117 protein-coding genes, 7 tRNA genes, 2 rRNA genes and 1 other annotated feature (1 of these 127 only partly in view) are annotated in these 115,343 nt (G+C 47.9%); of the genes, 35 read left to right on the top strand and 91 right to left on the bottom strand.

The features are described from left to right. The 9 genes from hemE to H6995_01760 all read right to left on the bottom strand — a co-directional run. On the bottom strand, positions 1–519 hold the start of the coding sequence (gene hemE / locus H6995_01800; protein ID MCP5213724.1) for a uroporphyrinogen decarboxylase. 546 nt of this gene lie to the left of the window's left edge; the window shows 519 of its 1,065 coding nt (coding positions 1–519); the start codon lies at positions 517–519; its stop codon lies off the left edge, out of view. 158 nt (positions 520–677) lie between these two features. Beyond that, positions 678–2,258 carry an AAA family ATPase gene (locus H6995_01795; GenBank protein ID MCP5213723.1) on the bottom strand — a complete coding sequence of 527 codons (1,581 nt, stop codon included), beginning with the start codon at positions 2,256–2,258 and terminating at the stop codon, positions 678–680. A gap of 98 nt (positions 2,259–2,356) precedes the next feature. After that, positions 2,357–3,445: a 3-dehydroquinate synthase gene (gene aroB, locus H6995_01790; protein ID MCP5213722.1), complete on the bottom strand. Its 1,089-nt coding sequence runs from the start codon at positions 3,443–3,445 to the stop codon at positions 2,357–2,359. A gap of 107 nt (positions 3,446–3,552) precedes the next feature. Further along, positions 3,553–4,068 carry a shikimate kinase AroK gene (aroK, locus tag H6995_01785; protein ID MCP5213721.1) on the bottom strand — a complete coding sequence of 172 codons (516 nt, stop codon included), beginning with the start codon at positions 4,066–4,068 and terminating at the stop codon, positions 3,553–3,555. Next, positions 4,068–6,194, bottom strand: a complete 2,127-nt coding sequence (gene pilQ / locus H6995_01780) for a type IV pilus secretin PilQ (GenBank protein MCP5213720.1) — start codon at positions 6,192–6,194, stop codon at positions 4,068–4,070. Before pilQ ends, aroK begins: the two co-directional genes overlap by 1 nt. 46 nt (positions 6,195–6,240) lie before the next feature. After that, a complete protein-coding gene (locus H6995_01775; GenBank protein MCP5213719.1) occupies positions 6,241–6,786 on the bottom strand; it encodes a pilus assembly protein PilP in 546 nt (181 codons plus the stop codon). Beyond that, positions 6,786–7,397 carry a type 4a pilus biogenesis protein PilO gene (pilO, locus tag H6995_01770; GenBank protein ID MCP5213718.1) on the bottom strand — a complete coding sequence of 204 codons (612 nt, stop codon included), beginning with the start codon at positions 7,395–7,397 and terminating at the stop codon, positions 6,786–6,788. Before pilO ends, H6995_01775 begins: the two co-directional genes overlap by 1 nt. 3 nt (positions 7,398–7,400) lie before the next feature. Beyond that, on the bottom strand, positions 7,401–7,961 hold the full coding sequence (locus H6995_01765) for a PilN domain-containing protein (protein ID MCP5213717.1): 561 nt from the start codon (positions 7,959–7,961) through the stop codon (positions 7,401–7,403). Beyond that, positions 7,961–9,025, bottom strand: a complete 1,065-nt coding sequence (locus H6995_01760) for a pilus assembly protein PilM (GenBank protein MCP5213716.1) — start codon at positions 9,023–9,025, stop codon at positions 7,961–7,963. The genes H6995_01765 and H6995_01760 overlap by 1 nt, the downstream gene beginning before the upstream one ends. Before the next feature lie 164 nt (positions 9,026–9,189). Between H6995_01760 and H6995_01755 the strand changes: the two genes are divergently transcribed. Next, complete coding sequence (locus tag H6995_01755) at positions 9,190–11,733, top strand: penicillin-binding protein 1A (protein MCP5213715.1); 2,544 nt, start codon at positions 9,190–9,192, stop codon at positions 11,731–11,733. Between the two features lie 144 nt (positions 11,734–11,877). Here H6995_01755 and rpmE read toward each other — a convergent pair whose 3' ends face one another. Together rpmE and H6995_01745 are read right to left on the bottom strand one after the other, a co-directional pair. Next, entirely contained in the window at positions 11,878–12,090 is a 213-nt protein-coding gene (gene rpmE, locus H6995_01750) for a 50S ribosomal protein L31 (protein ID MCP5213714.1), read from the bottom strand. Positions 12,091–12,276: 186 nt separating this feature from the next. Continuing rightward, positions 12,277–12,969 (bottom strand): transglutaminase family protein, encoded by a 693-nt coding sequence (locus H6995_01745; GenBank protein ID MCP5213713.1) that lies wholly within the window; start codon positions 12,967–12,969, stop codon positions 12,277–12,279. A 165-nt stretch (positions 12,970–13,134) separates the two neighbouring features. Here H6995_01745 and H6995_01740 point away from each other — a divergent pair, with 165 nt between their 5' ends. Continuing rightward, positions 13,135–13,902: an IclR family transcriptional regulator gene (locus H6995_01740; protein ID MCP5213712.1), complete on the top strand. Its 768-nt coding sequence runs from the start codon at positions 13,135–13,137 to the stop codon at positions 13,900–13,902. Here H6995_01740 and H6995_01735 read toward each other — a convergent pair whose 3' ends face one another. Genes H6995_01735 through H6995_01705 form a run of 7 tightly spaced genes read right to left on the bottom strand, consistent with a single transcriptional unit; the run spans position 13,903 to position 22,478 of the window. Continuing rightward, positions 13,903–14,787, bottom strand: a complete 885-nt coding sequence (locus H6995_01735; GenBank protein ID MCP5213711.1) for a pyruvate synthase subunit beta — start codon at positions 14,785–14,787, stop codon at positions 13,903–13,905. Positions 14,788–14,789: 2 nt separating this feature from the next. Continuing rightward, positions 14,790–15,947, bottom strand: coding sequence for a pyruvate ferredoxin oxidoreductase (gene porA, locus H6995_01730; protein MCP5213710.1), 1,158 nt, complete (start codon positions 15,945–15,947; stop codon positions 14,790–14,792). Further along, on the bottom strand, positions 15,947–17,590 hold the full coding sequence (locus tag H6995_01725) for an FAD-dependent oxidoreductase (protein ID MCP5213709.1): 1,644 nt from the start codon (positions 17,588–17,590) through the stop codon (positions 15,947–15,949). The genes porA and H6995_01725 overlap by 1 nt, the downstream gene beginning before the upstream one ends. Positions 17,591–17,593: 3 nt before the next feature. Next, positions 17,594–18,145, bottom strand: coding sequence for a 2-oxoacid:acceptor oxidoreductase family protein (locus H6995_01720; GenBank protein MCP5213708.1), 552 nt, complete (start codon positions 18,143–18,145; stop codon positions 17,594–17,596). 42 nt (positions 18,146–18,187) lie between these two features. Next, entirely contained in the window at positions 18,188–19,084 is an 897-nt protein-coding gene (locus H6995_01715) for a phenylacetyl-CoA:acceptor oxidoreductase (protein ID MCP5213707.1), read from the bottom strand. After that, on the bottom strand, positions 19,081–19,746 hold the full coding sequence (locus tag H6995_01710; GenBank protein ID MCP5213706.1) for a 4Fe-4S dicluster domain-containing protein: 666 nt from the start codon (positions 19,744–19,746) through the stop codon (positions 19,081–19,083). Before H6995_01710 ends, H6995_01715 begins: the two co-directional genes overlap by 4 nt. Further along, positions 19,743–22,478, bottom strand: a complete 2,736-nt coding sequence (locus tag H6995_01705; GenBank protein ID MCP5213705.1) for a molybdopterin-dependent oxidoreductase — start codon at positions 22,476–22,478, stop codon at positions 19,743–19,745. The genes H6995_01710 and H6995_01705 overlap by 4 nt, the downstream gene beginning before the upstream one ends. A gap of 519 nt (positions 22,479–22,997) precedes the next feature. Between H6995_01705 and H6995_01700 the strand changes: the two genes are divergently transcribed. Further along, positions 22,998–25,103, top strand: a complete 2,106-nt coding sequence (locus H6995_01700) for an acetate--CoA ligase family protein (protein ID MCP5213704.1) — start codon at positions 22,998–23,000, stop codon at positions 25,101–25,103. Positions 25,104–25,202: 99 nt separating this feature from the next. Here H6995_01700 and hcrB read toward each other — a convergent pair whose 3' ends face one another. From hcrB to H6995_01680, 4 genes are all read right to left on the bottom strand, one after another. Further along, positions 25,203–26,174, bottom strand: coding sequence for a 4-hydroxybenzoyl-CoA reductase subunit beta (gene hcrB / locus H6995_01695; protein MCP5213703.1), 972 nt, complete (start codon positions 26,172–26,174; stop codon positions 25,203–25,205). Continuing rightward, entirely contained in the window at positions 26,174–28,528 is a 2,355-nt protein-coding gene (gene hcrA, locus H6995_01690; protein MCP5213702.1) for a 4-hydroxybenzoyl-CoA reductase subunit alpha, read from the bottom strand. Before hcrA ends, hcrB begins: the two co-directional genes overlap by 1 nt. Beyond that, the gene (hcrC, locus tag H6995_01685; protein MCP5213701.1) at positions 28,525–29,016 is read right to left on the bottom strand and encodes a 4-hydroxybenzoyl-CoA reductase subunit gamma; all 492 of its coding nucleotides are present in this window, start codon (positions 29,014–29,016) and stop codon (positions 28,525–28,527) included. The genes hcrA and hcrC overlap by 4 nt, the downstream gene beginning before the upstream one ends. Positions 29,017–29,231: 215 nt before the next feature. Continuing rightward, positions 29,232–29,714: a MarR family transcriptional regulator gene (locus H6995_01680; protein ID MCP5213700.1), complete on the bottom strand. Its 483-nt coding sequence runs from the start codon at positions 29,712–29,714 to the stop codon at positions 29,232–29,234. A 267-nt stretch (positions 29,715–29,981) separates the two neighbouring features. On the opposite strand from H6995_01680, the gene pcaF reads away from it, so the two are divergent. Then, positions 29,982–31,187, top strand: a complete 1,206-nt coding sequence (gene pcaF / locus H6995_01675) for a 3-oxoadipyl-CoA thiolase (GenBank protein ID MCP5213699.1) — start codon at positions 29,982–29,984, stop codon at positions 31,185–31,187. Between the two features lie 71 nt (positions 31,188–31,258). Then, positions 31,259–31,666, top strand: coding sequence for a LysR family transcriptional regulator (locus H6995_01670; GenBank protein ID MCP5213698.1), 408 nt, complete (start codon positions 31,259–31,261; stop codon positions 31,664–31,666). A gap of 10 nt (positions 31,667–31,676) precedes the next feature. Here the strand turns inward: H6995_01670 and H6995_01665 are convergent, their stop codons facing one another. After that, on the bottom strand, positions 31,677–31,847 hold the full coding sequence (locus H6995_01665; GenBank protein MCP5213697.1) for a hypothetical protein: 171 nt from the start codon (positions 31,845–31,847) through the stop codon (positions 31,677–31,679). Between the two features lie 36 nt (positions 31,848–31,883). Between H6995_01665 and H6995_01660 the strand changes: the two genes are divergently transcribed. The 8 genes from H6995_01660 to hslU all read left to right on the top strand — a co-directional run bounded on the left by H6995_01660 (position 31,884) and on the right by hslU (position 43,877). Continuing rightward, positions 31,884–32,429, top strand: coding sequence for a sigma-70 family RNA polymerase sigma factor (locus H6995_01660; protein MCP5213696.1), 546 nt, complete (start codon positions 31,884–31,886; stop codon positions 32,427–32,429). A 72-nt stretch (positions 32,430–32,501) separates the two neighbouring features. Next, the gene (locus H6995_01655; GenBank protein ID MCP5213695.1) at positions 32,502–33,464 is read left to right on the top strand and encodes a FecR family protein; all 963 of its coding nucleotides are present in this window, start codon (positions 32,502–32,504) and stop codon (positions 33,462–33,464) included. A gap of 232 nt (positions 33,465–33,696) precedes the next feature. Then, entirely contained in the window at positions 33,697–36,213 is a 2,517-nt protein-coding gene (locus tag H6995_01650) for a TonB-dependent receptor (GenBank protein ID MCP5213694.1), read from the top strand. Between the two features lie 204 nt (positions 36,214–36,417). Then, positions 36,418–38,691 carry a TonB-dependent receptor gene (locus H6995_01645; GenBank protein MCP5213693.1) on the top strand — a complete coding sequence of 758 codons (2,274 nt, stop codon included), beginning with the start codon at positions 36,418–36,420 and terminating at the stop codon, positions 38,689–38,691. A 171-nt stretch (positions 38,692–38,862) separates the two neighbouring features. Beyond that, positions 38,863–41,088, top strand: coding sequence for a primosomal protein N' (locus H6995_01640; protein ID MCP5213692.1), 2,226 nt, complete (start codon positions 38,863–38,865; stop codon positions 41,086–41,088). Between the two features lie 181 nt (positions 41,089–41,269). Further along, the gene (locus H6995_01635; GenBank protein MCP5213691.1) at positions 41,270–41,863 is read left to right on the top strand and encodes an SPOR domain-containing protein; all 594 of its coding nucleotides are present in this window, start codon (positions 41,270–41,272) and stop codon (positions 41,861–41,863) included. 86 nt (positions 41,864–41,949) lie between these two features. Beyond that, a complete protein-coding gene (gene hslV / locus H6995_01630) occupies positions 41,950–42,480 on the top strand; it encodes an ATP-dependent protease subunit HslV (protein MCP5213690.1) in 531 nt (176 codons plus the stop codon). Positions 42,481–42,548: 68 nt separating this feature from the next. Then, positions 42,549–43,877: an ATP-dependent protease ATPase subunit HslU gene (gene hslU / locus H6995_01625; protein ID MCP5213689.1), complete on the top strand. Its 1,329-nt coding sequence runs from the start codon at positions 42,549–42,551 to the stop codon at positions 43,875–43,877. A gap of 169 nt (positions 43,878–44,046) precedes the next feature. Here hslU and H6995_01620 read toward each other — a convergent pair whose 3' ends face one another. Next, the gene (locus H6995_01620) at positions 44,047–44,292 is read right to left on the bottom strand and encodes a polyhydroxyalkanoic acid system family protein (protein MCP5213688.1); all 246 of its coding nucleotides are present in this window, start codon (positions 44,290–44,292) and stop codon (positions 44,047–44,049) included. A 467-nt stretch (positions 44,293–44,759) separates the two neighbouring features. Here H6995_01620 and had point away from each other — a divergent pair, with 467 nt between their 5' ends. The 12 genes from had to H6995_01560 all read left to right on the top strand — a co-directional run bounded on the left by had (position 44,760) and on the right by H6995_01560 (position 56,710). After that, a complete protein-coding gene (gene had, locus H6995_01615; GenBank protein ID MCP5213687.1) occupies positions 44,760–45,827 on the top strand; it encodes a 6-hydroxycyclohex-1-ene-1-carbonyl-CoA dehydrogenase in 1,068 nt (355 codons plus the stop codon). Positions 45,828–45,838: 11 nt separating this feature from the next. Beyond that, positions 45,839–46,987, top strand: a complete 1,149-nt coding sequence (oah, locus tag H6995_01610; protein MCP5213686.1) for a 6-oxocyclohex-1-ene-1-carbonyl-CoA hydratase — start codon at positions 45,839–45,841, stop codon at positions 46,985–46,987. 5 nt (positions 46,988–46,992) lie between these two features. After that, positions 46,993–47,763 carry a cyclohexa-1,5-dienecarbonyl-CoA hydratase gene (locus H6995_01605; protein MCP5213685.1) on the top strand — a complete coding sequence of 257 codons (771 nt, stop codon included), beginning with the start codon at positions 46,993–46,995 and terminating at the stop codon, positions 47,761–47,763. Between the two features lies 1 nt (position 47,764). Next, a complete protein-coding gene (bcrC, locus tag H6995_01600; GenBank protein ID MCP5213684.1) occupies positions 47,765–48,925 on the top strand; it encodes a benzoyl-CoA reductase subunit C in 1,161 nt (386 codons plus the stop codon). A 2-nt stretch (positions 48,926–48,927) separates the two neighbouring features. Further along, on the top strand, positions 48,928–50,232 hold the full coding sequence (gene bcrB / locus H6995_01595; protein ID MCP5213683.1) for a benzoyl-CoA reductase subunit B: 1,305 nt from the start codon (positions 48,928–48,930) through the stop codon (positions 50,230–50,232). 18 nt (positions 50,233–50,250) lie between these two features. Next, a complete protein-coding gene (gene bcrA / locus H6995_01590; GenBank protein ID MCP5213682.1) occupies positions 50,251–51,564 on the top strand; it encodes a benzoyl-CoA reductase subunit A in 1,314 nt (437 codons plus the stop codon). A gap of 11 nt (positions 51,565–51,575) precedes the next feature. Beyond that, entirely contained in the window at positions 51,576–52,406 is an 831-nt protein-coding gene (bcrD, locus tag H6995_01585) for a benzoyl-CoA reductase subunit D (protein MCP5213681.1), read from the top strand. A gap of 29 nt (positions 52,407–52,435) precedes the next feature. Further along, positions 52,436–52,678: a YfhL family 4Fe-4S dicluster ferredoxin gene (locus tag H6995_01580; protein MCP5213680.1), complete on the top strand. Its 243-nt coding sequence runs from the start codon at positions 52,436–52,438 to the stop codon at positions 52,676–52,678. A 142-nt stretch (positions 52,679–52,820) separates the two neighbouring features. Then, on the top strand, positions 52,821–53,546 hold the full coding sequence (gene fabG / locus H6995_01575; GenBank protein ID MCP5213679.1) for a 3-oxoacyl-ACP reductase FabG: 726 nt from the start codon (positions 52,821–52,823) through the stop codon (positions 53,544–53,546). Between the two features lie 61 nt (positions 53,547–53,607). Continuing rightward, the gene (locus tag H6995_01570; protein ID MCP5213678.1) at positions 53,608–55,338 is read left to right on the top strand and encodes a 2-oxoacid:acceptor oxidoreductase subunit alpha; all 1,731 of its coding nucleotides are present in this window, start codon (positions 53,608–53,610) and stop codon (positions 55,336–55,338) included. A gap of 2 nt (positions 55,339–55,340) precedes the next feature. Next, positions 55,341–56,180, top strand: a complete 840-nt coding sequence (locus H6995_01565; GenBank protein MCP5213677.1) for a 2-oxoacid:ferredoxin oxidoreductase subunit beta — start codon at positions 55,341–55,343, stop codon at positions 56,178–56,180. A 2-nt stretch (positions 56,181–56,182) separates the two neighbouring features. Then, positions 56,183–56,710 (top strand): ferritin family protein, encoded by a 528-nt coding sequence (locus H6995_01560; protein MCP5213676.1) that lies wholly within the window; start codon positions 56,183–56,185, stop codon positions 56,708–56,710. Positions 56,711–57,039: 329 nt separating this feature from the next. Here the strand turns inward: H6995_01560 and H6995_01555 are convergent, their stop codons facing one another. From H6995_01555 to H6995_01500, 12 genes are all read right to left on the bottom strand, one after another. After that, the gene (locus H6995_01555) at positions 57,040–58,365 is read right to left on the bottom strand and encodes a hypothetical protein (protein MCP5213675.1); all 1,326 of its coding nucleotides are present in this window, start codon (positions 58,363–58,365) and stop codon (positions 57,040–57,042) included. Beyond that, entirely contained in the window at positions 58,366–58,656 is a 291-nt protein-coding gene (locus H6995_01550) for a DUF2249 domain-containing protein (GenBank protein MCP5213674.1), read from the bottom strand. It lies immediately after the preceding gene. A 1-nt stretch (position 58,657) separates the two neighbouring features. Further along, complete coding sequence (locus H6995_01545; protein MCP5213673.1) at positions 58,658–59,095, bottom strand: hemerythrin domain-containing protein; 438 nt, start codon at positions 59,093–59,095, stop codon at positions 58,658–58,660. Between the two features lie 101 nt (positions 59,096–59,196). Further along, positions 59,197–59,457 carry an RnfH family protein gene (locus H6995_01540; protein MCP5213672.1) on the bottom strand — a complete coding sequence of 87 codons (261 nt, stop codon included), beginning with the start codon at positions 59,455–59,457 and terminating at the stop codon, positions 59,197–59,199. 20 nt (positions 59,458–59,477) lie between these two features. Continuing rightward, the gene (locus H6995_01535; GenBank protein MCP5213671.1) at positions 59,478–60,152 is read right to left on the bottom strand and encodes an electron transport complex subunit E; all 675 of its coding nucleotides are present in this window, start codon (positions 60,150–60,152) and stop codon (positions 59,478–59,480) included. Beyond that, positions 60,139–60,852 (bottom strand): electron transport complex subunit RsxG, encoded by a 714-nt coding sequence (rsxG, locus tag H6995_01530; GenBank protein ID MCP5213670.1) that lies wholly within the window; start codon positions 60,850–60,852, stop codon positions 60,139–60,141. The genes H6995_01535 and rsxG overlap by 14 nt, the downstream gene beginning before the upstream one ends. A 4-nt stretch (positions 60,853–60,856) precedes the next feature. After that, positions 60,857–61,915: an electron transport complex subunit RsxD gene (gene rsxD, locus H6995_01525; protein ID MCP5213669.1), complete on the bottom strand. Its 1,059-nt coding sequence runs from the start codon at positions 61,913–61,915 to the stop codon at positions 60,857–60,859. Between the two features lie 14 nt (positions 61,916–61,929). Continuing rightward, the gene (gene rsxC / locus H6995_01520) at positions 61,930–63,432 is read right to left on the bottom strand and encodes an electron transport complex subunit RsxC (GenBank protein ID MCP5213668.1); all 1,503 of its coding nucleotides are present in this window, start codon (positions 63,430–63,432) and stop codon (positions 61,930–61,932) included. Beyond that, positions 63,426–64,019: an electron transport complex subunit RsxB gene (gene rsxB / locus H6995_01515; GenBank protein MCP5213667.1), complete on the bottom strand. Its 594-nt coding sequence runs from the start codon at positions 64,017–64,019 to the stop codon at positions 63,426–63,428. The genes rsxC and rsxB overlap by 7 nt, the downstream gene beginning before the upstream one ends. Positions 64,020–64,044: 25 nt before the next feature. Then, positions 64,045–64,620, bottom strand: coding sequence for an electron transport complex subunit RsxA (rsxA, locus tag H6995_01510; protein ID MCP5213666.1), 576 nt, complete (start codon positions 64,618–64,620; stop codon positions 64,045–64,047). 157 nt (positions 64,621–64,777) lie between these two features. Further along, on the bottom strand, positions 64,778–65,236 hold the full coding sequence (locus tag H6995_01505) for a hemerythrin domain-containing protein (GenBank protein ID MCP5213665.1): 459 nt from the start codon (positions 65,234–65,236) through the stop codon (positions 64,778–64,780). Positions 65,237–65,570: 334 nt separating this feature from the next. Then, positions 65,571–66,032, bottom strand: a complete 462-nt coding sequence (locus H6995_01500; GenBank protein ID MCP5213664.1) for a MarR family transcriptional regulator — start codon at positions 66,030–66,032, stop codon at positions 65,571–65,573. Between the two features lie 339 nt (positions 66,033–66,371). On the opposite strand from H6995_01500, the gene ubiE reads away from it, so the two are divergent. The 8 genes from ubiE (at position 66,372) to tatC (ending at position 71,685) form a co-directional block, all read left to right on the top strand. Further along, positions 66,372–67,121 carry a bifunctional demethylmenaquinone methyltransferase/2-methoxy-6-polyprenyl-1,4-benzoquinol methylase UbiE gene (ubiE, locus tag H6995_01495; protein ID MCP5213663.1) on the top strand — a complete coding sequence of 250 codons (750 nt, stop codon included), beginning with the start codon at positions 66,372–66,374 and terminating at the stop codon, positions 67,119–67,121. Between the two features lie 22 nt (positions 67,122–67,143). Then, complete coding sequence (locus H6995_01490) at positions 67,144–67,785, top strand: SCP2 sterol-binding domain-containing protein (GenBank protein MCP5213662.1); 642 nt, start codon at positions 67,144–67,146, stop codon at positions 67,783–67,785. Positions 67,786–67,818: 33 nt separating this feature from the next. Continuing rightward, positions 67,819–69,456, top strand: a complete 1,638-nt coding sequence (gene ubiB, locus H6995_01485; GenBank protein ID MCP5213661.1) for a ubiquinone biosynthesis regulatory protein kinase UbiB — start codon at positions 67,819–67,821, stop codon at positions 69,454–69,456. 32 nt (positions 69,457–69,488) lie between these two features. Further along, entirely contained in the window at positions 69,489–69,878 is a 390-nt protein-coding gene (gene hisI / locus H6995_01480; GenBank protein ID MCP5213660.1) for a phosphoribosyl-AMP cyclohydrolase, read from the top strand. 11 nt (positions 69,879–69,889) lie between these two features. Next, positions 69,890–70,216, top strand: coding sequence for a phosphoribosyl-ATP diphosphatase (locus H6995_01475; protein MCP5213659.1), 327 nt, complete (start codon positions 69,890–69,892; stop codon positions 70,214–70,216). A gap of 82 nt (positions 70,217–70,298) precedes the next feature. After that, positions 70,299–70,550: a twin-arginine translocase TatA/TatE family subunit gene (tatA, locus tag H6995_01470; protein MCP5213658.1), complete on the top strand. Its 252-nt coding sequence runs from the start codon at positions 70,299–70,301 to the stop codon at positions 70,548–70,550. An 18-nt stretch (positions 70,551–70,568) separates the two neighbouring features. After that, positions 70,569–70,928, top strand: coding sequence for a twin-arginine translocase subunit TatB (gene tatB, locus H6995_01465; GenBank protein ID MCP5213657.1), 360 nt, complete (start codon positions 70,569–70,571; stop codon positions 70,926–70,928). Continuing rightward, entirely contained in the window at positions 70,921–71,685 is a 765-nt protein-coding gene (gene tatC, locus H6995_01460) for a twin-arginine translocase subunit TatC (GenBank protein ID MCP5213656.1), read from the top strand. Before tatB ends, tatC begins: the two co-directional genes overlap by 8 nt. 14 nt (positions 71,686–71,699) lie before the next feature. Here the strand turns inward: tatC and H6995_01455 are convergent, their stop codons facing one another. Further along, positions 71,700–72,137: a D-tyrosyl-tRNA(Tyr) deacylase gene (locus tag H6995_01455; protein MCP5213655.1), complete on the bottom strand. Its 438-nt coding sequence runs from the start codon at positions 72,135–72,137 to the stop codon at positions 71,700–71,702. A 165-nt stretch (positions 72,138–72,302) separates the two neighbouring features. Then, complete coding sequence (gene pip / locus H6995_01450; GenBank protein MCP5213654.1) at positions 72,303–73,271, bottom strand: prolyl aminopeptidase; 969 nt, start codon at positions 73,269–73,271, stop codon at positions 72,303–72,305. Between the two features lie 164 nt (positions 73,272–73,435). Between pip and aceK the strand changes: the two genes are divergently transcribed. Further along, a complete protein-coding gene (aceK, locus tag H6995_01445) occupies positions 73,436–75,172 on the top strand; it encodes a bifunctional isocitrate dehydrogenase kinase/phosphatase (GenBank protein MCP5213653.1) in 1,737 nt (578 codons plus the stop codon). A 100-nt stretch (positions 75,173–75,272) separates the two neighbouring features. Here aceK and rplQ read toward each other — a convergent pair whose 3' ends face one another. The 49 genes from rplQ to birA form a co-directional block, all read right to left on the bottom strand. Beyond that, positions 75,273–75,683, bottom strand: a complete 411-nt coding sequence (gene rplQ / locus H6995_01440) for a 50S ribosomal protein L17 (GenBank protein ID MCP5213652.1) — start codon at positions 75,681–75,683, stop codon at positions 75,273–75,275. A gap of 105 nt (positions 75,684–75,788) precedes the next feature. Further along, entirely contained in the window at positions 75,789–76,796 is a 1,008-nt protein-coding gene (rpoA, locus tag H6995_01435) for a DNA-directed RNA polymerase subunit alpha (GenBank protein ID MCP5213651.1), read from the bottom strand. A gap of 24 nt (positions 76,797–76,820) precedes the next feature. Continuing rightward, complete coding sequence (gene rpsD / locus H6995_01430; protein MCP5213650.1) at positions 76,821–77,441, bottom strand: 30S ribosomal protein S4; 621 nt, start codon at positions 77,439–77,441, stop codon at positions 76,821–76,823. Positions 77,442–77,456: 15 nt separating this feature from the next. Next, positions 77,457–77,843, bottom strand: a complete 387-nt coding sequence (gene rpsK / locus H6995_01425; GenBank protein MCP5213649.1) for a 30S ribosomal protein S11 — start codon at positions 77,841–77,843, stop codon at positions 77,457–77,459. Positions 77,844–77,890: 47 nt separating this feature from the next. After that, positions 77,891–78,247 (bottom strand): 30S ribosomal protein S13, encoded by a 357-nt coding sequence (gene rpsM / locus H6995_01420; GenBank protein MCP5213648.1) that lies wholly within the window; start codon positions 78,245–78,247, stop codon positions 77,891–77,893. 169 nt (positions 78,248–78,416) lie between these two features. Continuing rightward, on the bottom strand, positions 78,417–78,533 hold the full coding sequence (gene rpmJ, locus H6995_01415; protein ID MCP5213647.1) for a 50S ribosomal protein L36: 117 nt from the start codon (positions 78,531–78,533) through the stop codon (positions 78,417–78,419). 19 nt (positions 78,534–78,552) lie between these two features. Beyond that, positions 78,553–79,887 (bottom strand): preprotein translocase subunit SecY, encoded by a 1,335-nt coding sequence (gene secY / locus H6995_01410; GenBank protein ID MCP5213646.1) that lies wholly within the window; start codon positions 79,885–79,887, stop codon positions 78,553–78,555. Continuing rightward, complete coding sequence (rplO, locus tag H6995_01405; protein ID MCP5213645.1) at positions 79,888–80,322, bottom strand: 50S ribosomal protein L15; 435 nt, start codon at positions 80,320–80,322, stop codon at positions 79,888–79,890. It lies immediately after the preceding gene. A 4-nt stretch (positions 80,323–80,326) separates the two neighbouring features. After that, positions 80,327–80,515 carry a 50S ribosomal protein L30 gene (rpmD, locus tag H6995_01400; protein MCP5213644.1) on the bottom strand — a complete coding sequence of 63 codons (189 nt, stop codon included), beginning with the start codon at positions 80,513–80,515 and terminating at the stop codon, positions 80,327–80,329. Between the two features lie 4 nt (positions 80,516–80,519). Continuing rightward, complete coding sequence (gene rpsE / locus H6995_01395) at positions 80,520–81,020, bottom strand: 30S ribosomal protein S5 (GenBank protein MCP5213643.1); 501 nt, start codon at positions 81,018–81,020, stop codon at positions 80,520–80,522. Positions 81,021–81,030: 10 nt separating this feature from the next. Next, positions 81,031–81,381, bottom strand: a complete 351-nt coding sequence (rplR, locus tag H6995_01390) for a 50S ribosomal protein L18 (protein MCP5213642.1) — start codon at positions 81,379–81,381, stop codon at positions 81,031–81,033. A gap of 8 nt (positions 81,382–81,389) precedes the next feature. Further along, positions 81,390–81,923: a 50S ribosomal protein L6 gene (gene rplF, locus H6995_01385; GenBank protein ID MCP5213641.1), complete on the bottom strand. Its 534-nt coding sequence runs from the start codon at positions 81,921–81,923 to the stop codon at positions 81,390–81,392. A gap of 9 nt (positions 81,924–81,932) precedes the next feature. Continuing rightward, positions 81,933–82,328, bottom strand: a complete 396-nt coding sequence (gene rpsH / locus H6995_01380) for a 30S ribosomal protein S8 (protein MCP5213640.1) — start codon at positions 82,326–82,328, stop codon at positions 81,933–81,935. Between the two features lie 32 nt (positions 82,329–82,360). Then, complete coding sequence (gene rpsN / locus H6995_01375) at positions 82,361–82,666, bottom strand: 30S ribosomal protein S14 (protein MCP5213639.1); 306 nt, start codon at positions 82,664–82,666, stop codon at positions 82,361–82,363. A gap of 12 nt (positions 82,667–82,678) precedes the next feature. After that, positions 82,679–83,218: a 50S ribosomal protein L5 gene (gene rplE, locus H6995_01370; protein MCP5213638.1), complete on the bottom strand. Its 540-nt coding sequence runs from the start codon at positions 83,216–83,218 to the stop codon at positions 82,679–82,681. A gap of 18 nt (positions 83,219–83,236) precedes the next feature. Continuing rightward, the gene (rplX, locus tag H6995_01365) at positions 83,237–83,554 is read right to left on the bottom strand and encodes a 50S ribosomal protein L24 (GenBank protein ID MCP5213637.1); all 318 of its coding nucleotides are present in this window, start codon (positions 83,552–83,554) and stop codon (positions 83,237–83,239) included. 26 nt (positions 83,555–83,580) lie between these two features. Beyond that, positions 83,581–83,949 carry a 50S ribosomal protein L14 gene (gene rplN, locus H6995_01360; protein ID MCP5213636.1) on the bottom strand — a complete coding sequence of 123 codons (369 nt, stop codon included), beginning with the start codon at positions 83,947–83,949 and terminating at the stop codon, positions 83,581–83,583. A 65-nt stretch (positions 83,950–84,014) separates the two neighbouring features. Continuing rightward, entirely contained in the window at positions 84,015–84,278 is a 264-nt protein-coding gene (gene rpsQ / locus H6995_01355) for a 30S ribosomal protein S17 (protein ID MCP5213635.1), read from the bottom strand. A gap of 1 nt (position 84,279) precedes the next feature. Next, on the bottom strand, positions 84,280–84,471 hold the full coding sequence (rpmC, locus tag H6995_01350; protein ID MCP5213634.1) for a 50S ribosomal protein L29: 192 nt from the start codon (positions 84,469–84,471) through the stop codon (positions 84,280–84,282). After that, entirely contained in the window at positions 84,471–84,884 is a 414-nt protein-coding gene (gene rplP, locus H6995_01345; GenBank protein MCP5213633.1) for a 50S ribosomal protein L16, read from the bottom strand. The genes rpmC and rplP overlap by 1 nt, the downstream gene beginning before the upstream one ends. A gap of 19 nt (positions 84,885–84,903) precedes the next feature. Then, positions 84,904–85,596: a 30S ribosomal protein S3 gene (gene rpsC, locus H6995_01340; GenBank protein ID MCP5213632.1), complete on the bottom strand. Its 693-nt coding sequence runs from the start codon at positions 85,594–85,596 to the stop codon at positions 84,904–84,906. A 26-nt stretch (positions 85,597–85,622) separates the two neighbouring features. Next, a complete protein-coding gene (rplV, locus tag H6995_01335) occupies positions 85,623–85,955 on the bottom strand; it encodes a 50S ribosomal protein L22 (GenBank protein MCP5213631.1) in 333 nt (110 codons plus the stop codon). 28 nt (positions 85,956–85,983) lie between these two features. Next, on the bottom strand, positions 85,984–86,259 hold the full coding sequence (gene rpsS / locus H6995_01330; protein MCP5213630.1) for a 30S ribosomal protein S19: 276 nt from the start codon (positions 86,257–86,259) through the stop codon (positions 85,984–85,986). A 21-nt stretch (positions 86,260–86,280) separates the two neighbouring features. After that, positions 86,281–87,114, bottom strand: coding sequence for a 50S ribosomal protein L2 (gene rplB, locus H6995_01325; GenBank protein ID MCP5213629.1), 834 nt, complete (start codon positions 87,112–87,114; stop codon positions 86,281–86,283). 3 nt (positions 87,115–87,117) lie between these two features. After that, positions 87,118–87,420, bottom strand: a complete 303-nt coding sequence (gene rplW, locus H6995_01320) for a 50S ribosomal protein L23 (GenBank protein MCP5213628.1) — start codon at positions 87,418–87,420, stop codon at positions 87,118–87,120. After that, positions 87,417–88,028: a 50S ribosomal protein L4 gene (rplD, locus tag H6995_01315; GenBank protein MCP5213627.1), complete on the bottom strand. Its 612-nt coding sequence runs from the start codon at positions 88,026–88,028 to the stop codon at positions 87,417–87,419. The genes rplW and rplD overlap by 4 nt, the downstream gene beginning before the upstream one ends. A 13-nt stretch (positions 88,029–88,041) precedes the next feature. Next, the gene (gene rplC / locus H6995_01310; GenBank protein ID MCP5213626.1) at positions 88,042–88,686 is read right to left on the bottom strand and encodes a 50S ribosomal protein L3; all 645 of its coding nucleotides are present in this window, start codon (positions 88,684–88,686) and stop codon (positions 88,042–88,044) included. Between the two features lie 18 nt (positions 88,687–88,704). Further along, positions 88,705–88,768, bottom strand: a sequence feature (possible 23S ribosomal RNA but 16S or 23S rRNA prediction is too short). Positions 88,769–88,786: 18 nt separating this feature from the next. Then, entirely contained in the window at positions 88,787–89,098 is a 312-nt protein-coding gene (rpsJ, locus tag H6995_01305) for a 30S ribosomal protein S10 (protein MCP5213625.1), read from the bottom strand. 154 nt (positions 89,099–89,252) lie between these two features. Continuing rightward, a complete protein-coding gene (gene tuf / locus H6995_01300) occupies positions 89,253–90,443 on the bottom strand; it encodes an elongation factor Tu (GenBank protein ID MCP5213624.1) in 1,191 nt (396 codons plus the stop codon). Between the two features lie 30 nt (positions 90,444–90,473). Beyond that, positions 90,474–92,573 (bottom strand): elongation factor G, encoded by a 2,100-nt coding sequence (gene fusA, locus H6995_01295; GenBank protein MCP5213623.1) that lies wholly within the window; start codon positions 92,571–92,573, stop codon positions 90,474–90,476. Positions 92,574–92,610: 37 nt separating this feature from the next. Continuing rightward, positions 92,611–93,084 carry a 30S ribosomal protein S7 gene (gene rpsG, locus H6995_01290; protein MCP5213622.1) on the bottom strand — a complete coding sequence of 158 codons (474 nt, stop codon included), beginning with the start codon at positions 93,082–93,084 and terminating at the stop codon, positions 92,611–92,613. Between the two features lie 107 nt (positions 93,085–93,191). Next, positions 93,192–93,563, bottom strand: coding sequence for a 30S ribosomal protein S12 (rpsL, locus tag H6995_01285; GenBank protein ID MCP5213621.1), 372 nt, complete (start codon positions 93,561–93,563; stop codon positions 93,192–93,194). A 117-nt stretch (positions 93,564–93,680) separates the two neighbouring features. Then, entirely contained in the window at positions 93,681–97,904 is a 4,224-nt protein-coding gene (gene rpoC, locus H6995_01280) for a DNA-directed RNA polymerase subunit beta' (GenBank protein ID MCP5213620.1), read from the bottom strand. A 116-nt stretch (positions 97,905–98,020) separates the two neighbouring features. Further along, positions 98,021–102,160: a DNA-directed RNA polymerase subunit beta gene (gene rpoB / locus H6995_01275; protein MCP5213619.1), complete on the bottom strand. Its 4,140-nt coding sequence runs from the start codon at positions 102,158–102,160 to the stop codon at positions 98,021–98,023. 204 nt (positions 102,161–102,364) lie between these two features. Continuing rightward, positions 102,365–102,745: a 50S ribosomal protein L7/L12 gene (gene rplL, locus H6995_01270; GenBank protein MCP5213618.1), complete on the bottom strand. Its 381-nt coding sequence runs from the start codon at positions 102,743–102,745 to the stop codon at positions 102,365–102,367. A gap of 50 nt (positions 102,746–102,795) precedes the next feature. Continuing rightward, positions 102,796–103,326: a 50S ribosomal protein L10 gene (gene rplJ, locus H6995_01265; GenBank protein MCP5213617.1), complete on the bottom strand. Its 531-nt coding sequence runs from the start codon at positions 103,324–103,326 to the stop codon at positions 102,796–102,798. Between the two features lie 252 nt (positions 103,327–103,578). Further along, positions 103,579–104,274, bottom strand: a complete 696-nt coding sequence (gene rplA / locus H6995_01260; protein MCP5213616.1) for a 50S ribosomal protein L1 — start codon at positions 104,272–104,274, stop codon at positions 103,579–103,581. Beyond that, positions 104,274–104,708, bottom strand: a complete 435-nt coding sequence (rplK, locus tag H6995_01255) for a 50S ribosomal protein L11 (GenBank protein MCP5213615.1) — start codon at positions 104,706–104,708, stop codon at positions 104,274–104,276. The genes rplA and rplK overlap by 1 nt, the downstream gene beginning before the upstream one ends. Positions 104,709–104,829: 121 nt before the next feature. After that, a complete protein-coding gene (gene nusG, locus H6995_01250; protein ID MCP5213614.1) occupies positions 104,830–105,363 on the bottom strand; it encodes a transcription termination/antitermination protein NusG in 534 nt (177 codons plus the stop codon). A 12-nt stretch (positions 105,364–105,375) separates the two neighbouring features. Continuing rightward, positions 105,376–105,750, bottom strand: coding sequence for a preprotein translocase subunit SecE (gene secE / locus H6995_01245; GenBank protein ID MCP5213613.1), 375 nt, complete (start codon positions 105,748–105,750; stop codon positions 105,376–105,378). A gap of 80 nt (positions 105,751–105,830) precedes the next feature. Beyond that, positions 105,831–105,906: transfer RNA gene (locus H6995_01240), tRNA-Trp, on the bottom strand. Positions 105,907–105,980: 74 nt separating this feature from the next. Continuing rightward, positions 105,981–107,171: an elongation factor Tu gene (gene tuf, locus H6995_01235; GenBank protein ID MCP5213612.1), complete on the bottom strand. Its 1,191-nt coding sequence runs from the start codon at positions 107,169–107,171 to the stop codon at positions 105,981–105,983. A gap of 71 nt (positions 107,172–107,242) precedes the next feature. After that, positions 107,243–107,318: transfer RNA gene (locus H6995_01230), tRNA-Thr, on the bottom strand. Positions 107,319–107,376: 58 nt separating this feature from the next. Then, positions 107,377–107,450, bottom strand: a tRNA-Gly gene (locus H6995_01225). A 112-nt stretch (positions 107,451–107,562) separates the two neighbouring features. Next, a tRNA-Tyr gene (locus tag H6995_01220) sits at positions 107,563–107,647 on the bottom strand. Positions 107,648–107,733: 86 nt separating this feature from the next. After that, positions 107,734–107,809 (bottom strand) — tRNA-Thr (locus H6995_01215). Positions 107,810–107,855: 46 nt separating this feature from the next. Then, positions 107,856–108,590, bottom strand: coding sequence for a hypothetical protein (locus H6995_01210; GenBank protein MCP5213611.1), 735 nt, complete (start codon positions 108,588–108,590; stop codon positions 107,856–107,858). Positions 108,591–108,629: 39 nt separating this feature from the next. Continuing rightward, the gene (locus H6995_01205; GenBank protein MCP5213610.1) at positions 108,630–109,373 is read right to left on the bottom strand and encodes a type III pantothenate kinase; all 744 of its coding nucleotides are present in this window, start codon (positions 109,371–109,373) and stop codon (positions 108,630–108,632) included. Next, complete coding sequence (gene birA / locus H6995_01200) at positions 109,370–110,344, bottom strand: bifunctional biotin--[acetyl-CoA-carboxylase] ligase/biotin operon repressor BirA (protein MCP5213609.1); 975 nt, start codon at positions 110,342–110,344, stop codon at positions 109,370–109,372. Before birA ends, H6995_01205 begins: the two co-directional genes overlap by 4 nt. A gap of 279 nt (positions 110,345–110,623) precedes the next feature. Here birA and idi point away from each other — a divergent pair, with 279 nt between their 5' ends. Beyond that, a complete protein-coding gene (gene idi / locus H6995_01195; GenBank protein MCP5213608.1) occupies positions 110,624–111,175 on the top strand; it encodes an isopentenyl-diphosphate Delta-isomerase in 552 nt (183 codons plus the stop codon). Between the two features lie 94 nt (positions 111,176–111,269). On the opposite strand, the gene rrf is transcribed toward idi, so the two are convergent. The 4 genes from rrf to H6995_01175 all read right to left on the bottom strand — a co-directional run bounded on the left by rrf (position 111,270) and on the right by H6995_01175 (position 115,339). Further along, positions 111,270–111,385: ribosomal RNA gene (gene rrf / locus H6995_01190) — 5S ribosomal RNA — on the bottom strand. Positions 111,386–111,517: 132 nt separating this feature from the next. Next, a 23S ribosomal RNA gene (locus H6995_01185) occupies positions 111,518–114,428 on the bottom strand. Positions 114,429–114,873: 445 nt separating this feature from the next. Continuing rightward, positions 114,874–114,949, bottom strand: a tRNA-Ala gene (locus H6995_01180). Positions 114,950–115,262: 313 nt separating this feature from the next. Further along, positions 115,263–115,339: transfer RNA gene (locus H6995_01175), tRNA-Ile, on the bottom strand. Positions 115,340–115,343 lie beyond the last annotated feature (4 nt).

The following is a 115,343-nucleotide window of genomic DNA, read 5'->3' as shown; positions in this document are numbered from 1 at the left end:
CCTGACCATAAACTCTTTTACATAGCGAAACTCACGTGTTGAGCCACCCTCAACCATATAGGTCGCCAGGGTCCAGGGGCTACCGGAAAAACCGATCAAGGGAACCCGGCCATTGAGTTCACGTCGGATTGTCCGCACCGCGTTCATCACATAATCCAGATCGGTATCGCCGTCCGTAACTCGCAAGTTATCAACATCGGAGGCCTGACGAATCACTTTTTTAAACTTCGGACCCTCGCCAGTTTCAAAATATAAACCTAAACCCATCGCGTCCGGTATGGTGAGAATATCGGAAAATAAAATGGCTGCATCCAGCTCAAAACGTTCTAGTGGCTGCAATGTCACTTCGCAAGCTAAATCGGCGTTGCGGCACAGATCCATAAAATTACCCGCACGTTCGCGAGTGGCTTTATATTCAGGCAAATATCGCCCCGCCTGCCGCATCATCCAAACAGGTGTGCGGTCAACCGGTTGCAAGGAAAGGGCGCGCAGGAATCGATCATTCTTTATTTCGGACATAATGTACTGCTTTTTAGGTTCAGGTTTATTCGGGCTATTTCGCTATTGATGGAAGTGCGCCAATATACTGCAAATTCTTCTTGGAGTATATTGAGGATGTACCACTTACGAAGGCGAAAATTACTTTACATCTGTTTAGCGTCTATTTTGCATCACATTTAGTCCTGGTTACGCTTCACCAAGCCTTTTTGAATGCCGCTGACTCGCCTGATCCAGGCGGACTTCGGTCGCAGCTTTTTGGGTAATGCTGCGGCCGCATTTACTGCTTGCTGTCGATCAGAAAAATCCCCATAAACCAATACATACCAAGGGCCATCCTGATACTCAGTTCTAAAATATCTATATTTTTCATCGGAAGGCAACCCTTTTAACATCGCAAGAATACCCTGTTCTTCACGCAAGCCAAGAAGCTGAACTGTATAGTTATTGGGATCAATCGCCAAAATCGCCTCTTCATCAGGGGAAAAGGAGGGGTCGCCCTCTCCCGATACCAGAGTGGATGGCGTGCTATCTAGTATTGAGTTTTCCTCTACCTGCGTTAGTGTTTTAGTGTGCTCCGAGTCATCCAATAGGTTACTTGGCGTCATTTCCTTTTTATTTTTAATGAGTGAGCCTTGGTCTATTTTCGCTCGCTGTTCTGTTAATGAAAAAGGAGTATGTGAATCAATCAATTCCTGACTGGATTCAAACTCCAGGCGGTTAGTTATAGGAGCGCTCACCACGCCTCCAGCCATCTCAGCCAGGTCTGAATTTAACCCACCAACACTTGCCTTTGCCGCAGACTGCCGCTCAACACGTCGTACTGTTATAGGTTGGCTTATATCTACACTTGGCGTGACAACCTCCTCCGATGCTCTATTTTTTGGCCAAAACAACGCAGTGCTTACCACCATGACCGATAGAGCTAATATCACTCCAGACGCTCGCTTCCAATGAGAACGGGTTTCTCCGCGCAACAGCCGTTCCACACCATCCTCTAATATCTGTTGTGTGCACCGGTTAATCTGTCCTGGCAACCCCTGGGACTGCTGGTAAATTTCTAAAAATTCTGCGTCGCTAAAGGGTAGGCTTGATTGCTGACCTGATTGATTAAAGAGGTCATGCAGATACTGCTTGCAGTCCTTAAAAGTAAAAGCCTCTAGGCTGTGACGATAGATTAACTGTGTATTATTTTGTATCAAGGGCAGCGCAGTTAGACCTTCATACAAAGAAGGCTCACCAGACAAAATAACCTGTAAACTGGCTGAATGTTTTAAGGCTAATTCGACTAAAGGCTCGAGCACGCTGCGCTTTAGTAGATGGGCATCATCGATAACAATCATGCAGCGCTCGGCATCAGTCGCCAAATCAGTGAAAAAACCACTGAGTTTCACCAATATTAGTGCTTTATCGGGCGTTTCATCAGCCGCCAACTCGAAGGCTTTGCTTATTTCCCGAAGCACCTGGTTGGGGGTATCCAACTTTAGCGCAGATATTCGACAAAGCCTTTCATTACCACTCTGCCGCCTCAGAAACTCCTCTAAAATGGTTGTTTTCCCAGCGCCTTTTTCTCCGGTCAACACGATGAGTTTCTCGCCATAGTTGACTAGGTGAGACAACAGGCGCAGCAATTTTTCCAGTTCTGGCGTGACCAATAGAATGTCGGCGGCAAATGGATCTGCCTTTATGCCGTAATAATTGAGGTACTGATGCTCCGTTTGAGATGTCTTTATCTGATCCATTTGTAGCTGAGATGACATGGTTACGTAAAATCCCTCAAATTACTCAAGGTGCTTAGCCTTCAGGCAAGGTTAACGATACAGATAATAGCTACACTTCACCAATAGAATTTTGCTAACTACTGACAGAGATGAAACCCTGAACTCAAAGTAAGTTTTAGCTTATCTGAGGAAAAATCGCTGGTAACAAATGCCCGCCCAATAGCGTGGAGCAATACCAACCTCAGATTTCCATCCAATACTTTTTTGTCTACCGACATGAGCTCTGCAAATTGCTGAGCATCCATGTTTGTGGGGGGTATAATTGGTAGACCCGCAGCCGCTATTAACGCCTTTATTTGTTGTGCTTGATCAAGGCTCAACAGTCCTAACCGATAGGAGAGGTCGGCGGCCATTACCATGCCAACCGCGACGGCCTCTCCGTGTAACCATTCCCGATACTCCTGGAAGGTTTCTATAGCATGGCCAAACGTATGTCCGAAGTTAAGAATTGCTCGCAAGCCTGATTCGCGTTCATCTTGCGCAACCACCTCCGCCTTATTTCGGCAGGATTGCTCAATCACATAAATTAAGGCATCACTGTCCAGATTCAGGACAGACTGATAATTCAGCTGCAACCATGAAAAGAACTTTTCATCACAAATAAGTCCATACTTTATCACTTCAGCAAAACCTGCTTTCAGCTCTCGCTCTGGCAAGCTAGCCAAAGTCGAGGTATCGATAATAACGGCTTCTGGCTGATAAAAAGCCCCTATCATATTTTTGCCTTGGCTATGATTCACTCCAGTCTTACCACCCACTGAAGAATCAACCTGCGCCAACAAAGTCGTGGGTAACTGAATAAAGTTTACACCTCTCTGATAGCTGGCGGCGGCAAATCCCGTCATATCACCCACCACACCACCCCCCAAAGCGAGGAGCGTGGTGCTTCTATTGTGTTTATTGGTGAGTAACTGATCAAATATCCGGTTGAGCACCTCTAAGTTTTTATATTTTTCCCCGTCAGGCAGAATTACAGTCGTAACTTGGAAGCCTGAGAGCGTAGAAACCACCTGATCCAGATAAAGTGGCGCAACCGTCTCATTGGTTACAATGAGTACTTGTTTGCCCTTAATATGTGATTTTAGTAAATCGCTTTGCGCTAATAAGCCATCACCAATATAAATAGGATAGCTGCGCTCACCTAGGTCAACATTTTGTACTCGCATTAAAATGCCTTAGTGTTTGTTCAAGAAAATAACATTATAAAGAATGGTGGCGGTATGAAGTGAAAACTTATTTAATTATTCTGGTAGCGATGAAAATAGTCGCCTTTTTAATCGTAAAGGTACTCTTTTATGTCCCGTATCACGCTTTTGGGATTACCACGATTGGTAGATACGATTAAATCAGCTATTTCGCGATAAAGGGGGTCGCGCATCTGGTAAAGTTGTGTGAGCTTTTGTTTAGGGTCATCTTCCCTTAACAACGGACGTTTTCGATCACGGCGGGTTCGCTCATATTGTCGCTCCACTTCCGTTTCCAGATAAACCACCGTACCTCTGGACTGTAAATTTCTACGATTTTCTTCGCGTAGCACAACTCCGCCCCCTGTCGCCATTATTAGGCAGGGTAACTGGGTAAGCTCCTCTATCACTTTCATTTCACGTTTACGAAAACCCTCCTCTCCCTCTACATCAAATATCCAGGCAATATCCGCTCCACTGCGCTCTTCGATTTCAATATCAGAATCGTGGAACGGTAGATTGAGTTCTTCAGAAAGCAAACGCCCGAGGGTGCTTTTACCTGCACCCATCGGGCCTATGAGGAATACCTTTTGTGGGTCTTTCACTATCTAACGTTGAGTGAGTCTTTGATTAACCTTGGGGTAATGAAAATTAGCAATTCTGTTTTTTCTTCTTTCTTCTCTGTGCGCTTAAATAAGCGACCTAAATAAGGCACATCTCCTAAGAAGGGTGTTTTTGTCGTTGCGTCGACAGACTCAATTTCATAGACACCACCAAGAACTATAGTTTCACCATTCTCAACCAATACCTGAGTTTGAATCTCACGCGTATCCACACTGGGCACACCTTCAAATATCTGACCAACTGAATCTTTATTTACCTTAAGATCCATAATTATACGGTCGTCAGGCGTAATCTGCGGTGTCACTTCCAATGATAATACAGCATCTTTAAAAGATATCGTCGCTGCACCGCTGGAAGAAGCTTCACGATAAGGGATTTCTACACCCGATTCGATTCGCGCCGTTTGCCCATCTGCGGTTACTAGCTTCGGTTGCGAAACCACTTCGCTTAAGCCATCACTCTCTAAAGCGGATAATTCAAGCTCCAGCAGGCCTTCATCGGTTAATAGACCGAGCGCGAAAGAAGTAGTTGGGTTGGCTACGCCCATATCAACCACCAAGCCTCCAGGGAAGTTAATGGTTCTCGCAGTAGTTTGATTCGTCTGCGCATTCCCCGTTGGGTTCAAATCACCCAAAGTCGACTGACTACCACCTGCGGAAAATTGTGTATTCCCTCTGGCATAGGCGGTGCCACCACCCCACTTAATACCGAGATTGCGTTCAAAATCTGTCGACGCAATCACAATACGCGCTTCGATCATCACTTGGCGAACGGGCTTATCCAAATAAATCAGAGCGCTACGAACCGCATCCAATTTAGCTGCCGTGTCTTGAATTAACAGTGTATTGGTACGTGAATCGACCGTTACGCTACCACGCGAAGACAACAACCCTTGCTCAGCTGAGAGCAGTTCGGAAATATCGGCGGCCTTCGCATAGTTAACCTGAATAAATTCAGTTTGCATGGGCGCTAACTCGGAAACCTGTCGGCTATTTTCAAGTTCCAGACGTTCGCGGTTGGCGATTTCATCCGCTGGCGCCACCATCAGGACATTACCCACTTGGCGCTTATCCAGACCCTTGGTCTTAAGAATCAAGTCCAACGCCTGATCCCAGGGCACATTTTGTAGGCGCAGAGTAATACGACCATCAACCGTATCGCTGGCAACCAGATTTAGGTTGGTGAAATCTGCAATTAACTGTAGCACTGAGCGAACTTCAATATCCTGGAAATTCAACGACAGTTTTTCGCCGTTATAGGGGAATTTGGCTTTACGACGCTTTTCGGCCTCGTCCACGGTCACAGGTTTAAAGTCCAACACCAGCTTATCGTCGGCTTGATAGGCCAAATAGTCATAAGTCCCCGCCGCTTCGATAAAGACCGTACTGCCATCGCCCTCGGGCAAGGCATCCACAATGTGTACCGGTGTTGCGAAATCAACCACATCTAAACGACGCTGTAAATTTTCGGGAATAGCTGCATTCGCCATACTGACGCGGACATTAGTTCCCTGTTGTGAAATATCAATTTCAACATCGGGTTGCGAAAGGGAAATTTCTACGCGCCCTTCACCCGACTCACCACGTCTAAAATCAATATTGGTAATGGTACGACGATTTAAATCAACGGCATCAAGAGATTCAGATGATGCAACTTTACTGACAGAGGCTTCATCGGCCTGGTCAAAACCTGTACCACCGGCACCGAGCATAATAAATAAAGTATTACCCTGGACTTCAGTGGAATAGTTCACCATTTCGGTCAGATTTACCACGACACGAGTTCGATCCCCCGCCTCAAGTACAGTAACACTGCGTGCATTACCCACACCCAGATTATGATATTTAGATTTCAAACCACTCACGACATCGAATAAATCCAGGGTAATTCGAGCAGGCTGATCAATCGTATAGCTTCTAGGGTCCGGCGGGATACCGTCAAACTCAAGCCGCATTTCTACTCGATTTCCAGAGAGCGATGCAAAATCAATCTTTTCTAACGTTACGCTTGCGGCCATGCTAAAACTAGCCACGCACATAAGCGCTAACGTTAGCAACGCGCTAACCACTGTACTAACCTTGGTCGTCTGCAAGCGTTTCAATTTCATTATTTTGCCCGCTTCTTTTTTCATTTGTAGCATCTCCACTGATACCTTATATCTCGTCCTGTAATTTAAGTGATCTTGGTCTTTCTAACCATCCACCGTGGCCATCAGGAACAATTTCAATAACATCTATCTGCCCACTATCTACGGCTGTCACCCTACCATGATTTCTACCCAGGTAATTCCCCGGCTGCACTTTATGCACACCGCCTTCGGCATCATCTACTAACGCCCACAGATCATTTTCCTTGAGCGAAATCGTGCCAACCATTTTCAACGCATCGATGCTAAAGCCTTCCAGATATTCCTTGGGCCGATTAAAATCTGGTTTAACATCATGTTTTGCCTTTTCATCCTTATATTTTATTAACTTAACATCCACTGGTTTAGAAAAGGGTGCGCGTAGACCCGCCGCACTGTATTGGAAGCTCTCATAGGGCTTGAATTCAGGCAACGGCTCTATAGTACCCTTAGGCTTAGCATTCACATCTTCCACAAAAGTTTGCAAATCCTTCAGCTCCCCCTCACCTGAACAGCCTCCTAAAAGGCCTGCTACAGCGATAATAAACAGAGCGTTTTTATGCTTGATTAGCATCACTCACTCTCCTTATCGTTATAACGGTAGGTTTTGGCGGTAATGGTCATATTTAGCAATCCAGAATCACCTGGCGCTATTGCAAAATCATGAAGAGTCACAATTCTGGGGAGACTGGCAACACCACTGACAAAGGAACCAAAATCGTGAAAACCTCCCTTCACTTCTATCTCAATGGGTAGTTCCACATAAAATTCCGCCATGCGCTCCGGTTGCAGCTTAATTGAGGTAATCTCCAAACCGCTGCCTAAACCTGTGTGTGTAATATCCTCCAACAAGCCAGGGACTTCAGTGTCTTTAGGCAACTGTTTTACCAGCGCACCAAAAGATTTATCCATATCAGCCATTTGCTGCCGGTAAGTCTCAAGATTAGCGGCTTTAAACGCCTTGCGTTCATAATCCTGTTTGAGAGTTTCCTGCTTCGCTTTCGCTTGATCCAAGGTGCTATTCATATCATTCAATCGAAGGTAGTAACCCAAAAATATTACTACGGCCAATACGAGCACCCAAACAAACACTTTAACTAATAACGGCCAATTGCCTGAATTATTAAAATCCAGATCGTTAATATCAAAATCACGTAAACCTTCAGTTAATCCCGAAAAATTCACGAATTAACCCTCCTGTCCATTAGTTGCGATGCTCCGTTTAACGGTGAGATCAAAGTCATTTGCGCTAACACCTTCTTCTTCTTTTGCTTTCACCGAGGTGAGGTTGGGCTCTTCAAACCAATCAGAAGCGTTTAGATTTCGCATTAAACTGGATATCCGGTTATTAGACTCCGCCTTACCCTGTACCGATAACAGCTCTCCCTTACGGTCAAGCTTGGTAAAGTAAACGCCATCAGGGATGGTACGCACCAACTCATCAAATAGATGCACTATTACCGGACGATTTCCCTGTAATTCTTGAATTACCCGCATACGCTCAATGAGCTGGTCACGTTTTTCCCGCAGTTTTTCAATCTCTTGAATTTTACGATCCAGCGTTGCGATTTCCCCCTGCAGGTAACTATTGCGATAATTTTGATTATCGATTGCATTGGCAATGAAACGATCCGCCACCAACACATAGACCAATCCTAGAATGGCAAATCCAGCAATCGCGACAATGAACTGACGCTGCTTTTCAGCACGCTGTACCGCTCGCCAAGGTTTTAAATTAATTCGAGCCATTAATCAAAACTCCTCATCGCCAACCCACAGGCTATCATCAAAGATGGCGCATCATTACTCAATGCTGATGTGTCCACCTTAGGTGAAACCGACATTCCCACAAAAGGATTTGCGACTACCGTGGGGGTATCTGTCTTGTCTCTAACCAGTTGATCCAACCCATCCACACTCGCAGAACCGCCAGCCATGACGATATAGTCAACGGAATTATATTGACTGGATGAATAGAAAAACTGCAATGATCGAGTCACCTGCTGCACAGCGGCATCCCTGAACGGCTCTAAAACTTCAGTTTCGTAATCGTCGGGCAATCCACCTTGTTTTTTAGCTAGACCTGCCTCTTCTGAGGTCAAACCGTAGCGGCGCTGGATTTCTTCTGTCAGCTGCTGCCCGCCAAACAATTGTTCGCGTGTGTAAATCGTTTTGCCTTCACTTAGCACACTCAGCGTCGTCATCGTAGCGCCAATATCCACTACTGCGACCGTTAGCTCACTGACGTCGCCTTTTAGCTGTCCGGTAACCAGTTCAAACGCGCGCTCCATTGCGTAGGCTTCGACATCGACAATTCTACAATCTAAGCCTGCAACCTCACATACGTCTTCCCGCAATTCCACATTTTCGCTGCGACAAGCTGCCAGCAAAACTTCCGCCATTGCCGGATTATTTGCCGATGGCCCTTGCACCTCAAAATCCAGAGCAACCTCATCCAGCGCATACGGAATATACTGATCAGCCTCAACGCTTATCTGATTTTCCATCTCATCATCGGACAGCGCGGCATTCATTTCAATCGTCTTGGTGATGACGGCTGAACCGGCCACGGCTACAGCGGCATGATTAGCTTTTGCTCCTGAACGAGCGACGACTCGCTTAAGCGCTTCACCAACCGCTTCAACATCGTTAATATGATTTTCAACCACCGCGCCAAGCGGTAACGGTTCAACACCGTAACACTCAACACGATATCGCCCACCCGAACGACTGAGCTCTAATAGCTTCACGGAGGTTGAACTAATATCTATACCCAGAATCGGGCTCTTTTTGTTTTGAAATATTGATAACACAGCTAAATCCTTAGCAGCATCTGATACTTAAGGGAGTGAAAATGTTAACTACCATTAAAGTCCATATTTCCTACAAGCGCAAATAGATAAAGTACAAATATTCTGCATATAATAGTCGACGCCTCCGAATTCTAAGCCGATTCCATAAATTTGCCAGCAAAAATATGACTGTTCCTAACACCTTAAAACAAATTTTTTATGTCACCGCACTTTTTAGCATCTGTTTGGTAACACTGATAATTACCGGTCTATCACTCTACCTCAATCCACAACTGCCCTCGGTTGAGTCACTCCGGACAATTAAACTGCAAACACCACTGCAGATATTTTCTTCAGACAAAAAACTGATTGCGGAATTTGGAGAAAAACGCCGAACCCCTATTAATATCCAAGATGTTCCGAACCTTTTTGTAAACGCAATTTTAGCCGCCGAAGATGATCGCTTTGAGCAACACCATGGCGTCGATATCAAAAGTCTGATGCGGGCCGCCTTACAATTGGTTGCCACAGGAAACATACAAACGGGTGGCAGCACTATTACCATGCAGGTCGCAAAAAACTATTTTTTGAGCAGAGAACGCACCTTTAGTCGCAAATTCAATGAGATCTTGCTCGCGCTACAGATAGAGCAAGCACTGAGCAAAGAAGAAATTCTCGAACTTTATGTGAATAAAATTTATCTTGGTAATAGAGCCTACGGGATACAGGCAGCAGCCCAGGTTTACTACGGCAAGGAAATATCCGAACTTAATTTGGCGCAATTAGCGATGATTGCGGGCCTGCCCAAGGCGCCCTCAAAATTTAATCCTATCGCTAACCCAGAAAGAGCATTACAGCGCAGAGACTGGATTCTGCAGCGAATGATAAAGCTAAAACAGATCTCTCAGACTGAATATGATGAGGCCATCGCGCAACCTATTACGGCTAAATACCACGGCCTTAAACCCGAGCTATACGCCCCCTATGTTGCGGAAATGGTTCGCGCCGAGTTATTAAAAAAATACCCCGCAGAAGAACTCTACACTTCAGGCTTACGCATCTATACCAGTCTCGATAGCAAACTACAAAAAAGTGCCAATCTATCAGTACAAAAGGGACTTCTCGACTATGACCGCCGCCACGGCTATCGAGGAGCCGAAGGAAATATTCAACTGGACACCGACAACCCCATTGCCTCAGCAAAACAGAAACTTAACACTCTCAACTCAGTTGGGCCATTGCGTCCTGCGATAGTCATGAGTGTTCATGAACAGAGTATTACCGCTTTGTTAGCTCCGGAAAATTTAGTTGAAATCCCCTGGGATGGACTCAAGTGGGCAAGACCTTTTATTAACACGAATGCAACAGGCCTGATCCCAAAATCAGCCGACATGATTGTAAAGACTGGTGACATCATCCGCCTTTACCAAAATGGTGACAACCAATGGATATTGGCTCAAATACCGACCGTTCAAAGTGCGCTTGCCTCTCTGAGACCGAAAGACGGCGCAATCCTTGCCTTAGTCGGAGGGTTTGACTTCCAGCAGAGCAAGTTTAACCGCGCCACTCAGGCAACCAGGCAGCCTGGCTCTAATTTCAAACCCTTTCTCTACACTGCCGCTTTAGAGCAAGGTTACACCGCCGCCAGCATGATCAATGATGCGCCAGTAGTTTTTGATGACGCCCTGCTGGAAAATACTTGGCGCCCAGAGAATTATAGCGGCAAATTTTTCGGCCCAACCAGGCTTCGGCAAGCTCTATACCAATCTAGAAACCTTGTATCCATCCGGCTCTTACGTGCCATTACGATTCCGGTCGCAACATCCTATGTCACTCGGTTTGGTTTTGATGCAAAACGATTACCTCGCGATTTATCCTTAGCCCTAGGCAGTGCTGAATTCACACCGCTTGAAATTGCTACCGGCTACGCTACTTTCGCTAATGGCGGATATAAAATAAACCCCTACCTCATAGACAGTATTCAAGATAATAACGGTAGCCAACTTTTTAAGGAAACCCCAAGAACAGTTTGCCCCGAATGTGAGTCGCAACAATATGATCAGACACACGAACAGAACAACAACGAAGACCAGCTTGCAGCCGCCCTACTAAAGGAAATCAAGAACGATCAACAGTCTTACACCCAACCTGCCAAACCAGAATCAGCCAGCTTGAATGACACCACCTTGAGTGAAATTCAGTTAAAACCGATCAAGATAAAAGTGCTACCTGCCGAACGCATTGTCGAAGCACGGGTGGCTTATATTATGAATTCGATGTTAAAAGATGTGATCAGGCTTGGCACTGGCCGACGCGCACGCAGTCTTGGCAGGAGTGATATCGGAGGAAAAACCGGCACGACTAATGATCAAAAAGATGCCTGGTTTTCAGGCTTTAACCAAAATGTGGCTACTACCGTATGGGTTGGATTCGATCAACCACAGACGCTTGGGAAACGGGAAGTTGGTGGTTATGCAGCTCTACCGATATGGATAGATTTTATGAAAGACGCTCTTGCCGGAACACGCGAAACGTCACTTGCGCAACCTAATAACTTAGTCACTTTAAGAATTGACCCGAGCAATGGTTTGCGAGCACAGCCGGGGCAACCCAATGCAATTTTTGAGATTTTCAGGGCAGAATATGTCCCTTCTGAGATATCTCGCGGCACGGAACTATCCCATGAACTCAGCGATGATATAGACAATGTCGAAGAGCAATTATTCTAAATGCCAACGAACCCCAAAGAACTCTTTTAATTGTCCATTAAAAAGCCCCACCCTATAAATCCATAGATGAGGCCCTTTTTTATCCGACTTTTAACCGTTATAGCGACTAATCCAAATAGCTACCGGTTAAAAAAGATAATATTTCTAGGCTTTTGCGCGGCTTCCAAAACGCTTATTGAAGCGGTCGATACGACCTCCGCGATCCACTACTTTCTGCTTGCCCGTATAGAAAGGGTGACAGCTGGAACAGACATCAACGTGTAAATCTTCACACAGGGTTGATCGCGTTTTTAGCTGGTTGCCACAACTACAGGTGACAGAAATTTCTTTATATTCAGGATGAATGCCCTGTTTCATGCTTATAACCTCGACTCACGTATGCCGCCACTTAATCTGGCACCCTTTTATACCAAGGCGTCTAAAACCAAGCACCGCACACAATTATAATCGGCTAGAACACATGCATCACGCACGATGCCCCTAGCCCTCAATTGGGACGCGCAATAATACCAGAACGGTATTGAGAATCAACCGATCAATTCATCACCCCCAATCATCCGACGAGGAGGCCATACCAGCACTATCAATACGATTATCCAACCATAACGGATGGTACTCGATGAAAGCGCGCAGTATCTCCTGATAGGGCACATCTTGGAAGTGGCCGCGCTGCTTCATATACTCCATATGTTGACGACCGCTCTGATCGAACTCTTGTAACAGCGAATCATGACGACCATCAAACTCTAAAGTATGTACCCCGAAACGCTCACACAAACTTTTATTGAAGGCAGGTGTTGCCTTTACCCATAATCCGTCGATATATAATTCAGCGTAGCTATGCCACCGATAAATATTGCTACCCACCAGCGCATCAAGTTTTTCAGTGGTTAAGTGATTTTTAACATCCGCATAGCCTACACGGGCAGGGACTCCCAGTACACGAGCACCAGCGGCCAAAAGCGCAGCTTTCGGAATACAAAACCCTCTACCCGCAGCTAGACAATCGCTGGCCCGATAATAGCTTTCATCACGACCGACGAAATATGGGTCATATACAATGTCATCTCTAATCGCCAGATAAAGGGCTATTATCCGTTCAATACCTTTACCCTGACTTGTGGTTATCGTTTCCACAAAATCGATTACCTTTGGGTTATCGCTATCAATAAAACTACTTGGCTGCAAGTATTGATCTAACGTACTGTTGTTTTCACTACTACCTAATTTTTGCATCTACACCTCCCCTTCCTTATGACTCTCAGGCCGCTACATCGCTATCATAGCGCTTTATCGCCGATGACTAATTTACATATCGAATTTCTCGTAATCCCTATCTTGATAATATATAGTGAGACTAATACTCACAATGTAAGATAAAGCTAAGTTTTAGGTCTTTATATGTCAACGCCAGCCATTCTTTCTGTGATAAAAGCATTTAAAGTTTTATCCGCCTTTGACGGTCGGAGAACGATTTTAACCACTGCCGATATCGCCAAACATGCTCAGATGAATAGCAAAACGGTACATCGCTTCCTGATGACACTGGAAAATGTTGGCGCCATTTCGCGAGTCGGTAGAGGCCAGTTTAGTCTAGGCATGACCTTAGCCGACCTTGGCAACCAGGTCTCCGTTCATAATGTTTTAGCGGAAGCCGTAATGAAGCACCTGGATCCTCTCGCCGAATTATTGAATGAATCCGTTCAAGTCGCCGTGTTAGATGGCCAGAATGTCGTTAGTATCGCGCACATTCCCTCTCGCCATTCACTGAGTATCGGTATTCGTATCGGCAAACGCTGGCCAGCCTATTGTACCGCCGTAGGGAAAATGTTGCTGGCGGACATGGATGATACAGAGCTGAACAAATATATTCAGGGGATCAACTTTGAAAACCGAACGTCAAATACTCTCACCAACACCAAGAGCCTCGCTAAACATATCATGCAGGTTCGCAAACAAGGCTACGCTATTAACGACCAAGAAAGTGAACGCGGCATGCGCGGCATTGCGGTTCCGATAAAAAACACGAAATCAGCCACAATCGCTGCACTATCTGTGTCAGGTCCAATTGCACGCTTACGCATGAGCAACTTAATGCGCGCCAAGGACGACCTGGAACAAACCTCCCGTCAGATTACGCAAACCCTGTATGGCGGCTCGATTGAATAGTCACTCTTCAGTGGACGCCTGAACACGTTTTGCAAGACGAGCCCACTCGGTATCCACGCCATTCTGTATTGCCGCGACATCCTGTTCGGAAAGGTGACGATAACGCTTTTGCGCCCCCAGGTAATCATTTACCGGCGTGGTTTTTTTGGTATGGTTTAAAGTGTATTTAACGCCATCTTCAATTTCGTAAAGCGGGAAAACACCTGAATCTACCGCCAAGCGCGTTACTTTGATCCCGGCATTATCCGCCACCCCCCAGCCCGCAAGACAGGGAATTAAGACGATAAGAACTTTGGTACCGCGAATGTTCTTAGCTTTTTCCACTTTTCTAACGAAATCCTCGGAGTGCGCGGCACTGCAAGTGGCCACATAGGGAATGTTATGCGCCGCCAAAATCTCTACAATATTTTTCTTCGGCGTTAATTTTCCAGCGGGGGTCGACCCCGTCACCGCCTGCAATGGTGTGGACGAGCTTTTTTGCCCGCCCGTATTCATATAGCCCTCATTGTCAAAGCAGACATAAAGAATGTCTTCATTCCTCTCAACCGCAGACGAGAGCGCTTGAAAACCAATATCGTATGTACCACCGTCTCCGGCAAGACAAAGCACAGTCGTATCAGGTTTTCCTCTGGCCACCAATGAGCGCTTTACTCCGCTAGCAGAAGCCGCAGCAGCCTCCAAGGTAGTGTGAAAGGTTGGAATTGACAACGAGCTATTTGGATAGCCCCCGCAAATAATGGCGCCACAGGAGGGCGGGACCACAGCAACTGTATCTGGGCCAACGGCATTGACGATAATCCTTATCGAAAGCGATTCAATACAGCCCGCGCAAGCAAAGTGCCCAGACTTAAACACACCTTCGTCTTTATACTCTATATATCTCATAGCTATTCCACCCAAATCGATGCGACAGCGGGTTCGCTATCGGCATAACGCAACGCCAACTCCTGGATTTTCTCTGGCGTCACGTTGACACCACCAACGCCAGCCAATAAGCCATGTACGCGCGGCCCATTATTCAATCCATAAAGCGCAGCCTTTAATTCCTGATGCAAGATACCGCCAAGACCCGGTGAGTAATTTCTATCCAGAACAATGACGTTGGCAACATCCTTAAGCGCTTCGATCACTTGCTTATTAGGGAAGGGTCTGAACAGCCTCACTTTCAATAAACCGACCGCGTGACCTTGTTCACGCAGGGCATCAACTGCCTCTCGTGCCGTTCCAGTCATACTACCCATGGTGACCAGCACTGATTTCGCACCTTCAGTGCGATAGGCTTCGGTAATGCCGTAGCCACGGCCAGTTAATTCGTTCCACACAGCATGTGCCGAATCGCAAGCGGCAAAGGCGTTATTAAGCGCTTCACCCATTTCCCGCCGCACGCGATTATAGGTCTGTTGGTCAACGGGCGCGCCAAATGACTGCCCGCTATCTGGATCGAGCATATTTGGAATTGAATATTCCGGCAAAAAGTCATTCACGCAAGCCTCGGAAGGCACCTCAACAGGCTCCATTGCATGCGACACGTAAAAAGCATCATGATTCACCATCACCGGCATACCAATTTCTTCTGCCACCCTAAACGCCTGAATGACCGTATCCATAGATTCCTGTGGCGATTCCGTATAGAGCTGTACCCAACCGGTGTCGCGCTGTGACAGACTATCCGTTTGATCCGGCCAAAACGCCCAAGGCGATGCCACCGTACGGTTGACATTGCACATCACAATAGGGGCTCTGGCACCAGCCGCATAGTGCAGCAACTCGTGCATGAGCAATAGGCCCTGCGATGATGTCGCCGTAAATACACGCGACCCGGTGAGCGACGCCGTAATACAGGCTGACATCGCCGAATGTTCGGATTCGGGCGCGATTACCTCAGCGGTAATTTCACCCGCCGAATGAAACTCGGTAATTTTTTCCAAGATCGGAGTCTGCGGCGTTATCGGATACACTGGTATCACATGTGGCCGTGCCAATTTCACGCCCCAGGCTACCGCATGGTTGCCACTAAGCAGCATCGGAGTACTATCACCAGCCATTAGAGTTCCTCCCGCATCATAATTGTTCCTGTAGGGCACTCTGCGGCACAGAGACCACAACCTTTACAATAATCTGTTTTCACCTCATAGCCTTTTTCCAGCTTAGTAATCGCCATATCCGGGCAATAGTAATAACAGTTGTCACAGAAAATACAGTTGCCACAACTAAAACAGCGATCCGACTCCACTGCCGCCTGCTCAACACTTAAGCCACGCTGCACTTCCACAAAACTCTTAAGCCGTACCTCAAGCTGTTCAGCATTCTGAATTTCGCGCCGCGCCTCACTTTGATAATGCGTGTTAATTGCTTTATAAGGCAATTCCAATTTTTCAGCGCTGTTCACAATAGGTGCTTTATTGAGATAATTTTCAATATCTTTAGCGGCGCGCTTGCCCATACCTACTGCCTGGGTCACAAACCTGTCCAGACTGGCAAAGTCGCCTCCTGCAAAAACACCTTCCATACTGGTTTTATGCTGCCGATCAATATGGACAACAGGAGTACCTTCGGATGACAACGACGCCCATCGATCCAGGGCGACTTCCTGTCCAAGGGCCGGTACGATTAGATTCGCTTTGATTTTAAATTCCGTACCTTCAAGCGGTGTAATCTTGAACTGTCCTCGCACTGAACCGGGTTCAAACTCAACGCGGATACAATTCAACTCAAGCTCGCCTGACGCATCTGCATTCACAGACTGCAGCATCGCCCCGTCAAGAAAGGTCACGTCCTCTTCCTTCGCTTCCACCACTTCTTCGCGCTGAGCGGGCATTAGCGCTTCGGGTTCGAGCGACAAGACACTGACTTTTTTGTCGAAGCGGCGAGCCGTTCTAGCCACATCCATGGCCGCACTGCCGCCGCCGATAACCACTACATGATCACCAATTTTAATAGATTCACCCATATTGGTGGCAGCTAAAAATTTCGCGCTATCCATCACCCAGGGCTGGCTGTAGTCCAAACTGGGCAATTTTTTCGAGCGACTTGCGCCAATCGCTAAATAGACTGCGTCAAACTCTTCGCGTAGTTTTTTAACAGCTTTTTCATCTATTTCGCCAACGCCGGTTTTTATCTCAACACCCAAATCGACGATGCGTTTAATTTCACCATCTAATACTTCTTTCGCCAACCGATAGGAAGGAATGCCGTAACGCATTAAGCCACCTAGTTGTTGGTTTGCTTCGAATAAAGTCACCGCATAGCCACGACGACGCAACTGATATGCCGCGGACAACCCTGATGGTCCGCCACCTACTACTGCAATTTTTTCGTTCTTAGTAATGTCCGCTGCAGGGATCGCCCATTTTTCGTCTAATGCGACATCACCGACAAAGCGCTCTAGACTACAAATCGCCACAGCCTCATCCATTTCTTTGCGGTTACAGGGCGTTTCACAGGGATGATGACAAATGCGCCCGGCAATCGCGGGGAAGGGATTATTCTCCATCAGCGTCAACCAAGCGGCATGATAATCCTTGCCTTTTATTTCCTGTATCCAGGTGGCAATTTCGCCGTTGACTGGACAGGCATTGTGGCAAGGGGAAGGGGTATTCAGGTAATTGGGAAGTTCACTGCGCCAAGTGCCCGTCATGTTGACTTCTGTGGTTCGGGTGGTCCACAAAGGTGAAGGTGCTGTCGTCATCTGCTAGATCCTCGTTTCAAGCGCTGCCTGCGTCAGCTCATAGGCTTCTTGGCAGGAGGCTATATTTTCCGGCTTTTTCACCGGCGCGGTTTCTTCCACCACTTGCAACAACTTGGCCATGGACGGCTGCCCTAAAGCACCGGCAAAGGCACCTAATAGTGCAGAGTTAATAATGCGACCCATCCCGTTTTTCTGGGCAATGCCGATGCCATCAATCGTGATAATTTTATAATCACCCAACGACGCATAAGCCTCGGCAGAACGCCGCGAATTGACCACAACCAGCGTTTCCTGGTCAGCAAATTGCGATACTAATCCCGGCAATAGACTATCGTCAAAACAGAGTATTGCGCCAGCCCGCTCAATGCTGCAGCGTCGGCGAATCGGCTTGTCATCCGCCAGTAAAAACGAATTGACCGGCGTGCCTCGCCTTGCCCCACCATAGGTAGCAAAAGTCTGCACATATTTACCCTCTGCAAAGAAGGTTCGAGCCAGTAGGTTGCCAGCGGTTTGAGCGCCCTGACCTCCGCGGCCTTGGATAAGTATTTGAAGCATGCGGTTTAATCCCCACTTTTCGCTTTCAATAAACGGTTTATATTACCAACCCTGTTTGCTTGCCTGACTGCTCATACCCTTAGCCCCCTGACCCCGAATAGGGGTTCGGGGAATGGCGAAACCACGGGTCTGCGCGGCACGCGTAATGATCACTGCTTTCGACAACCAGCCAGCTGCTGCTGCCAGCAATCCGGCGATAGGCACCAAGAAAACAGCTAATTGCGTAGCAAAGGTGGCAGCAACCAGGAGGAGAATCGGCAACAGGTGCCCTCCCGCCAGATACATAGCTCGAATATTATTGATCGCAGCGCAGCTCGCTTGCGGAGCACCATCCTGCTGCAATGCTTGCGAGTATCGCGACCATGCAATCAGCCTTATTACTAACACCAGCGCAAAAACGGCAAACAGCGCCTCACTCGCTAAGGCTTGAAAACAGATAGCCAAGCCCATTCCCTCAGTCAAACCTGTCACCAAGATATAGGGAGTCAAGGCGGGATGCGCCCACGAAGGAATGCCCTTAGCACAACGCAACATCTGTGCTTGGCAATACAAATAACCAACGGCAATAATGCCGATTACCGCGGCGATCGCTCCACCGCCCGATTGCGGATAATAAAATAGCGTTAACGCCCCGAGCAGAAACAAAGGAATTGCCAAAATACCTTCACGGGTCATCCAAGAGGTTTCGGGGTGAAAGAACAGATTCATTGAACGCCACGGCCGGCCAATCTCAAGCCAAACCATAAACAAACCAAAACCCACGCAGGCCAAGCCCAGCAGGATTGGCCAAAAATAAGGAAATCCAAATAGCGCCAACAGCGCAGTAGTAATGAGTAAGCCTGTACCGGCACCGCCGCCAATAAAATTACAGGCTGCCCGCAAATCCCAGGAGGTTTGCAATCGCGGCAATGGTCCCTTGCCTTTAAATGCTGAGGTCATAGCAAGTCCCCCATATTCTTCTTATCCCAGATATAGTAAAACCCTGGTTCAGTACCAAGCTCTTCATGCATACGGAAATGCTCCGACTTTTCCAGCAGTTGGTTTACCTGACTGTCTGGATCGTCTTTATCACCAAAGGTCAACGCGCCAGTAATGCAGGAATTGACGCAGGCGGGTGATGCATCGGGGTGCTCGCCCGCTTTATGCCCACTGGCAACACCAGCCTCTACCACGTCATTACAGAAAGTACATTTCTGCGCGACCCCAATAGTCGCCTTGTTCAACCGTTGCGCTTCGTGCGGCATAGGCTCATCGCCATAGGCAAAATTTTCTTTTTCGACTTTAAAACGAGCATCATAAGGGCACGCCACCGCGCAATAAGCACAACCTATACAGAGGTCATAATCAATCTGCACCGTGCCATCTGCTTTCTTAAAGGTCGCTTTGGTTGGGCAAACTTCTTCGCACGGCGGGTTTGCGCAATGCTGACAACCCGTGGGTAAAAATACCCGTTTTACGTTAGGGTATTCACCCACTTCAATATCTACCACACGACGCCACTGCACGCCCGGCGGCGTACTATTCGCTTGCTTACAGGCTGCGGTACAGGTTTGGCAGCCAATACAGCGTCGCAGGTCGGCGACCATCACATAGCGTGTCATGACTCATCTCCCAAACGGTGGATTGAGACCCGGACCAAGTCAGCGCCCGAACCCGTCGAATCCGTCAAATCCAACGACATCGGTATCACGGTGTTCAAACTCGGGTATTCCAAATCCTTAGCGAAAGGGGTCTTCCAATAGTCGAATTGTCCTGGGATACAGACCGTATCAGGACGGATGCCTTGCACTAGCTCAGCCCGACCCCGTGTATAGCCGATGATTGAACGAATCTCCACGCGCTCGCCATTGCCAATGCCAAGCTTTTGCGCGGTTTGAGCATTCATGATCACAGAACCATGTCCTCTGACATTATTACCGACGTCATCCATCAGCTGGATACTTGCATTATTACCCGCCGCGTACTGAGCGCTTTTGGTGGTGACACCCCAAAACGGAAACTGTTCTTCACTGCCGCCCATATGCTCCAGCGATTGATTGTAACGCGCCTGCACGTCATCCCAGGCTGGCAACGCTTCATACTCTTCAAGCTGCTCATCCCACCAATGCACGCCCTGCTCATGCAAACGCCGCTTTAATTCTTCACCAACACGCTTAAGCCGTTCTTGATATGGTAGTTCAAATCGTAACCCTTTCGCCTTTAGCGTTGGGTACAAATACCAGTCTTCACGCTTATAAGGAACCATATAGAAGCCGTTCTCTTTGAACCACTCCAGGTCTTTAACATCTTTACCGCCGGAGTAATCGCTCGTTGCCGCTTTGCAGGCCGCATCCCAGACTTCGTCAACACTATGTTCAACACTTGGGTCGAGCGAGTAGTCAAAACCTTCACCCTTTAGAGGTATGCCGCCAGCGCCTCGATTCAATGCCTTGTAATATTTATCCAGCAACCCATTGCGTTTTGCCAGCTGGGTAGCAATCCAAGTCATATCTTTCGTGTCACCTTGCGGCTCCACCGCAGGCTGGCGCAAAATCACACCTTCGTGCTCCCAAATTTGCTCGACAAATTTAGTACCACCAGCACGAATCAGCTGAGTACTTTCCAAGTCCGTTGCGTCAGGCAATAAAATATCCGCCATATGGTTACTTTCATCGGCGGTATAGGCAAACGCAACAATAAATGGCATTTTCGCCATGATGCTGACCATTTGCTTACTATCCCAAAAGCTGATCGCCGGATTGCTGCGGTACAAAAACCAAACTTCCGGGAAAGTTGAACGCATCCAGTCAGAAGGAGCATCATTCAAAAACATCCAGGCTAATTGAGTCGGGCCTAATGCCTGACTCCAGGCACCGCTATTAACGATTGGCACTAATGCTTTATGTGCATTACGTCCGCTCGGTGCAGACTCCCAATTCTCTTTATCGGTAGCATTCATGGCGCTAACCATAAAGCCATCCTCACCCGGCTGCACGCTAGCCAGACGATTTCCAAACGGCCGATTCAAGCGCACCGTTGTTCCTATTGTGCCGCCCGGAACCTCTAGCGCACCCACCAGAATTGCCAAGACGGTCCGCGCCCATACACAGTGATAGGCACCCCAACCGTTGTTCACTGTTTTCCCCAGCACCACTGATACCGGACGGAAGGGTAATGTTGCGCCATCCACTTCAATTGTTTCGCCGATACAAGCGTTCTCAAGGTATTCATTGGCGATCCGCGTAATGGTTTGCGCTGGCACATCACACATCTGCTCCGCCCACTCAGGCGTGTATGATTCCATGCTTTTTACCATCAAACTAAAGGCTGTGGTTCCCTCAACACCCTCGTATTCGTACTTTTCCTGATCCGGGCCTAACTCAAATGCAGCAGCAACGGTAAAAGAACCTTCCAATGCAGGTCGTATATTTGGCTTATTATGCGGTGCAGCCGTACCAACGGTTTCATCCCACACTAAAGGTTCGCCAGAGTCTGGATCACGTAAATAATAACCCTTCGGCCCCACCAAATATGGGGAGGAGGTGCTGTCTCGAAGGTAGGGGATATCAAGCGAATCGCGCGAATGCTGATGCAACAGCACATTGATCAGCGCAAACATGAAGGCCAAGTCTGTTTTTGGCTTGATAGGCACCCATTCCGCTGAGGCGCCACCTGTGACTGACAGGTGTGGCTCAATCTGAACCCGCTTCGCACCTCTAACGCGAGCATCCGCGTGGCGCCGCGCCGCGCTGGGGCCTCCGGACGATTCTGGATTAAAACCAAAGGAGAGAATATAACGGGTATTGACAGTATCTGAACAAACCGTAAATGCCCGGTGCCAATACTCACCATAAAGGTGCTCGGAGTGGACACACTTAACACCCTGCCCAGACCCAAAACTAAAATCAATTGGCCCCCAAGACGCCAAAAATGCAGGCAAAGTCCCCATGTAAGCGGAGGGCGTACCACCATGACCAAAGGTTGCCGCCAAACGTGGTAGTCCACGCTCATCGGTTAACCCTTTCTCTCGCAACGCAGTCAACTTCTCAGTGATCGTATCAAAGGCTTCATCCCAGCTGATCGGCTCAAAGCCGGGATCCTGGTCACGCCCCTTTTTCGGATTGGTGCGTTTCATCGGAGTGGTAACACGAAATGGATTATAAGTTTTCTGAACCAACCCTAAAGCCTTAACACAAACTCGGCCATTTCCAGGGTGCATTTCTTCCATGTCGAAATTTGGAACCACCTCGCAAGCGACTCCATTGTCCACCCTAACCTTCATCGGATCAGGTCCAGCGACGCAGTTATAGCAATAGGTAGGTACGTAACGGGTTTCAGTCATAACATTCCTCATCGTTCTGCTTTCTTACAACCCAGACTTGAGCAGACCATTTCATTCAAACGCTCAAAATACTTTAGACTTAAAGTAGATTACTCTTCCTAAACGCTCACTTCCATATAACTATCTAGCGAAAAAGTGCGTTAAATCAATTAAAGCTCCATTTGCACGGGTACCGCTGCTTAATCAACGCAAACAAATGTAAGCTATGTTCTACCAAAATGCTCTCGTTCGTCAGCGCTATAAAAATAATTACTTTCCCTCTAAATCAGAGGGTTAGCGCCAGTTTCGACAACTTAAATCTTGACGAACAAACAACTAACCGCAAAGAGATTAGCATAAAAAACTATTATTTTAAGATGCCATCTCATATTATGAGATTTAAAATGAGGTTTTTCTAACCCTCATGATATATTTCAGCCCTTATAGCAACGAAGAGTGATGACTAAAGCACCCTCAAAGGACGATCAAACAACTGCGCCACCTGACTCATACGCCGCGTAGAAAACCTTAATTAAAGAGGAAAATAAGAGCATGCCTAACCAGACGGAATTAGCCGCAAAACAACCGCAGAACATCGATTATCAAGCCATTGACGCGACGCTATCACAGCACCCGATAACGGAAACACCGCTATTAGACGAAACCGAAATATCACGGCTGCTATCTGCGCTAGGTATTGTTTTCGACAACAATCAAACAACCGAACCGACTAACGAAAATACATCACTCAGTATCAGCATTATCAGATCCAGAGAGTTTGGCATGGTCATTAGCGCTGGCGTCGGTGGTTCACAGGCTGAGATTTACAAAGATAGCTGCCGTACTGGCCACTCAACCACATCATCCTCTACCGCACTTACTGATGGAGCGGAGTTTTTATCGCTATTCAAGAACACCATTGCCTACAAAAAACTTGCCTTGAGTAAACAGCCTGTTGTTGATAGCGAGCTTGCCTGTCTGTTTTCTCGTTTAATCGCATTCGCGAACCATTACTCGCCGACCAATCAAAATGCCGAATTTATACTAGAGCATTTTGAGCTAAATCCGGCAACTATCGTTGGCGGTAAAATAAAGGTGCTCGAGGCGACAGGGCAGTTTGGACTACCGACACCAACACCAGCCGCCAGACCAATTGCTAAAATCGGCAACATGCTGCACCCAAAATCAATTGGCATCATTGGGGTTTCTGCAACCAAAATGAATTTTGGCCGCATTATTCTAAAAAATGTTCTCGATAGCGGATATGATCGAGACAACATGCTGATCGTTCGCCCCGGCGAGACTGATATTGACGGCGTTAAATGCATTGACGGCTTACAAGCACTGGAAAACAAGCTCGATCTATTCATTGTTGCCGTCGGTGCTGACGCCGTCTTCGACTTAGTTGACGAAATAATCGCAGCAAATGCCGCTGAATCTGTGATGTTGATCCCCGGCGGCCTGGGTGAAACTGAAGCCAGCAGAGCGCAAGCAGCAGAGATGGCCGCGAAGATGAATGAAGCACACCGTCACGGCGACGGTGGCCCCATCTTCCTCGGGGGTAACTGTCTGGGGATTGTTTCTCACCCCGGAAATTATGACTCTTGGTTTATTCCAAAATTTAAATTACCCAAACCACCAAAGAAAACACAACGCAACTCAGCGCTAATTAGCCAGAGCGGAGCCTTTATGATTACCAGGATTAGCCAGAATCCCTGGTTTGATCCAAACTATATGACCGCTCTAGGCAACCAGAACGACCTAACACATAGCGACATGGTGAACTACTTCGCTGATAATGCTGAAATCGATTTGATCGGTGTCTATGTCGAAGGATTTAAGGAGCTGGATGGGCTCGCCTTCGCAGAAGCAGTGCGCAAATGTATTGTTAACGGTAAACAGGTAGTCGTATACAAAGCCGGACAGTCAACACCTGGGCAAGCCGCAACACTCGGACATACCGCTTCAATTGCCGGCGACTACGAAGTATGTCAGGCGATTTTACGGCAGTCAGGCGCTATTTTTGCTAACAGCTTTACGGAGTTCAACGATCTCTTCTACGTCGCCGATTGCATGCATAACAAAAAAATCTATGGTAATCGTTTAGGTGCTGTTAGTGGCGCGGGATTCGAAGCCGTGGGCATGGCCGACAGCATTCATTCCGGAGATTTTTCTTTAACAATGGGTGCTCTAGAACCGAAAACACATGAGCGCCTCGCGCAAGTGCTCAAAGCGAAGAAACTTGACGCACTGATGGAGATTCGCAACCCCTTCGACATTAACCCCGGCGCAGACGATGAAGCCCATGTACTGTGCACTGAAGCATTTGTCGATGACCCCAATATTGATGCCGTCGTAGTTGGCCTCGATCCGCTATCACCCATGATGCGCACTCTACTTGACAGTCCGCGTCCCGGTTTTGACATCAATAGCGAAGACAGCGTCACCCATCAACTACCAAAATTGGTGCAAGATAAGGATAAGCCAATCATCGGTATTGTCGACGGTGGCTCACTCTATGATCCGATGATTGAAATGCTAAAAGATCGCGGCGTTTGCACGTTCCGCTCCTGCGATCAAGGCGTCAAAGTACTCGGGAAATATATCCAAGCCCGACTGAATTCTGAATATATCAAGCAAAAATACCGCAACGGATAAAAGCTAAAAAGGCTAACGCTTCCATCGGCAGGTAAACCACACTAACAAGTATTTACCTGCCGAGAAAGGTGTAGGAAGTTATCAGATCAAAGGAACAGGTTAACGCTTAACCAATTCTCCGATTAACCGCCGTGCCACGTTGGCTACCACTTTGTTACGATAAGAACCGGGGGTAAAGGTGCTGCGCATAGGCTTGGACTGCGCTCTCACCAATTTTACCAGGGCTGTAATGCACTCATCATCGGCAACCGCACCAAAAGATGCCTCGACGCCCTCAATCAGAAGTGGTCGAGAATTGGTGCCGGTTAGCGCGATACGGATATCGGTTAACAGATTTTCATCGCACTTGACACCAACGGCGACGCCAGCCAAGGGGAAGTCGACACCACCACGCACTCTGACTTTACGGTAAGCCGTTTGATAGCCATCGAGCTTCTCGATGATCACCGCAACCAGCAATTCACCAGGTTTAAGTAGCAGATAGTTGGCACCATCCTCCTGGTACATATCCTTCAAAGCAATTGTTCTCTTACCTTCAGAAGAAACCAATTCCACTTTAGCACCATGCACCATCATCGCTGGCGCAAGATCACCACTGAATGCTGCGCGACAGATATTACCTTTTGGCGCTACGTGACAGATATCGCCACGATACTTTAAACAATAATTATTGGACTTACGCCACCATTCACTTTGATTATAGAACTGGCAGCGCGTGTCCAGGCACAGGTTGCCGCCGACCGTGGCGGAATACCGATGCGTGTTACCGGCAATCGTCTCTGCAGCTTGCACCAACAAAGAATAATCTTGATTGACTCGCTCATCCGATATCAATTGCTCCAGCGTGACACTAGCGCCTATTCGCAAGCCTTCGCTGGTTTCCTCAATGGCCTGCATCTCGGATACGGCAGAAATATCAACGACGGCAACGGGTGTTTCCAAGCCACGTCTCAAGTTCGGAACGAAGTCCGTGCCACCGCCAATGTATCGCGCACCCGTCTCAGCGCCTAAAATTACGGCTTCAGCAGCAGTTTTAGGCTGCTGGATTTCAAATTCTGGCAGATGCTCCATTAGGCCACCTCTTGCTTGGAATGGTTACGTTTATTAGCACGCTCTTGCTTAGTAATGGCATCCATGATGCGATCCGGCGTCAAGGGGGTTTCCGTCATTTCAATTCCGATGGCATCGCGCACTGCCGAAGACACCGCCGCCAGCACACTGGAAAGCATACCCTCGCTGGCTTCTTTTGCGCCAAAGGGGCCATTCGGATCTATGGGCTCGATGATTTTCACTTCAATATCGGGCGACTCAACAATGGTCGGGAAGCGATAATCGAGGAAGTTGGCGTTCATATGTAAACCATTTTGAAAACCTGTTTCCTCGGAAATGGCCTGGCCCAAACCCATCCAGACACCACCCTGAATCTGTCCTTCTACCGATAATGGGTTAATGGCAAAGCCACAATCATGGGCACACCAGATCTTATCCACCGTCACCTGGAAAGTATCCTCGTCTACCGTCACCTCGGCGACTGTGGCACCGTAGGAATAACCCGGAGAAGAGCCAACTGCTGCTCCCCGTTGTTTTCCCATCCCTTGATATTCGCGCGGAACAAAATAAGTACCCTTTGCCGTAATCGTACCTGAACCAATCAACGCCTGATCCACGATATCCTGGAAGGGCAAAGCCGTTTCCGGACTACCCTTGACACGATAGGCTTCACCCATACATTCAACGTCTTCCACCGCACACTCAAATTTTCGTGCAGCCGCATCAAGCAAAATGGTTTTTAGGTTCTTCGCCGCATCCATCGCTGCACTGCCGACCATCACCGTTACCCGTGATGAATAGGAACCGTTATCCTTGGGCGTGATAGCACTGTCATTCGCGATCAGACGTAAGCGGCTGTAATCAACACCCAAAATTTCCGCAACCGCCTGAGTAATAATAGTGGATGATCCCTGACCAATATCGGATGCACCAGTAAATATCGTAATACCACCATCAAAATCCAGCTTGAGCAAAATAGTCGCGTGTGGCTCGCCCGTCCAATGCACCGGTTTACCCGCACCACTCACAAAATGTGAACAGGCCGCGCCAATACCTTTTCCATACGGTAATTTTTTACGTTTTTGTTTCCAATTACTCGCCTCTTCCACCCAGTCAATACACTCCGGCAAGCCATAGCTTCTACCCCGCAGACCATTGATGGTTTCAAAGTCCGGTTGCAACAAATTCGCACGACGGGCTGCCAACACATCAATATCTAAAGCTTCCGCCATGCTGTCGAGCAAAGCTTCAAACGCAAAACGGATATTCACTGTGCCGTGGCCGCGCATCGCGCCACAACCGGGATTATTGGTATAAACACGCTGCCCCCGATACTTCACATTGGGAATATCATAGATAGCATGCAACAGTGCTCCAGAGTACAGAATAGTGATCACACCATAGCCGGCATAAGCGCCACCACGCTGAATAACTTCCGCTTCGCAAGCGGTGATCTTGCCATCCTTAGTCATACCCATCTTGATATTAACATCGGTTTCCGGACGGCCTTTGTGGGTAAGAAAGGTCTCTTCCCGCGACAGCTTCATCTTCACCTTGCCACCTGCCGCTTTTGCCAACAGACAAGCAATAATCTCAAAATTGAGGGTTTCGGTGCGCGCTCCAAAGCCGCCGCCAACAAAAGGTTTAATGACACGGATACGCGATGAATCCATACCCGTACATTGCGTCAGCATCAGGTGCACATAATAAGGAACCTGTGTCACAGACTGCAGAGTTAGCATATCCCGTTCAGCATCGTATTCAGCCAACGCAGCATGCGGCTCCATATGCGCATGTGTCACTTCTCCGCAATGATAGGTTCTCTCCATCACCAGATCAGCCTGCGCAAATCCTTTTTCGACATCGCCAAATTCATCCTCAACCGAGCGTTCAAGGTTGCCTTTGCGTTTATCATGTATTTGCACAGCGTCCGGCGCAAGCGCCTCCTGCACAGTAAAGTAGGCGGGTAACTCTTTTACCTCGAGCCGAATTAAATCCAAGGCTTGGCGCGCGGTCTTCTCATCAATTGCCGCCACCGCCGCCACCGCATCACCTCGATAACGCAGCTTTTCTTTCGCCAGCGGATATTCGTTCTCAGAAATTGGCAGGATACCGAAAGGCGCACCACAGTCATCACCCGTGATGACCGCTTTTACCCCAGGCAGCGCGCGCGCCGCCGAGACATCAATATTTACAATTTCAGCATGCGCATAGGGACTTCTTAGAATAACACCCACTAAAGCGCCATGTGCGTCCAGATCAGTTGTGTATTTCGCTTTTCCGCTAACTTTTTCGATACCATCAATCAACGGTATGCGCGCACCAGCGGCTTTATTGGGTTTAACGTGACTGAGATCTTGGTTGACTCGTTTCATTTCAATCCCCCCGCGCGAGTTTCAGCTACCGCTTTAACAGACTCAAGAATCTTCACATAGCCAGTACAACGACATAAATTCCCCTCTAGCGCCTTGCGGATCTCACTGTCAGTTGGCTCTGGATTTTTACGGAGCAAAGCTTCGGAGGCCATCACCATTCCCGGCGTACAGAAGCCACATTGCGCCCCTAACTTTTCGTGAAACTGTTTTTGTAACTCGGAGAGCCTACCATTATCTGAAAGCGACTCGATGGTCTCCACGTGCTTACCCGCCACCTTGGCCGCCAAGGTAATGCAGGACAACCGGGGGGCACCATCCACCAAGACTGTACAGGCACCACACTCACCGCCATCACAACCCATTTTGGCACCGGTCAAGTCTAATTTCTCCCGCAGGTAATCTATCAATAGCAAGTTTTTTGGCACCAAATCTTGCTGCGGATACCCATTCACCTTCAGGTCTAGAATGAACTTATCACCACTACTCATCTAACCACCCCTCTTAAGCACCAATACTCTTAACTCTAATACCCTTAAATCTAAGGAAATAAAAATCTCGCACCCTTGCCAACACACCGGCAAAAGCAGAGTTTAACATATAGTATTGTTACGCTACAATAAGGTAATGCTACTATTATAAAACAAAATAACCCTTTCGAGTTTTAATAATCTGCAATCGCCCTTAAGCTGCCCTGTGCTGATTATTATTGATCGGCAAGCTTTTGTAATAACGTCAAAAGATTCGCTTTCTCTTGTGCGGTGAAGAACCTAGTAACTCTCTTTTCGTGATGGAACACGATAGGCATGATGGACTGTAGAAATTGTTCCCCCTCCTCGGTAAGAAACAACGCATAGGCTCTGCGATCAGTCTCATGCTTTCGTCGTTCCACCAAGTTTCTTTTTTCAAATCGATCAATCGTTTCACCCAGCGTTGAGCGCTCAACACCAACCGCCTTAGCAAGACCAGTTTGGCTAATACCCTGGTTATGCTTGATTTTTACGAGCAGCCCAAACTGTCCGGGGGTAATTTGTTTCTCCCCTAAGGCAAGACTGAAATCCTGAAATAAGGCAGTTTGAGCACGTCGAAGTTGATATCCGATCAATTCCTCTAAAAAACCAGAGTTAATTTTATCGCCAACTTCAGCGATATCTCGACTGTTACTGGATTGCACGGCCACTTTATTCACTACCACCTCAAGAACAATTGATTAAGACATGTAGGGTATTCCTACGAAATTAGATGATACAAAGCTATCCCCAGCGATGCCAGCGCCCGGCAATTCTTTTTCGTACTTTGTGGTAAGACCGGTCTGTCATTGTCATGATAGCGCCAATATTGACATTATAGTTGGCATTCATTATTGTAAGCATCCCTGTTTATTAATGACTGCCCCACTAGTTTGGCCGCTTTCCATTTCCAACTTTACGGGATTAAACAACCTGGAACTTACACTGTGACAGAAGCCTATATTTGCGACGCAATCCGAACACCTATTGGCCGCTACGCCGGAGCTCTCTCCACTGTGCGCCCTGACGATCTTGGCGCTACACCAATCAGAGAGCTGCTACAACGAAACCCTTCACTCTCTCCCGGCTTAATTGATGATGTTATTATGGGTTGCGCCAACCAAGCCGGTGAAGACAATAGAAATGTTGCGCGTATGAGTGCACTGTTAGCCGGGCTACCGACCAGTGTAGCGGGGGTTACGGTTAACCGCCTTTGCGGTTCGGGCATGGATGCTGTCGCCATTGCTGCTCGCGCGATAAAATCCGGCGAAACACAATTAATGATTGCTGGCGGAGTAGAGTCAATGTCCCGTGCGCCACTGGTCATGGGAAAGGCGGAGACCGCCTTTAGCCGCCAAGCGGAAATTTTCGACACCACCATTGGATGGCGCTTTATCAATCCACTCATGCGTAGCCAATATGGCGTAGAATCAATGCCCGAAACAGCAGAGAATGTTGCCGCTGACTTCGGTATATCTAGAGAAGACCAAGATGCCTTTGCACTCCGCAGCCAACTAAAAGCTGTCGCTGCGCAAGCGTCTGGACGGCTGGCAGAAGAAATTGTAGCCGTAACGATTCCCCAGCGCCGACAAGATGCTCTTATTATTGATCAGGATGAGCACCCGCGAGCCGATACAAGTCTCGAAAGCCTAACCAAACTCAAAGCCCCTTTTCGAGAGGGCGGTTGTATTACCGCAGGTAATGCTTCAGGTGTTAACGATGGCGCGTGTGCTCTATTACTGGCTTCTGAAAAGGCCGCAGATCAGCATAGACTAACTCCGAAAGCGCGTGTTGTCGCAGCTGCAGTAGCAGGCGTCGAACCACGGATCATGGGCTACGGACCAGTGCCTGCTATCAATAAACTGTTGGAAGTAACGGGGTTGGCCATGCCTGATTTTGCGGTAATCGAATTAAACGAAGCTTTTGCCGCACAAGCGCTTGCCTGCTCCCGCGCACTCCACATTGCTGATGATGACGAGCGTTTAAACCCGAATGGCGGCGCGATAGCCCTAGGGCATCCGCTCGGTATGAGTGGTGCCCGTCTTATCACCACCGCAACCTATCAGCTGCACAGAACCGGGGGGCGTTATGCTCTTTGTGCTATGTGCATTGGCGTGGGCCAGGGTATAGCCATCATCATCGAGCGCATTTGATAAGGACATTATTGCGCATAAGTAAATCGTAGAACTTTTTATACCTCCATTCACTAACAAGGAAACCTTGTATGACTGAAATCGTATCCGTAGGCGCCGAAATTACTGAACGTCACGACATAGACAAAGACCGGACCATTGGCTTTATGGGCGAGGAATGCCGGGTTTATAGCACCCCCGCATTACTCTATGACACAGAGATTGCCTGCCGCAACCTGCTCATGCAACACATCGGGGCTGACCAGGACTCCGTCGGTACCCACGTCGAACTGACCCACACGGGCCCAACTCTGCTCGGAATGTGGATTGAGATAACGGCTAAAGTTACTGAAGTGAAGGGGCCGGCAGTGAAATTCGAAGTTACCGCTCGTGACGCCTTGGAACAGGTCGCTACCTGCAAACATTCACGCTTTGTCGTCAACGTTGAGAGCACAAAGAAGCGTTTACTCGGCAAGCTGGATAAATTTAACGCGCTCTAGACCTAATAAGTTATTTGAGCCCATGTACCCAGATGTTCAGGTCGCGTATAACAACCACCATTGCGGCCTGGACAATACCCGCGTTACGCAAAAGTAAAGGCTTTCTCGGAATGGCGACATTGGTTGTCGACTCAAACTTAGCGGTAGTGATTGCCGTTATTCTATGCGATGATTTACACAACTCTGAATTCCGAATAGCACGCCCCAGAATCTAACTATGGTACGCGAGCATGATAGGCAAAGAGCGTTGAAGTCCAAACAGGCCTCAGACCTTTTTATCCAAAAATTATTTAAAGACCATAATACCGGTCTCTTGAAGTTTTTGACGCGAAAACTTGCCGACCCTGAGGAAGCTGAGGATATTGCGCAAACCGCCTATGAAAAAATGCTCGGTGTTAGCGAGCCTGAAAAGTTAGACAACGTCAAAAGTTATCTCTATCAAACAGCGGTAAACCTAGCGATTGACCGAATGCGTAGACAACAACGCGGGAGCAATTATCAGCAGTTAATGAAAGAAGCCATGGAACAAACCGGCGACGTCCATAGTCCATCTCCTGAGCGGTTACTTGCTTCAAGGCAGAAACTAAAGTGCGCTCAGTTGGCACTAAAGGAGCTACCGGAATCTTGCCAGCGCGCATTCCTGCTGCACCGGACACAGCATCTATCTTATCGGGAAATTAGCGAAATTCTGGAAGTGTCCGTCAGCATGGTGGAAAAACATATCATTCAGGCCCTAAAACATTTGCGGAAAAAGCTGAAATAAATTGAGGTAAACTTCAGGTCAAACGTTCTAACCTATAGAACGAGCCACTTTTTAGAATATTGCTATCGATTAATGAATACGAACTTGACAGAAAACGAATTGCATGACACTGCCACTGAGTGGTTTGTGCGCTTACAATCTGAAGAATTAACAGAGCAGGAAAAACAACGATTTTTTCACTGGTTAGCGGTCGATCCTGCGCACCAACGCGCCTATATAGAAATCGAAAAGTTTTGGGATAGCTTAGCCGCGCTTGAAATTGAAAGCGTAATCCCTTTGCGCAAAAAGACCTTTTTACCAAGAGCGCTGGCAGCCTCTGTTGCCTTATTTTTAGTTGGCATCATGGTATTTTTTAATATCTCCTATCAAAGCACCCACTTTGCAACCGCTGTTGGCGAACAGCGCAATCTGGTTCTCAGTGATGGCTCGCAAATTATATTGAATACCGCTTCCACCCTAAGCACTGATTTTAATGAGCAACGACGCTTAGTACACCTAACCAAGGGCGAAGCTTTTTTTGATGTAGCCAAAGATCGTTCAAAACCTTTTATCGTCCAAACCAGCAATGGAATAGTCCGGGTCTTGGGCACCCAGTTCAACGTGCTTAACGCTAAAAAAGGTAGCGTAGTAACCGTACTAGAAGGTAGCGTCGGCGTCACCCAGGATCAGGATATTCATTTGGCGGCCCAAGCCAACTTCAAACCAGCACTTCAGCTTGAGAGTAACCAACAAGTCGTTATTACCCCCGAATATTTGGCACAAAACCCAAATCGAGTTGATGCCCATGATGTTGTCGCCTGGCGCGAAGGCCAGCTCGTTTATAATGGTGAGTCTTTCGCTCGAGTGCTTGAGGACATTAACCGCTACTTCGAGGGCGAGATCAGAGCTGGCGACGAGGCATTGAACAACCTCCAAGTAATTGCTGTCTTACAGTTACAGGATAAGCAAACCACATTACGAGCGTTGGAAGAAGCTTTTGATGTGGCGTCTGTCACCGTGTCCGATGAGCTAATACTGCTCTATCCTAAAAAATAAACCAACAACTCCTAATAGCGCCTTTACTCCTATATAATCAACTCCCTAATTTATCTATAAGATAGCCGATGCAGCCAAACTGTATCGGCTATTAATAATAACAAGCGTTGCCCAGCCCGGGGGGAGTACTGATTTGGTTAGGCCGAGCTTCGGTCACAGGTTGCGTCAATATTGCTCGACAATAGCTTCTTGGCCTCACCTTTTAATGGGTGTTAAGGCGCTGTGCGTTTGTGTGCTCATCCTAAACTGTGGTTCCAGTTATAGCGCCACGCAGCCGCCAAAATACACCCTGCGTGCTTACCAATTAGATTTTCCACAACAACCTCTCGCACAAGCCTTAATAAAGCTGGGAAATGAAGCTGAGCTGACTATTGTCATGCCCAGCCAGTACGCAAAAGACCTGATGGCGCCAGCCTTACACGGGAAAATGACGCTGGTGCAAGCATTAAATACCCTGTTATCCGAGACCAACTTGGGGTTTCGATTTGTCGACCGCAGTACCATTTCCATTTCTCCTAATTACCCCAGGTCAGAGCGCGAAAAAGCCCCTAAAACCAATGCGGCATTAACTATCCCTAATCAAGACTTGCTCGACGGCATTCGTCCCATTGAAGAGGTCATTGTTACCTCACAAAGACGAAGTCAAAATCTCCAGCAAGTGCCCAAAGCTATTTCCGTCATCAATGACGAACAGTTGCGACGCGCGCAGATTACTAACTTAGGTGGCGTTGGTCCAAAAGTACCAGGCCTGACAGTCTCCTATTTTAGCTTAGGCCAGCCGACTATCCATATGCGCGGCATTGGCTCCAACGATGACGGTGCAGCACTCGATAACTCAATTATCGTTTATTTGGATGATGTCTACGTCAGCCGCATTAGCGCTATTGATATCAATCTATTAGACATCGAGCGCCTGGAAGTATTACGCGGCCCTCAGGGCACCCTCTATGGTCGCAATACCATTGGCGGGGCAATTAATGTGGTCAGTAAATCACCCTCATCAGAGGCCACCGTTGATATCAATACGACGCTAGGAAATTTTGACCACCGAGCAATGAGCGCCGTTTTCAACGGCCCCTTGCAACACGACCAACTACTGGGTAAGTTGGCACTGAGCGCCAGCCACACAGACGGCTGGCAAGACAACATCTATCTTCATAAAAGTCAGCATGGCCGCGAAAATATCAGCGCCCGCAACAAGCTATTATTTCTACCCAACGAAGATTTAAGCATCGAGCTTGGCGCAGACTATACCTGGGATAACATGAACTCTACTGGCCGTATTCCCGTCGTGGGCAGAGTTCCCATTAGAATACTCGACGAAAATGGCAAACTTATTCCAATAGTCGATGACGCCGGAGGCCCCATATTGGATGCGGCAGGCAACCAGCTTTACGAAAGCCGCCTGCCTACGGAAATCCTTAAGTCTCTCGGTGGCGATTTCAAACATGCCACGAATGGTATGAGCGGATATACCGACCGCACCATCTGGGGGCTGACTGGAAGGGCTTTCTGGGATAACCCCTGGGGCGAGTTTACATCGATTACCGGCTACCGCAGCTCCGATTTTGCCTGGGCAGAAGATTCATTGGGGCTGCCACCCTCTGCGACCGATCAAAGAATCGGCACCATCGTGGACGAAACCCATACCCAATTTTCCCAGGAATTTCGTATCGCCTCTGCCGAAGAAAAAAACCTGCGTTATGTCCTTGGCCTCTACTTCCTCCGTGAAAAAACTTCACGTGAAGAAAAGTTCCCCTTTGCCACTGGCACTGCGGTAACCGCCCAAGAAAACGTAACGAATAGCTATGCGCTGTTTGGACAAGCCGATTACAACCTGACCTCGCGCCATACCATGACCATCGGCGCACGCTACACTTACGATAGCAAACGTTTAGACCAGTCCGCCTTTAACGGCGGTGCGCCCGCGATAATTCTAGAGGACTTCAACCTAACCGAGCGCGGCCATTGGGATGACCTCTCCCCATCCCTAGCCATTTCCTACCAAGCTAGCGACAACTTACTGCTCTACGGCAGCGCTTCCAAAGGGTTCAAAAGCGGCGGGTTTCAAGGTGCACCAGGGAATCTTGTTTCCGCCCGACGCAGTATCGACCCGGAAAGCGCCTGGAACTTTGAATTCGGTATCAAGAGTGAATGGTGGTATAACCGTTTACGCCTTAATCTCGTCACTTTCTTAACCGACTTTCGTGATTTGCAAGTCGTTCAGTTTCGTACGGTCAATAATTTTGGCATCTTTGAAACCGCCAACGCAGCTTCTGCAACACTCCGTGGCATGGAAACTGAATTTATATTTCACCCCGTCGAAGGCTGGAAAATATCCGGCTCGTATGCCTACCTGCGCGCCACCTATGATAGTTTCAATGACTCAAACGGCGGCGATTTTAATGGCAATCGATTACGCCAAGCCCCCAAACATTCTTTCGATTTAACGCTCAGCTATGAATGGGCCGCTTGGGACGGTATCGCCCAGGCAAGCCTTGATTACCGCTACCAAGATAAAAGCTTCCGGGAACCGGATAACAGCGTCACTGTACAACCCAGCTACGACTTACTGGATGCTCAACTGAGCTATCGTACCACCGACGGCAGCTGGGAAGCCGTGCTCTGGACTAAAAACCTACTCGACGAAGAATACATCGCCCACCTCTATATTCTCGGTGGCAATGATTACGCCCTCTTCGGCACACCTAGAACCTATGGCGTTAGTCTGAATTGGCATTATCAATAACCCCTCGCTCATCAATTTTTCTCCCCCCAAAAAAACCCACCAGCCCTTAGCAATTGATTAAAAACATGAAACCTCACCTTTTTTAAAAAATTATTGAGGTAAATTATGAGCCTAGCGTTATAGCTATGAGACGCGGCAGAACGGCTGCAGTATCCAGCATCGTCGCGTTAATAACTAACAGTCTATGAGGAGAGGGGATATATAATGAAACCAACTTTTATTAAAAAAGCAATTGCAGTTTCAGTCGGTACTTTAGCATTGGCAAGTTTTGCCAGTGCGGATAGTATTGCGATTGAGGAAGTCGTTGTCACCGCCCAAAAACGTGCGGAAAGTTTGCAGAATGTTCCGATCGCTATAACCGCTTTTAGCGGAGATAAACTCCGCGAAGATGATATCACCAATATGCAAGATATTGGTAACCGTACACCAGGTTTAGTATTCGCAGCATTTAGTGCCGGCCAGCCAGAAATAGCCATTCGCGGAATTGGCACCAAAGAAGATGGTGCTGCTGCCAGCGATTCAACCGTTGTATCGGTAGATGATGTTTATATCGCCGCACGAACCGCTCAGGTTTTTGATATATTTGACCTGGAACGTGTCGAAGTACTGCGTGGCCCACAGGGCACTCTGTACGGGAAAAACTCAATCGGTGGCTCTATCAACTTTATCACCAGCAAACCGTCAGAAGATTTAACTATTCGAGCTCGCGCGACTACCGGCAACTACGGTCGTCAAGATTTCGGCGGCATGATCAGCGGTCCTTTAACGGAAGGGCTCTATGGCAAAGTCTCCTTCAGTAAACGTGATACCGATGGTTATTTACGCAACCTGCTTAATGGTGAACGACAGGGCGAAACGGACACGCTTGCTTGGCGCGCGCAATTGCGCTGGCTGCCATCCGATAATGTTGAAGTAATGTTCAGTGCAGATGGCGCGGATGACGACAATGGCCAGACCAATAGAGAGCCTGTCGGGGGCAAAGGAGGACTGCATGGTTGTCCAAATTGCGTATCCAATCCGCTTGCTGTCAATCAGGCTTTAGGTGGCGCTGGAGACCCGTGGACCACCTTAGCGGAAACCGAAGGATATACTGACCGTCAGGTGGAAGGCTATAGTGTTAAAGTTAACTGGGAGTTAGAAAACTTTACCTTCACATCTATTACTGCCTACCGGGAAAGTGATTTTGACTGGGTTGAAGACTCCGAAGGCCTACCTCCTGCACCGTTTATTGACCTGACAGCTGGTGGCGGCGCATTACTTGGATCACTTCCTGCAAACCTTGGATTTTCCTTCGACTTAAATGACGTTGCGCTGGAAGAAACAGAACAATATACACAGGAATTTCGATTAACATCCAATGCAACTGACGGCCTTAAGTGGGTAGTTGGTTTCTTCTATAGCGAGGAAGAAATTGAGCGTCACGAATCTTTTACTTTCACCTCTTTAGGTGGTTTTGGCCAGCTCAGCGAACAAACATCCAATCAACTCAACGAATCGACCAGCTGGGCTGTATACGGCCAAGCCACCTACGACTTGACCGATACGTTATCGCTGACCGGTGGGCTGCGATATTCTACGGAAGAAAAGGAGATCGGCGTAGGCGCTGACGTTACTAGTGGCATAGGCCTGCTATTATTAGATTTTCCTTATACCAACGCTGAGGAAGACTGGGATAGCATTGATGGTCGTCTCGCATTAAACTGGCAAGCTGCAGAAGATATCATGCTTTACGCCAGTATCACCACGGGCTTCAAGAGCGGTGGTTTTACCGGATCTGCTACCACTCTAGCAGTAGCAACAACGCCTTTTGACGATGAATCAGCATTAAGCTACGAAGTAGGCTTCAAATCACTACTCTTAGACAAAAGCTTGCAATTAAATGTGACGGCTTTCTTTACCGATTATGAAGACCTTCAGGTGACACGCTTCTTCACACCAGCCGGAAATAATCAACTAGGCCAATTTTTCACCGAAAACGCCGGAGAAGCTGAAATAAGCGGACTGGAAGTTGAAGTGCTTTGGTTGCCGATGGAAGGTTTAGAAATCGGAGGTAGCTATGCCTATCTGGATACCGAATATACAGATTTTACCGGCACAATTGACAGTGGTGGTAATGATTTTTCGGGAAACGATCTGCGTCAGTCTCCTCCGAATACTGTGAATGTTTTTGCTAAATATACGATGAACTTGTCAGATGACATAGGTAGTATTTCTGCTAAAGTCGATTATAGATACCAAGATCTTAGTTTCTATGATCCCGATGAAAGCCTAACCACTTCTATTCCGCAGTACCGAATCTGGAATGGCCGCATAGCATGGCGCTCTCCGCAAGGCCACTGGGAAGTCGCAGGCTGGATTAAAAATATAGGTGACGAAGAATATCGTACGCACCTGTATTCTCAACGATCAGGTGATGTGGCATTTGCTTTATTCGGCGAGCCGCGCACTTCCGGTGTAACTGTTTCTTATAACTATTAATTAAGCCTACAACTAAGCGCTTGCCCACGCCTGTGAGCAAGCGCTTTTTTTTGTCCTTATCATTAGCACACAACACACTCCAGCCTCTCTGAGCAGCAATCAACATTTCGCTACGCCCATCGCATAAGGTAGACTTGCCCTACTTTATCTTTGTTGAATCGAGTTCATATCGTGGCAAGCCCGCCAATATTAAAGATTGCCTTACCAACGCCACTCAGAAGGTGCTTTGATTATCTTCCTCCCAGCACCAATCAAAGCGGCCCCTACCTGCCAGGTTCACGTATTCGCGTGCCTTTTGGTAATCGTGACATGGTTGGCATCCTAGTCCAGGTAGTTGACCATTCAGACGTGCCTAGAAACAAACTCAAACCTGCCAACAAAATTATTGACGAGCAACCCATTATTCCAGCGCACATACTCCGACTTTATGAGTGGTGCGCAAACTATTACCAGCATCCCCTCGGTGACGTTCTGGCAACTGCTCTGCCCACGCTATTACGTAAGGGTGAGACGAATTTAAGGCAAACGGAAATAGTCTATCTCGCCACCGAGCTAGGGCGTGCGCAGGCCCAGGACCAATTAAGCCGAGCGCCAAAACAAGCAGAAGTCATGGCGCTTGCCTTAGAGCACCCGAAAGGTTTTGGGGAGCACGCCATACAAACCTTAGGATTGAGTGGCTCACCCTTAAAGGCGTTACTTGATAAAGGCTTCCTGGTGAGGCAGTCAATTCAGATAACCCCACAGCGGCGAAGCGCCACCATATTGGCTGAGGCGCCATTAACGCTAAATACTCACCAGCGACAGGCGGTCGATGCCGTCACTCAATCGTTAGCTGCTTTTTCCTGTTTTCTTATCGAGGGCGTGACTGGCAGCGGGAAAACGGAGGTTTATCTACAGGTCATTGGACAGGTGCTAAAAAAGGGGGGTTCGGCACTGGTACTCGTGCCCGAGATTGGCTTAACACCGCAAACCGTATCTCGCTTCAAGCGCCGTTTTAATGTCCCCATTACCCTGCTCCACTCGGGCCTTTCTGATCAGCAACGTGCTCATGATTGGCTTTATACTGCTCAGGAGGAAGCTGGCATCATCATCGGCACTCGCTCCTCGGTATTCACACCAATCAGACATTTGGGCATTATCATTGTCGATGAAGAACACGACCTTTCCTTTAAACAACAGGATGGGCTGCGTTACTCAGCGCGAGATATCGCGGTTATGCGTGCGCACCAGGAAAATATTCCTATCCTTCTTGGCACGGCGACGCCCTCGCTGGAAAGTCTTTATAACGTGCAAAGCAATCGATACCATCTTTTGCAACTACCCGAACGAGCCGGAAATGCTGCCCTACCCAGCTTTGAGCTGATCGATGTCCGCAGCAGGCCGCTTCAGGATGGTTATTCACAACCTTTGATTAGCGCTATTTCAGAGCAACTTGCCCAAGGTAACCAAGTTTTAATTTTCCTAAATCGGCGTGGTTTTTCTCCGATTATGATGTGTCATGAGTGCGGCTGGATAGCCAACTGTAAACGCTGCGATGCCCGTTTAACCCTACACCTCAACCCCTACCAACTGCGCTGCCATCATTGTAGCGCGCAAAAAAAAGTACCCCCCAGCTGCCCAGACTGTGGGCATACACAACTGAGCCCTCTGGGAGTAGGCACTGAACGTTCAGAGCAAGCAATCTCTGAGCTATTTCCAAAAACCGAAATAATTCGAATTGACCGGGACACCACCCGTGCCAAATCGGCGATGCAAAACCTTGTTGCCATCATAAAAGAAGGCAAGCCTTGCATCCTCATCGGCACGCAAATGCTGGCAAAAGGACACCATTTTCCCAACGTCACACTAGTCGCGATACTGGAGGCAGACGCCGGGTTTTTTAGCTCTGACTTTCGGGGCCTGGAACGCATGGGACAGCTAATCACTCAAGTAGCCGGTCGTGCCGGAAGAGCCAAGAAAAGCGGTAAGGTTTTAATTCAGACACATCACGCAGATCACCCCCTGCTCAATCAACTCATTACACGTGGCTACTCTGCTTTTGCACAGCAGTTACTGGCTGATCGAGAACAAACCAATCTACCACCCTATAGTCACGCCGCATTAATCAGAGCCGAAGCCGTGAAGGAGCAGGCACCTTTTGAGTTTTTAACACAGGTACAAAAATTGGCTCAGCAGCTGTCGAATACTTATCAGCTCAAAAATATTGAGTTGTTTGGCCCCATCCCCGCCATAATGTACAAAAGATCGGGGCGTTATCGCGCTCAGCTCATGCTAATATGCTCCGATCGCAAGTCGCTGCACCAGCTGCTGACACCGCTCTGCCTTCAGCTTGAGAGTCTGGGCGGATCAGGCAAAGTGCGCTGGTCGGTTGATGTCGACCCACAGGAGTCGATTTGATGATTAGTTAACAAGCGCCACTGTCACCGTTACAATGTGATTAATTCGTTAAATAAGCTGTTCGAACGCTACCCCGCTCGCCTATTATGTGCGGCCAATTTGCAGGAGATTAAATTTTTATAATGTTTTCCCCTCTTCCACCAACCTTTGCCCCCATCAATTACAGCAAAAACTAAACATAATGTCTCACGATTACGCCAAAAGAGCCGCACAACACAAACAAAAGATCGGTAAAAATGATACCCCAAGGGTTTCAAAAACCTTCATGGCGATCACCTTTATCAGCATCGCCTGCTTTGCTGCGTTCCTTTATTATCTGACACAATTACAACCAGAGGTGCAGCCAACCTTACAGAAAAGCACCAGCACCCCGGTCAAGCCGGAAAAAACAGAGCCTAAGGTGAAAACAACGCGCACGCCTGTGGTTGAGACTTCAAAAGCTGACGATGAGTACGATTTTTATAAACTGCTCCCGCAAACCGAAGTGATTCCGCCTAGAGTTGAGGAGTATCAGTCAAAACCGATTCAACAGGCAGGGGCCAAGACCTATTTGCTTCAGGCTGGCTCTTTCCGGCATCATGAGGATGCTGATCGCTTGCGCGCAAAACTCATTCTGCAAGGCCTCGAAGTAACGGTCAAACTGGCCAAAGGCCGCACCGGAGCAAATTGGTATCGTGTCTTGGTCGGCCCATTCACCTCGCGCTCTAAGCTTAATCACGCGCAAGACATCCTCGCTCGCGCGAATACTGAATCCATGTTGATTGAAATCAAATAATAGTAGCCTCTCCAGCCTTGAAATCAGCGGCTTTACCTCCATATTCCTTGTTCTAACGCTCATTATCGGCAGTACAGGAAATATAGATGACTACCATTGTATCGGTTCGCAGGAATAATCAGGTGGTGCTTGGTGGCGATGGCCAGGTTTCACTTGGCAATACCGTCATGAAAGGCAACGCTCGCAAAGTACGGCGTTTATATCGAGATCAAGTCATTGCCGGTTTCGCCGGTGCTACTGCCGATGCCTTTACTCTGTTTGAACGCTTTGAAGCAAAGCTAGAGAAGCACCAAGGGCACCTGATGCGTGCTGCCGTAGAATTAGCTAAAGATTGGCGCACTGATCGCATGCTGCAAAAGCTGGAAGCGCTATTAGCCGTCGCCGACAAAGAGCACTCCCTCATTATTTCCGGTAACGGTGATGTCATAGAACCCGAACACGGGTTAATAGCCATTGGCTCAGGCGGCCCATTTGCGCAATCTGCGGCTCGCGCCCTGATCGAAAATACTGATTTAGACGCCAAGACCATCGTTGAAAAAAGCCTGGCCATCGCTGCCGATATTTGTGTCTACACCAACCACAACCAAACGATCGAAGAGCTCGAATCGGTTGCTTAATACTCATTACCGTAGCGCTTGAATCACACTGCTACCACCTTTATTTGTAACAGAGAGTTATCCGCCTTATGTCAAATATGACGCCAAGAGAAATCGTTCACGAACTGGACAAACATATCATCGGTCAAGCCGATGCCAAACGTGCAGTCGCCATAGCCCTGCGCAATCGTTGGCGTCGTATGCAGTTAGATGAACAAATGCGCAACGAAATTACGCCGAAGAATATTTTAATGATTGGCCCGACGGGTGTAGGGAAAACAGAAATCGCCCGCCGCCTGGCGAAGTTGGCTCAGGCGCCTTTCATCAAGATAGAGGCGACAAAATTTACTGAAGTGGGTTATGTTGGCCGCGACGTTGAGTCGATAGTGCGTGATTTAGTCGACATGGCGGTAAAGATGGTGCGCGAGAAAGAAATGGAGAAAGTAAAGCACCGCGCAGAAGACGCTGCCGAAGAGCGCATACTTGACGCTCTATTGCCCCCGCCACGCAGTAGCGAATTCGGTGACTCACAAACAAATAAAGAATCCAGCACCACCCGCCAGGTATTTCGTAAGAAATTACGTGAAGGCGAACTCGGCGACAAGGAAATTGAATTAGAGCTAAATGCAATGCCCATAGGCGTTGAAATTATGGCCCCGCCCGGCATGGAAGAAATGTCAAACCAATTACAAAGCATGTTTTCCAATATGTCCGGTAACCGTAAGAAAACGCGAAAACTCAAAATCAAAGAAGCCTATAAGCTACTCTGCGATGAAGAAGCCGCCAAACTGGTCAACGAAGAAGACTTAAAAACACAGGCCATTCATTCGGTAGAACAAAACGGTATTGTCTTCCTCGATGAAATTGACAAGGTAACGAAACGCTCTGGTGTCAATGGACCAGACGTCTCTCGCGAAGGCGTACAGCGCGACCTGCTCCCCTTGATCGAAGGCTGCACCATCAGCACTAAATTCGGTATGATCAAAACCGATCATATTTTATTTATCGCCTCCGGTGCCTTTCATCTGGCAAAACCTTCAGATTTGATACCGGAACTACAGGGTCGGTTACCCATACGCGTTGAACTCAACGCACTAACACCAGAAGATTTTGAACGTATTCTAACCGAACCGGACGCTAGCCTAACAGAGCAGTACCAAGCACTGCTCGGTACAGAAGGCACCGACATCCAATATACCAAAGACGGCATCTGCCGCATTGCTGAAATCGCCTGGCAGGTGAACGAACGTACCGAAAATATTGGCGCTCGTCGTTTACATACGGTCATGGAAAGGCTGCTCGAATCAGTTTCTTTCGACGCAACAGACTCCACTAAAGTCACCATAGATTCGGCTTATGTTGATCAGTATTTGGGTGATTTAGCGCAAGACGAAGACCTCTCGCGGTATATCCTCTAAACAGCCAACTGTTACCTCGTTGAGACCTTTGGATCACGGGTTGCAAACGCCTTTTACTCACAAGCGTTGCAGCCTGCGCCCCTTTTCTTTGCGAGTGTCGACCCAGTCCTTCCGCTACAGGGGCGCATTTTACAGTTTCACTTAACGTTAATATCCAACCTGCTATCAATCAAGCCTGTTCCAAGCGATCAAAATATTTATTAATTTCCTCCTTCACTCGTACAGCAAAAGGCGCCGCCAGAAAGCCTAACGTTAATTGAATATCCACCAAACCTTCCGATACTGCGCAGGTGCCTTGAACGCCCGGCCCTTTGATATCCGCGCAATCGCCCCGCCAGGAAAAATTCACCCCGTAATCACGCGCTAGCTTATCCGCCACTTTTTCAGCGGCCTGTAACGCTTGATCTTTACTCATTGCTAGATTTCTTTGCACATTCACACTGGTCAATTCCTGGCTCCTTCAGTTAGCAGGTCGGTTGAAAAACTCAATTTTAGCAATACTCTCACTTCAGTTTGATCGGCTCAACCATAAGGATGTTTTTTATCCATTATGCTCTAAACAGATCAGCGCTTCTTGGTTGATTTCCCCGAAAACACAATCAGATACTGACAACAAACTCACCAAGACTTGATCCTTGTCAAGAAGATGTCAAATCCATAGTTATCTTTCACTTAACAGGCTGAAAACCGCGTCAGACAAGGAGTACACTGCTTAATCCTTAGTTTTTGTAGGCATTAAATCGTTACATTCGAGCTGTAAAATAATCTTGACAGTATGTATCCCATACAATAATATTTTCCAACGATAAGGGATACCACATATATGCAGGTATTCCCACCTAAATAATATAAGTGGGACAACCCACCATACACAGGTCAAACATTATGAGTTCTAGCTATCGTTGGGTAATGAATGAACCAGGCCAAGCGCTGGAGAAAGTCAACTTCGAGCTTGAGCAACCGGGGGCGGGAGAGGTTACTGTTGAAGTAGCAGGTTGCGGTGTCTGTCACACCGACCTCGGTTATTTCTATGATGGCGTTCGTACTAACCATGAACTACCGCTAGCCCTAGGGCATGAAATCAGCGGTCGTGTTATTGCTGCTGGAGCAGGCGCTGAAGCACTCGTTGGTAAAGCTGTCATTATTCCTGCCGTCATCCCCTGCGGCGACTGTGATCTCTGCCAACGCGGTCTAAAAAATATTTGCCGCAGCCAAAAAATGCCCGGCAATGATATCCAAGGCGGCTTCGCCTCCCACATCACCGTCCCCGGACACTGTTTGTGTGAAGTGGACGAATCCAAACTAAAGGCCGCTGGCCTGTCTTTACCCGATGTCGCGGTAATCGCTGACGCTTTAACCACGCCTTATCAAGCTTGCGTCCAAGCCGACGTTAAGCCTGGCGATCTGGCCATTGTTATTGGTATCGGTGGTGTTGGTGGCTACGCGGTGCAGATAGCTAAAGCGATGGGTGCAACAGTTGTAGCCGTCGATGTAGATGCCGAAAAACTCGCCAAACAAAAGGATTTCGGCGCCAGCCTCACCTTGAACGCAACGGAATATCAGGGCAAAGAACTGAAGAAAGCCATTATTAGTTTTGCTAAAGAGCAGGGGCTACGCACGACCGAATGGAAAATTTTTGAGTGTTCGGGCAGCGCACCGGGCCAAAACACCGCTTTTGGCCTGCTCACTTTTGGGGCCCACATTGCCGTCGTGGGATTCACTATGGCCAAGTTGGAGCTACGTTTATCAAACTTGATGGCCTTCCATGCCAAAGCCCAAGGCAACTGGGGTTGTTCACCGGACTACTATCCTGCCGCCCTGGAGTTGGTGCTGGATGGAAAGGTTACCATGACACCTTTCGTGGAGCAGCACCCGCTCGATCAAATCAACGAAGTATTTGCAGCCGCGCATGAGCATAAATTAACTGCTCGTGCCATTTTAGTACCTTAAGGGGAGTAACTATGAATCCAACTACCGAAGCTATTGTTCGGGATATCGCACCTAATCAATTGGCTGACCACAACTTGGTGAGCGATGAAATTGAAAGCTTATGCGACGGCATGGTTCGCTATGAAATGCGTCCAGCCAAACGACTCGACGGCACTGAGGTAACAGGTATCTATAATGCCTGGATTATCCTGAACAACCCGGCACAATATAACTCTTACACCACTAATATGGCGAAAGCATTGATTCTAGCGTTTCGCAAAGCATCCATGGCTCGCGATGTTAACGCTGTCGTCTTTACTGCTGTTGGCGACAAAGCATTTTGTACTGGTGGTAATACCAAAGAATATGCCGAGTACTACGCTGGCAACCCACAAGAATATCGTCAATATATGCGCTTATTTAACGATATGGTGTCTGCCATCATAGGCTGTGACAAACCGGTTATCTGCCGCGTTAATGGGATGCGCATCGGCGGCGGTCAGGAAATAGGTATGGCTGCTGACTTTACTGTCGCGCAGGATTTAGCCAATTTTGGTCAGGCTGGCCCTAAACATGGCTCTGCCGCCATTGGTGGCGCAACTGATTTTCTGCCCGTTATGATCGGCTGCGAACAAGCCATGGTTTCCGGAACTCTGTGCGAACCCTTCTCTGCACACAAAGCAAATCGCCTAGGAATCTGCTGTGAAATTGTTCCTGCCTTAAAAATCGACGGTAAATTTATTGCTAACCCGACCGTTGTTACTAACCAGTTTCTTGATGAATTTGGCCGTATCGTACACGGTGATTTCAAAAAAGGCCCCGAGCTCAAAGCAGGCAAAGAATTAATCAAGCAAGGCGAAATTGACCTTTCTTTATTGGATGAGCGCGTTGAGGCACTGTGTAGCAAACTGCTCGAAACCTTTCCAGAGTGCATGGCAAAGAGCTTGGAAGAGTTACGCAAACCGAAACTCGAAGCTTGGAATCGCAACAAAGAAAACTCACGTGCTTGGTTAGCGTTAAACATGATGAACGAAGCCCGCACCGGATTCCGTGCCTTTAACGAAGGCAATAAGGAAACTGGTCGTGAAATCGATTTCGTCGCATTGCGTCAAGCCTTAGCCAAAGGCGCACCCTGGACACCAGAGCTGATTGAAAGTCTGATGCCAAAGGCAGAAGGTTAATACTGATGAGCGAATCACCACTTAAAGTATGGCTAGAGCATGACGGGCAGTTGTTACGCCTGAGATTAGCTCGACCAAAAGCCAACATCGTGGATGCTGAAATGATCGCGGCACTCTGTGCAGCCTTGGATTCCCACGCCTCTAGCGCTGAATTATCTGCAGTACTGCTCGATGCCGAGGGAACTCATTTCAGCTTCGGCGCAAGCGTTGCAGAGCATATGCCCGATCAATGCGCGGACATGCTGAAAAGCTTACACGCTTTGATTAAGCAGATGCTGGATTTTCCAGTGCCTATTATGGTTGCCATCCAGGGACAATGTTTAGGTGGCGGCCTTGAAGTCGCTTGTGGCGGCGACCTGTTATTTGCCCGCCCAGACGCAAAATTAGGCCAGCCGGAGATTAAGTTAGGCGTCTTTGCCCCTGCAGCTTCTTGTTTACTACCTGAACGCATCGGCAGCAGCGCAGCAACAGACTTACTCTGGTCCGGACGCAGTATCGACGGTAATGAAGCCTATCGAATTGGGCTGGTCAATGAGCTGTCTGAGAACCCTTCTGCTGCTGCAGAAGAATGGTTTACTACGCATTTACTGGGTAGCAGTGCCAGCTCTTTACGCTTCGCCCGCAGAGCAGCGCGATTTGACGCTGTCGCACGAATCAAATCCAAACTAGATGAAGTTGAATCACTGTACTTGCAGGAATTAATGGCGACTCATGACGCTGTTGAGGGCCTACAGGCATTTGTTGAAAAACGCACCGTAAATTGGGAGCACCGTTAATATGGGAACTAAAGAAATTATCGAACGCTGCGAAGCGCTGTATGAAGATCTAAACTTTACTTCAGCGCGCGAGTGGAAAGCAGCCGCACCAGGCCGTCACGTGATTGGACACCTGCCTATCTATATTCCTCGTGAACTGATTCACGCTGCCGGAATGCTGCCATTGGGTATTTATGGCGGCGGCGACCAGTTAGAGGTGATTCAAGGTGACGCATTCTATCAAAGCTATATCTGCCGAATTCCACGTTCAACGATTGAGCTAGCACTTACCGGCCGATTGGATTTCGTTGACGGCATGCTGTTCCCCAGCATTTGCGACGTTATTCGTAATCTTTCCGGTGTGTGGAAACTGACACAGCAGGACACCTATGTGCGTTATGTCGACGTGCCGCAGAACTACGAGAAAGAAATCGGCGGCAAGTTCTACATTCAGGAAATGAAAGAACTGCTTGAAGGTTTGGAAGGTATTTCCGGCCGCAAAGTCACTAACGATGACCTGTTAGCCTCAATCAAGCTATACAACATCAATCGCGAACTGATCATGGAACTTTATGAGCAGCGTATCGAGCAACCCTGGAATATTCCGGTGACTGAGGTTTACCTGCTGATGCGCGCCGGACAGGTACTGCCCGTTGAGGAGCATAACCAGATGTTACGCGATTACATCGACGCTATCGGTGATGTTGAGCGGCCAAAACGCGATAATACCAAGGTAGTAATGAACGGCATGTTCTGTGAACAACCCCCTTTGAACCTAGTGAAATCGATCGAACTATCTGGCTGTTACGTAGTAGATGACGACTTTATTCTGGTTAACCGCTGGTTAAGAGAAAACGTCAAGGAAGAAGGTGATGCCCTGGAAAATCTGTCCGATTGCTTCCTTGAGCACTCCACCCGTACTTCTGCAACCTATGAACCCTCCGAAGAGAAGAAAGGCGAGCAGCTCATTGAAGCTGTGCGCAAATCCGGCGCTGAGGGCGTCATCTTTGCAGCCCCCAGTTTCTGTGACCCAGCGCTGTTAGAGCGGCCCATGTTGCAGGACGTACTTGACGCCCACAATATCCCCAATATTGCCTTCAAGTACGCCGAGAACCTCGGCCAAATGCAGCCTATCCGTGAACAGGCTGGCACATTCGCAGACTCAATTAAGTTGTGGAGCTAATTATGACTACTGAAAAGAAAGCCCCAGTTGATTTATCTAAAGATGTCCAAAAGGATAATTCCCAGTTATTACAGAAAGAAATGATTCGAGGCAATTTTGACAAATTAGCCAAAGCTGATGCTGATCATGAGAAAAAAGTCGTTTACACCTTCGTTCCCGGCAACCTGAATGAGCTGGTGCAGTGCTTTGATGTGGTAGGTAACTATCCGGAAATTAACGCACTGCAATCAGCGATGCAGAAGAAAACCGGTGCCTATGTCATGGAGGCCGAGCGTTATGGCCAGGATGAAGACGTTTGTACCTACGTAAAAGCCGATCTGGGTATGATGCGTAAAGGTAATGTCGGGCCATCTGGACAGAAAATTGCCGAGCCTGATCTGCTACTCTTGTCCTACACCGGTTGTTTCACCTTCATGAAGTGGTTTGAATTATTACGTCATGAATACAAGTGCGAAACCGCCATGTTACACGTCCCCTATCAAGGTGATGGCGAAATCACACAAAACATGCGCGATTACGTAGTAAAACAGCTCAAAGAAGACCTGATCCCGACACTTGAGCGTGTCAGCGGCGTTAAGTTCGATATCGACCGTTTACGTGAGCATCTGCGTGAGTCCGCAAAAGCCGAAGATAAGCTCGTAAAAGTGTTGGAAACGGCCAAATTGAAGCCCTCCCCGATCGACTCCTACTTCGGCGGCATTTACTACGTCGGCCCGACTTTCTCAGCTTTCCGCGGTACTCCAGAATGTACCGCCTATTACGATATGCTGTGGGACGAAGTCCAAGAGCGTGTGCGCAAAGGTCAAGGCCCAGTGACACCGGAAGGCGTGATGGAAAAAGAAAGATATCGTCTAGTTGTAGAAGGTCCGCCGAACTACACCCACATGCGTGAATTCTGGAAAATGTTCTATGACGAAGGTGCTGTCGTCGTCGCCAGTTCGTACACCAAAGTAGGTGGCAACTATGAGCAGGGTTTCCGGCACGATCCCGATCGTCCGCTAGAGTCCTTAGCCGATTATTGTCTGGGGTGTTACACCAACCTGAACCTACCAGCGCGCACCAAGATGCTGGAAAACTATATCAATGACTATGAAGCCGATGGCCTGTTAATCAACTCCATTAAGAGTTGTAACAGCTTCTCAGCAGGTCAGTTGCTGATGATGAATGAAATTGAGAAACGTACCGGCAAGCCTGCGGCTTTCGTTGAAACCGACCTGGTTGACCCGCGTTATTTCTCACCATCGAACGTTAAGAACCGTCTGGAAAGTTACTTCCAAATGGTTGACCAAAAACGCTCTGCGGCTTGATAAGAGGAGATTCATAGCATGAAATGTTTTATTGGAATTGATTTAGGATCGACCACTACTAAAGCCGTAGTGATGGACGAAAACCGGGAAGTGTTGGGGCGCGGGATTACCAACTCTCGCTCTAACTATGACACAGCCGCAGCGGTTGCTAAACAAGAAGCTTATATTGATACCCGTTTTACGCTGCTGGAGCGCGAAATCGCAAAGATTCCGGATGCTGCAAAAAAAATGGAAGTACTACTGGCGGACTTGGAGCGTAACTTTCGTAAAACGCAGTTTCTGGAGCAGTTAAAAGATCTCGAGCAAACTTGTGATATCAATATCACTGGCGAGCGTTTTGCCGGAGTTGAAGGGCAGGTCAGGGAAATTATGGCCAAGATCTTCCAGGAAATAGCCGATGATGCGCATGAAATATATGGGCCAAACGCCCAGCGTAAATCGGACTTTTTCCGCGATGTGGCCGGCTCTCGCTTCATGCGTATTGCCGAAGAAAAGGCGAAGGAAGCCGGATTACCTTACGATCTATTAATGAATGTCTACGACAAGGCCATTATTGATGTGGAAAACCGTCCGCCGGAAGGCGACCTGCGTGGCAAGTTCATGCTAGGTTTGGAATTCCTAATGGAGGAAAACCCCAACATTGACGTCGACAAGGATGCCCTGCGTGCAGCAGTGAACGCCACACTCGATATTGAATTAGAGGAAACCTATGTGGTCGGTACCGGTTATGGCCGCGTTCGCCTACCCTTCCCGAAAGAGCACATTCGTTCCGAAATTCTCTGTCACGGTATGGGCGCGCACATTATGTTTAAAGGCACCCGTACAGTACTGGATATTGGTGGACAGGATACCAAAGGCATCCAGGTCGATGAAAACGGCGTGGTGAAAAACTTCCAGATGAACGACCGCTGTGCGGCTGGTTGTGGCCGTTATCTCGGTTATATCGCTGACGAAATGAACATCGGTTTGCACGAACTGGGCCCAATCGCGATGAAAGCGAAAAAAGTGCCCCGCATCAATTCAACCTGTACCGTATTTGCCGGAGCAGAGTTGCGCGACCGACTGGCGTTGGGTGAAGAACGAGCCGATATTTTAGCCGGTTTGCACCGCTCCATCATGCTGCGCGCCATGTCCATTATTGCACGCTCCGGTGGCATCACGGATCAATTCACTTTCACTGGTGGTGTGGCCAATAACGAATCAGCGGTAGACGAATTGAAGAAATTGGTCAAAGCAAACTATGGTGATGTCACCATGAATATATCCGCGGACTCAATTTACACCGGCGCGCTTGGCGGCGCCAGCTTCGCACATCGTGCGGTGATGGGATAGGAGACAGAAAGATGACTGTAACAGTAGGTATAGATATTGGTTCAGGCGCCATCGAAACAGTATTGTTTCGTATCGAAGGCGACAAGATAGAGTGGCTGGAGAAGCGTGTTGATCGAATCCGTCAGCGCGACCCGTTAAAACTCGCCGAGCAAGCATACGATGAAGTCCTCGCCAACCAGGGCATGACCCGTGATGACGTCGATTATTGTGCGACCACTGGCGACGCAGAAATGATCACCTTCAGCACTGGGCACTTTTACACCATGACGACACATGCGCGTGGTGCGGTTTACCTGGACCCTGAAGCCCGTGCGGTTTGTGACATCGGGGCATTAAATGGCCGAGCTATTACGATGGATGACGCCGGCAAGGTTTTGAACTACAAAATGACCAGCCAGTGCGCCTCCGGGTCAGGCCAGTTTCTGGAAAACATTGCCCGTTACCTGGGCGTAGCTCAAGATGAAATTGGCGAACTTTCCAAACAAGCCGACGATCCTGAAGTCTGTTCTAGTATCTGTGCGGTATTGGCAGAAACAGACGTGATTAACATGGTATCTCGCGGTATTTCCGGCCCTAACATTTTAAAGGGAATACATGTTTCTATGGCGGATCGTTTTGTTAAAATGCTGAAGTCATTAAAAGTTAGAGACGGTGTCATGCTGGCAACTGGTGGACTGGCTTTGGATGATGGCCTCATTGCTGCCTTTAAAGAGTGCGCGGAAAAGCAGAAAATGGAACTGGATGTTCGTTCTCACCCGGATTCAATTCATGCTGGCGCTATCGGGGCCGCAATTTGGGGTGCTTACCGCTTCGAAAAGTTGCGCGCGCAAGAAGCCGCATAAACAAAATTTATTCTAGAGGAGAATAACCCATGGCATTAATGATTACTGATGACTGTACCGCCTGCGATGCATGTGTTGACCCTTGTCCTAACGAGGCCATCACAGAAGGCGACCCTATCTATAAGATTGATGCATTACGCTGTACGGAGTGTGTCGGTGCCGAAGACGAGCCACAATGTGTGCTTGAATGCCCGGCCGATTGTATCGTTCCCGATCCAGATTGGCAGGAAACTGAAGAGCAACTACAGGCCAAGTACGAATCACTGCACTAGCCGCTAAACAACAATAGTGCGAAGAACAAAGGGTTACCTTCCGGGGTAGCCCTAGTTTTCGCTACCTTAAAGTTAGGTTGCAACTGCTTTAGCGTAGCCTGTTATCCCATAACAAAACGTAATATAAGGTGATGTGAAAAATATGAATATTTCGCAGCGGTTCGACCTAAGCGGCAAAGCTGCGGTGGTCACAGGTGGCTCGCAGGGTATAGGCTTTGCTATTGCTGAGTTATTATCCGCTTTTGGCGCTGAAGTACATATTTTTGACATCTCCTCCGCTGGCGCTGCTGCCGACAGTCCTTTCATCTATCATGCTTTAGATCTTAGCGATTCGAGCGCGGTCAATGAGGCTGTTTCCACCCTGCCCGATAACGCCACCCTACTGGTCAACAACGCTGGCATTACCCGTGATCGCAGCTTAATCAATATGAGCGATGACGAATGGTCTTCGGTGCTTCGCGTCAACCTGGATGGTGCATTTTATACAACGCGCGCCATGGCCCCACGCATGCGCGAAGCCGGCCACGGCCGGATCGTTAATATTACCTCTATTAATGGTATGCGCGGAAAATTCGGCCAGGCGAACTATTCCTCCGCCAAAGCCGGGTTAATAGGGCTAACCAAAACATCCGCCCGTGAACTCGGCCCCAAAGGCATTACGGTAAATGCCGTTGCTCCCGGGATGGTGATGACGGAGATGGCAAAACAGTTACCCGAACAATATATCGAGAAGGCCAAAGAGGAATCTGTGGTTAAGCAGCTAGCCCACCCCGAAGACATCGCCAACGCCGTCGTTTTCCTTCTCACTGATGCAGCACGTTTTATTACGGGTGAAGTCATTCGCGTTGACGGCGGGCAGTATATTTAGCGACTTTTTTGTAACAGAAAAGAATGTAACACTGAGACAAACGCAATAGAGGCATCCCTTGATGACAGTTGATTTGAGTAAGAACAGATCGGTATCCATTGCCGTTGCCGGTAGCGGTGGTGCTGGTGCGATGACGACAGGCAACCTGTTGTTTGATGTAGCGGCAACACTAGGCTGGTTCGGAACATTAACTAAAACGTTAGGGCCACAGATTCGTGGTGGTGAAGCCGCCGCAATGGTGCGATTAACAACGGCACCCACCTCCAGTCCGGATGATTACTTTCACGTACTCCTCGCAATAGACTGGAAGAATGTGGAGCGTTTTGCCTCTGAGATTCCGCTCACCCCCGAAAGTATTATTATCTGTGACGATGAAGGTGGTGATGTACCTAAAGTAATCTCCCAGTCGCAAGCTCGCATCATCCAATTGCCCATCTCGAAAACCGCAAAGATGGTGAAGCAAGGGCGCCCTAACATGATCGCTCTCGGCGTTCTCGCGGAGATGATCTCATTACCAGAACGCGCTCTGGCCGAGATGCTGGAAAAGAAACTCGGACGCAAAGGCCAAGAGGCCGTTCAAAGCAGTTTGGAAACCATCAAACTCGGCCGCGAATTAGCCGCTGACTTGCCCGTCATTGCAAAAGCAAATTTTGAACAGCCCACAAAGGGTGAACGTATCGTTATATCCGGTAACGAAGCGGCTGGCTGGGGTGCCATCAAAGGTGGTGTTCGCTTTGTTGCGGCTTACCCTATTACGCCCGCTACCGAAGTGCTGGAATGGATGTCATCCGCGCTACCTAAATTGGGCGGCACTTTAGTACAGGCAGAGGATGAGCTTGCCTCGATTAACATGGCGATTGGTGGCTCCTACGGCGGTATTCCTTCATTAACCGCCACCTCGGGGCCAGGTCTGGCGTTAATGATCGAAAGCATTGGTTTAGCCGTTGCATCTGAAGTTCCCGTGGTCGTTGTCGATGTCATGCGTGGCGGGCCGTCAACCGGCTTACCAACCAAGTCTGAACAGAGTGATCTCAACATCGCAGTCTATGGTTTGCACGGCGATGCGCCCCACTTGGTATTAGCGCCCACCTCAGTGGAAGATTGTATTATCACCACGCAATGGGCAGTACATCTTGCCGAGTCGTTGCAAACACCCGCTATAGTCCTATCCGATCAGTTTATGGGGCAAGCAAGAGCCGCCGTTGAAAAACCAAAAGAAATTGATTTTGCTACGCAACGCTCTGTATTAACCGAAGCAGTCGACAATTACCAACGCTATGCCATCACAGCAGATGGCGTTTCACCAATGGCGATCCCCGGATTAGCGGGAGGCCAGTACACGGCGGATGGGCTTGAGCACAGTCCAACCGGTATGCCCTCTACCAAGAATGAACATCACGCGGAACAGATGGATAAACGTCTACGTAAATTAACCGGCTTTGACTACGGTGATTACTGGGCTGACGTTGAAGGCGAAGGCGATATTGCCATCATTACCTGGGGCTCAATTACCGGAGCCGCACGTGAAGCGGCAGATCGATTAAGCAGCGTTGGTGTTAATGTACGCCTAATCGCGGTGCGTCTGCTTACCCCTATTCAACAGGAAAAAATGTCCGCAGCACTTGCTGGCGTTAAAAAGCTGTTAGTGGTTGAACAAACCCATTCCGGACAGTTTTTTGGCTTCCTCAAGGCGCAATATGATTTGCCCTGTGAACTGAAATCTTTTCATCGCGCCGGCCCTATCATCATCCGGCCAGGTGAAATCGTTAATGAAATTGAGAATTGGAGCTAACCATGAATCAAGCTACAGCATGTGAAACAGCGTTAGTTGCCTCGGACTACAAATCAGGACTTAAGCCTGTATGGTGCCCAGGCTGTGGAGATTATTCCGTATTACAGGCGCTGACCAAAGCCATGGCGAGCCTTGCGTTAAAACCTGAAGATGTTGCGGTCATTTCAGGTATCGGATGTTCTTCTCGCATTCCTGCTTACACCTCAACCTATGGCTTTCATGGTGTGCATGGCCGCTCGTTGGCGCTTTCCACTGGCCTGAAGGTGGCACGTCCAGACTTAACTGTTATCTGCACTGGTGGCGATGGCGATGGTTTCTCCATCGGGGGCAACCACTTTATACACGCCTGCCGTCGGAATGTCGATATCACTTATATCGTGATGGATAACCAGGTTTACGGTATGACCAAAGGTCAGGCATCCCCCACTACCGATCCGTTCTGGGACAGTGCTTTAACACCCGGTGGCACCGGAATTAGTCCTTTCCATCCATTAGTGATAGCCTTAGCCTCTGGCGCTAACTTCTTAGCTCGTGCATTTTCTGGAGACCCAAAAGGTACTGCCGCGATGATTGAAGAAGCCATTACCCACCCTGGGTTCTCCTTCGTCCAGATCCTTAGCCCTTGTGTCACCTATCGTCCTGATCAAAAAGATTGGCGTAACAAAGTAAGAACTGCGCCCGTTGAAGCGACCTCCGACCCAGCCCGAGCGGCGAGAAGGTTAATGACCGATGACGGCTTTAATACTGGTGTCCTGTTTAGGGGCGAGCGCGAACCCTTTAAGTTGAATCAAAAAAATGACTCAACCGAAACCTACGACTTCACCAGTCGCTTTGAGGTGTAATAATGACTAATAACCAATATCCGAAATTGGAAACTATCACCGATATGCTGGCCTTTGTGCTGGCGGTTGAGAATGAAGCCAGCGAGAGATACGCGGAAATGGCAGAAGCAATGGACGCTCATAACAATACAAAAGTAGCGAAACTCTTTCGCGATATGTCCGATATCGAAGAACTGCATGCTGAAAGCGTCCAACGGCAAGCAGCCAATCTGAACCTCGGCGAGCTACCGGTAAGGGAATACCAGTGGACTACTCCCGAAGGACCCGAAACAGGTGATTTTGCTGACCTTCATTATTTAATGACACCACGGGAAGCATTGCTGCTCGCCCGCCACAATGAAGAAAAAGCCGCCACCTATTTTGCTGAACTAGCTGAGCAAGTCACCAATCCAGAGGTGAAAAGCATGGCAACGGAAATGGCCAGCGAAGAACGCGAGCATGTCGACCTAGTGGATAAGTGGCTATTGGAGTTTCCCGAAGACGAGAGCGAATGGATTGAAGATACGGACCCACCGGTTGGCCAGGCTTAATCGGTATAGAAACATTCAAGCTGCGGCTGTTCCGGCCTGAATGTTTCTGCACTAGTCAGCTAGTCAGATGGCTAGCTTCGCCTCAGCACCAGGGAAGCACCCAGTACCGCTACTATGATGGCCCCAACCTGAAGAACGGATGATAGATTTTCACCAAATAACAGACAAGCTTCAACCGACGGCACTAGATAAAAATAACTGGTGATCCGTGCCTGTTCAACCTCTCTGATCACCTATATTAAAAGCAAAATAGTGCTAGCAGAACACGAAGACTCTCGTATTATTTGAAAGACACTATATTGACTGCCGATACAATGGATACTCTAGGGTTAGGAGCCCAGCATAGCTCGACGATAATGATTAGCCGCACTGCCAAGATTGACTGTCATGACACCAAAGTGAAGCAACCAAAGCCCTCCAGCAAGCATATCCAGCACTGGCCAAGTCAGTGCGAAAGGGACTGCTAACAACGCCGCCAGAAAAACCCAAAGCTGCAAGCGCGTACGTTTTTCGGAAATCACCGCTTTCATGTGCGGAACTTGAATTAAGCTTTTCCCCGCCATCATTCGTTGCGTATTCACTGCCTGCAAATGAAACCAGACCAGGAAAGAAACGATTTTGTAGAGCATGCCTGTCATAATCGACATGACAAACCCGGTGATAAATAGAACGACACTCCATAGTTTTAACTGCTCTGCGATAGACGGCTCATTGAACCCGTGGCCCAGCCACCAACAGGAAACGACAAGAATTAAACTAATACAACCGATGCGCCAATAATGTGTGTGGGTGTCTCTAATTTTGCGTTTCCGGCAATATTGGAGCCACAGTGTGTTCACAGCAAAAAGAATGAGCAATGCTGAAATTCCAAGGTCCAAGAGAAGCATGATCAAGGGTGGTGTCTGATTTAGTTCTGAGAAAATGCTTGGTAGCAGCACCGCAACCATACGCAATAGAAATAACACAAAGAGCACCGGCGCTAACAGTCGAACAAGTGCTCTCGGATAAGACGCGGTAATTTGAAACATAGGTACTACTTGCCAGGATACCGATACAACAAGTAACCCTATCCAACCCAACAACCCCCACATGGCGTGAACATTTGTCCCGATTGGACGTAATAAGGCCAGCCAACCGGAATGCCCCATACCGAGTATAATACCGAGCATGAGCGTTATAACAAGAGAAAGTAATGCGAGTTTCATTCCCAGCACTGAATCTATTTGGGAGGTTGCTCGATACAACGCCGCGCCACAAAAAAGCACAAATATCACCACCGCAGCCGCCAGTAATGAGATTGCCAGCATAAAAAGTGGCGGAGTGCCTTTTAGGAAAGCAACCTGCAAAGCTATGACACCAGCACTCCACAGCGGTAATACCAAGTTAGCTAACATTCTCGGTGAGCCAATTACCGCCCCCGCCAACACTGGTAACATTTGCAACAGCGCGCCAAACATCACCATCGCAAAGAAACCCAGCAACCAAGCATGAGTAATGGCTAACATCCCAGGCGTCCAGCGCGAAGCCAACGCCGCGTCGCCCATAGTCATGAGCAACAGAGCACCAATCATGCCAAATATAGGCGCCGTGATAAAAAACCGGAATGGTACGGAGATGGGCGGGGCTTGCTCCAGTGATAAACCGTCAAGCTTCATTTACCCACCCGCAATAATTTCGTCTAGATGTTTGGTCGCAGCGGTACCAGCACCCTCTTCAGTTTGACGCCACACCATAATATGGAACAGCCCGTTTTTATCCGTTCCGGTCTTTGCCACAAACCCACGCGGAGCTAATTCCGGGTAGAGCATGGCCGGTTCACGGTGATGCAACAAATGAAGATATTGCTCCGGCTGCAGCTTCGCAAGCATTGCCAACGACTGCACAAATGGCTCTGGCGGCTCCAGTTCCCTAAGGTCTAACTGAACTTCTTTGCTTAAGCCAGTCAAATCAAGCCACGCTCTTCATTTGTTCCATGACGTTCGGGGTTTCTTCTGAGAGCTGTTCATCACTCATCGGATAGACAATACCCTCTTCTTTCATATTGTGCTGTTGCATGGTTATCAGCAGCGTTTCACTCACACCCAAGAAATCATCCTCTGCCTGAGCGTCTAGGGCATAGCGCATTTGATTAAATAATTCGCGCATTTGCTCATGCTCTTGCCGCATGACCTGGGTCGGCCCCATGGTCATGCCAGTTTTATTTTCCAATGCCGGAAAAAGCACTTCTTCTTCCATTCGGAAATGCGCTTCCATCGCGTCGAGGAACTCGTTTGTCACCTTTGCCGCTTCATCCCAATTGCCCTGATCCACTGCGCTCTCCGCGGCAGCAAAAACATCATCGCAACGGCGATGATCATCAGTCATAAATTTACTAATCGATGTCATTTAACACTCCTATCAACTTAAAATGAAATAGTTCTTTCTAATCAGGCTGGCTAGAAATTGTCTCTAATAGCGCCCAATATTAGGTTCGTATAGCAGATGGCTCACTCGGAAACGTTCACGGGTCGATATATTTCAATACGATCACCTTCCGCAACCTGCTGCTCTTTTGCCTTACGGGAGATTTTTCCGTATATGCCAATCGCTTGATTTTCCAAATCAATAGTCGGAACTTTTTGTACAATTCCGGAAAGCAGCACAGCATCCCAAACGCTAGTTCCTTCAGGTACTTTCGCCGATAGGATTATTTGCCTACCAGGCTCTGCATAAGCCACTTCAATTGACAAACTGCTTTTCTCGCCCATACCTTTACTAGCCCACACCTTTACTCATAGCTTTCTGTTCGAATAACGTTACGTTTCTCCAATCGTCTCGTAATGATATTTTTCCCTGCAACCAGCAAACCTGTCGCCAGGAAAGCACCCGGAGGAAGTATCGCAAGAAGGAAGCCATTATAGTTATCCACTAGCCGCAACGTCCAGTTCGCGGTCTCAGGCCATAATAGCAATTGCATATTACTAAATAACGCACCAGTGCCAAATAGCTCCCTAATAGCGCCCAAAACCACCAGCACCATGGTGAAGCCAAGCCCCATCATCAAACCATCGAAAGCAGCAGGTAACACTCCGACCCGACTGGCGCAGACATCCGCTCTACCCAAAATAACGCAGTTGGTGACAATTAACGGAATGAATAGACCAAGTATTTCATAAAGCTCGAAGGTAAAAGCGTTCATAATTAATTCGATACAGGTCGTAAAACACGCAATTATAATGACGAAAATAGGCAAGCGAATTGCTTCAGGAATGTACTTACGCGCCATCGAGATAGCCACGTTAGACCCGGTCAATACCGCCATGGTGGCTAATCCCAGACCCAACGCGTTTACTACGGAGCCACTCACCGCTAATAGGGGGCATAGTCCCAAGCCTTGCACTAACACCGGGTTATTGTGCCAGAGACCATTGGACGCAATTTCGCGATAACTATTGTCCGCCATTTTCCGTTCCCTTGTTAACCGTAATGGATTCTGCTTGCCCCTCTAACTTAGCTTTAACAGTATCTTCTGATAGCGCTGAGGACATCAGCAAGCGCTGCCGGTGCTCTGCAAAATAGGTCAATGCACTTAACACCCCTTTTACTACCGCACGTGGAGTGATGGTGGCGCCAGTAAACTGGTCAAATTCACCACCATCTTTCTTTACTCGCCATTTATCAGGATGAGGGTTGGTTAACGAACGGCCAGAAAATGAGAGAATCCAGCTGCTTTTTTTTGCATCTATTTTATCGCCCAACCCCGGAGTTTCAGTGTGTGACAGGACACGAACACCTGTTATTTCACCGGTAGATTTGACACCAACAATCATTTTCATATCGCCGCCATAACCATCGCTTACTGTTACCGGCAAAATCACGGCGCTAGCCTGTTGCTGCTGACGGGCAATATATGCCTGACTACCCTCCTCCTGCTGACCTAGCACCGAGGCATCTAACAATGTCAGCTTGTCATCCAGCAACTCATTATCATATTGATCGGAAGCAATAATCTGTGTTAACGCACGCGCTTCGGCCATACGTCGTTGTTCTGTGATCGTATCCTTGGTGTAGAGAAATATTCCCACCGTCAGACATCCAGCAACTGTACCGTAAAGCCAAAGCACCAGCGCTGAACTGCCGACCGATCGAGTCGTCTGCTTCATCTGCTTAATCCTTTTGCTTACGCGCATAAATAGCCGCCTGCCCAAAGGATCTCGGCTGAGTGTAATAGTCGAGAAAAGGCGCAGCAAAATTCATCAGCAGCACAGAGAAAGCAACCGCATCGGGATAGTTGCCCCAGCTACGGATAATAAAAATCAAACTGCCAATGGAGAATCCGTAAATCAGCCTACCTTTTAGGCTGGTGGCGGAGGTGACCGGATCAGTGATAATAAAAAATGCACCTAACATGGTTGCCCCACTGAACCAATGGAACAGTGGCGAAGCAACACTTTCAATACCGAGAGCGCTGTGAAAAAGTAGTGACATCAAAAGTAACGCGCCCAACATTCCAACCGGTGCATGCCAAGTGAAGACGCGCTTATAGAGTAAGAACAGCCCTCCCACCAGATATCCCAGATTGACCCACTCTGAACCGGCAGCGCCAAAAGCGCCAAACGCCGCGCGCACATTCACTGCTTGATCTGCTAAAGAACCCTGGTGTTGTTTAAACAGATCCAGCGCTGTTGCCATGGTGTAGCCATCGACCGGAGTCTGAGCCATTACCGGAAAAATATGGGCAAAGGTTTCCACAAAGGATAGCAGCGCCGGTTGTCCTTCCACCAAATCGCGCGGCGCGACCCAGCTGGTCATCTGCACCGGAAAGGAGATCAGCAGTACCACATAACCCACCATGGCTGGATTAAAAGGGTTATAACCTAAACCGCCAAAAAAATGTTTTGCGATAATGATAGCGAAAGCCACACCCACCAAGGTGATCCACCAAGGCGCTAACGGCGGTAACGCCAGCCCTAGCAAGACTCCGGTAAGCACCGCGCTATAGTCTTTTAAATAAAATCCAACCGGCCGCCCTCGCATGAGCAGGGCTATGGTTTCAAAACCCAGCGCCAGCAGCACCGCCCAACCGACATGAATGAGGCTCCCCCAACCATACCAATAGGTGAGCATCGCTAACCCCGGTAGCGTAGCAAACAATACCAACCGCATCATCGAGCCAGCATCGCCATCACTAGTAACATGGGGTGAGCTTATATTCATCAGCGTCATGACAGCGGCCTTAGTTATGACTCAAGCGTTTCTGTGGTACTGGCGATTATGTCGCCAGCACTCATATGATCGGGCGTCACTTCGGGCTTAGGTCGAGGTTTACGTTTGGCATCACGCTCTGCCTGTAAAGCCTCTTTACGGGCAACACGCTTTTCATGGCGTAATTTAGCGCTTGCCGCAGCTTGCTGCTGCTGCTGACGGGTACGAATTTCACCTTTGGCTGCTCGATAGTAATGTACCAACGGAATATTGCTGGTGCAGGCATAAGCGCAACTACCACACTCGATACAGTCAAACAAACGGTAACGCTGTAGCTTTTCCTGATCCCTACTTTTGGCGTACCAATAAAGCTGTTGCGGTAACAATTGCATCGGACAAACCTGTGCACAACGGCCACAACGGATACAGGCTTGTGGTATAGACGGCGCTGGAAACTCATCCATACTAGGCGCCAGTACGCAATTGCTGGTTTTAATAATGGGAATTTGCGGATCAGTAATAGTAAAGCCCATCATCGGTCCACCCAGGATCAGGCGCGAAGATTTCGTTTCATCGTAACCCGTTTCCCTTAGCAGATGGGCTACTGGAGTACCCATTAACACCTTATAGTTCCCAGGACGAGCAATCGCCTTACCAGTGACAGTAGTAACTCTGGCACCCATAGGTTTACCTTGAATAATCGCCCGGTAAACCCCCACCGTGGTGGTGATATTTTGAACCATGACACCAATATCGGAAGGTAATTTCCCGGTCGGTAATTTCTTGCCAGTAGCCAGTTGAATTAACTGTTTTTCGCTACCAGAAGGATATTTGGTTGGAAATTCCGCCACTTCGATCTGGGAACCCGCCGCCGCTTGACGCAACATTGCAATCGCTTCTGGTTTGTTGTCCTCTACGGCAATTAAACAGCGTTTAGGATAGTCCAATAAATAAGCCAAAATGCGGGCACCGATAACAACGTCGGCTGCGTGTTCACGCATTAATCGATCGTCGGCCGTAATGTAAGGCTCACACTCCATGCCGTTAATAATGAGTGTATCGATAGTTTTATTTGAACGCGGTTTCAGCTTTGCGTCGGTAGGAAACCCCGCACCGCCCATACCGGCAATACCACAACTACGAATTTTATTAAGTAACTCCTGCTTCGATGCCTGCTCAAAATGTTCGAACCCCTGTTGTTCCAAAGCCAGATGATCGCCATCCACCGCTAATATTAAACAGGGTGCAGTTAAATTCGATGGATGTGGTACGCGATGCTCTTCAAAAGCAATCACAGTACCCGAAGTGGGTGAGTGCACTGGCAAACTAAAATGTCCATCCGGTTCCGCCAGCAGCTGTCCGCCCAACACCTTTTCACCCACTTTAACGACAGCATGCGCAGGTGTGCCAATGTGCTGTGATAGCGGTAGAATCAGTCGGTCCGCGAAGGGCATTAGCGTAATGGGCTGCTCAGCTGACATCTGCTTTTGATCCGGCGGATGAATGCCGCCGCGTAAACGATTTAAGATGTTTAACATGGCGCAGTACCTGCGCGTGAAGTTACCACTGGATATTCAGGCAATTCCCAGCACCAGTTCTGAGTAGTAACGGGCACCGGATACATGGCAATACAATTTTTCGAACAAGTATCAATACAGAGCCCACATCCTGTGCAATCGGTGTCGATCACTGTGTGCATCATTTTCGTCGCCCCAATAATGGCGTCGACCGGGCAGGCTCTTAAACACTTGGTGCAACCATAGCAATCGGTTTCGTCAATGTAGGCAATCATGGGGCCGGAAATAACATTCTCTTCATCAACCTTCGGTGCCTCTACCCCCAATAAATTAGCAATAGCATTAATAGTCGCTTGCCCGCCTGGAGGGCACTTATTAAGAGCTTCTCCATTACTTACGATCGCTTCCGCATAGTTAACACAGCCTGGGTAGCCGCATTGGCCACACTGACTTTGAGGTAGCAAATCGCTAACCTCTGCGACGATGGGATTACCTTCCACACGCAAGCGCACCGCCGCAAAACCAAGCACGCCGCCAAACAGTACCGATAAGCTCCCTAGCGCAACCAGCGCAGACAATAATGGGTAGGAAATCAACAGTGAATACATAGCGGCAGCTCCAAATAGATAGGGGCTAAACTAGCCCAGCAAAACCCATAAAAGCTAAAGAGATCAAGCTTGCGGTAACCATTCCGATTGCCGTCCCTTGCAAAGCGACGGGCACATCAGCGGCAGCAATTCGTTCACGCATAGACGAAAAAAGGACTAACACCAGAGAAAAACCCAGTGCGCCTCCAAACCCCCAAAGCAAAGACTGCACAAAGTTGTGCTCCTTCGCTGTATTCTGTAAGACCACACCCAACACAGCACAATTAGTGGTGATGAGAGGTAAAAACACACCTAAAACTCGGTACAGAACGGGGCTGGTTTTCTCGATAATCATTTTAGTCAACTGCACCACCGATGCGATAACTAAAATAAAGAAAATGGTCTTCAGGTATTCCAATCCTAGTGGTGCTAATAACCAATGAAACACCAAGTAAGCACAGGCCGAGGCTAGGGTTAAGACGAAGGTAGTGGCCGCCGCCATGCCAATAGCTGTCTCAACTTTGTTTGACACACCCATAAATGGGCATAGCCCAAGGAATTGGGACAGTACAAAATTATTGACTAAAATCGCACTGAGTAACAGTGCTGCATCACTAAGCACTAGACACCTTCCAGGTTAAAAAATGTATCAAACCCTAATATTATTGATATCATATTGTTGGCTATACTTATTAAAAGGTAGTCATACAATATTGTCAATTGCTCAAGATCAATTTTTCGTAAAATGCTGGCCCACTCTAACTTCAGTACACAAGCACCTAATATTCACCGGTAACTGGCACTAGGTTACCTCTGGCAGAAGGTAAAAACGCTAATTCTTCCCAATGGAATAGTGAAAAAGTGGCGTGTACCAGCGTAAGCGCGCTATCAATAAACTCATCCCAAGCGCAAATGCCAAGCTTTTCATTTTGGATATTTTCCATAAGCCGATGCATCTTTCCGGTTAGGTTTATTATCAGTGCTCTCTGTTGCACTAAACCCGCCAAAGTACGCTGGTTAGCATTTTTATTTAGTAGCGGCAAAAGATATTCCGTTTCAAACTCTAAATGTGTGTCAATGTGGCTTTTTACTTTGGAAAATAGACTATTCATCTTATTGTTCGGTTTGCGCGCACTATATTCCGCGGCCAATAACCAATCTTCAAATCGCTCTAGAAGAGCGATCATATCCTTTTGTTTTCTATGGATAACTTTTAAAATGTCCGCCCCCCCACTCATGGCTACTCTCCAGGAATTCACTATTTCCAAATTATTTATTTCGTTTCAGTTCACAATGCTTTAACAACAAACCGCTCTCTCACTAACGAACATAATGTATTTAATGCTTAATGTAAGCGTACCTTATTATAAGATTGATAGCAATGCCCCATGCAAGCATCCAGGATGCTTTAGCGGGCTCTCGTAAACACTAAAGAAAAACAGTAAGAGACATCGTAATTTGAGCGACAACCAAGGCTTTAAGCGTTGTTGTTAGCAGGTGAGGCGGCCAAACCACAGAATGAAGACAAGGCCGCAGAATAATGAAATGTGAGTAAAGGTTGGCGTGAAACAACTAACCGTGTAAAGCCAGCATTTTTAGCAATCTCAGCAGTTCTTTCTTTTCGTCCTCTGAAAAATTATTAGTCATATCCGCATCATTTTCAAAGACTAGCGGTACGACTTCATCCAAAAAGGCAACGCCTTTAGCGGTTAAATGCAAGGCATAGGCCCGCCGATCAACGGCATGTTTCCTACGCTCCACCAAGCCGCGCTCTTCAAAACGATCGATAATTTCTCCCAGAGTCGACCGCTCAATCCCATCGGCCTTAGCCAAGGCGGTTTGGCTAATACCTGGATTATTTTTGATCTTGACGAGCAAACCAAATTGACCCGGAGTAATGCTATTTAAGTACTCTTTTTTGGCAAAATTCTGAAATAACGCGGTTTGGGCGCGACGCAGTTGGTAGCCAATTATATTTTCAAGAATACCTAACTTAATGGCTTCATCAGTAGAGTTTTTTCCGGTCTCTGCCACGACTGTTTTTCCTTTGTTATGCAAGGGTTGATCTAAAGCAGGCTATTGAATCATTTCCCCCGCAATCATGTCAAAGGATGTCAAACCAAGACACCCACCAAACTATGTTCCTTTACCATAATGTAGGGTCGGTGAACAATTTGTCAAATTTAATTTGGCTTTTTTATCGGGCCAAACTCGCCAAGCGATTTTTTGGTTTTCTCCCGCGCCAACGGGCACACAAAACCACTATCAAACACCCTCAATACCCACTCTCCTATCACAATAGACGGTCTAAATAATTATCAACACCAAGCGCTCTGCGTTACAATACCGCTCCCTTAATAAGGTTAATTAGGCATGACGAATAAAAACACTACCCATTTTGGCTATCAGCAAGTACCGGTCGAAGAAAAGGCAAAAAAGGTCGCCGACGTATTCCATTCTGTCGCCAACAAATATGATGTAATGAATGATCTAATGTCGCTCGGTATTCACCGGATTTGGAAACGTTTCACCATTGAGTTAAGTGGTGTTCGTAAAGGCCAACAGGTATTAGACGTGGCGGGTGGCACTGGCGATTTAAGTCGTGCATTTTCTCGGCTGGTGGGACCTCAAGGCAGAGTGATTCTCTCGGATATAAATAGTTCTATGCTAAAAGTGGGGCGTGATCGTTTATTGGATCAAGGTATCAGTAGTAACCTTGACTACGTCCAGGCGAACGCTGAGTGTTTACCCTTCGCCGACAACAGTTTTGATTGCATCACCATCGCCTTTGGGCTCCGCAATGTTACCGACAAGGATGCCGCCTTGCGCTCGCTGACGCGCGTACTAAAACCCGGTGGGCGACTCCTTGTGCTCGAGTTTTCCAAACCCAGTAATCCTCTTTTTAGCAAAATCTACGATGCATACTCCTTTTCTCTTTTACCTGTAGTTGGCAAACTAGTAACTGGCGACTCCGATAGTTATCGCTACCTAGCGGAATCGATTCGCATGCACCCTGACCAGCAAACCTTAAAAGCAATGATGGAAAAAGCCGGTTTAGCGCGTTGCGAATACCACAATATGACTGGTGGCATTGTTGCTATTCACAAGGGTATTAAGCCCTAACTGGCCTAGACTTAAACAATCATTGAATATCATGACCGCCCCCTTGGTAAAAAGTACCGCTCTCGCCATTCTGGAAAAAGCCCTGAATAGCGCGCTACAACTCGACTCCGGCTCACTCATTCGTCTTGGTGAGTTGGAAGGTAATGTTTTTCAAGTTAGCTGTACTCGACCTTCGCTGAGCCTGTTGCTTATCCCGCATCGGGCAGGCATCATCCTGCAATCACCACATACAGAAACAGAACAGCCTGTTGACTGTCACATAATAGGCAATAGCACAGCATTGCTCGGCCTGCTAGTAGCAACCAATAAATCAAAGGCGCTATTCAGCCCTAATATTGCGCTAAAGGGCAATACAGAAATCGCCCAGCGGCTTCAGAAAATAATGTCCGAATTAGATATCGATTGGGAAGAAAAAGCCTCCCATTGGCTTGGCGATATCGCCGCCCACCAGCTTGGCAACCAAGCTCGCTCATTCTTGCATTGGGGGCGCCAAACCTTTACCAACCTGCTCATGAACACAGAAGAATTCATCCACGAAGAAGCGCGCACCATGCCTCCTCGTATAGAATTGGAATGCTTTTACCAAGACCTAGAACAATTAGCCGTTGAAACAGATAGAATAGCCGCACGTTTGCAACGACTTAGCAACAACATGAATCCCTAACAAAATGAAACGACAATCTATCAAGGATCTCCCGTGACTCGCTTTACACGGCTATTCAAAATCATCTACGTACTCAGCAGGCACAGGTTGGATAAGTATTTTGATTTCAACCAGCTACCGCGTCCACTACGCTGGCTGTTTTTACTGGCACCTTGGCGTATTTTCCCGATAACTGAGCAATCGCGCGCGCAAAGATTGCGCCTAGCGCTAGAAGAATTGGGGCCAGTTTTCATCAAGTTTGGGCAAATGCTATCGACACGCCGTGACCTATTACCCGACGACGTTGCCGATGAACTGCAAAAGCTTCAGGATCAAGTACCTCCATTTTCCGGCGAACAAGCAACCCGAATTATCGAAAAGGCGCTGGGTCAAAGCGTCAACGAGCTATTCTCCAAATTTAACGCAACACCACTTGCCTCAGCCTCTGTCGCTCAGGTGCATAGCGCTACGATGCACAATGGTGACCAGGTAGTCGTCAAGGTCATTCGTCCCGGCATCAACAAAACCATCCGCGATGATCTCAATCTGCTTTATATGCTGGCGCAAGCGATTGAGAAATATTCCGAGGACGGCCGCAGACTGCGTCCGGTGCAGGTAGTCTCTGACTACGAACGCACTATTTTTAACGAATTAGACCTGCTCATTGAAGCGGGAAACACCTCGCAATTGAAACGTAATTTCCAAGACTCGACGCTGATTTATCTGCCTCAAGTTTACTGGGACTACAGTCGCAAAAATGTGCTCGTGATGGAACGAATTCATGGCATTCCAGTTGCCGACATCGCTGCGCTGCGGGCACAAAATACGGACATGAAAAAACTTGCGGAACGTGGTGTTGAAATCTTCTTCACCCAAGTATTTCGTGATAGTTTTTTCCATGCCGACATGCACCCTGGCAATATCTTCGTCTCCACCGAAAACCCGGCGGAACCGCAATATATCGCTATTGACTGCGGTATTGTCGGCAGTCTCACCCACGAAGACAAAAACTATCTCGCGCGTATCCTCTTGGCTTTCTTTAAGCGCGACTATCGACAGGTCGCGGCCTTACATATTGAATCCGGTTGGGTCCCAGAGGACACACCAATAGCTGAATTCGAAACCTCGATTCGCAGTGTTTGTGAGCCCATTTTTGAAAAGCCATTGAAAGATATTTCTTTTGGTCAAATCCTGCTGCGTCTGTTCCAGACCGCTCGGCAATTCAACATGGAAATACAACCGCAGTTAGTTTTATTACAAAAAACCTTATTGAATATCGAAGGTCTTGGCCGCCAGATTTATCCTGATCTCGATTTATGGAATACCGCCAAACCCTTTATGGAAGATTGGATGAAACAACGCAGCGGGCCGCCCGGGCTACTCAAGGCTATGCGCGAGCAGGGCCCTGAATGGCTTGAGCAGACCTCAGAAGTGCCACACCTCATTTTGGATGCTGTCCAGCAGGTGAAACGCTTCAAAGACTACAATGAGCAATACCGGCAAACGCTCAAACTGCTCACCGATGAAGTGATTAGAGGGCGTAAAAATCAACAAAGAGTTTGGGCTGGCATCGCTGCTATTGTTGTTGCACTCTTCATCGCCGCCAACGATACTGATGCTCTACAGCAAGTTCCTGCCGTTAGCTGGATAGTCGGCATGATTGGCCTTTATTTACTGGTGCTGAGACGATAACGCACCCTTCTGTTTGAGGAAATGAGAACCCGATGAGTAAAGCTTGGCTTGAACAAATAAAATGGACCAAAGATGGTTTAGTACCCGCGATAGCACAGGACTACAAAACTGGCCGCGTATTAATGCTGGCCTGGATGAACCGTGAAGCATTGACAAAAACCATCAGCGAGCAACGTGCCATCTATTGGTCACGTTCTAGGCAAAAATTATGGCGTAAAGGCGAAGAATCCGGCCATATTCAAAAACTGCATGAATTGCGTATCGACTGCGATCAAGATGCTGTGCTAATGCAGGTTGAGCAGTTAGGTAGTATTGCCTGCCACACCGGCCGAGAGAGCTGTTTTTACTTGCGCTTTGATCAACAACAATGGAATGCTGTCGACCCCGTCATAAAAGCACCCAGTGATATTTACAAAAAATAAGGTTTGACGTGATGAGCAACATATTACTCGAGTTGGCTAAGGTACTAGAACAACGGAAACAAGCATCTGCTGACGAATCCTACGTTGCCAGCCTGCATCAAAAAGGTCTCAATAAGATCTTGGAAAAAGTTGGCGAAGAAGCGACAGAAGTTATTCTAGCCGCAAAAGACGCCGATCAAAATGGTGACAGGCAACAGCTTATCAGTGAAACCGCCGACCTTTGGTTTCACACATTGGTCATGCTTAGCCACCTTGGCGAGTCTCCAGAGGCAGTTCTTGATGAATTAGCGCGCCGATTCAATATATCAGGGCTGGAAGAGAAGGCTTCTCGCCCTTAAACGACACTCTTTTTATAACTGTGTATCTAAGTTACTATTCATCACTTGAAACGACTATATTTTATCCTTCGGAGGATTCTCAATGGGCTTAGGCGGCATCAGTATTTGGCAATTATTAATTGTTCTAGCGATCGTTATTCTTCTGTTCGGCACCAAGCGCCTACGTAACTTTGGTGGTGATTTAGGTAATGCCGTTAAGGGTTTTCGTAAAGCCATGGATAACTCAGACGAAGAGAGTAAAGAAACACCCAAACTTACCGAGGAGGATGCAGATATCATCGAAGGCAAAGCCGAAAATGTGACACAACACAAAGAAAAGAAAGAGAAAAAGTAACTAACGCAGCATACAAAGATGTTTGATATCGGCTTTGCCGAATTATTGGTGATAGGTTTAGTGAGCCTGATCGTAATCGGGCCAAACCGCCTGCCGGAAGCAATACGTACACTTGCCTTGTGGCTTGGTCGTGCTCGACGTACCTATTCGCAATTTCGTAAAGACTTAGAGCAGGAAATTGGCGCCGATGAAATCCGCCAGGAATTACACAATGAAGAAATCATGGCGCAATTAAAGGACACCCAGCAACAAATCAAACAAAGCTTTGATTTAGACACAAAGCCAAGCTCCGCGCCAAAGCAGCAAAACCCTGATGATAAGCGCCAGCAACAATCTCCTCTTCATAAGCCATCACAGCCCGAACAACCCGATGACTGAGCAAAACGATCAAGATATTGATGACGATAAGCTGCCATTAGTTAGTCATCTAATAGAATTGCGGACACGCTTACTGCACTCTATTGTCGCCGTGCTAGTGATCTTTCTCTGCTTATTCTATTTTGCCAACGACATTTATGCCTTCGTTTCAGAGCCCCTCAGGAAATTACTTCCCGAAGGCTCCACCATGATTGCAACTGAGGTAGCCTCGCCCTTTTTTACGCCATTCAAATTAACCTTGGTGTTGTCGGTATTTCTATCCGTACCCTATATTCTTCATCAGGCTTGGAGTTTTATTGCACCTGGTATGTACTCCCACGAAAAACGTCTCGCGTTCCCGTTATTGCTGTCCAGCGTGCTGCTGTTTTACGCAGGAATTGCCTTTGCCTACTACGTGGTATTTCCGCTGGTATTTGGCTTTTTTACTAGCACTGGGCCGGAGGGCGTTAGCATTATGACGGATATCAACAAATACCTGGATTTCGTTTTGAAGCTTTTTTTCGCTTTCGGTATAGCGTTTGAGATACCCATTGCAACATTTCTACTTGTGGTATCCGGTGCTGTATCTGTGAGCAGTTTGACAAGCAAACGACCTTATATCGTGGTTGGCTGCTTCGTCTTTGGAATGCTGTTAACGCCACCGGATATTATTTCACAAACACTATTAGCACTCCCTATGTGGCTGTTATTTGAGGTAGGTATCTTATTTGCTCGATTAGCTAAGTCGAGAAAAAACAGCACACAGGAAAGCACTTAGCTAAGGAACCTAAATCAAACTTCCAGCATAAAAGTAACAGGGCCATCGTTAACCAACTCAACCTGCATATCCGCCGCAAACTCGCCGGTTGCTATCTGCGCGTAACGTGCATTCGCCCGTTCAACGAAATAGTCATACAGGGCTCGCGCCTGAGCTGGATGTGCCGCCGCAGAAAAACTGGGACGCAGGCCTTTTTGCGTATCCGCCGCTAAAGTGAATTGAGAGACCACCAACAAACCACCGGCCACCTGCTGCAGATTTAAGTTCATTTTGCCATCCTCATCAGAGAATACTCGATAAGAGAGCACTTTTTCTAACAGGCGGTCGGCACTGGTTTCAGTATCATTCCGCTGCACAGCAAGTAACAGCAATAGACCGTGCTGTATCTCTCCTGTGGTTCGATTACCAACCCTAACCCGTGCCGAACTCACTCGCTGGATCAAGCCTTTCATTTCAGGACACCTCTAAAAACTAGATTTTTTGTGAGGGCAAGGCAGCACTACTCGGACAACCCCAATGAGTAATTGCCAAGAATCATAGTCTATATGGAATAAATGAGAAGTTGAGCACGGAGCTGGCGGAGTTATCGCAGGAAAAACGGTTTTCAAAAATGTCCTTCACATTGGCCCAATCAAATACTCAAATCGGCTAGCCATATCTCGTGTTGCACGCACCAGCGCGTCGACAATACCCGGTTCTAACGCAGAGTGACCGGCATCTCTGACGATTTCCAAATGCGATTCTGGCCAGGCTCGATGTAGATCCAAGGCATTATCTAAGGGGCACACCATATCATATCTACCGTGGACAATGACTCCGGGAATTTTTTCCAACTTATCTGCGCAGAGCAATAAATGGTTCTTTGGTAAAAATATATTATTGACAAAATAGTGCGCTTCAATTCGAGCCAGTGACATGGCAACATGAGGATCAGTAAAATGTTCGACCACATCATGATTAGGCCGAAGCGTTGCACAACGTGCTTCCCAGACGGACCAAGCCTTCGCCGCCGCCATTCTTAATACTTCATCAGGACCGACTAAGCGCTGATGGTAAGCGGCAATATAATCATCGCGCTCATCTTCTGGGATCAACCGTTGGTAATCCTCCCAGTAGTCGGGGAAAATATGGCTTGCACCATCCTGATAGAACCAATGTAAATCTTGGTCCCGGCAGAGAAATATGCCCCGCAATATGAGGGCTAGCACTTTTTCGGGATGAGCCTGAGCATAGGCCAAGCTCAGAGTGGAACCCCAGGAGCCCCCGAATAAAACCCACTGTTCAATCTGTAGCTTATGACGAATGGCTTCCATATCGGCAATAAGCGCCTGTGTCGTATTTTCTTCCAATTCGGCATGCGGTAGCGAACGTCCTGCGCCACGTTGATCGAATAAAATTATCCGATAATGGGTCGTATCGAAAAAGCGCCGCATCGCCGCATCGCAACCTGCGCCGGGGCCGCCGTGCACGACCAACACAGGAATACCACGTGGATTGCCACACTCTTCAATATAAATTTCATGCAACTTACTCACTTTAAGGCGGATCTTGTTATAGGGTTTGACTTCTGGATAGAGTATTAGCATTTTGTGTTCCCAGCGCGTTGGTCAGTGCGGTCATCTTTAGAATGAAGAGCTTAGCCCAAAACTGTTCGCTTGGCACGTTGTAAGCTACAATCTAGATCAATTGTCGGCTCACTCCTGCTTAAGATGCCCAGCTCTGAGTCATTATTTCTATGGATAAAATAGCTATGCAAGAGAACAATGACGCTGCCCTGCCCGAACGGGTAGCACAAATCATTCTCGAAGGGTTTTACGACTATTTTGAAGAATTCCATCGTATCACTATAGGTGCCAGACAACGCTTTATCAGTTCCAACTGGAAAGCCTGTCAGCAAGCATCGAAAGATCGCCTCAACATGTATCTAGACAAAATTCTCACGGTTAAAGACACGGTAACGAAAGTTTCAGACAACCGCGTCACACAGCCAGTCTTCTGGGCCGAAGCGAAAAAGGCCTATTCATCCCTTATTCGCAACCTTTCCAATTTTGAAATTGCCGAGACTTTCTTCAATTCCATATACTGCAAATTTTTTGACCACGACCACATCTCGAATGACTACATTTTTGTGTACCCTTCCGCCGATCAGTTTTCCAGAACTATTGGTCTCAATCCAAATAGTTTTAATTACTACCACTCCAACGGCAGTCTAAGGGAAATTTTAAACAAAATGCTCACAGATGTTGATCTAGGGCTACCCTATGAAAATAAGGCCCGTGACATTGAAAATATGCGTACCGTCATTCTCAAAGAGTTGCCAACTGACATTATTCGTAACAAAGATGCCTACGCCATCATTCATAAATCAATATTTTACCGAAGCAAGGCCGCTTACCTAATCGGAAAAGTCATTAGTGAAGAGCTTTCCGTTCCATTCGTGCTGCCCATTTTGCAAAGCGAAAACCGAGAGCTTTATGTTGACGCCTTGATTTTTGATCCGGACGAGCTAAGTATTATTTTCAGTTTTACCCGGGCATACTTCAAGGTTGACACACCCAATCCATCGGAGGTAGTACGTTTTCTCAAGGATCTAATGCCTTGGAAAAACTATTCGGAGCTATATAATTCTATTGGTTTTAATCGGCACGGCAAAACTGAATTTAATCGAGAGTTTATCGCTCACCTAAAAGGCTCCGAGGACAAGTTTATTATCGCACCCGGCATTAAGGGTATGGTGATGAGCGTCTTCACGCTGCCTTCTTACGAAAGAGTGTTTAAAATCATTAAGGATCGATTTACACCACCCAAAGAAATGACCAAGCAGGTGGTCAAGGACAAATACATGCTCGTTTCGCGCCATGATCGAGCTGGCCGGATGGCTGACACCCAAGAATTTAGTAACGCACTTTTTCCAAGAAACCGTTTCTCGGAAGACCTGATAGAAGAGCTTTTAGCGGTAGCCCCTTCCACTGTTGAAATTCGGGGCGAAAAAGTACTCATCAAGCACCTCTACGTTGAACGCAGGATGACGCCTCTGAATATTTACCTGGATAACGCCAACGAAAAGGAGGCTACGCAGGCGATATTGGGCTATGGCAACGCCATCAAACAACTGGCTGCCGCCAACATCTTTCCGGGGGATATGTTATTCAAAAATTTTGGGGTAACGCGCCATAATAGAGTCGTGTTTTACGACTATGATGAAATTTGTCCTTTGACGGAATGTAATTTCCGTAAAATTCCAGAACCCAAAACCCCGGAACAAGAAATGGCTGCCGAACCTTGGTACTCGGTTGCCCCCAATGATGTTTTTCCAGAAGAATTTAGAACCTTCTTATTGGGCAACCCCGTGGTGCGTAAAATTTTCGATCAGTATCACAGTGAAATTTTTGACGCTGACTATTGGAAAGGATTACAACAAGCACTATTGGAAGGCAAAGTGATGGATGTATTGCCTTACCCACAAGAGCATCGTTTTAACCGATAGCGGCCTTGAACTGCCGTTTTAACGAAATTTAGGCACAAAAAAAGCGGCTCAAGAGCCGCTTCAATTTTCCTTAGTACCTATACCGACACTAGTTTGTCGACTATCCCTCGGTTTCTTTAACCTCTTCCTCAGCGTCGTCTTCGTACTCAGCAAGTGGTCGACCGACTAGCTCAATATAGGCCATTGGCGCATTATCACCAGAACGGAACCCGCATTTCAAAATGCGAGTATAACCACCGGGACGCTCCGTATAACGTGGGCCCAATTCACCGAACAGTTTACCCACTGTTTCTTTGTTACGCAGGCGATCAAAAGCTAAACGGCGATTAGCGACAGAATCCTGCTTAGCAAGCGTAATCAGTGGCTCAGCAATACGACGCAATTCTTTCGCCTTTGGCAAAGTGGTTTTTATAATTTCATGCTCGACCAATGAGGCCGTCATATTTTTGAACATTGCCTGTCGGTGCGAGCTATTTCGGTTTAGCTGGCGACCACTTTTTCGATGACGCATTTTGGAATTCCTACAAATTAAGCTCTAAATTTATTCTGAACCCTGCTCTCTGTTTACACCTGAGTTTGAAAACTCAGATTACAGCAGGTACTCCCTAATCCACTTTTAGTCTCGACGAGCCAAAACTCGATCATCATTACGCAGACTAGAAGGTGGCCAATTTTCCAGACGCATACCTAAAGACAAGCCTTTTGAGGCTAATACATCTTTAATTTCAGTCAGTGACTTCTTGCCTAAATTAGGGGTCTTCAACAGATCCACTTCGGTACGCTGAATCAAATCACCTATATAGTATAGATTCTCAGCTTTCAAACAGTTGGCTGAGCGTACTGTCAGTTCTAGATCGTCAACAGGACGCAGGAGTATCGGGTCGACTTCTTCCTCATCTTCCTCTTGCTCCTCTTCTTTATCGGCCTCTAGATCGACAAAAGCGATTAACTGCTGCTGCATAATAGTCGCGGCGCGGCGAATGCACTCTTCGGGATCAATGGTTCCATTGGACTCGATGTCTAAAATCAATTTATCCAAATCAGTACGCTGTTCTACCCGCGCACTTTCAACGATATAAGCAATACGTCGAATCGGGCTGAACGTCGCATCTAATTGTAGTGTTCCAATAGTTTTAGAGTCGCTTTCTGAAGTACGAGTATCAGCTGCCTCATAACCACGACCATGAGCCACCTTGATAGTCATGTTTAGTTCACCTTTAGTATTCAGGTGCGCAATCACATGATCAGGGTTAACAATTTCTACATCATGGTCGAGCTCAATATCACCAGCAACTACTGGTCCCGGTCCTTTTTTACTCAAAGTCAGAACGGCTTCATCGCGTGTATGCATAGTTAACGCGATACCTTTAAGGTTAAGCAGAATTTCAATCACATCTTCCTGCACGCCTTCAATCGTACTGTACTCATGCTGAACACCATCAATAGTCACTTCTACGACGGCAGCGCCAGGCATAGAAGATAACAGGATGCGGCGTAGCGCATTACCCAAAGTATGTCCAAAACCCCGCTCAAAAGGCTCCAGTATCACCTTGGCATGATTCGCACTGATTGACTCAACTTGAATGTGCTTAGGTATTAAAAACTCTGTAACTGGTCGTTGCATGTTTAAACCCACTGTTAAAATCTATTACTTGGAATACAGCTCGACGATGAGGTTCTCATTAATTTCGGCAGGTAAATCTGCACGATCTGGAACCGCTTTAAACTGGCCTTCCATCTTATTAGCGTCTACTTCAACCCAGCCTAACATGCCACGCTGCGCGGCAAGTTCAAGTGAGGATTTGATACGCAACTGATTTTTTGCTTTTTCTCGTACGGCAACCACATCACCAGGTTGAACCTGATAGGACGGGATATTCACCGTACGACCATTCACCTGAATGCTCTTGTGCGACACTAGCTGACGAGATTCTGCGCGCGTGGCACCAAATCCCATGCGGTATACGACGTTATCCAAGCGTGATTCTAAAAGCTGTAACAGGTTTTCACCGGTGGCGCCCTTTTTACCCGCAGCCGCTTTATAGTAGTTACGGAACTGCCGCTCTAAAATACCATATATACGACGTACCTTTTGTTTTTCCCGCAGCTGCAAGCCGTAATCGGATAAACGACTTCGTCTGGCGCCATGAACACCAGGCACAGTATCTGCTTTGCATTTCGAATCAAGCGGCCTTACACCACTTTTTAAGTACAGATCAGTGCCTTCACGACGAGACAGCTTACAAGTTGGTCCTATATAACGAGCCATTATTCTGTCTCCTGATTAAACACGACGTTTCTTGGGAGGACGACAGCCGTTGTGTGGAATCGGCGTCACATCCGTAATACTATTAATTTTAAAGCCAACCGCATTAAGCGCTCTTACGGCTGACTCACGACCGGGACCAGGGCCCTTCACACAGACATCCAAGTTTTTCAAGCCATACTCTGCTGCTGCTGTACCAGCACGTTCTGCCGCTACCTGTGCGGCAAATGGTGTACTTTTACGCGAACCGCGAAAGCCCGAACCGCCAGAAGTAGCCCAACTTAAGGCATTGCCCTGACGATCTGTAATAGTAATAATGGTGTTATTAAAGGAGGCGTGAATATGCGCCACACCATCAATAACGGTCTTTCTGACCTTTTTAACTTTACGCGCTGGCTTTGCCATACTTATCTTTCCTGTCTCTCTCAGCTTTTACTGTTTTGCAGCGGTTATTACTTACGAATCGGCTTACGCGGGCCTTTACGTGTGCGCGCATTCGTTTTACTGCGCTGTCCACGTACTGGCAAATTGCGACGATGCCGTAAACCGCGATAAGCACCAAGATCCATCAAACGTTTGATGTTCATGGAAACTTCACGGCGTAAATCACCTTCAACCGTTATTTTAGTGATCTCACTTCTGACCGCATCCAATTGCTCCTCGGAGAGGTTAGCAACTTTTGTGGCCGGATTAATTCCAACAGAGTCGCAAATACTATGCGCTGTGGTGGAGCCAACACCATAGATGTAAGTCAGTGAAATCACTGCGTGTTTATTATCAGGTATGTTAACGCCTGCTATACGGGCCATTCTGTTAACTCCAACTCTCTCATTTCGCAATATTACGATTTATTTAACTAATAATTGTTACTAAATTTTATCTCAACAATGACAAAAACCACCTCGGCGAAGGGCGCAGAAGAATACCCCTTGATGCAATAGAAATCAAGTGAATTCCAACGACGATTCTCGAACCAGTCTAACCTTGACGCTGCTTATGTCGTGGTTCCACGCTACAAATAACCCGAACCACGCCATGTCGTTTAACGACCTTGCAATTACGACAAATTTTCTTCACGGATGCACGTACTTTCATGCTCTTCTCCAAACACCAATTAACGCAGCATTCCGCCGCTACCATAACCCTTAAGATTGGACTTCTTCAGCAGCGACTCATACTGATGCGACATCAAATGCGATTGCACTTGCGACATAAAGTCCATCACCACCACCACCACGATCAAGACCGAAGTTCCCCCAAAGTAAAAGGGTACATTAGCGGTATTGATTAATAACAATGGCAGCAGAGATACCAATGTAATATAGATGCCGCCGAACAGTGTCAGCCGAGTCATCACGTTGTCCACATAATTCGCAGACTGCTCGCCGGGCCTAATCCCAGGAATAAAGGCGCCAGAACGCTTCAGATTATCCGCCACATCTCTTGGGTTAAACATCAATGCTGTATAGAAATAGCAGAAAAACATAATAAAAGCGGCGAATAAAATAATATAAAGTGGTTGCCCTGGGGCGATCAAAAGGGTGATATCCTGCATCCAACTCATCCCTTCGCCTTGACCAAACCACTGCCCGATCGATGCCGGGAACAACAATATACTGGAAGCAAAAATTGGCGGAATAACACCAGCCATGTTCACCTTCAGTGGCAAGTGGCTAGTTTGCGCCGCATACATCTTTTTACCCTGTTGCCGTTTAGCGTAATTGATAGTGATACGTCTTTGACCACGCTCAACGAAAACGACAAAACCCACCGTAGCTACCGCCAAAAATGCGATCGCTAAAAGCAACAAAATATTAATATCACCTTGTCTTGCCGACTCAAATGACTGCCCAATCGCTGAAGGCAAGCCTGCCACGATACTGGCAAAAATTAGTAATGATATACCATTACCAATACCGCGCTCGGTAATTTGCTCTCCTAACCACATCAGAAAAACAGCGCCCGAAACTAGGGTAACTATCGCCACGAAATAGAAAGTATAAGTCGCTGAAAATGCAATCCCTTGGTTAGCCAAACCAATCGCCATACCCGCTGACTGGACAGTCGCCAACAACACCGTTCCATAACGAGTATACTGGCTAATTTTTCTACGCCCGGCCTCACCTTCCTTCTTAAGCTGCTCCAGATGCGGACTTACCGCCGTCATCAACTGCATAATAATGGAGGCAGAAATATAGGGCATAATACCCAGCGCGAATATACTCATTCGCTCCAAAGCGCCACCTGAAAACATATTAAACAGGCTTAAAATAGTACCTTGGTTTTGTTCAAATAGTTGTGCTAAACGATCAGGGTTAACGCCAGGCACTGGTATATGCGCACCAATTCGGTACACAATAATTGCCATCAGAACAAATCGCAGACGCTGAAATAGTTCAGCTAAACCCGATTTAGCGCTGGCTAGGGACGCACCACCTGGCTTTGCCATCTAGTCCTCGATGCTTCCACCGGCCGCTTCAATAGCTGCTCGGGCGCCTTGACTAGCTTTAATACCGCGAATCTTAACCGCTTTATTAAGCTCACCGGATAACATGATTTTAACAACTTGGATATGATTACCAATTAAATCAGCTGCTTTCAAGGCGGCGACATCGATCACGTCCGCCTCTACCTTCGCAAGTTCGTGCAAACGCACTTCGGTGACATAACGTCCGCTACGAGAAGTAAAGCCGAACTTCGGCAATCTTCTCTGCAAAGGCATCTGTCCGCCTTCAAAACCGGGCTTAACACCACCACCTGAACGAGATTTTTGTCCCTTATGACCACGTCCACAGGTCTTTCCCAACCCGCTTCCGATACCACGACCTACACGTTTTGCTGAAGGCTTGGAGCCTGCCGCTGGACTTAGTGTATTAAGGCGCATACCTTTACTCTCCTACCACGCTAACCATGTAGTTAACTTTATTGATCATGCCACGTACCGCAGGAGTATCTTCCAACTCAACAGTGTGACCGATTCGACGCAAACCTAACCCACGCAAGGTTTCTTTGTGCTTCGGTAAACGTCCGATCGCGCTGCGCGTCATGGTCACCTGAATTCGTTTCGCTTTAGCCATGACTCTATCCCACTATATCTTCAACAGACTTGCCACGTTTCGCAGCAATATCTTCAGGCGCTTTCATATTCTGCAACCCTTTGAAGGTTGCGCGCACCACGTTTACCGGATTAGTTGAGCCGTAGCACTTTGCCAGTACGTTTTGCACTCCGGCAAGCTCCAACACTGCGCGCATTGCACCGCCAGCAATAATTCCCGTACCTTCCGAAGCTGGCTGCATATACACCTTTGAAGCACCATGCCGCGCCTTAATAGGATACTGAAGAGTGTGTCCATTGAGGCTGACGCTAATCATATTACGTCGTGCTGACTCCATTGCTTTCTGGATCGCAACTGGCACTTCTCGAGCCTTACCGCGACCAAAGCCTACGCGACCCTTACCATCTCCAACCACTGTTAATGCAGTAAATCCAAAAATCCGACCACCCTTCACCACTTTCGCGACGCGGTTGACCTGGACTAACTTTTCCTGCATATCAATGCTAGTTTGCTCGTTGTCTGCCATGATTTAACCCTTAAAATTCCAGACCGCCTTCGCGGGCTGCCTCGGCCAATGCTTTTATTCGACCATGATATTTGAATCCCGAACGGTCAAACGCCACCTTCTCAATACCGGCTTGCTTGGCGCGCTCTGCTATTAACGCACCCACTTTTCCGGCCGCGTCCACGTTACCGGTTTTATCCTGACGCAGATCTTTATCAAGCGTCGAGGCTTCAACCAACACTTCACCACCAGTTGGCGCAATAATCTGGGCGTAAATATGACGTGGCGTCCGATTAACACACAACCGGTTGACCTCCAGCTCACGAATTTTGTACCGTGTTTTGTGACTACGGCGTAATCGGGCAACTTTTTTCTCGCTCATACTGCTACCTATTTCTTCTTGGCTTCTTTACGGCGTACAAATTCGCCAGAGTAACGAACACCTTTACCCTTATAAGGCTCGGGTGGTCGGAATGCACGAATCTCTGCCGCCACCTGACCAACCTGCTGCTTGTCAATGCCACTCAATACGACTTCTGTTTGCGTCGGGGCTTCCGCAGTTACGCCCTGAGGCAGTTCGTAGTCAACCGGATGAGAAAAGCCAAGCGTTAAATTAACTGTGTTTCCGCTGACTTTTGCACGGTAACCAACCCCCTGCAACTCCAGCTTCCTCTCAAAGCCCGTAGATACGCCTATCACCATATTATTGACTAACGCTCTTGTAGTCCCGGACATTGCTCGCGATAACTTAGCGCCATCACGCGCAGCAAACACAAGCTGATTATCTTCTTGCTTAACTTCTACCGATGAATGCACCTCCAGTGTTAAATTGCCTTTTTTGCCCTTGACGTTCATCGTCTGGCCTTTAAGACTTATTTCAACACCCGAAGGTAATTCAACTGGATTCTTCGCTACCCTAGACATATTTTAATCCTAGAAAACGGTACAAATTATTTCGCCACCAACGCCAACCGCCTGTGCCGCTTTATCGGTCATTACGCCTTTGGAAGTTGAGACGATTGAAACACCCAACCCACCGCGTACCTTCGGCAACTCGTCTTTACCTTTATACAAACGCAATCCGGGGCGGCTCGCTCGCTTGATTTCCTCGATGACAGGTTTGCCTTCGAAATATTTCAAATCAATACTCAAGGAGGGCTTGATCTTATCACCCTCAGTGCGATAGTCACCGATAAACCCTTCTTCTTTCAGCACTTTAGCCACCGACACCTTCATCTTTGAAGAAGGCATAACCACGGAAGGTTTAGCGGCCAACTGCGCGTTGCGAATACGGGTAAACATATCCGCCAAAGTATCTTGCATGCTCATTTTAAAGTTGCGCTCCTAATTCTGTTTCAATCTTACCAGCTGGACTTTTTCAGTCCGGCGATATCACCACGCATTGCGGCTTCACGCAACTTGTTTCTTCCCAGCCGAAATTTGCGATAGACACCATGTGGACGGCCAGTGATCTGACAGCGGTTCCGTAGTCTTGATCGACTCGCATCGCGCGGCATTGCCTGTAATTTCTTTTGAGCGTCCCAACGTTCTTCATCGCTCAAAGACATATTACAAATAGCCGCCTTTAACTCAGCACGCTTTTTTGCGTACTTAGCGACAATACGTTCGCGCTTCTTTTCGCGCTCGACCATGGAAGTCTTTGCCATCGTTAATCGATCCTATTCCTTGAAGGGAAAATTTAAGGCTTTTAAAAGTGCACGCCCTTCTTCATTACTGTTCGCCGTGGTGGTAACGGTTATATCCAAACCACGAATCTTGTCTACCTTATCGAAATCAATTTCCGGGAAAATGATCTGCTCTTTAACACCCATGCTGTAATTTCCACGACCATCAAATGACTTCCCACTCAAACCACGAAAGTCTCTTACACGAGGAACCGCCACATCGATCAAGCGATCAAGAAATTCCCACATGCGATCATTGCGCAACGTCACTTTACAGCCGATAGGATAACCTTCACGAACCTTGAAGCCCGCAATAGATTTACGTGCTTTGGTGATCTGCGGTTTTTGGCCGGAAATCAATTGCATATCAGAAACTGCATTTTCAATTAACTTCTTGTCCCCCAGTGCCTCACCAACCCCCATATTAAGGGTTACTTTGGTCACCTTAGGTACCTGCATCACATTTTGGTAACCGAACTCCTTCTTCAGAGAGTCGACTACTTCCGCTTTATAAAGATCTTTTAATCTCGACATCTTAATTTCCAGTCACTATTACGCGTCGATCGTTTCTTGATTCGACTTATAAATTCGAACTTTGGAGCCATCCTCCAAAACCTTTACACCTACGCGATCGGCTTTATTGGTTGCGCTGTTGTATATCGCCACATTAGAGATGTGGATCGACGCCTCTTTCTCAACGATACCACCGGCAGCGCCTTTCATAGGGTTTGGTTTGGTATGACGTTTTGCCATATTAATCCCAGAAACTATGAGACGATCGTTTTGCAATACCCGCGACACTTTCCCGCGCTTACCCTTATCACGACCCGCAATAACAATTACTTCGTCATCTCGTCTGATTTTATTCATCACTGGTCTCTCTAAATTCAATCCGCTTACAGTACTTCCGGCGCCAATGAAATAATTTTCATAAACTTTTCGCTGCGTAATTCGCGCGTTACCGGGCCAAAAATACGAGTGCCTATGGGTGCATGCTGTTGGTTTAACAACACGGCAGCATTACCGTCAAAACGGATAATCGAACCATCGGAGCGTCGCACACCTTTCCTGGTACGCACGACCACTGCATTCATCACTTGGCCTTTTTTAACACGACCACGAGGAATCGCCTCTTTTACTGTCACTTTAATGATGTCGCCAATACGCGCATACCGTCGATGCGAACCGCCCAAAACTTTAATACACATGACTCGACGGGCACCGCTGTTATCTGCCACATCAAGCATTGATTCTGTTTGAATCATTGGTCACTCCAAACCCTATAGACTGCAACTGTCAATCGTTCGCAAACTACTGCGCAATTAACCACTTAAACTTCTACTGCACGCTCTTCAATCCGCTCTAACATCCAAGACTTGGTCTTCGAAATAGGACGAGATTCTTTAATAGTGACAATATCGCCACTATTGCACTCATTATTCTCATCGTGCGCTCTCAACTTGGTGGAACGCTTTACGTACTTGCCGTAAATGGGGTGCTTAATACGATTCTCCACCAGCACCACGATCGATTTATCCATTTTGTTACTGACCACTTTACCCGTAACGGTTCTAGCGTTCGTTTGCTCTGCCATCTCAGTTTCCTGCCTTCTGTGACAACACGGTTTTTACTCGTGCTATATCTTTGCGCACTTGGCCTAGCAAGTGTGATTGGCCTAATTGCCCACTTGTTTTTTGCATTCTTAAATTAAATTGCTCGCGTAAAAGCCCTAGCAATTCTTTATTTAAATCCTCTGTGGATTTTTCTCGTAAATCAGCTGCTTTCATCACATCACCGTTCGCGTTACGAATGTCGTTGCTATGGGCAATTTAACAGCGGCAAGCGCAAATGCTTCTCTCGCCAGCTCTTCAGACACCCCTTCCATTTCATAGAGGACGCGTCCAGGTTGAATCTGACAAACCCAGTATTCAACACTACCCTTACCTTTACCTTGCCTAACCTCAAGTGGTTTTTTAGTGATTGGTTTATCTGGGAAAATACGAATCCAGATTTTGCCACCACGCTTAACATGCCGCGTCATCGCTCGACGGGCGGCTTCAATTTGGCGTGCCGTAATCCGACCTCGCCCAATCGCTTTTAATCCATATTCGCCAAAGCTTACTTTGCTGCCACGAATCGCTAAACCGCGATTACGGCCTTTCATCATTTTGCGAAATTTTGTACGTTTCGGTTGTAACATCGTTCTAATTCCTTACCCGTTACCGCGCGCCTTTAGCAGCCTGTTTAGCCTTTGCATTTCGCTCAGCTCTGACCTGCTCAATACCGCCAAGAATCTCACCTTTAAATATCCACACTTTGACACCAATAATACCGTAGGTTGTCGATGCCTCACTGGTAGCGTAATCTATATCCGCTCGCAAGGTGTGCAATGGTACTCGACCTTCACGATACCATTCTGTTCGTGCAATTTCAGCGCCGCCTAAACGACCACCTACTTGAATTTTGATACCGCCGGCACCAATTCGCATTGCATTTTGCACAGCTCGCTTCATCGCTCGACGGAACATGACTCGACGCTCTAGCTGGCTAGCAACACTATCTGCCACCAATTGCGCATCCAACTCAGGCTTACGCACTTCTTCAATATTGATCTGAACTGGAACGCCCATCATTCTGCCGAGGTCGTTTCTCAGCTTTTCAACATCTTCACCCTTCTTGCCAATAACAATGCCTGGTCGTGCGCTATAGATAGTAATACGCGCATTTTGCGCTGGACGCTCAATCAGCACCCGGCTTACGGACGCACTCTTTAACTTATCCAAAATGTATTCGCGCACCTGCAAGTCGTTCAACAGGTTTTTAGCGTACTCTTCTCCATTGGCATACCAGATCGAATTATGATCCTTGACAATGCCTAGTCGTATGCCGGTTGGATGTACTTTCTGACCCATTTTAGCTCCCAGTATCTGCTTAGCTTTTAGCTATCTGCAACTTTAACGGTAATATGACAAGAGCGTTTAAATATACGATCTGCCCGGCCTTTGGCACGCGGCTTGATACGCTTCATTGTCATTCCTTCGTCGACAAACACTGTCGACACCTTTAACTCGTCCACATCAGCGCCTTCATTGTTTTCTGCGTTTGCAATCGCAGAGTCCAGCACCTTTTTCATGATTGCTGCACCCTTTTTCGGACTGAATGTGAGTATGCTTAGTGCATCTTCCACCGTCTTGCCACGAATCTGGTCAGCCACTAGACGCGCCTTCTGAGCAGAAAGTCTCGCACCTTTTAACCTTGCCATAGTTTCCATCAAAATATCCTCTCACCAGGCCTTAGTATCAACGTTTGGCCTTTTTGTCAGCCGCATGACCGCGATAGGTACGAGTGGCTGCAAACTCACCCAATTTATGACCTACCATATCCTCGGTAATAAATACCGGCACATGCTGACGCCCGTTATGCACGGCGATTGTTAACCCCACAAATTCTGGGAAAACCGTAGACCGACGCGACCATGTTTTTATGGGGCGCTTGTCATTTTTTTCTAGCGCCGTTTCTACCTTCTTCATAAGATGAAGATCTGCAAACGGCCCTTTTTTTAATGAACGTGGCACAGTATTTTATCCTCTTACTCGCTATTTCTTGGCCGATCGCTTACGAACGATCAGTTTATCGGTACGCTTGTTACTGCGTGTTTTATAGCCTTTAGTGGGAGTACCCCAAGGCGATACTGGGTGCCGACCACCGGAAGTTTTACCTTCACCACCACCATGCGGGTGATCTACTGGATTCATCACGACACCACGCACGGTTGGCCTTACACCGCGCCATCTCGTGGCTCCGGCTTTACCCAACTGTCGCAAGCTGTGCTCACTATTACTCACTTCACCAATAGTAGCTCGACACTCGGACAAAATCTTACGCATTTCTCCCGATCGCAACCGCAAAGTACAGTAAGCACCATCGCGGGCGACCAGCTGCACTGAAGTACCAGCACTACGCGCAACCTGAGCACCCTTACCTGGCTTCATCTCCACACAATGCACCACTGAACCTAATGGAATGTTCCGCATCGGCAAACAGTTACCATTTTTTATTGGCGCATCATTACCGGACTGAATAGAGTCTCCAGCTTTCATTCCCTTTGAGGCAATAATGTAGCGACGCTCACCATCCGCATAGAGAACGAGAGCTATATTCGCGGAGCGGTTAGGATCGTACTCAAGCCGCTCTATCTTGGCCGGTATACCATCCTTATCATTGCGACGGAAATCAATCACCCGATAGTGCTGCTTATGTCCACCGCCCACATGACGCGTTGTAATACGACCATTATTATTACGACCACCGCCCTTTGACTGACTTTCTAACAGTGGCGCATAGGGGCTTCCCTTATGCAAATCAGGATGCACCACTTTAACCACATGACGTCGGCCAGGCGAGGTTGGTTTACACTTAATAATTGCCATGATCTATGCCTTCTCCACGCTCAAAAAGTCGATATCCTGACCTTCTTGCAAACTCACGTAAGCTTTACGCAAATCGCTTCGCTTACCCATACCATAACGCGTACGCTTGCGCTTACCTTTAAGGTTACTCACCTGAACGGCATCGACTTTTACATTAAACAGCTGCTCAACCGCCGCTTTAATTTCCGGCTTTGTAGCATCTGGCGCCACACGGAAAACAACCTGATTTTGCTTCTCCCCTACCACTGTTGCTTTTTCAGAGATATGCGGGCCTAACAGAACCTTAAATATACGCTCTGGGTTCATCCTAATAACTCCTCAAATTTTTTGAGGGCGGCAACCGTGATCAACACTTTGTCGTATGCAATCAAACTAACCGGATCAGCTCCAGCAACATCACATACACCAACGTGCGGCAGGTTGCGCGCAGCCAAATACAAATTTTCACCCACTTCCTCTGACACCACCAATACATTTGCGGGCAGATCGAATTCTTTTAATTTGCTGATCATCGATTTGGTCTTGGGCTGATCTAAATCAATACTCTCAACCATGACCAACCGGTCTTGTCTCAACAGCTCGGACAAAATAGAACGCATTGCTGCGCGATACATTTTTCTGTTAACTTTTTGCGAGTGGTTCTGCGGCTTGGCAGCGAATGTCACACCACCGCTACGCCAGATAGGGCTTCTTATCGTGCCCGCTCGCGCACGCCCAGTACCCTTTTGACGCCATGGCTTTTTCCCCCCACCACTTACTTCCGAGCGAGTCTTTTGAGCACGCGATCCTTGCCGAGCACCCGCCATATAAGCGGTAACCACTTGATGCACTAACGCTTCATTAAACTCTCGACCAAAGGCGACTTCCGACAGCTCTACCTTTGATTTATCTGCTCCCACGATTGCTAAACTCATTCTTTATGCCCTCTTAGCTACGCGCTTTAACAGCAGTTTTGACCAGCACGTCGCCGCCCGGCGCTCCGGGCACCGGACCCTTCACTAACAACAGGTTACGCTCAACATCCACACGTACAATCTCTAAATTTTGCACGGTGACTCGCTCGGCACCCATATGGCCCGCCATTTTTTTACCTTTAACTACTCGGCCAGGCGTTTGACACTGTCCGATCGAACCTGCCGAACGATGTGACCGCGAGTTACCGTGCGTAGCATCCTGCATACTAAAATTCCAACGCTTGATAGCCCCAGCAAAACCTTTACCCTTTGAACGGCCTGTCACATCGATAGCCTGGCCTTCTTCAAAAACCGCAACCGTAATTTCATCACCGATATTGATATCAGCCAACTCATTTTCGGCCACACGATTTTCCCACAACAGACGACCTGCAGTGACGTTGGCTTTGGCATAGTGCCCAATCAGCGGTTTAGATACATGAGAAGCTTTACGCTCGCCGACGGCGAACTGAATGGCAGAGTAGCCATCACTGGCTACCGTTTTTATCTGAGTTACGCGGTTTGGTTCAACCTCGATAACTGTGACAGGTATGGAAGCACCCTCATCAGTGAAAACGCGGGTCATACCGCTCTTTCGTCCGACTATTCCAATAGTCATACTAACCTCGATACCAGTGTGTACGGGACTTTAACCCTCTTCGGTCGCGCTTCTCAGCACGTTCCACTGATTGTTTTAAATTAAGTCGTTAAACGCAAACTTAGCCCAGGCTAATTTGCACATCCACGCCCGCAGCAAGATCTAGCTTCATCAGAGCATCAACTGTTTTCTCAGTTGGCTCAACTATATCCAACAAACGCTTATGGGTACGTATCTCATATTGATCACGCGCATCCTTGTTGACGTGCGGAGAAATCAATACAGTAAATTTTTCCTTTCGGGTCGGCAGCGGGATCGGACCACGCACCTGCGCACCAGTGCGCTTCGCTGTCTCAACAATCTCCAGGGTCGATGCATCGATTAATCGATGATCAAACGCTTTCAGCCTAATTCGAATTTTCTGGTTTTGCATTTAGCAAATGCTCCAACAATTTCAATAACTTCGTTACACCACCCCCGAAAAGGGAAGCGCATTGTAAGTACCTGACCGCCTAGTGTCAAGCTTATTTGACACTAAAAAAAGAGACCCTTTAAAGGGTCTCTTTTTGCTAAAAATCGAAGACAGATTACTCGATAATTTTACTAACGACACCAGCACCAACAGTACGACCACCTTCACGAATCGCAAAGCGTAGCCCATCTTCCATCGCAATCGGCGCAATCAAAGTCACTGTCATCTGAATGTTATCACCCGGCATCACCATCTCGACACCTTCCGGCAATTCACAAGCGCCCGTGACATCCGTGGTACGGAAGTAAAACTGCGGACGATACCCTTTGAAGAAAGGTGTGTGTCTGCCGCCTTCGTCTTTTGACAGAACATACACTTCCGCTTCAAACTTGGTGTGCGGCGTAATCGAACCCGGCTTCGCTAATACCTGACCACGCTCTACTTCTTCACGCTTAGTACCACGCAACAGAACTCCAACGTTTTCACCAGCTCGACCTTCATCCAGCAACTTACGGAACATCTCAACACCGGTACAGGTCGTCTTGGTGGTCTCTTTAATACCAACAATCGAAATCTCTTCTCCCACCTTAACCACACCACGCTCAACTCGACCCGTAACCACCGTGCCACGACCAGAAATCGAGAACACGTCTTCTATCGGCATCAAAAACGGCTGATCGATCGCACGCTCCGGCTCAGGAATGTATTCGTCCAACGTTTCAACCAGCTTCTGCACTGCCGGCATGCCAATATCAGAAGTATCACCTTCCAGAGCCTTCAAGGCTGAACCCACAATAATAGGAGTATCATCACCCGGAAAATCGTATTGATCCAACAGCTCACGTACTTCCATCTCAACCAGCTCGACCAGCTCTTCATCATCAACCATGTCCGCTTTGTTCAAGAACACGACAATATAGGGAACGCCAACCTGACGCGACAACAGTATGTGCTCACGGGTTTGGGGCATCGGACCATCCGCGGCCGAACAGACCAAAATCGCTCCGTCCATCTGCGCCGCACCCGTGATCATGTTCTTCACATAATCCGCGTGCCCAGGACAGTCAACGTGAGCATAGTGACGCTTTGGCGAATCATATTCTACGTGGGAGGTCGCAATCGTAATACCGCGCTCTCTTTCTTCCGGCGCATTATCAATACCATCAAACGCGACTGCAGTACCACCCCAGGTCTCCGCACACACTCGCGTCAACGCCGCTGTCAGCGTCGTCTTACCATGATCCACGTGACCAATTGTGCCCACATTAACGTGCGGTTTGTTCCGTTCAAATTTACCCTTAGACATGATTAGCCTCTTAATTCAACTCGTTATTTATTAAGCCTTATTGATGATTTGTTCAGCAATGCTGGACGGCGCTTCGGAGTATTTTTCAAACTCCATGGTATAGGTAGCACGACCCTGAGTCGCCGAACGAAGATCAGTAGCATAACCAAACATTTCCCCGAGCGGTACTTCAGCACGAATAATTTTACCCATCGACGAATCTTCCATGCCCTGAACCAAGCCACGACGACGATTTAAATCACCCATCACATCACCCATGTTTTCTTCCGGCGTTACTACCTCTACCTTCATAATTGGCTCAAGCAGTACTGCGCCACCATGTGTACGCAACTGTTTCGCCGCCATCGAACCAGCTATTTTAAAAGCCATTTCGTTGGAATCCACTTCATGGAAAGAACCATCGTACAGCGTTGCTTTTAAGCCCAGCAACGGATAACCCGCTAACACACCATTTTGCATTTGTTCGGCAATACCTTTTTCGACGGCAGGGATGTATTCCTTTGGAATCACACCGCCTACTACTTCATTAACAAATACCAGTTTATCCGCATTACCGTCTTCCGCAGGCTCAAACTTGACCCAAACATGACCATATTGACCACGGCCACCGGACTGGCGCACAAACTTGCCTTCAATATCACAGGTGTTACGAATCGCTTCACGGTACGCCACTTGCGGCTTACCTATATTGGCCTCAACACCAAATTCGCGGCGCATGCGATCAACAATAATATCCAGATGTAACTCGCCCATTCCTGAAATAATGGTTTGTCCGGTTTCTTGATCTGTTTTAACCCGGAAGGATGGATCTTCCTGCGCCAGCTTACCTAACGCAATACCCATTTTTTCCTGGTCAACTTTGGATTTCGGCTCCACTGCCACAGAAATAACCGGCTCTGGAAACTCCATTCGCTCAAGCGTAATAATGTGATTAGGATCACATAGAGTCTCGCCCGTGGTAACGTCCTTCAGACCAATACCCGCCGCAATATCTCCAGCCAACACTTCTTTAATTTCTTTACGGTCATTGGAGTGCATTTGCACCATCCGACCAATACGCTCTTTCTTGTGCTTCACCGGATTGTAGACAGTATCACCCGAATTCAATTTACCGGAATAAACACGGAAGAATGTCAGCGTTCCAACGAAGGGGTCCGTTGCAATTTTAAATGCCAACGCGGCAAATGGGGCGTTATCATCAGCTTCGCGAGTCGCCACAGTCACTTCGTCATCAAGCACACCATCGATTGCTTTAACCTCAGTAGGAGATGGCAGATACTCAATAACAGCATCCAACACAGCCTGAACACCTTTATTTTTAAAGGCTGAACCACCCAAAACTGGAACGATTTCATTAGCCAAGGTGCGTAGACGCAGGCCTTTTTTAATCTCTACTTCGCTTAAATCTCCACCCTCAAGATATTTCTCCATTAACTCATCGGTAGCTTCTGCCGCCGACTCAACTAAAAACTCGCGCATCTCTTCGCATACGGACTGCATATCGGCCGGAATATCTTGATATTCAAAAGTCATACCCTGATCAGCTTCATTCCAGATGATCGCTTTCATCTTGACTAGATCAACAACGCCCTTAAACTCATCTTCTGCGCCTATCGTCATTTGCAAAGGCACCGCCTTGGCACCCAAACGATCTTTCAGCTGTCTGACAACCATCATATAGTCGGCGCCAGCACGATCCATTTTGTTGACAAACACCATGCGTGGCACTTCATATTTGTTCGCTTGACGCCATACCGTCTCGGTCTGCGGCTGCACACCTGAGGACCCACACAGCACCACCACCGCACCGTCTAGCACCCGCAATGAACGCTCCACTTCAATAGTGAAATCAACGTGTCCAGGGGTATCAATAATATTGACTCGATGCTCCGGAAACTGCGCTTGCATACCTTTCCAAAAACAGGTTGTAGCTGCGGAGGTAATAGTAATACCCCGTTCCTGTTCCTGCTCCATCCAATCCATTGTCGCAGCGCCATCGTGCACTTCACCGATCTTATGAGACAGCCCTGTATAGAACAAGACTCGCTCTGTCGTAGTGGTTTTACCCGCATCTACGTGCGCACAAATACCGATATTCCGATAACGATTAATAGGCGTTAAACGAGCCACAACTGTATCCTCTAAATTTTGATTCTTTTAAATAAGCTTAAAAACGATAATGCGAGAAAGCTTTGTTTGCTTCAGCCATGCGGTGCACGTCTTCACGTTTTTTCACAGCAGCGCCTTTGCCTTCTGCGGCATCAAGAATTTCACCTGCCAATCGCAGAGACATGGACTTTTCACCGCGCTTACGAGCGAAATCTACTAACCAGCGCATCGCTAACGCCGCTTGACGGTCATGACGCACCTCAACCGGCACTTGATAGGTAGCACCGCCAACACGACGAGATTTAACCTCAACCATTGGTTGAATGGCTTCCAACGCTTTCTCGAATACTACGATGGGGTCCCCACTACCACTACGCTCCTGAACTTTATTCAAGGCACCATAAACAATACGCTCGGCGAGGGATTTCTTACCGCTGACCATGACGTGGTTCATGAATTTAGCCAGCACTTTACTACCGTACTTAGGATCAGGCAGTACTTCACGTTTAGCAACAACTCTTCTTCTTGGCATAATAATTACCTTATCAATTCAGGGTTTCCCAAGATACATTTCACTCGAAATCACTTGGCCTTACTATAGAGTTACGCATCGAAAATCACGCAACCCCATTTAAAACTTTACTTGGGTCGTTTGGTTCCATACTTGGATCGAGCCTGCTTACGATCGCTCACACCCGAAGTATCCAGACTGCCACGCACGGTATGGTAGCGCACACCCGGTAGATCTTTGACTCGACCGCCACGGATGAGAATTACTGAGTGCTCCTGCAAATTGTGACCCTCACCACCAATATATGAGGAAACCTCAAATCCGTTAGTCAAACGCACCCGACAGACTTTACGTAATGCAGAGTTTGGCTTTTTCGGCGTCGTGGTATAAACCCGCGTACAGACACCCCGCCGCTGAGGACAGGACTGTAACGCTGGCACGTCACTTTTGGCTACTTTCTTTTTACGTGGCTTACGAACCAATTGGTTGATCGTTGCCATTTAATACTCCAACTAGATAAAAAATAATGACAGGAATGCCCTGCCTATAATAAAGGATGCGAGATTCTAATGACCCCGCACCCATCCGTCAAGCAATATCACGCGAAGAAATGATTGCTAAGAACTGGAAATGTTCAGCGCTTCAGTAAGCGCCTGTTCCACTTCATCTGCGCTTACTGATCCAGCGCCAGCTTTAACTGCCGCTTCGGCTAAGCGTTTACGCTTACGCTCTGCGTGGTAAGCCAATCCAGTTCCAGCCGGAATTAAGCGACCGACTACTACGTTTTCCTTTAAGCCCCGCAGATAGTCTTTCTTGCCGGTTACCGCCGCTTCCGTCAACACTCGGGTTGTTTCCTGGAAAGATGCCGCTGAAATAAAGGATTCCGTCGCCAAGGATGCTTTGGTTATGCCTAACAGCAAGCGCTCAAATTCAGCAACCTCAACCTTACCTTTAACCGCCAACTCATTTGCTTCCAACAATGTATTGTATTCAACCTGATCACCTTTAATCAGGCTTGTGCCGCCAGCATTAGTCACATCGACTTTACGTAGCATTTGGCGCACGATGACTTCAATGTGCTTATCGTTAATAGCAACACCTTGCAAACGATAAACTTCCTGTATTTCGTCAACGATGTATTCCGCCAACGCGCTTACGCCCTTGAGACGGAGAATATCGTGTGGATTTGATGGGCCATCGGAAATAACCTCACCTTTCTCAACCTTCTCACCTTCAAAGACATTCAAAACACGCCATTTTGGAATCAGCTCTTCATAGTGATCACCACCATCGGTAGGCGTAATCACCAAGCGCTTCTTACCCTTAGTTTCTTTTCCGTAACTAATGGTCCCGGTAATTTCTGCCAGAATTGAAGACTCCTTTGGCTTACGCGCTTCGAACAGATCTGCTACGCGCGGCAAACCACCGGTAATATCTCGCGTTTTTGAACTTTCCTGCGGAATCCGCGCGATAATATCACCAATCGCCACATCCGCAGCATCACTCATACTCAGCAAGGCATTCGCTGGCAGCATGTAGTGCGCAGGCACTTCAGTACCCGCTAAGCATAGATCCTTACCCTTTTTATCAACCAGCTTGACCATTGGCCGCATATCTTTACCGGCCGCGGGGCGATCTTTCGGGTCGATCACCTGAATATTGGACAAACCTGTTAGCTCATCCGTCTGATGTTTAACAGTGATGCCATCTTCCATTTCATGGAATAAGACACGTCCTGCCACTTCCGTCACGATGGGGTGCGTATGCGGATCCCAGGTAGCGATCACCTGGCCCGCCTTCACTTTGGCGCCTTCCTTCGCTGTCAGCAAAGTACCATAGGGAATTTTGTAGCGTTCGCGCTCCCGACCGTGCTCATCCGCAATCGCCAGCGAGCCTGAACGAGATACAACCACAGACTCACCACCTTTGCGATCGATGTGCTTAACATTGTGCAAACGTAACACACCACCGTGCTTAATTTGCACGTTATCAACGGTAGAAGAGCTGGATGCCGCACCACCAATGTGGAAGGTACGCATCGTTAACTGCGTGCCAGGCTCACCAATCGATTGTGCAGCAATAACACCCACGGCTTCTCCGATATTGACCAGATGCCCACGACCCAAATCACGACCATAACAATTAGTACAGATACCATGCCGTATTTCGCAGCTAATGGGTGAACGCACCAGAATTTCGTCGATGTTATTTTCATCGATAAGCTGGACTTTCTTTTCATCAATCAGCGTTCCGGCCGGCAATACGATTTCGTCATCTTTACCCGGCACAGTGATATCCCGAGCAACAACACGACCTAACACGCGGTTCCCCAACGGCACAACTATCTCACCCCCTTCAATCAAGGGTGTCATCAGCAAACCATTTTCGGTTCCGCAGTCATGATCTGTCACCACGAGATCCTGAGCCACATCCACCAAACGGCGCGTTAAATATCCAGAGTTGGCTGTTTTTAGTGCCGTATCAGCAAGACCTTTACGAGCACCGTGGGTGGAAATAAAGTACTGTAATACCGACAAACCTTCACGGAAGTTTGCAGTAATAGGTGTTTCAATAATGGAGCCGTCCGGCTTCGCCATCAAACCACGCATACCGGCCAACTGTCGAATCTGCGCCGGAGAACCCCGTGCTCCCGAGTCGGCCATGATATAAACCGAGTTAAAGGACTCTTGATCCACTTCACTGCCATCTCGGGCGATAACTTTCTCGGTACCCAGCGTCGCCATCATCGCATTAGCAACCATTTCATTCGCGCGCGACCAGATATCCACGACCTTATTATATTTCTCACCCTGGGTGACCAAGCCAGAAGCATACTGCCCCTCAATCTCTTTCACCTCTATTTCCGCAGCGGCAATAATTTGGGCCTTTTCATCAGGAATAACAAAGTCATTTACACCGATCGAACAACCAGAAATCGTGGCATAATGAAAGCCGGTATACATTAACTGATCAGCAAAAATGACCGTTTCTTTCAAACCAACGTTGCGGTAGCAGCTGTTAATTAGGCGTGAAATCGCCTTTTTGGTCATTGGCTGATTAACCAGCGAAAAGGGTAACCCCTTGGGAACCACATTGAACAGAATGGCTCGCCCGGTGGTCGTTTCTACCAATTGAGTTGAGCATACATCTTCGACATCCGTGTTAATATCTCGCACAGTCTGGGTAATACGAATCTTAATCTTTGCCTGCAAATCCACTTGCTTTGCACCATAGGCACGCTGCAACTCTTCGATGTCGGCAAACATCATGCCTTCGCCCTTGGCATTAACACGTTCCCGGGTCATGTAGTACAGACCCAGCACCACATCCTGCGACGGGACAATAATCGGATCGCCGTTCGCTGGCGATAGAATATTGTTAGTCGACATCATCAATGCACGCGCTTCCATTTGTGCCTCAATGGTCAACGGCAGATGGACGGCCATTTGGTCACCATCAAAGTCTGCGTTATAGGCAGCACAAACTAGAGGGTGTAATTGGATCGCTTTACCTTCGATCAGCTCTGGCTCAAAGGCTTGAATACCAAGCCTATGCAATGTTGGCGCACGGTTAAGCATTACCGGATGCTCACGAATAACTTCCGCCAAAATATCCCATACTTCCGGGGTTTCTCGTTCAACCATTTTCTTCGCGGCTTTAATGGTGGTTGCCAAGCCGCGCAGTTCGAGCTTGCTAAAAATAAAAGGCTTGAACAGCTCTAGCGCCATCTTTTTCGGTAGCCCGCACTGATGCAGTTTCAGCCTAGGTCCGACAACAATCACCGAACGACCGGAATAGTCAACGCGCTTACCCAATAAGTTCTGACGGAAACGACCCTGTTTACCCTTGATCATATCAGCCAAAGATTTTAATGGACGCTTGTTGGAACCCGTGATAGCTCTCCCACGTCGTCCATTATCCAACAACGCATCCACTGACTCCTGCAGCATACGCTTTTCGTTACGCACGATGATATCTGGCGCGCTCAGTTCGAGCAGGCGCTTCAGACGGTTATTACGGTTAATCACACGGCGATATAAATCGTTCAAATCAGAAGTAGCAAAACGGCCACCGTCTAGTGGCACCAAAGGACGCAAATCTGGCGGCAATATCGGCAGCACATCCATCACCATCCATTCTGGCTTGTTGCCCGAAGCATGGAAAGCTTCCATCAGCTTTAAGCGTTTTGATAACTTTCGAATACGCGTTTCCGAATTAATATCGGGAATTTCATCGCGAATTGTTTTAATCTCGCCCTCTAAGTCCAGATCCTTCATTAATTCCTGAATGGCTTCAGCGCCCATTTTCGCGCTAAAGTCATCGCCGAACTCTTCCAGAGCTTCGAAATACTGCTCATCATTCAGAATTTGGCCCTGCTCCAAAGTGGTCATACCAGGGTCAATAACGATAAAAGACTCAAAGTACAGTACACGTTCGATATCACGTAGCGTCATATCCAGCAGCAAGCCAATACGTGAGGGTAACGATTTGAGGAACCAAATATGGGCAACCGGGCTAGCCAGCTCAATATGCCCCATGCGCTCACGACGCACTTTCGCCAACGCGACTTCAACGCCACATTTTTCACAGATCACGCCACGGTGTTTTAGCCGCTTATATTTGCCGCATAAACATTCATAATCCTTAACCGGTCCAAAGATTTTGGCACAGAACAGGCCATCCCGTTCCGGCTTGAAGGTACGATAGTTGATGGTTTCAGGTTTTTTTACTTCGCCAAAAGACCAGGAACGTATCATATCGGGTGACGCTAGCCCGATCCGAATGGAGTCGAACTCTTCATCGTGTGCTTGCGCTTTTAGTAGATTTAATAAATCTTTCATCAGTCACTTCTCCAGAAGGAGGTTTTGAATTTTATCGATTCAACGAGTTAGCCGAACAACGGTGTTTAGGACAGCTCGGCAAAACCTATGTACTCACCTTTGCAGCCCGAGACTGCTTAATCATTATCCAGCTCCATATCAATACCGAGTGAGCGAATTTCTTTTAGCAGTACGTTAAAGGACTCCGGCATGCCTGGTTCCATACGATGATCGCCATCGACAATGTTTTTATACATGCGCGTACGGCCATTCACATCGTCGGATTTCACCGTTAACATTTCCTGTAAGGTGTAAGCCGCGCCATAAGCCTCCAACGCCCAAACTTCCATCTCCCCAAAACGCTGTCCGCCAAACTGGGCTTTACCACCCAACGGCTGTTGCGTTACCAGACTGTACGAGCCAGTGGAACGAGCATGCATTTTGTCATCAACCAGGTGATTGAGTTTCAGCATATACATGTAGCCAACCGTTACCTGACGATCAAACTCCTCACCAGTACGGCCATCGTACAGAGTGATCTGACCGCTTTCCGGCAAGTCCGCCAACTTCAGCATGGCCTTAATTTCAGACTCAGCAGCACCATCAAATGCGGGTGTCGCGATAGGTACACCACGACGCAAATTGCCCGCCATCTCCATTAGATCTTCGTCGTTAAACTCCTTCAGGTTCTCTTCCCGACCGCCAAGCTTGTTATAAACCTGCTCCAACAGTTTACGCATTTCAGCAGCTTTGGCATTCGCCTTAAGCATGGCATCTATTTTTTCACCGATACCTTTTGCCGCTAAACCAAGATGGGTTTCAAGCACCTGTCCAACGTTCATACGAGACGGCACACCCAAGGGGTTAAGCACGATATCAACGGGGTTACCGTTGACGTCATAAGGCATATCTTCAATCGGCATAATGGCTGAAATAACGCCCTTGTTTCCGTGACGACCCGCCATCTTATCGCCTGGCTGAATACGACGTTTGGTAGCCAGATAAACTTTTACAATTTTGAGTACGCCCGGAGCAAGATCATCGCCCGTTTGCAACTTGCGTTTTTTGTTTTCCAACTTTTCATCGAGCTCTTCACGACGATCAGCCAACAACGATTCTGCTTTTTCCAACTGCAGCGCCGCCTTCTCATCAGTCACCCGAATTTTGAACCAACTTTCTCTGGCCAGTTCACCCAGATATTCCTTCGTTAACTTATCGCCCTTCTTTAAACCTGGAGCACCTTCAACCGACTTACCTACCATGGTTTGCATTAAACGCTCAAAGGTTGCGGTTTCGACGATACGATACTCTTCATCTAAATCCTGGCGATACTCGTCCAGCATGCTCTTTTCAATAGAAAGTGCCCGGGGGTCTTTCGGCACCCCATCACGAGTAAAGACCTGCACATCAATAACCGTACCAGACATCGCTGTTTTGCAACGTAAAGAGGTATCTTTTACGTCAGAAGCTTTCTCGCCAAAAATAGCGCGCAGCAACTTTTCTTCTGGCGTTAACTGGGTTTCACCCTTTGGCGTCACCTTACCCACCAGAATATCGCCCGGATTCACTTCCGCACCGATATAAACGATGCCCGACTCATCCAGTTTCCCCAGCGCGCTTTCACCGACATTGGGAATATCTGCGGTAATTTCCTCAGAACCTAACTTGGTATCACGTGCGACACAGGTTAATTCCTGAATATGGATAGTGGTAAAACGATCTTCCTGAGCGACACGCTCAGAGATCAGAATCGAGTCCTCGAAGTTGTAACCGTTCCAAGGCATGAACGCAATGCGCATATTCTGCCCTAACGCCAATTCTCCGATATCCACAGAAGGGCCGTCGGCAAGGATATCACCACGGGCGATTTTTTCACCCTGGCGCACCAAGGGTGTTTGGTTAATACAGGTATTTTGGTTAGACCGGGTATATTTAGTCAGGTTATAGATATCAACACCCGCTTCACCCGACGCTGTTTCTGCATCCGCCACTCGCACCACAATTTTCGCAGCATCAACACTGTCAATCACGCCACCACGATCTGCCACAACACAGACACCCGAGTCGCGCGCAACAAAACGCTCCATCCCGGTTCCAACCAAGGGTGCTTCTGCACGCAAAGTCGGTACAGCTTGACGCTGCATGTTCGAACCCATCAAGGCGCGGTTCGCATCATCATGTTCCAGGAACGGAATCAGAGATGCCGCAATGGAGACCACCTGACGCGGAGAAACATCCATTAAGTTAACCGCTTCTGGCGGTTTTACCGTAAACTCGTTCTGATGGCGCACCTGAACCAGCTCGTCGGTCAAATTACCCTTGCCATCTACCGCCGCGCTTGCCTGCGCGATAACATAGTCGCCTTCGTCAATTGCCGTGATGTATTCAATTTCATCGGTCACCTTGCCATTGACCACCTTACGGTAGGGACTTTCAAGAAAGCCATAATGGTTGGTACGCGCATATCCTGCTAACGAATTAATCAACCCAATATTCGGCCCTTCCGGTGTTTCAATCGGACAGACTCGACCGTAGTGTGTTGGATGCACATCACGCACTTCAAACCCAGCGCGTTCACGCGTCAAACCACCCGGTCCCAACGCCGATACGCGACGCTTGTGCGTCACTTCAGAGAGGGGATTATTTTGATCCATAAACTGGGATAGCTGGCTCGAGCCGAAAAATTCTTTGACGGCGGCCGCCACAGGTTTAGCATTGATCATATCCTTCGGCATTAAGCCTTCAGATTCAGCCGTGCTTAAGCGCTCACGAACAGCCCTTTCCACTCGCACCAACCCTACACGGAATTGATTTTCTGCCATTTCGCCAACAGAACGAACACGACGGTTACCCAGATGGTCAATGTCATCAACCGTACCAAAACCATTACGGATATTAATCAGGGTTTTTAACACATCAATTACGTCTGACCACTGACCATTTTCCGCGACAAGATTTTTCGAGGTCTCATCATTGCGCTGACCAAAATAATGCCCATCATAAAGAATTCCAGGGCCTTGCTCGTCCTCTCGTCCGATACGACGATTCATTTTCATACGGCCAACCGCTGACAGGTCGTAACGTTCCGCAGTAAAGAATAAATTATGGAATAGGTTTTCTGCCGACTCTTTTGTGGGTGGCTCACCTGGGCGCATCATACGGTAAATTTCAACCAGTGCTTCGAGCTGATTTCTCGAAGAATCATTGCGCAATGTGTCTGAAATAAAAGGACCACAGTCAAGATCATTAGTGTAGAGCGTTTCGATCATTTTGATCTCAGCCGCTTCTATCTGCACCAGAATCTCATCGGTTATCTCGGCATTAGCTTCACAGATAATCTCACCCGTTTCAGGGTTAACCATATCCTTCGCCAGCACCTTACCAAATAGATACTCTCGTGGAACTTCCAACTTCTTAGTTTTAGTCTTTTCAATTTCGCGAATATGTCGTGCCGTAATACGACGCCCCGCCTCTACGATAATGCCCCCTTTGGCATCACGGATATCAAAAGTTGCCGTTTCACCACGCAGCCGGTTCGCTTCCAGCTCGAGTTTATAGCCAGTTTTACTGATATGGAAAACGCTGTTTTCAAAGAACATTGAGAGAATTTGTTCTGCTGTATAACCTAGCGCCCGCAACAAAATGGTCGCTGGCAATTTCCGACGTCGGTCAATCCGAACAAATACGCTGTCTTTCGGGTCGAACTCAAAATCCAACCAAGAACCACGGTAGGGTATAATTCGCGCAGAGTAGAGCAGCTTACCCGATGAATGGGTTTTACCTTTGTCATGATCGAAGAATACACCGGGAGAACGGTGTAATTGGGACACCACAACACGCTCGGTGCCATTAATCACAAAGGTTCCATTATCCGTCATTAAGGGCATTTCGCCCATATAGACTTCCTGTTCTTTGATATCTTTCACGACTTTATTGGATGACTCGCGATCATAGATGACTAACCGCACTTTCACCCTTAGCGGGGCCGCATAGGTCACACCTCTGAGCTGGCATTCCTTGACGTCGAATGCTGGCACACCCAACGCATAAGAAACGTATTCCAGCGCGGCACTACCAGAGTAGCTGGTAATTGGGAAAACCGATTGGAATGCGGCCTGCAATCCAACCTCAACGCGGTTTTCAGCCGAACTATCAGGCTGCAAAAAGCTTCGGTAAGAGTCCAGCTGGATCGCCAATAAATAGGGGATATCCATAACTGTTGGTAATTTACCAAATTCCTTACGAAGGCGTTTTTTCTCTGTATATGAGTAAGCCATCAGTATTCCTCGATCTTGTCACTAGCTTTCCAGTAAACCCTGATACTGAAAGTCAACCTCAGGGCAGTTGGAAATTTAATTTGGCTTGCGGTTATTCACTATAACCGACACCTGTACTTTTACTGCATTTAGCAACGGCAAAAGGCTGGCAGCGCTTCGCACTGCCAGCCAATGGACTAAAAAGCACTATTCAACGACTGGCAATTACTTAAGCTCTACGCTCGCACCAGCTTCAACTAACTGCTTTTTAATCTCTTCCGCTTCGTCCTTGCTGGCACCTTCTTTAACTGTAGAAGGTGCGCTGTCTACCATATCTTTGGCTTCTTTCAAACCAAGACCGGTAATAGTGCGAACCGCTTTAATAACGTTAACTTTCTTCTCGCCTGCGGCGGTTAGAATAACGTCAAACTCAGTTTGCTCTACTGCCGCCGCACCAGCATCACCAGCAGCCGCTGCAGGAGCTGCCGCAACAGCTGCTGCCGCTGACACTCCAAACTTTTCTTCCATTGCTTCGATCAGCTGAACTACATCCATCACGCTCATTTCAGCAATTGCATTTAAAATATCTTCTTTAGATAGAGCCATGACTCCAATCTCCTAACAAATTAAAACCGTTAAATGAATAGCCGCTTAATCTAAGCCGCCTCTTGTTTCTGATCACGAACTGCCGCCATTGTACGCACCAACTTGCCAGGCACTTCGTTAAGGGTACGCGCCAGCTTAGCAACTGGAGCCTGCATCACGCTCATCAGCATGGATATCGCCTGATCTTTGGTCGGCAACTTAGCCAGCACATCAATTTGATCTGCTGCTAATAGTTTACCGCCCACAGATAACGCCTTCACTTCGAGCTGTTTATTCTCTTTGGCGAAACCTTGAACCAGACGAGCCGCTGAGCCTGGATCTTCTTGCGAAAATGCCAGAATCGTAGGACCGGTAAGAGCTGATTGAATACACTCGTACTCAGTACCTTCGACGGCGCGTTTGAGCAATGTATTGCGCACAACACGCAAATAAACACCGGACGCACGCGCCTGCTTGCGCAGGTCAGTCATTTGCTCAACTGTGAGGCCATGATAATCAGCCAACACAGCAGCCAGAGCGCTACCAGCAGCTTCATTGACTTCAGCGACAATTGCTTTTTTGTCTTCGAGTCTTAATGCCACTTGCATTACTCCTATAATTTGTTGGGGGTTCCCAACGGTTACATTACCCCGAATAAGCCATTTTATTCATCCAGCTATCCGGGCATTACCGGTGACACCATACAGCCGTATCGCGTCACACCATCTGCGCAGGTTGGGGTTTTAAGCTAAAGTACTTTACCAGCCACTTTTGCACCTGCGGTCTTTGACAGCCACCCCTGCGCTAAACAGCGGCAACCCCAAAGTTCTGCTTTAGGCCGCTAACCGGCCCAATTAAATTTCTAAAGTGCTTTGATCGATCTGAATACCCGGCCCCATGGTAGTGGAAACCGAAACGCGTTTAACATAAACACCTTTCGCACTGGCAGGCTTAAGTTTTTTAAGATCAGCGATTAAAGCTTCAACATTTTGCTTAAGCGCTTCCGGGGAAAAGCCAACCTTTCCGATAGAACAGTGAACGATTCCCGATTTATCTGTACGGAATCGAACCTGTCCAGCTTTTGCATTTTTAACCGCCGTTTCAACATCTGGCGTGACTGTGCCAACCTTTGGGTTAGGCATCAAACCTCGAGGCCCAAGAACTTGGCCCAAAGTGCCCACCACTCGCATCGCATCAGGCGTTGCAATCACCACATCAAAGTCCAGTTTGCCCGCTTTAATTTCCGCCGCCAAATCGTCCATACCAACTATTTCAGCACCGGCGGCCTTTGCTTTGTCCGCATTGGCACCCTGCGCAAATACCGCAACACGCACATCTTTTCCTGTACCGTTAGGCAACACAGTCGAGCCGCGCACAACCTGATCCGATTTACGCACATCAACACCCAGATTTACGGCCACATCCACTGACTCCTTAAACTTGACGGTAGACAGCTCGGTCAACAGACTTGCCGCATCAGTAAAAGGATATAATTTATTTTGCTCGAGCTTTTCGTTAATAGCTTTTGCACGCTTGCTTAATTTAGCCATTACTCAACTCCTTCCGTTTCAATACCCATACTGCGCGCACTGCCCGCAATAGTACGCACCGCTGCATCCATATCTGCCGCTGTTAGGTCGGGCATCTTAGTGCTGGCGATATCTTCCAGTTGAGCACGACTCACTTTGCCAACTTTTTGCGTATTAGGCCGACCACTGCCACTTTTAAGTCCAGCTGCTTTTTTCAACAGAATAGAGGCTGGGGGAGTCTTGGTAATAAAGGTAAAACTACGATCACTGTATACCGTAATCACCACCGGAATTGGCATACCTTGCTCCATACTTTGCGACTGAGCATTGAACGCCTTACAAAATTCCATGATATTTACGCCGTGCTGACCCAGGGCGGGTCCAACTGGCGGACTAGGATTCGCTTGACCTGCCTTCACCTGTAGCTTGATATAAGCCTGTATTTTTTTAGCCATTAATTTTCTCCTTTGGGTAATAACGCTTTACTTTTCATGTTCTTACCAGCATCTGACTGAACAATAAATTTCAAGCTCCCCGGTTAAATACACCCAGAGATATACCGTCGAAACGATACACCTAGGCCTTTTCCACTTGACTAAAGTCAAGCTCAACAGGTGTCGAACGACCAAAAATGGTCACCGCCACCTGCAATCTACTTTTGGTGTAATTCACTTCCTCTACCACACCAGAGAAATCGGCAAATGGGCCGTCAACAACTCGCACCATCTCCCCTGTTTCAAACAAGGTTTTAGGACGCGGCTGCTCCACACCATCTTGAACACGCTGTAATATTGCGTTAGCCTCTTTTTCAGTAATAGGCGCAGGCTTGTCTGCCGTGCCGCCAATAAAACCCATTACGCGCGGCGTGGATTTCACCAAATGCCAAGTCTCGTCATTCATCTCCATCTGCACTAAAACGTAACCCGGATAAAATTTCCGCTCACTTTTACGCTTTTGCCCAGCACGAATCTCCACCACCTCTTCCGTTGGCACAAGTATTTCACCGAAATGGTCTTCCATTTCATACAGCTTTACGCGCTCCTGCAAAGCGCGCATCACTTTCTTCTCATATCCAGAATACGCATGTACGACATACCAACGTTTAGCCACCAGTTCTGTCTCCTAACCTATAATTCCAGATACTATCCAACCTAACAGCAAGTCCAGCGCCCACAACAGCAATGCCACAACAATCACAACCGCTATGACAATTAAAGTGGTCTGTCTGGTCTCAGCCTTAGTTGGCCAAACCACTTTCCGAATTTCAGTGCGCGCTTCTTTCAACAACTTCCATAGCGCGCTCCCTTTAGCCGTTTGTAACGCCACAAAGCCGGCAACAATCGCCAACACCAGCAGGCCCAGAGTTCTATACAGCAAGGATTGCTCAGCGTAATACGCATTACCTGCCACACCAACTGCCACCAGCGTAATAACGACCGCCCACTTCAAGACGTCAAACTTGGAAGTCTCAGCAGGAGTTGATGATTTAGCACTCATTGAACACGCACCTTCGGCTTTAAAAACTAGCAATTTCAACATTTGCCACTGACGAATTTATCATATAGCTAATTCGTTAATGGCAGGCCAGGAGGGAATCGAACCCCCAACCTGCGGTTTTGGAGACCGCTGCTCTGCCAATTGAGCTACTGGCCTATAAACACATAAAAGCGGTTAAACCGGTTTTCACCCGTTTAACCGCTAGCGAAAGGGCCTTTATCGGCCAAGAATCACTCGATAATTTTACTAACGACACCAGCACCAACAGTACGACCACCTTCACGAATCGCAAAGCGCAGCCCATCTTCCATCGCAATCGGCGCAATCAAAGTCACTGTCATCTGAATGTTATCACCCGGCATCACCATCTCGACACCTTCCGGCAATTCACAAGCGCCCGTGACATCCGTGGTACGGAAGTAAAACTGCGGACGATACCCTTTGAAGAAAGGTGTGTGTCTGCCGCCTTCGTCTTTTGACAGAACATACACTTCCGCTTCAAACTTGGTGTGCGGCGTAATCGAACCCGGCTTCGCTAATACCTGACCACGCTCTACTTCTTCACGCTTAGTACCACGCAACAGAACTCCAACGTTTTCACCAGCTCGACCTTCATCCAGCAACTTACGGAACATCTCAACACCGGTACAGGTCGTCTTGGTGGTCTCTTTAATACCAACAATCGAAATCTCTTCTCCCACCTTAACCACACCACGCTCAACTCGACCCGTAACCACCGTGCCACGACCAGAAATCGAGAACACGTCTTCTATCGGCATCAAAAACGGCTGATCGATCGCACGCTCCGGCTCAGGAATGTATTCGTCCAACGTTTCAACCAGCTTCTGCACTGCCGGCATGCCAATATCAGAAGTATCACCTTCCAGAGCCTTCAAGGCTGAACCCACAATAATAGGAGTATCATCACCCGGAAAATCGTATTGATCCAACAGCTCACGTACTTCCATCTCAACCAGCTCGACCAGCTCTTCATCATCAACCATGTCCGCTTTGTTCAAGAACACGACAATATAGGGAACGCCAACCTGACGCGACAACAGTATGTGCTCACGGGTTTGGGGCATCGGACCATCCGCGGCCGAACAGACCAAAATCGCTCCGTCCATCTGCGCTGCACCCGTGATCATGTTCTTCACATAATCCGCGTGCCCAGGACAGTCAACGTGAGCATAGTGACGCTTTGGCGAATCATATTCTACGTGGGAGGTCGCAATCGTAATACCGCGCTCTCTTTCTTCCGGCGCATTATCAATACCATCAAACGCGACTGCAGTACCACCCCAGGTCTCCGCACACACTCGCGTCAACGCCGCTGTCAGCGTCGTCTTACCATGATCCACGTGACCAATTGTGCCCACATTAACGTGCGGTTTGTTCCGTTCAAATTTACCCTTAGACATGATTAGCCTCTTCTATCTTCTCTTAACTTTAAAAACATTTACGCTTAACAAGCCGTTCATTTCCTACAATGTGGAGCTCATAACCGGAATTGAACCGGTGACCTCTTCCTTACCAAGGAAGTGCTCTACCGACTGAGCTATATGAGCCTTATGTCATCACACATTTTCAGCAACCAAATACCAGCACCCTACTTTCAGTAAATACTGGAGCGGGTAGCGGGAATCGAACCCGCATCATCAGCTTGGAAGGCTGAGGTTCTACCATTGAACCATACCCGCAGTATAACTTGCGTCTTGCTACAACCACCAAAATCCCTTTTTTGCCTAACGCAAAGTCATTTCTATCGTGACTCCACCGGCTCGTAGCCACTCTTCTTAAATCTTTAATTAATGGTGGAGGGGGAAGGATTCGAACCTTCGAAGGCTGAGCCGTCAGATTTACAGTCTGATCCCTTTGGCCACTCGGGAACCCCTCCATTATTTGTTGATTCGCATCGATTTACACCGAACAACCAAACCAGCCATTCAACCAACACAGCGCCATCAAACAGCATAAAACAGCTGGAGCCCCCTATCCGAGTCGAACGGATGACCTACTGATTACAAGTCAGTTGCTCTACCAACTGAGCTAAGGAGGCTTAACAGATGCAAGGTTGAAATTTTAGGGGCGCAATTTTAGTAGAACTAACCCACCGAAGCAACTGATTTACAAACTTTTTGGCGATACTTAACCTGAGGGTATTGCTCGCGCACCTTGATTAAAGATTCTGCGCCACCGTTTTCCCTGTCTTTTCGCTGCAACTGAACCCACCCAGCTTCATAACTTCTTGATTTTTTGAGTACTTCTATCTCAAACCCTAATTCTTCTATCGTACTACGCAACGCACCTACAGCGGCCTCATCTTGATAAACTCCTAAAGACAAACCATCCTTTAACTCGCCTTCGCTGATCAGAAAGGCCTCCACACCCTCGGCTTTCAGCTCGCTCATTATCTCCAAAGCTCGCAAAGTCGATTCTAACGGCGTTAGGTAAACCCAATAAAACGGCTCCAACACTAGGCTTTCTTTAAACACTTGTGGCTTGAGTTTTAAACCCAGCAGAAAGTTAACAAAAAGCGAGAGAGAGCGCTCATCAACGAAAGGCCCAAACTGGTCGCACTGGGACCCCTCGCCGACAGCATCCCCCCCCTTGACGGGATCGGGAGCAGCTGCAATTAAATTCACCGACTCTTCATTTTTATTCTGCACTCCTGGCTTTATCTGTTCTCTCGCCTCCGCCAATAGTTTGATTGAGCCATCCAAATTCGCTTGCGCATTCAGCTGGGGCGAAATAACGGTACGCGCCTTGCTCGTTACCACTACTTGCCAAACAAAATAGCCAAGATTGAGAGCAATTAATGTGTAAAATATCCAGCGCATTCGTTCCCTAATATTTTAGTTAAAGTTGCACATTAAGTTTTAGGGTAAAGCAACAGCCAAGCCATCGAACACTAAATCTGCGGACCAAACTATATCCAAATCCTCTACTACCCTCAGCATGGGTTTAATCTGATCAGCATCGCCACCAGTAATATAAACCCGGCAATTTGTATCGCTTTGTTTTATTTCCGTAAATATTGACTCTAAAAATTTAACCGCCATACGGAAAATACCAAAACTAACCGCCTCGTCCGTACTTTTTCCCCAATGAATTCGATTTTCCAACTGTCCGCCCGTCATGCTAATTTGGCGAGTATCACCCAACACAGCTTTTTTCATTAGCCTCAGACCGGGAACAATATAACCACCCTGATGTAACCCATCCGCTGTTACAAAATCAGCGGTTATAGCACTTCCGCAATCGATTACGCAAACGGCTTTACCACAATCTTTGTGCGCTGCCAACATCGCCAACCATCGGTCAACACCTAGTCGCTGTGGATCTGAATACGACACAGTCAACCCAGCAAAACTCTTTTGCGTCCGGGCAATTCCCGGTGTAACCCCCCAACCCTCCTTTACCCAACAACTCAATTCATCCCTAACATCCTCTCCCGCAACACAGGCAATTCGAGCATTTTCGATCTCAAGACCAATTATTGCTTTCTTCAACTCAACAATTTGAGCCAACAGCAGCCGCTTAGCGGCTAACACCACAGCACCATCTCTGTTGATCACACGCCATTTTATCGCCGTATTCCCGGCATCTATTTCCAAGATCATTCTGCTACCCTAAGACTTACTTCACCACCTCGATATGCACGTACCCCAACATTATCCTCAATCAGCAACTCCCCGTCTTGCGTAACGCCCCGCGAGAACCCTGTAACCTCTTTATTTGCCATACTTAACACCACTGGCTGATTAAGTAACGCATCTAATTCATGCCACCTCTCTCGAAAGTCAATAAATCCACCTGCTTGAAATCTCGGTAACGTGTTTGCTAGTTGGCTCAGTATTTTGGCCACCAACAAATTGCGGGATATTTTTGTTGCTGTGATTTCTGCAAGACTTATCCACTCCTGATCAATATCCACCCCTTGGCTTTGAGTCATTTCCACATTGACTCCAATACCGATAATCACCTGCATTGGACCAGACAGCTCACCTTCTAACTCCAACAAAATCCCCGCCAACTTACGTTGCCGATATAGCAAATCATTAGGCCACTTCATACCAACCCCTTCAACACCTAAATCAGCAATAGCCTCAGCAACTGCGATTCCCACACAGAGACTTAACCCATCCAATGCTCCTGTCAGCTCAGGAAAGTCCCATGCCAGCGACATATAGATATTAGTACCGTAAGGGCTGACCCAAGTCCTACCACGGCGCCCACGGCCCGCGCTTTGCCGCTCAGCAAGACAGACTTGCGGAAATTTTGCTGAAGCTCCAGCTTGCATCTTCACCTGATCATTTGTCGAAGCAACTTCCGAGCGAATGTCAATGCAGCTAAATAACTCCGCCTCTCGATGACTAAGATGCGCTCGAATCAACGGCTCAGACAAAAGCTCAATGCTATTAGCGAGACGATAACCTTTTCCCTTTACTGAATACACCTGCAAACCAAGCTTTTCTAACTGACTCATTTGTTTCCATATGGCGGCGCGACTCACGCCCAAGCGCAAACCCAGTGATTCGCCTGAATGAAAAGCACCGTCGGCAAGAATATGGATAATTTGATTTATTTCCACACTTTCAACTCACGCAATCGACAAAGTTGCCATGATAGCAAGAATTTTCCACGCATTCTGTTTGCCCGCGAAGAATAGTTTACTTGAAAATTTCTAAGCCAATTCTATGGGTTGGATAAAAATCAGCATACCGCTAAATTTTCGACCGCCACAAAAAGCACCCAGCTTTTGTGTTTTGTAACCGATTTATAATTTCTATTCGCATCAACGGGACAATACAATTAAACTGGCAGACAACTCAGATTACAGGTAAAGCTTAATTTGAATAGGCGATCAACGATGTCCTCCAATAACAATGACCTCCTCATATTAGTCGACGATGACGACCAAGAAATTGGCACACTTTCCAAACAAGAATGCCATGCCAAGGAAGGGGTACTACACCGAGCATTTTCATTATTCGTCTTTAATCGCAACGGAGAATTATTATTGCAACAACGTAGCGCCAACAAGCCGCTTTGGCCACTATTTTGGTCAAACAGTTGCTGCAGCCATCCACGCCAGTCAGAGTCTATCGAGCTGGCCGCACAGCGCCGCATTTTCGAAGAATTGGGTTTTGAATGTAACTCGAAATACCTCTATAAGTTTAAATACCATGCACGGTATTTAAACGAAGGTTGCGAGCACGAGCTTTGTCATGTGCTGATTGGCTACTGTGACAACCCTATTAGTGCTAATAAGGAAGAAGTCGCCGCTTGGCGCTATGTCACACCGAAAAATTTAGATCATGAGCTTGATTCCACGCCAGAGTTTTTTACACCTTGGTTTAAGCTGGAATGGCAACACATCAAAGCCCACTACCTACAAGCAATATTAGCTAATTACCCTTGAGACGTAGTGCCACCAAAAGACAAGTTTATCCATCATTTTTGCCCGCCAATAAAAAACCCCAGCCGGAATTAACCGGCTGGGGTTTTAATTTAAAGCCTGACGATGACCTACTCTCACATGGGGAGACCCCACACTACCATCGGCGATGAGTCATTTCACTTCTGAGTTCGGCATGGGATCAGGTGGTTCCAACTCTCTATGGTCGTCAGGCAAAACCTTTCGTGCTTTGCCACTCCTTCGCACCGCGAAGGAGCACAATGCACTTTAACAATACGGCTATGTGATCAATACGTTTCTCTTATCGTATATCTGTGCTTGTTGATCTGGCTTTATCCCTACAACACCGCTTTGGCGTTATATGGTCAAGCCTCACGGGCAATTAGTACTGGTTAGCTCAACGCCTTACAACGCTTACACACCCAGCCTATCAACCTCGTCGTCTTCGAGGGCCCTTTAGGATCCTTAAGGATCAGTGAGATCTCATCTTGAGGGGGGCTTCCCGCTTAGATGCTTTCAGCGGTTATCCTGTCCGATCGTAGCTACCCAGCAATGCCTCTGGCGAGACAACTGGAACACCAGCGGATCGTCCACTCCGGTCCTCTCGTACTAGGAGCAGCTCCTCTCAAATCTCATACGTCCACGGCAGATAGGGACCGAACTGTCTCACGACGTTCTAAACCCAGCTCGCGTACCACTTTAAATGGCGAACAGCCATACCCTTGGGACCTGCTTCAGCCCCAGGATGTGATGAGCCGACATCGAGGTGCCAAACACCGCCGTCGATGTGAACTCTTGGGCGGTATCAGCCTGTTATCCCCGGAGTACCTTTTATCCGTTGAGCGATGGCCCTTCCATACAGAACCACCGGATCACTAAGACCTACTTTCGTACCTGCTCGACTTGTCAGTCTCGCAGTCAAGCGTGCTTGTGCCTTTACACTAACCTCATGATTTCCGACCATGATTAGCACACCTTCGTGCTCCTCCGTTACTCTTTGGGAGGAGACCGCCCCAGTCAAACTACCCACCACACAGTGTCCTCGACCCGGATAACGGGCCAGAGTTAGAACCTCAAACATACCAGGGTGGTATTTCAAGGGCAGCTCCACGATAACTGGCGTCACCGTTTCAAAGCCTCCCACCTATCCTACACAAGTAGGTTCAAAGTTCACTGTGAAGCTATAGTAAAGGTTCACGGGGTCTTTCCGTCTAGCCGCGGATACACTGCATCTTAACAGCGATTTCAATTTCACTGAGTCTCGGGTGGAGACAGTGTGGCCATCGTTACGCCATTCGTGCAGGTCGGAACTTACCCGACAAGGAATTTCGCTACCTTAGGACCGTTATAGTTACGGCCGCCGTTTACTGGGGCTTCGATCAAGAGCTTCGCTTACGCTAACCCCATCAATTAACCTTCCAGCACCGGGCAGGCGTCACACCCTATACGTCCACTTACGTGTTTGCAGAGTGCTGTGTTTTTAATAAACAGTCGCAGCCACCTGGTTACTTCGACCACCAACAGCTTACGCAGTAAATGCTTCACCGTCAGTGGCGTACCTTCTCCCGAAGTTACGGTACCATTTTGCCTAGTTCCTTCACCCGAGTTCTCTCAAGCGCCTTGGTATTCTCTACCTGACCACCTGTGTCGGTTTGGGGTACGATCCCTTATTACCTGAAGCTTAGAAGATTTTCTTGGAAGCAGGGTATCAACCACTTCGCTCTCATAAATGAGTGCTCGTCATCACGCCTCAGCCTTAAGAGTCCGGATTTGCCTAAACTCTCAGCCTACACGCTTAAACGCGGACAACCAACGCCGCGCTGGCCTAACCTTCTCCGTCTCTCCATCGCAATAATAAGAGGTACAGGAATATTAACCTGTTTCCCATCGACTACGCATTTCTGCCTCGCCTTAGGGGTCGACTCACCCTGCCCTGATTAGCATGGGACAGGAAACCTTGGTCTTCCGGCGTGGGGGTTTTTCACCCCCATTATCGTTACTCATGTCAGCATTCGCACTTCTGATACCTCCAGCAACCCTCTCGAATCACCTTCAACGGCTTACAGAACGCTCCTCTACCGCTCATCCTAAGATGAACCCGTAGCTTCGGTGGCTAGTTTGAGCCCCGTTACATCTTCCGCGCAGGCCGACTCGACTAGTGAGCTATTACGCTTTCTTTAAAGGATGGCTGCTTCTAAGCCAACCTCCTAGCTGTCTAAGCCTTCCCACATCGTTTCCCACTTAACTAGCACTTGGGGACCTTAGCTGACGGTCTGGGTTGTTTCCCTTTCCACGACGAACGTTAGCACCCGCCGTGTGTCTGCCATGCTCATACTCACTGGTATTCGGAGTTTGCATCGGGTTGGTAAGTCGGGATGACCCCCTAGCCGAAACAGTGCTCTACCCCCAGTGGCAATACATGACGCGCTACCTAAATAGCTTTCGAGGAGAACCAGCTATCTCCGGGCTTGATTAGCCTTTCACTCCGAGCCACAGCTCATCCCCGTCTTTTTCAACAGACGTGGGTTCGGTCCTCCAGTTGATGTTACTCAACCTTCAACCTGGCCATGGCTAGATCGCCCGGTTTCGGGTCTAATCCTAGCAACTATGCGCCCTATTAAGACTCGGTTTCCCTACGCCTCCCCTATTCGGTTAAGCTCGCTACTAAAATTAAGTCGCTGACCCATTATACAAAAGGTACGCAGTCACAGAACAAGTCTGCTCCCACTGCTTGTACGCATACGGTTTCAGGATCTATTTCACTCCCCTCTCCGGGGTTCTTTTCGCCTTTCCCTCACGGTACTGGTTCACTATCGGTCAGCTAGGAGTATTTAGCCTTGGAGGATGGTCCCCCCATATTCAGTCAAGATAACACGTGTCCCGACCTACTCGATTTCACACCATCTAAGATTTCAGATACGGGGCTATCACCCACTATGGCGGCACTTTCCAGAGCCTTCTCTTATCTACAATAATGCTTAAGGGCTAATCCGCGTTCGCTCGCCGCTACTGACGGAATCTCAATTGATTTCTTTTCCTACGGGTACTTAGATGTTTCAGTTCCCCGCGTTTGCTTCGTACACCTATGTATTCAGTGCACGATGACATCTTATGATGCCGGGTTGCCCCATTCGGAAATGTCCGGGTCAAAGGCTGTTTACCGCCTCACCGAACCTTATCGCAGGTTACCACGTCCTTCATCGCCTCTAGCTGCCAAGGCATCCACCGTATGCGCTTAATTGCTTGACCATATAACCCAAAACAGTGTCTTGAGTTGATCATTTACGCCAGATATACGCTTGATGAATGTGTTTGCACACACTCAGAGAATCGTATTACTACCTTAACATTGAGAAGTCGCTAAACTTCTCGTTAAGTTTTGTTTGCATACTGCACAGTCATTTCAAACCATTACTGATTCGTCATTTCCATGCCGCTTGCATACAAGCTATCACATAACCATATTGTTAAAGAGCATTGAACCTTACGGTTCCTGGTTAAAAACCAGATCTAAATGATTCATCAACCCCAATCACTTAGATCTTTTCTCTAACCTTTTACTTTCATCCTTGAGCCGACCTTTCCTACCTATCCCGCTCAACCAACCGGCTTTACTAAGCCAAATTGAGTTAGGCAAGGCGCGGATGGGCGAAGCCTATTAACAATAGGTGAGCCAATTCGCAACGCCGCATCACTCAATTTGGTGGAGCCAGGCGGGATCGAACCGCCGACCTCCTGCGTGCAAGGCAGGCGCTCTCCCAGCTGAGCTATGGCCCCTCGCTTGTCTTTTTTGCCCTGGCCTGCGTTGCACCCCCAGGGCACTTCCGCTGGGCGCGCTCCTATTCGGTCGGTCATGTACCTGCTCGTACATTCCCTCTCTCAGGCGTCACGCGCCTTGTCCAGAACAAAAAATCCTAACCGAGCATGTTACCGGTACCCCGGTGTTAACACGTATTCTCACAGGCTTTCTGTGTTTCGTGCTAACCACACCACTCACCTCTTATGAGGAGATTTGGGTTAGGCTAGGCGTGGAGAGGCGTAGTGTGCGAGTAGCACATGAGCATCTTCACAACGACGCATAACACAAATCTGGTGGGTCTGGGTGGATTTGAACCACCGACCTCACCCTTATCAGGGGTGCGCTCTAACCAACTGAGCTACAGACCCAAGC

The sequence above is a fragment of the Pseudomonadales bacterium genome (assembly GCA_024234615.1).
GTDB lineage: Bacteria > Pseudomonadota > Gammaproteobacteria > Pseudomonadales > IMCC2047 > JAJFKB01.
This window is presented reverse-complemented; position numbering and strand designations above follow the sequence as displayed.

Bases quoted from the DNA above. Each gene is read 5' to 3' on its own strand.
- rsxG (MCP5213670.1), bottom strand. From the start codon at position 60,852: ATGAAGCAGACGACTCGATCGGTCGGCAGTTCAGCGCTGGTGCTTTGG.
- bcrB (MCP5213683.1), top strand. From the start codon at position 48,928: ATGACTACTGAAAAGAAAGCCCCAGTTGATTTATCTAAAGATGTCCAA.
- oah (MCP5213686.1), top strand. From the start codon at position 45,839: ATGAATCCAACTACCGAAGCTATTGTTCGGGATATCGCACCTAATCAA.
- rplR (MCP5213642.1), bottom strand. From the start codon at position 81,381: ATGAGCGAGAAAAAAGTTGCCCGATTACGCCGTAGTCACAAAACACGG.
- bcrC (MCP5213684.1), top strand. From the start codon at position 47,765: ATGGGAACTAAAGAAATTATCGAACGCTGCGAAGCGCTGTATGAAGAT.
- tatB (MCP5213657.1), top strand. From the start codon at position 70,569: ATGTTTGATATCGGCTTTGCCGAATTATTGGTGATAGGTTTAGTGAGC.
- H6995_01735 (MCP5213711.1), bottom strand. From the start codon at position 14,787: ATGAGATATATAGAGTATAAAGACGAAGGTGTGTTTAAGTCTGGGCAC.
- rsxB (MCP5213667.1), bottom strand. From the start codon at position 64,019: ATGTATTCACTGTTGATTTCCTACCCATTATTGTCTGCGCTGGTTGCG.
- H6995_01795 (MCP5213723.1), bottom strand. From the start codon at position 2,258: ATGTCATCTCAGCTACAAATGGATCAGATAAAGACATCTCAAACGGAG.
- rplV (MCP5213631.1), bottom strand. From the start codon at position 85,955: ATGGAAACTATGGCAAGGTTAAAAGGTGCGAGACTTTCTGCTCAGAAG.
- rpsD (MCP5213650.1), bottom strand. From the start codon at position 77,441: ATGGCTCGTTATATAGGACCAACTTGTAAGCTGTCTCGTCGTGAAGGC.
- H6995_01705 (MCP5213705.1), bottom strand. From the start codon at position 22,478: ATGAGGAATGTTATGACTGAAACCCGTTACGTACCTACCTATTGCTAT.
- ubiE (MCP5213663.1), top strand. From the start codon at position 66,372: ATGACGAATAAAAACACTACCCATTTTGGCTATCAGCAAGTACCGGTC.
- H6995_01505 (MCP5213665.1), bottom strand. From the start codon at position 65,236: ATGAGTGGGGGGGCGGACATTTTAAAAGTTATCCATAGAAAACAAAAG.
- rpsJ (MCP5213625.1), bottom strand. From the start codon at position 89,098: ATGCAAAACCAGAAAATTCGAATTAGGCTGAAAGCGTTTGATCATCGA.
- rpoC (MCP5213620.1), bottom strand. From the start codon at position 97,904: ATGAAAGATTTATTAAATCTACTAAAAGCGCAAGCACACGATGAAGAG.
- H6995_01740 (MCP5213712.1), top strand. From the start codon at position 13,135: ATGTCAACGCCAGCCATTCTTTCTGTGATAAAAGCATTTAAAGTTTTA.
- rplQ (MCP5213652.1), bottom strand. From the start codon at position 75,683: ATGCGTCATCGAAAAAGTGGTCGCCAGCTAAACCGAAATAGCTCGCAC.
- idi (MCP5213608.1), top strand. From the start codon at position 110,624: ATGTCCTCCAATAACAATGACCTCCTCATATTAGTCGACGATGACGAC.
- H6995_01565 (MCP5213677.1), top strand. From the start codon at position 55,341: ATGAATCAAGCTACAGCATGTGAAACAGCGTTAGTTGCCTCGGACTAC.
- rplW (MCP5213628.1), bottom strand. From the start codon at position 87,420: ATGAACCCAGAGCGTATATTTAAGGTTCTGTTAGGCCCGCATATCTCT.
- rpmC (MCP5213634.1), bottom strand. From the start codon at position 84,471: ATGAAAGCAGCTGATTTACGAGAAAAATCCACAGAGGATTTAAATAAA.
- rplB (MCP5213629.1), bottom strand. From the start codon at position 87,114: ATGGCAATTATTAAGTGTAAACCAACCTCGCCTGGCCGACGTCATGTG.
- H6995_01775 (MCP5213719.1), bottom strand. From the start codon at position 6,786: ATGCTAATCAAGCATAAAAACGCTCTGTTTATTATCGCTGTAGCAGGC.
- rplC (MCP5213626.1), bottom strand. From the start codon at position 88,686: ATGACTATTGGAATAGTCGGACGAAAGAGCGGTATGACCCGCGTTTTC.
- rpoB (MCP5213619.1), bottom strand. From the start codon at position 102,160: ATGGCTTACTCATATACAGAGAAAAAACGCCTTCGTAAGGAATTTGGT.
- H6995_01745 (MCP5213713.1), bottom strand. From the start codon at position 12,969: ATGCAAAAATTAGGTAGTAGTGAAAACAACAGTACGTTAGATCAATAC.
- rpmD (MCP5213644.1), bottom strand. From the start codon at position 80,515: ATGGCTAAAGCGAAACGAATTCAGGTGACCATGACGCGCAGCGCGATC.
- pip (MCP5213654.1), bottom strand. From the start codon at position 73,271: ATGCTAATACTCTATCCAGAAGTCAAACCCTATAACAAGATCCGCCTT.
- hcrC (MCP5213701.1), bottom strand. From the start codon at position 29,016: ATGAGTAGTGGTGATAAGTTCATTCTAGACCTGAAGGTGAATGGGTAT.
- rpsQ (MCP5213635.1), bottom strand. From the start codon at position 84,278: ATGGCAGAGCAAACGAACGCTAGAACCGTTACGGGTAAAGTGGTCAGT.
- rpsC (MCP5213632.1), bottom strand. From the start codon at position 85,596: ATGGGTCAGAAAGTACATCCAACCGGCATACGACTAGGCATTGTCAAG.
- rplK (MCP5213615.1), bottom strand. From the start codon at position 104,708: ATGGCTAAAAAAATACAGGCTTATATCAAGCTACAGGTGAAGGCAGGT.
- rpsN (MCP5213639.1), bottom strand. From the start codon at position 82,666: ATGGCAAAGACTTCCATGGTCGAGCGCGAAAAGAAGCGCGAACGTATT.
- H6995_01720 (MCP5213708.1), bottom strand. From the start codon at position 18,145: ATGCTTCAAATACTTATCCAAGGCCGCGGAGGTCAGGGCGCTCAAACC.
- rplX (MCP5213637.1), bottom strand. From the start codon at position 83,554: ATGAATAAAATCAGACGAGATGACGAAGTAATTGTTATTGCGGGTCGT.
- fabG (MCP5213679.1), top strand. From the start codon at position 52,821: ATGAATATTTCGCAGCGGTTCGACCTAAGCGGCAAAGCTGCGGTGGTC.
- rpmJ (MCP5213647.1), bottom strand. From the start codon at position 78,533: ATGAAAGTACGTGCATCCGTGAAGAAAATTTGTCGTAATTGCAAGGTC.
- rpoA (MCP5213651.1), bottom strand. From the start codon at position 76,796: ATGCAACGACCAGTTACAGAGTTTTTAATACCTAAGCACATTCAAGTT.
- aceK (MCP5213653.1), top strand. From the start codon at position 73,436: ATGCAAGAGAACAATGACGCTGCCCTGCCCGAACGGGTAGCACAAATC.
- rpsG (MCP5213622.1), bottom strand. From the start codon at position 93,084: ATGCCAAGAAGAAGAGTTGTTGCTAAACGTGAAGTACTGCCTGATCCT.
- H6995_01715 (MCP5213707.1), bottom strand. From the start codon at position 19,084: ATGACCTCAGCATTTAAAGGCAAGGGACCATTGCCGCGATTGCAAACC.
- H6995_01580 (MCP5213680.1), top strand. From the start codon at position 52,436: ATGGCATTAATGATTACTGATGACTGTACCGCCTGCGATGCATGTGTT.
- hisI (MCP5213660.1), top strand. From the start codon at position 69,489: ATGAGTAAAGCTTGGCTTGAACAAATAAAATGGACCAAAGATGGTTTA.
- rpmE (MCP5213714.1), bottom strand. From the start codon at position 12,090: ATGAAACAGGGCATTCATCCTGAATATAAAGAAATTTCTGTCACCTGT.
- H6995_01455 (MCP5213655.1), bottom strand. From the start codon at position 72,137: ATGAAAGGCTTGATCCAGCGAGTGAGTTCGGCACGGGTTAGGGTTGGT.
- H6995_01655 (MCP5213695.1), top strand. From the start codon at position 32,502: ATGAATACGAACTTGACAGAAAACGAATTGCATGACACTGCCACTGAG.
- rplN (MCP5213636.1), bottom strand. From the start codon at position 83,949: ATGATTCAAACAGAATCAATGCTTGATGTGGCAGATAACAGCGGTGCC.
- rpsE (MCP5213643.1), bottom strand. From the start codon at position 81,020: ATGGCAGACAACGAGCAAACTAGCATTGATATGCAGGAAAAGTTAGTC.
- tuf (MCP5213624.1), bottom strand. From the start codon at position 90,443: ATGTCTAAGGGTAAATTTGAACGGAACAAACCGCACGTTAATGTGGGC.
- rplE (MCP5213638.1), bottom strand. From the start codon at position 83,218: ATGTCGAGATTAAAAGATCTTTATAAAGCGGAAGTAGTCGACTCTCTG.
- hcrB (MCP5213703.1), bottom strand. From the start codon at position 26,174: ATGGAGCATCTGCCAGAATTTGAAATCCAGCAGCCTAAAACTGCTGCT.
- porA (MCP5213710.1), bottom strand. From the start codon at position 15,947: ATGGCTGGTGATAGTACTCCGATGCTGCTTAGTGGCAACCATGCGGTA.
- H6995_01660 (MCP5213696.1), top strand. From the start codon at position 31,884: ATGGTACGCGAGCATGATAGGCAAAGAGCGTTGAAGTCCAAACAGGCC.
- rsxD (MCP5213669.1), bottom strand. From the start codon at position 61,915: ATGACGCTGATGAATATAAGCTCACCCCATGTTACTAGTGATGGCGAT.
- H6995_01560 (MCP5213676.1), top strand. From the start codon at position 56,183: ATGACTAATAACCAATATCCGAAATTGGAAACTATCACCGATATGCTG.
- hcrA (MCP5213702.1), bottom strand. From the start codon at position 28,528: ATGAAACGAGTCAACCAAGATCTCAGTCACGTTAAACCCAATAAAGCC.
- rplF (MCP5213641.1), bottom strand. From the start codon at position 81,923: ATGTCTAGGGTAGCGAAGAATCCAGTTGAATTACCTTCGGGTGTTGAA.
- H6995_01570 (MCP5213678.1), top strand. From the start codon at position 53,608: ATGACAGTTGATTTGAGTAAGAACAGATCGGTATCCATTGCCGTTGCC.
- pilQ (MCP5213720.1), bottom strand. From the start codon at position 6,194: ATGAAATTGAAACGCTTGCAGACGACCAAGGTTAGTACAGTGGTTAGC.
- rsxC (MCP5213668.1), bottom strand. From the start codon at position 63,432: ATGTTAAACATCTTAAATCGTTTACGCGGCGGCATTCATCCGCCGGAT.
- tatA (MCP5213658.1), top strand. From the start codon at position 70,299: ATGGGCTTAGGCGGCATCAGTATTTGGCAATTATTAATTGTTCTAGCG.
- tuf (MCP5213612.1), bottom strand. From the start codon at position 107,171: ATGTCTAAGGGTAAATTTGAACGGAACAAACCGCACGTTAATGTGGGC.
- rpsM (MCP5213648.1), bottom strand. From the start codon at position 78,247: ATGGCCCGTATAGCAGGCGTTAACATACCTGATAATAAACACGCAGTG.
- rpsH (MCP5213640.1), bottom strand. From the start codon at position 82,328: ATGAGCATGCAAGATACTTTGGCGGATATGTTTACCCGTATTCGCAAC.
- H6995_01755 (MCP5213715.1), top strand. From the start codon at position 9,190: ATGACTGTTCCTAACACCTTAAAACAAATTTTTTATGTCACCGCACTT.
- H6995_01670 (MCP5213698.1), top strand. From the start codon at position 31,259: ATGACTGAAATCGTATCCGTAGGCGCCGAAATTACTGAACGTCACGAC.
- H6995_01765 (MCP5213717.1), bottom strand. From the start codon at position 7,961: ATGGCTCGAATTAATTTAAAACCTTGGCGAGCGGTACAGCGTGCTGAA.
- hslV (MCP5213690.1), top strand. From the start codon at position 41,950: ATGACTACCATTGTATCGGTTCGCAGGAATAATCAGGTGGTGCTTGGT.
- H6995_01210 (MCP5213611.1), bottom strand. From the start codon at position 108,590: ATGCGCTGGATATTTTACACATTAATTGCTCTCAATCTTGGCTATTTT.
- H6995_01700 (MCP5213704.1), top strand. From the start codon at position 22,998: ATGCCTAACCAGACGGAATTAGCCGCAAAACAACCGCAGAACATCGAT.
- H6995_01545 (MCP5213673.1), bottom strand. From the start codon at position 59,095: ATGACATCGATTAGTAAATTTATGACTGATGATCATCGCCGTTGCGAT.
- H6995_01725 (MCP5213709.1), bottom strand. From the start codon at position 17,590: ATGACGACAGCACCTTCACCTTTGTGGACCACCCGAACCACAGAAGTC.
- secE (MCP5213613.1), bottom strand. From the start codon at position 105,750: ATGAGTGCTAAATCATCAACTCCTGCTGAGACTTCCAAGTTTGACGTC.
- rplA (MCP5213616.1), bottom strand. From the start codon at position 104,274: ATGGCTAAATTAAGCAAGCGTGCAAAAGCTATTAACGAAAAGCTCGAG.
- rpsK (MCP5213649.1), bottom strand. From the start codon at position 77,843: ATGGCAAAGCCAGCGCGTAAAGTTAAAAAGGTCAGAAAGACCGTTATT.
- rplP (MCP5213633.1), bottom strand. From the start codon at position 84,884: ATGTTACAACCGAAACGTACAAAATTTCGCAAAATGATGAAAGGCCGT.
- H6995_01710 (MCP5213706.1), bottom strand. From the start codon at position 19,746: ATGACACGCTATGTGATGGTCGCCGACCTGCGACGCTGTATTGGCTGC.
- bcrA (MCP5213682.1), top strand. From the start codon at position 50,251: ATGAAATGTTTTATTGGAATTGATTTAGGATCGACCACTACTAAAGCC.
- rplD (MCP5213627.1), bottom strand. From the start codon at position 88,028: ATGAGTTTAGCAATCGTGGGAGCAGATAAATCAAAGGTAGAGCTGTCG.
- hslU (MCP5213689.1), top strand. From the start codon at position 42,549: ATGTCAAATATGACGCCAAGAGAAATCGTTCACGAACTGGACAAACAT.
- H6995_01635 (MCP5213691.1), top strand. From the start codon at position 41,270: ATGTCTCACGATTACGCCAAAAGAGCCGCACAACACAAACAAAAGATC.
- H6995_01535 (MCP5213671.1), bottom strand. From the start codon at position 60,152: ATGGCGGACAATAGTTATCGCGAAATTGCGTCCAATGGTCTCTGGCAC.
- bcrD (MCP5213681.1), top strand. From the start codon at position 51,576: ATGACTGTAACAGTAGGTATAGATATTGGTTCAGGCGCCATCGAAACA.
- aroB (MCP5213722.1), bottom strand. From the start codon at position 3,445: ATGCGAGTACAAAATGTTGACCTAGGTGAGCGCAGCTATCCTATTTAT.
- rpsL (MCP5213621.1), bottom strand. From the start codon at position 93,563: ATGGCAACGATCAACCAATTGGTTCGTAAGCCACGTAAAAAGAAAGTA.
- H6995_01540 (MCP5213672.1), bottom strand. From the start codon at position 59,457: ATGGGCGAGAAAAGCAGTTTGTCAATTGAAGTGGCTTATGCAGAGCCT.
- H6995_01620 (MCP5213688.1), bottom strand. From the start codon at position 44,292: ATGAGTAAAGATCAAGCGTTACAGGCCGCTGAAAAAGTGGCGGATAAG.
- H6995_01555 (MCP5213675.1), bottom strand. From the start codon at position 58,365: ATGAAGCTTGACGGTTTATCACTGGAGCAAGCCCCGCCCATCTCCGTA.
- H6995_01475 (MCP5213659.1), top strand. From the start codon at position 69,890: ATGAGCAACATATTACTCGAGTTGGCTAAGGTACTAGAACAACGGAAA.
- H6995_01645 (MCP5213693.1), top strand. From the start codon at position 36,418: ATGAAACCAACTTTTATTAAAAAAGCAATTGCAGTTTCAGTCGGTACT.
- H6995_01205 (MCP5213610.1), bottom strand. From the start codon at position 109,373: ATGATCTTGGAAATAGATGCCGGGAATACGGCGATAAAATGGCGTGTG.
- rplO (MCP5213645.1), bottom strand. From the start codon at position 80,322: ATGCGCCTTAATACACTAAGTCCAGCGGCAGGCTCCAAGCCTTCAGCA.
- tatC (MCP5213656.1), top strand. From the start codon at position 70,921: ATGACTGAGCAAAACGATCAAGATATTGATGACGATAAGCTGCCATTA.
- secY (MCP5213646.1), bottom strand. From the start codon at position 79,887: ATGGCAAAGCCAGGTGGTGCGTCCCTAGCCAGCGCTAAATCGGGTTTA.
- H6995_01605 (MCP5213685.1), top strand. From the start codon at position 46,993: ATGAGCGAATCACCACTTAAAGTATGGCTAGAGCATGACGGGCAGTTG.
- rplL (MCP5213618.1), bottom strand. From the start codon at position 102,745: ATGGCTCTATCTAAAGAAGATATTTTAAATGCAATTGCTGAAATGAGC.